Source organism: Paenibacillus sp. FSL M7-0134 (assembly GCF_038007865.1).
In the GTDB taxonomy this organism is placed as follows: Bacteria; Bacillota; Bacilli; order Paenibacillales; family Paenibacillaceae; genus Paenibacillus; species Paenibacillus polymyxa_B.
Genome location: NZ_JBBOXV010000001.1, coordinates 173,015 through 288,357, shown reverse-complemented (window position 1 = coordinate 288,357; position 115,343 = coordinate 173,015). Strand labels below are relative to the sequence as shown.

General features: G+C 46.3%; 83 protein-coding genes (2 of these 83 running past the window's edge). 61 read left to right on the top strand and 22 right to left on the bottom strand.

Translation table 11 applies throughout. The annotated features are described in order from the left end of the window. The 7 genes from NSQ58_RS01190 to NSQ58_RS01160 form a co-directional block, all read left to right on the top strand. Positions 1–1,999, top strand: partial view of a non-ribosomal peptide synthetase gene (locus tag NSQ58_RS01190; RefSeq protein ID WP_341056765.1) — the 3' portion only. 1,310 nt of this gene lie to the left of the window's left edge; only the last 1,999 of its 3,309 coding nucleotides appear in the window; its start codon lies off the left edge, out of view; it ends in the stop codon at positions 1,997–1,999. Next, a complete protein-coding gene (locus NSQ58_RS01185) occupies positions 1,989–3,815 on the top strand; it encodes an ABC transporter ATP-binding protein (RefSeq protein WP_341056764.1) in 1,827 nt (608 codons plus the stop codon). Before NSQ58_RS01190 ends, NSQ58_RS01185 begins: the two co-directional genes overlap by 11 nt. Further along, positions 3,812–5,545 carry an ABC transporter ATP-binding protein gene (locus tag NSQ58_RS01180; protein WP_341056761.1) on the top strand — a complete coding sequence of 578 codons (1,734 nt, stop codon included), beginning with the start codon at positions 3,812–3,814 and terminating at the stop codon, positions 5,543–5,545. Before NSQ58_RS01185 ends, NSQ58_RS01180 begins: the two co-directional genes overlap by 4 nt. A 230-nt stretch (positions 5,546–5,775) precedes the next feature. Next, positions 5,776–24,537 carry a non-ribosomal peptide synthetase gene (locus tag NSQ58_RS01175; protein WP_341056760.1) on the top strand — a complete coding sequence of 6,254 codons (18,762 nt, stop codon included), beginning with the start codon at positions 5,776–5,778 and terminating at the stop codon, positions 24,535–24,537. A 443-nt stretch (positions 24,538–24,980) separates the two neighbouring features. Further along, positions 24,981–25,304 carry a hypothetical protein gene (locus NSQ58_RS01170; RefSeq protein ID WP_341056759.1) on the top strand — a complete coding sequence of 108 codons (324 nt, stop codon included), beginning with the start codon at positions 24,981–24,983 and terminating at the stop codon, positions 25,302–25,304. 92 nt (positions 25,305–25,396) lie between these two features. Next, positions 25,397–25,705, top strand: coding sequence for a hypothetical protein (locus NSQ58_RS01165; RefSeq protein ID WP_341056758.1), 309 nt, complete (start codon positions 25,397–25,399; stop codon positions 25,703–25,705). After that, positions 25,680–25,955, top strand: a complete 276-nt coding sequence (locus tag NSQ58_RS01160; RefSeq protein ID WP_023990460.1) for a hypothetical protein — start codon at positions 25,680–25,682, stop codon at positions 25,953–25,955. The genes NSQ58_RS01165 and NSQ58_RS01160 overlap by 26 nt, the downstream gene beginning before the upstream one ends. 92 nt (positions 25,956–26,047) lie before the next feature. On the opposite strand, the gene NSQ58_RS01155 is transcribed toward NSQ58_RS01160, so the two are convergent. The 3 genes from NSQ58_RS01155 to NSQ58_RS01145 form a co-directional block, all read right to left on the bottom strand. After that, the gene (locus tag NSQ58_RS01155; RefSeq protein ID WP_053326164.1) at positions 26,048–27,151 is read right to left on the bottom strand and encodes a sensor histidine kinase; all 1,104 of its coding nucleotides are present in this window, start codon (positions 27,149–27,151) and stop codon (positions 26,048–26,050) included. Further along, entirely contained in the window at positions 27,144–27,824 is a 681-nt protein-coding gene (locus tag NSQ58_RS01150; protein ID WP_023990458.1) for a response regulator transcription factor, read from the bottom strand. Before NSQ58_RS01150 ends, NSQ58_RS01155 begins: the two co-directional genes overlap by 8 nt. Before the next feature lie 163 nt (positions 27,825–27,987). Continuing rightward, on the bottom strand, positions 27,988–28,554 hold the full coding sequence (locus tag NSQ58_RS01145; protein WP_316244264.1) for a class I SAM-dependent methyltransferase: 567 nt from the start codon (positions 28,552–28,554) through the stop codon (positions 27,988–27,990). Positions 28,555–29,363: 809 nt separating this feature from the next. Here NSQ58_RS01145 and NSQ58_RS01140 point away from each other — a divergent pair. From NSQ58_RS01140 to NSQ58_RS01115, 5 genes are all read left to right on the top strand, one after another. Further along, positions 29,364–29,954, top strand: a complete 591-nt coding sequence (locus NSQ58_RS01140) for a DedA family protein (RefSeq protein ID WP_341056757.1) — start codon at positions 29,364–29,366, stop codon at positions 29,952–29,954. 326 nt (positions 29,955–30,280) lie between these two features. After that, positions 30,281–30,877, top strand: a complete 597-nt coding sequence (locus tag NSQ58_RS01130) for a DedA family protein (protein ID WP_068938306.1) — start codon at positions 30,281–30,283, stop codon at positions 30,875–30,877. A gap of 1 nt (position 30,878) precedes the next feature. Then, positions 30,879–31,004, top strand: coding sequence for a winged helix-turn-helix domain-containing protein (locus tag NSQ58_RS01125; RefSeq protein ID WP_305954126.1), 126 nt, complete (start codon positions 30,879–30,881; stop codon positions 31,002–31,004). 436 nt (positions 31,005–31,440) lie between these two features. Continuing rightward, positions 31,441–31,848, top strand: coding sequence for an MGDG synthase family glycosyltransferase (locus NSQ58_RS01120; RefSeq protein WP_341056755.1), 408 nt, complete (start codon positions 31,441–31,443; stop codon positions 31,846–31,848). Positions 31,849–32,058: 210 nt separating this feature from the next. Then, the gene (locus NSQ58_RS01115; RefSeq protein ID WP_023990451.1) at positions 32,059–32,757 is read left to right on the top strand and encodes a polysaccharide deacetylase family protein; all 699 of its coding nucleotides are present in this window, start codon (positions 32,059–32,061) and stop codon (positions 32,755–32,757) included. 191 nt (positions 32,758–32,948) lie between these two features. Here the strand turns inward: NSQ58_RS01115 and NSQ58_RS01110 are convergent, their stop codons facing one another. The 3 genes from NSQ58_RS01110 to NSQ58_RS01100 all read right to left on the bottom strand — a co-directional run bounded on the left by NSQ58_RS01110 (position 32,949) and on the right by NSQ58_RS01100 (position 35,449). Next, positions 32,949–34,097 (bottom strand): sensor histidine kinase, encoded by a 1,149-nt coding sequence (locus tag NSQ58_RS01110; RefSeq protein WP_341056754.1) that lies wholly within the window; start codon positions 34,095–34,097, stop codon positions 32,949–32,951. Then, complete coding sequence (locus NSQ58_RS01105) at positions 34,090–34,770, bottom strand: response regulator transcription factor (protein WP_341056752.1); 681 nt, start codon at positions 34,768–34,770, stop codon at positions 34,090–34,092. Before NSQ58_RS01105 ends, NSQ58_RS01110 begins: the two co-directional genes overlap by 8 nt. Positions 34,771–34,858: 88 nt before the next feature. After that, positions 34,859–35,449, bottom strand: a complete 591-nt coding sequence (locus NSQ58_RS01100; protein WP_076264960.1) for a class I SAM-dependent methyltransferase — start codon at positions 35,447–35,449, stop codon at positions 34,859–34,861. 454 nt (positions 35,450–35,903) lie between these two features. On the opposite strand from NSQ58_RS01100, the gene NSQ58_RS01095 reads away from it, so the two are divergent. The 6 genes from NSQ58_RS01095 to NSQ58_RS01070 all read left to right on the top strand — a co-directional run bounded on the left by NSQ58_RS01095 (position 35,904) and on the right by NSQ58_RS01070 (position 41,713). Then, entirely contained in the window at positions 35,904–36,578 is a 675-nt protein-coding gene (locus NSQ58_RS01095) for a phosphatase PAP2 family protein (RefSeq protein WP_341056751.1), read from the top strand. A 210-nt stretch (positions 36,579–36,788) separates the two neighbouring features. Then, positions 36,789–37,895: a TolC family protein gene (locus NSQ58_RS01090; RefSeq protein WP_341056749.1), complete on the top strand. Its 1,107-nt coding sequence runs from the start codon at positions 36,789–36,791 to the stop codon at positions 37,893–37,895. A gap of 33 nt (positions 37,896–37,928) precedes the next feature. Next, positions 37,929–39,383: an efflux RND transporter periplasmic adaptor subunit gene (locus NSQ58_RS01085; RefSeq protein ID WP_023990445.1), complete on the top strand. Its 1,455-nt coding sequence runs from the start codon at positions 37,929–37,931 to the stop codon at positions 39,381–39,383. Beyond that, positions 39,380–40,117, top strand: coding sequence for an ABC transporter ATP-binding protein (locus NSQ58_RS01080; protein WP_023990444.1), 738 nt, complete (start codon positions 39,380–39,382; stop codon positions 40,115–40,117). Before NSQ58_RS01085 ends, NSQ58_RS01080 begins: the two co-directional genes overlap by 4 nt. Continuing rightward, positions 40,114–41,328, top strand: coding sequence for an ABC transporter permease (locus NSQ58_RS01075; RefSeq protein ID WP_103744686.1), 1,215 nt, complete (start codon positions 40,114–40,116; stop codon positions 41,326–41,328). The genes NSQ58_RS01080 and NSQ58_RS01075 overlap by 4 nt, the downstream gene beginning before the upstream one ends. A 133-nt stretch (positions 41,329–41,461) precedes the next feature. Then, entirely contained in the window at positions 41,462–41,713 is a 252-nt protein-coding gene (locus NSQ58_RS01070) for an RNA polymerase sigma factor (RefSeq protein ID WP_023990442.1), read from the top strand. A 334-nt stretch (positions 41,714–42,047) separates the two neighbouring features. On the opposite strand, the gene mprF is transcribed toward NSQ58_RS01070, so the two are convergent. Continuing rightward, entirely contained in the window at positions 42,048–44,693 is a 2,646-nt protein-coding gene (mprF, locus tag NSQ58_RS01065; protein ID WP_341056748.1) for a bifunctional lysylphosphatidylglycerol flippase/synthetase MprF, read from the bottom strand. 1,300 nt (positions 44,694–45,993) lie between these two features. On the opposite strand from mprF, the gene NSQ58_RS01060 reads away from it, so the two are divergent. Then, complete coding sequence (locus NSQ58_RS01060) at positions 45,994–46,395, top strand: VOC family protein (RefSeq protein WP_028541752.1); 402 nt, start codon at positions 45,994–45,996, stop codon at positions 46,393–46,395. Positions 46,396–47,243: 848 nt separating this feature from the next. Here NSQ58_RS01060 and NSQ58_RS01055 read toward each other — a convergent pair. After that, the gene (locus tag NSQ58_RS01055; protein ID WP_341056747.1) at positions 47,244–50,093 is read right to left on the bottom strand and encodes an alpha-amylase family glycosyl hydrolase; all 2,850 of its coding nucleotides are present in this window, start codon (positions 50,091–50,093) and stop codon (positions 47,244–47,246) included. 768 nt (positions 50,094–50,861) lie between these two features. After that, a complete protein-coding gene (bglS, locus tag NSQ58_RS01050) occupies positions 50,862–51,575 on the bottom strand; it encodes a beta-glucanase (protein ID WP_028541754.1) in 714 nt (237 codons plus the stop codon). Positions 51,576–52,075: 500 nt separating this feature from the next. On the opposite strand from bglS, the gene NSQ58_RS01045 reads away from it, so the two are divergent. From NSQ58_RS01045 to NSQ58_RS01025, 5 genes are all read left to right on the top strand, one after another. After that, positions 52,076–53,053 (top strand): LacI family DNA-binding transcriptional regulator, encoded by a 978-nt coding sequence (locus NSQ58_RS01045; protein ID WP_023990435.1) that lies wholly within the window; start codon positions 52,076–52,078, stop codon positions 53,051–53,053. Positions 53,054–53,217: 164 nt separating this feature from the next. Continuing rightward, positions 53,218–54,543: an ABC transporter substrate-binding protein gene (locus NSQ58_RS01040; protein ID WP_023990434.1), complete on the top strand. Its 1,326-nt coding sequence runs from the start codon at positions 53,218–53,220 to the stop codon at positions 54,541–54,543. A gap of 59 nt (positions 54,544–54,602) precedes the next feature. Continuing rightward, complete coding sequence (locus NSQ58_RS01035) at positions 54,603–55,487, top strand: carbohydrate ABC transporter permease (protein WP_028541756.1); 885 nt, start codon at positions 54,603–54,605, stop codon at positions 55,485–55,487. Beyond that, positions 55,487–56,314 carry a carbohydrate ABC transporter permease gene (locus NSQ58_RS01030; RefSeq protein WP_075154802.1) on the top strand — a complete coding sequence of 276 codons (828 nt, stop codon included), beginning with the start codon at positions 55,487–55,489 and terminating at the stop codon, positions 56,312–56,314. Before NSQ58_RS01035 ends, NSQ58_RS01030 begins: the two co-directional genes overlap by 1 nt. 83 nt (positions 56,315–56,397) lie before the next feature. Beyond that, the gene (locus tag NSQ58_RS01025; protein ID WP_341056745.1) at positions 56,398–57,813 is read left to right on the top strand and encodes a glycoside hydrolase family 32 protein; all 1,416 of its coding nucleotides are present in this window, start codon (positions 56,398–56,400) and stop codon (positions 57,811–57,813) included. 75 nt (positions 57,814–57,888) lie between these two features. On the opposite strand, the gene NSQ58_RS01020 is transcribed toward NSQ58_RS01025, so the two are convergent. Next, positions 57,889–59,076 carry a macrolide family glycosyltransferase gene (locus NSQ58_RS01020; protein WP_075154800.1) on the bottom strand — a complete coding sequence of 396 codons (1,188 nt, stop codon included), beginning with the start codon at positions 59,074–59,076 and terminating at the stop codon, positions 57,889–57,891. A gap of 199 nt (positions 59,077–59,275) precedes the next feature. Here NSQ58_RS01020 and NSQ58_RS01015 point away from each other — a divergent pair, with 199 nt between their 5' ends. The 17 genes from NSQ58_RS01015 (at position 59,276) to NSQ58_RS00935 (ending at position 78,392) form a co-directional block, all read left to right on the top strand. Then, positions 59,276–59,470 carry an H-type small acid-soluble spore protein gene (locus NSQ58_RS01015; protein ID WP_023990429.1) on the top strand — a complete coding sequence of 65 codons (195 nt, stop codon included), beginning with the start codon at positions 59,276–59,278 and terminating at the stop codon, positions 59,468–59,470. A gap of 19 nt (positions 59,471–59,489) precedes the next feature. After that, positions 59,490–59,660 carry a hypothetical protein gene (locus tag NSQ58_RS01010; protein WP_007432293.1) on the top strand — a complete coding sequence of 57 codons (171 nt, stop codon included), beginning with the start codon at positions 59,490–59,492 and terminating at the stop codon, positions 59,658–59,660. 246 nt (positions 59,661–59,906) lie between these two features. Beyond that, entirely contained in the window at positions 59,907–60,632 is a 726-nt protein-coding gene (locus NSQ58_RS01005) for a FadR/GntR family transcriptional regulator (protein WP_023990426.1), read from the top strand. A gap of 48 nt (positions 60,633–60,680) precedes the next feature. Continuing rightward, positions 60,681–61,865 (top strand): M20 metallopeptidase family protein, encoded by a 1,185-nt coding sequence (locus NSQ58_RS01000; RefSeq protein WP_341056744.1) that lies wholly within the window; start codon positions 60,681–60,683, stop codon positions 61,863–61,865. A 69-nt stretch (positions 61,866–61,934) separates the two neighbouring features. Next, the gene (locus NSQ58_RS00995) at positions 61,935–63,482 is read left to right on the top strand and encodes an ABC transporter substrate-binding protein (RefSeq protein WP_341056743.1); all 1,548 of its coding nucleotides are present in this window, start codon (positions 61,935–61,937) and stop codon (positions 63,480–63,482) included. An 85-nt stretch (positions 63,483–63,567) separates the two neighbouring features. Further along, positions 63,568–64,485 (top strand): ABC transporter permease, encoded by a 918-nt coding sequence (locus NSQ58_RS00990; RefSeq protein ID WP_023990423.1) that lies wholly within the window; start codon positions 63,568–63,570, stop codon positions 64,483–64,485. A gap of 17 nt (positions 64,486–64,502) precedes the next feature. Next, a complete protein-coding gene (locus NSQ58_RS00985) occupies positions 64,503–65,435 on the top strand; it encodes an ABC transporter permease (protein WP_023990422.1) in 933 nt (310 codons plus the stop codon). A gap of 23 nt (positions 65,436–65,458) precedes the next feature. Next, positions 65,459–66,436: an ABC transporter ATP-binding protein gene (locus NSQ58_RS00980; RefSeq protein ID WP_341056742.1), complete on the top strand. Its 978-nt coding sequence runs from the start codon at positions 65,459–65,461 to the stop codon at positions 66,434–66,436. Further along, a complete protein-coding gene (locus tag NSQ58_RS00975) occupies positions 66,433–67,437 on the top strand; it encodes an ABC transporter ATP-binding protein (RefSeq protein ID WP_053326145.1) in 1,005 nt (334 codons plus the stop codon). The genes NSQ58_RS00980 and NSQ58_RS00975 overlap by 4 nt, the downstream gene beginning before the upstream one ends. Before the next feature lie 45 nt (positions 67,438–67,482). Beyond that, positions 67,483–69,507, top strand: coding sequence for a S9 family peptidase (locus tag NSQ58_RS00970; RefSeq protein ID WP_075154796.1), 2,025 nt, complete (start codon positions 67,483–67,485; stop codon positions 69,505–69,507). Further along, positions 69,500–69,967 carry a hypothetical protein gene (locus tag NSQ58_RS00965; protein ID WP_028541766.1) on the top strand — a complete coding sequence of 156 codons (468 nt, stop codon included), beginning with the start codon at positions 69,500–69,502 and terminating at the stop codon, positions 69,965–69,967. The genes NSQ58_RS00970 and NSQ58_RS00965 overlap by 8 nt, the downstream gene beginning before the upstream one ends. Before the next feature lie 186 nt (positions 69,968–70,153). Then, positions 70,154–71,392, top strand: a complete 1,239-nt coding sequence (locus NSQ58_RS00960; protein WP_028541767.1) for a sensor histidine kinase — start codon at positions 70,154–70,156, stop codon at positions 71,390–71,392. Next, entirely contained in the window at positions 71,389–72,039 is a 651-nt protein-coding gene (locus tag NSQ58_RS00955; protein ID WP_023990417.1) for a response regulator, read from the top strand. The genes NSQ58_RS00960 and NSQ58_RS00955 overlap by 4 nt, the downstream gene beginning before the upstream one ends. A 201-nt stretch (positions 72,040–72,240) precedes the next feature. After that, complete coding sequence (locus NSQ58_RS00950) at positions 72,241–73,632, top strand: efflux RND transporter periplasmic adaptor subunit (protein WP_075154795.1); 1,392 nt, start codon at positions 72,241–72,243, stop codon at positions 73,630–73,632. Then, positions 73,629–76,739 carry an efflux RND transporter permease subunit gene (locus tag NSQ58_RS00945; RefSeq protein ID WP_023990415.1) on the top strand — a complete coding sequence of 1,037 codons (3,111 nt, stop codon included), beginning with the start codon at positions 73,629–73,631 and terminating at the stop codon, positions 76,737–76,739. The genes NSQ58_RS00950 and NSQ58_RS00945 overlap by 4 nt, the downstream gene beginning before the upstream one ends. 167 nt (positions 76,740–76,906) lie before the next feature. Next, positions 76,907–77,368, top strand: coding sequence for a MarR family winged helix-turn-helix transcriptional regulator (locus NSQ58_RS00940; RefSeq protein WP_028541769.1), 462 nt, complete (start codon positions 76,907–76,909; stop codon positions 77,366–77,368). Then, a complete protein-coding gene (locus NSQ58_RS00935) occupies positions 77,355–78,392 on the top strand; it encodes a threonine aldolase family protein (protein WP_028541770.1) in 1,038 nt (345 codons plus the stop codon). The genes NSQ58_RS00940 and NSQ58_RS00935 overlap by 14 nt, the downstream gene beginning before the upstream one ends. A 224-nt stretch (positions 78,393–78,616) precedes the next feature. Here NSQ58_RS00935 and NSQ58_RS00930 read toward each other — a convergent pair whose 3' ends face one another. Further along, entirely contained in the window at positions 78,617–79,456 is an 840-nt protein-coding gene (locus tag NSQ58_RS00930; protein ID WP_023990412.1) for a helix-turn-helix transcriptional regulator, read from the bottom strand. 188 nt (positions 79,457–79,644) lie between these two features. Here NSQ58_RS00930 and NSQ58_RS00925 point away from each other — a divergent pair, with 188 nt between their 5' ends. Further along, positions 79,645–82,953, top strand: coding sequence for a pectinesterase family protein (locus tag NSQ58_RS00925; protein WP_341056740.1), 3,309 nt, complete (start codon positions 79,645–79,647; stop codon positions 82,951–82,953). 189 nt (positions 82,954–83,142) lie between these two features. Further along, positions 83,143–84,360 (top strand): macrolide family glycosyltransferase, encoded by a 1,218-nt coding sequence (locus NSQ58_RS00920; protein ID WP_023990410.1) that lies wholly within the window; start codon positions 83,143–83,145, stop codon positions 84,358–84,360. Between the two features lie 7 nt (positions 84,361–84,367). Here the strand turns inward: NSQ58_RS00920 and NSQ58_RS00915 are convergent, their stop codons facing one another. Beyond that, a complete protein-coding gene (locus NSQ58_RS00915; RefSeq protein WP_023990409.1) occupies positions 84,368–85,594 on the bottom strand; it encodes a sugar efflux transporter in 1,227 nt (408 codons plus the stop codon). Between the two features lie 244 nt (positions 85,595–85,838). Here NSQ58_RS00915 and tnpA point away from each other — a divergent pair, with 244 nt between their 5' ends. Then, on the top strand, positions 85,839–85,976 hold the full coding sequence (gene tnpA / locus NSQ58_RS26710) for an IS66 family insertion sequence element accessory protein TnpA (RefSeq protein ID WP_397344732.1): 138 nt from the start codon (positions 85,839–85,841) through the stop codon (positions 85,974–85,976). 215 nt (positions 85,977–86,191) lie between these two features. Continuing rightward, positions 86,192–86,443: an IS66 family insertion sequence element accessory protein TnpB gene (tnpB, locus tag NSQ58_RS00910; RefSeq protein WP_341056739.1), complete on the top strand. Its 252-nt coding sequence runs from the start codon at positions 86,192–86,194 to the stop codon at positions 86,441–86,443. Positions 86,444–86,639: 196 nt separating this feature from the next. On the opposite strand, the gene NSQ58_RS00905 is transcribed toward tnpB, so the two are convergent. Further along, positions 86,640–88,145 (bottom strand): alpha/beta hydrolase family protein, encoded by a 1,506-nt coding sequence (locus NSQ58_RS00905; protein ID WP_341056737.1) that lies wholly within the window; start codon positions 88,143–88,145, stop codon positions 86,640–86,642. A gap of 430 nt (positions 88,146–88,575) precedes the next feature. Next, positions 88,576–89,349, bottom strand: a complete 774-nt coding sequence (locus NSQ58_RS00900; protein ID WP_075154790.1) for an alpha/beta fold hydrolase — start codon at positions 89,347–89,349, stop codon at positions 88,576–88,578. 185 nt (positions 89,350–89,534) lie between these two features. Between NSQ58_RS00900 and NSQ58_RS00895 the strand changes: the two genes are divergently transcribed. The 3 genes from NSQ58_RS00895 to NSQ58_RS00885 all read left to right on the top strand — a co-directional run bounded on the left by NSQ58_RS00895 (position 89,535) and on the right by NSQ58_RS00885 (position 92,939). Further along, positions 89,535–91,127, top strand: a complete 1,593-nt coding sequence (locus tag NSQ58_RS00895; protein ID WP_341056736.1) for an alkaline phosphatase family protein — start codon at positions 89,535–89,537, stop codon at positions 91,125–91,127. An 80-nt stretch (positions 91,128–91,207) separates the two neighbouring features. Next, positions 91,208–91,561: an ArsR/SmtB family transcription factor gene (locus tag NSQ58_RS00890; RefSeq protein WP_023990405.1), complete on the top strand. Its 354-nt coding sequence runs from the start codon at positions 91,208–91,210 to the stop codon at positions 91,559–91,561. Between the two features lie 88 nt (positions 91,562–91,649). Beyond that, positions 91,650–92,939 carry an arsenical efflux pump membrane protein ArsB gene (locus tag NSQ58_RS00885; protein ID WP_028541774.1) on the top strand — a complete coding sequence of 430 codons (1,290 nt, stop codon included), beginning with the start codon at positions 91,650–91,652 and terminating at the stop codon, positions 92,937–92,939. Between the two features lie 30 nt (positions 92,940–92,969). On the opposite strand, the gene NSQ58_RS00880 is transcribed toward NSQ58_RS00885, so the two are convergent. Continuing rightward, on the bottom strand, positions 92,970–93,365 hold the full coding sequence (locus NSQ58_RS00880; protein ID WP_023990403.1) for a winged helix-turn-helix transcriptional regulator: 396 nt from the start codon (positions 93,363–93,365) through the stop codon (positions 92,970–92,972). Between the two features lie 159 nt (positions 93,366–93,524). Here NSQ58_RS00880 and NSQ58_RS00875 point away from each other — a divergent pair, with 159 nt between their 5' ends. After that, a complete protein-coding gene (locus NSQ58_RS00875) occupies positions 93,525–94,085 on the top strand; it encodes an NAD(P)H oxidoreductase (protein ID WP_028541776.1) in 561 nt (186 codons plus the stop codon). A 96-nt stretch (positions 94,086–94,181) separates the two neighbouring features. Here NSQ58_RS00875 and NSQ58_RS00870 read toward each other — a convergent pair whose 3' ends face one another. From NSQ58_RS00870 to NSQ58_RS00860, 3 genes are all read right to left on the bottom strand, one after another. Next, positions 94,182–95,432: an ABC transporter permease gene (locus tag NSQ58_RS00870; protein ID WP_023990401.1), complete on the bottom strand. Its 1,251-nt coding sequence runs from the start codon at positions 95,430–95,432 to the stop codon at positions 94,182–94,184. Then, a complete protein-coding gene (locus tag NSQ58_RS00865) occupies positions 95,416–96,735 on the bottom strand; it encodes an HlyD family secretion protein (RefSeq protein ID WP_023990400.1) in 1,320 nt (439 codons plus the stop codon). The genes NSQ58_RS00870 and NSQ58_RS00865 overlap by 17 nt, the downstream gene beginning before the upstream one ends. Positions 96,736–96,869: 134 nt before the next feature. Further along, positions 96,870–97,403 carry a MarR family winged helix-turn-helix transcriptional regulator gene (locus tag NSQ58_RS00860; protein ID WP_023990399.1) on the bottom strand — a complete coding sequence of 178 codons (534 nt, stop codon included), beginning with the start codon at positions 97,401–97,403 and terminating at the stop codon, positions 96,870–96,872. A gap of 335 nt (positions 97,404–97,738) precedes the next feature. Between NSQ58_RS00860 and NSQ58_RS00855 the strand changes: the two genes are divergently transcribed. The 4 genes from NSQ58_RS00855 to NSQ58_RS00840 all read left to right on the top strand — a co-directional run bounded on the left by NSQ58_RS00855 (position 97,739) and on the right by NSQ58_RS00840 (position 101,702). Continuing rightward, entirely contained in the window at positions 97,739–98,305 is a 567-nt protein-coding gene (locus tag NSQ58_RS00855) for a helix-turn-helix domain-containing protein (protein WP_023990398.1), read from the top strand. Positions 98,306–98,525: 220 nt separating this feature from the next. Then, a complete protein-coding gene (locus NSQ58_RS00850) occupies positions 98,526–99,761 on the top strand; it encodes a CynX/NimT family MFS transporter (protein WP_028541778.1) in 1,236 nt (411 codons plus the stop codon). Between the two features lie 2 nt (positions 99,762–99,763). Continuing rightward, entirely contained in the window at positions 99,764–100,195 is a 432-nt protein-coding gene (locus tag NSQ58_RS00845; RefSeq protein ID WP_341056733.1) for a universal stress protein, read from the top strand. A gap of 331 nt (positions 100,196–100,526) precedes the next feature. Further along, positions 100,527–101,702, top strand: coding sequence for an alanyl-tRNA editing protein (locus tag NSQ58_RS00840; RefSeq protein WP_023990395.1), 1,176 nt, complete (start codon positions 100,527–100,529; stop codon positions 101,700–101,702). 12 nt (positions 101,703–101,714) lie between these two features. Here the strand turns inward: NSQ58_RS00840 and NSQ58_RS00835 are convergent, their stop codons facing one another. Beyond that, positions 101,715–102,416 (bottom strand): YoaK family protein, encoded by a 702-nt coding sequence (locus NSQ58_RS00835; RefSeq protein ID WP_023990394.1) that lies wholly within the window; start codon positions 102,414–102,416, stop codon positions 101,715–101,717. Positions 102,417–102,610: 194 nt separating this feature from the next. After that, positions 102,611–103,129 carry a DJ-1/PfpI family protein gene (locus NSQ58_RS00830; RefSeq protein WP_023990393.1) on the bottom strand — a complete coding sequence of 173 codons (519 nt, stop codon included), beginning with the start codon at positions 103,127–103,129 and terminating at the stop codon, positions 102,611–102,613. Between the two features lie 149 nt (positions 103,130–103,278). Between NSQ58_RS00830 and NSQ58_RS00825 the strand changes: the two genes are divergently transcribed. Further along, complete coding sequence (locus NSQ58_RS00825) at positions 103,279–103,671, top strand: winged helix-turn-helix transcriptional regulator (RefSeq protein WP_013312050.1); 393 nt, start codon at positions 103,279–103,281, stop codon at positions 103,669–103,671. Positions 103,672–103,841: 170 nt separating this feature from the next. Here NSQ58_RS00825 and NSQ58_RS00820 read toward each other — a convergent pair whose 3' ends face one another. Further along, positions 103,842–104,177, bottom strand: a complete 336-nt coding sequence (locus NSQ58_RS00820; RefSeq protein ID WP_023990392.1) for a winged helix-turn-helix transcriptional regulator — start codon at positions 104,175–104,177, stop codon at positions 103,842–103,844. 268 nt (positions 104,178–104,445) lie between these two features. Between NSQ58_RS00820 and NSQ58_RS00815 the strand changes: the two genes are divergently transcribed. The 5 genes from NSQ58_RS00815 (at position 104,446) to NSQ58_RS00795 (ending at position 112,959) form a co-directional block, all read left to right on the top strand. Further along, on the top strand, positions 104,446–105,543 hold the full coding sequence (locus tag NSQ58_RS00815) for an FAD-dependent monooxygenase (RefSeq protein ID WP_341056732.1): 1,098 nt from the start codon (positions 104,446–104,448) through the stop codon (positions 105,541–105,543). A gap of 83 nt (positions 105,544–105,626) precedes the next feature. Further along, the gene (locus NSQ58_RS00810; protein WP_023990390.1) at positions 105,627–106,391 is read left to right on the top strand and encodes a GTP cyclohydrolase II; all 765 of its coding nucleotides are present in this window, start codon (positions 105,627–105,629) and stop codon (positions 106,389–106,391) included. Further along, positions 106,388–107,488, top strand: coding sequence for a bifunctional diaminohydroxyphosphoribosylaminopyrimidine deaminase/5-amino-6-(5-phosphoribosylamino)uracil reductase RibD (ribD, locus tag NSQ58_RS00805; RefSeq protein ID WP_341056731.1), 1,101 nt, complete (start codon positions 106,388–106,390; stop codon positions 107,486–107,488). Before NSQ58_RS00810 ends, ribD begins: the two co-directional genes overlap by 4 nt. 597 nt (positions 107,489–108,085) lie before the next feature. Further along, positions 108,086–111,004, top strand: a complete 2,919-nt coding sequence (locus NSQ58_RS00800) for a glycosyl hydrolase (protein WP_068938280.1) — start codon at positions 108,086–108,088, stop codon at positions 111,002–111,004. An 836-nt stretch (positions 111,005–111,840) separates the two neighbouring features. Further along, a complete protein-coding gene (locus tag NSQ58_RS00795) occupies positions 111,841–112,959 on the top strand; it encodes a slipin family protein (protein WP_023990388.1) in 1,119 nt (372 codons plus the stop codon). Positions 112,960–113,019: 60 nt separating this feature from the next. Here NSQ58_RS00795 and NSQ58_RS00790 read toward each other — a convergent pair whose 3' ends face one another. Beyond that, positions 113,020–113,433 (bottom strand): chemotaxis protein CheW, encoded by a 414-nt coding sequence (locus tag NSQ58_RS00790; protein WP_023990387.1) that lies wholly within the window; start codon positions 113,431–113,433, stop codon positions 113,020–113,022. Between the two features lie 275 nt (positions 113,434–113,708). Between NSQ58_RS00790 and NSQ58_RS00785 the strand changes: the two genes are divergently transcribed. Together NSQ58_RS00785 and deoC are read left to right on the top strand one after the other, a co-directional pair. Further along, positions 113,709–114,644, top strand: coding sequence for a sugar-binding transcriptional regulator (locus NSQ58_RS00785; RefSeq protein ID WP_023990386.1), 936 nt, complete (start codon positions 113,709–113,711; stop codon positions 114,642–114,644). A 209-nt stretch (positions 114,645–114,853) separates the two neighbouring features. Beyond that, positions 114,854–115,343, top strand: the 5' portion of a protein-coding gene (deoC, locus tag NSQ58_RS00780) for a deoxyribose-phosphate aldolase (RefSeq protein WP_023990385.1). Its footprint extends 173 nt past the window's final position; 490 of the gene's 663 nt are visible here — the first part of the coding sequence; it begins with the start codon at positions 114,854–114,856; its stop codon lies off the right edge, out of view.

The following is a 115,343-nucleotide window of genomic DNA, read 5'->3' as shown; positions in this document are numbered from 1 at the left end:
CGTGCGGCTCCTGTTCAACGACAAGAACCTGTTCGACTTCGGGCCGTCCGACACGTGGACGCTGTTCCACTCGTTCTGCTTCGATTTCTCCGTCTGGGAAATGTACGGAGCGCTGCTGAACGGAGGCAAGCTGGTCATCGTACCGCCGCTCACGGCGAAAAATCCGGTCGATTTCCTGGCGCTGCTGGGCCGCGAACAGGTCACGATTTTGAACCAGACGCCAACGTACTTCTACCAGCTGCTGCGTAAGGTCTTGGCGGACCATCCGTACGATCTGCGGATTCGCAACGTCATCTTCGGGGGCGAAGCGCTCAGTCCGCTGCTGCTCAAGGGCTTCAAAACGAAGTACCCGGAGACGAAGCTGATCAATATGTACGGCATTACCGAGACGACGGTTCACGTGACGTATAAGGAAATCACGTGGGTCGAAATGGAGGCGGCGAAGAGCAATATCGGCAAGCCGATCCCGACGCTGAGGGTGTACGTCCTGGATGAAAACCACCGCCCTGTGCCGATCGGCGTAGCGGGCGAAATGTACGTGGCCGGGGAAGGGCTTGCGAGAGGATACCTGAACCGTCCAGATCTGACGGCGGAGAAGTTCGTCGATTCCCCGTTTGCGGAGGGGGAGAAACTGTACCGCTCGGGCGACTTGGCGACTTGGCTGCCGGACGGCAACATCGAATACCTGGGCCGGATCGATCACCAGGTGAAAATCCGCGGGTACCGGATCGAGCTGGACGAAATCGAGACGCAACTGCTGAAGATCGCCGCCGTGCAAGAAGCCAAGGTGCTCGACTGCGACGACGCGAACGGCCAAAAGCAGCTTGTCGCTTACTACGTCGCGGAAACGAGGCTGGCGGCGCATGAACTCAAGGAGGAGCTCGCCAAGCAGCTTCCGGGGTATATGATTCCTTCGCACCTCGTGCAGCTTTCGCGGATGCCGCTGACCCCGAACGGGAAAATCGACCGCAAAGCGCTGCCCGCGCCGGAGGAAGCCGCGGTCGGAGGAGCGGAATATGTCGCGCCGAGAACGCTGCTTGAAATGAAGATCGCCCGCGTCTGGCAGGATACGCTTGGCGTTCCGCAGGTCGGCGTAAAGGATAACTTTTTTGAGTTGGGTGGCAATTCGTTAAGTCTGATGAGGCTCGTTCAAGCCGTTTATGATGAAACGGGATTTGAGATACCGCTGAACCGCCAATTCCATAATGTAACAGTTGAAGCCATGGCTTTCGGAGAGGGGGATCTCGGCCTGGATAAAGGAGGAGACTCCTTCATTAAGCTGAATAAAGCAGGAGATCTGAACGTGTTCTGCTTCCCTCCGGGCAGCGGCTTCGGCATCGGTTATCGAGAGCTCGCAAGCAGGCTCGACGGCCGGTTCGTGCTCTACGGCATTGATTTTATCGACGATGCCGTCGATTACAAGGCCATGCTGAACCGTTATGTGGACGAGATCGTCCGCATCCAGCCGGAAGGACCTTACGTGCTGCTCGGCTACTGCTTCGGAGGCAACCTGACGTTCGAGGTAGCCAAAACGATGGAGAAAAGAGGGTATTCCGTAACGGACGTGCTCATGGTGGACTCGTGGATTAAGGACGCGCTGACGCCTTCCGAAACGTCGGAGAAAGAGCTTGAAGAAATGCTTGCTGATTTCGACGAAGAAGAGAAGGAATTAATGAGCAACCCGCTCGTGCGGGAGCGGGTTCATCGGAAGGTCAAAGCGACCTTGGCGTACGAAGCGCAGCTTATTAATTCCGGCACGATCCCGGCCCGGATTTACGAACTGATTGCGAAGGACAGCGAAGCGTTCCGCCTGGAGCACCAATTGCCGTCCTGGCGGGGGGCAACGACGCAAGCTTACGCCGATTACCGGCTGGAGGGCGCGCACGAGGAATTGCTGGAACTCGCGCGCGTGGACGAAACGGCCGTTGTCATCCGGGACATCTTAGAGCAAGTCAAGCGGCAGATCGAAGCGGAGGCCGGGGTACTGCATGGAAGCTGACCGGCAGCCGTCTGTTCAAGAACAAGGCACAGCGGCGCCTTCCAAGCGCCAAACCGCTTACGCCGCCTGGAAAGCGTTCCGCTGGCTGATGTCCTATGTAAGCCGTCACAAAGGCTGGATGATCGTCGGTACCTTGTCCGCGATTGCAGCCGCCGTTATTGAGATATGGACGGGAAGTTTGATCGAGCAGCTGACCACCCAGGCCGAGAAGGGGGCGGGGCCAATCGTTCTGCAAATCGTGTACACGGTCTTTGTGGTCATCTTGATCGGTGTGCCGGCGAAGTTTTTCATGAGCTTCGGCGTGGAGCGAAGCAGCGCCTCTGCGGTGCAGGATATCCGCAACCATGTCATGCGTCATATCGGCAAACTCCCGATCTCCTATTTGGAAAAGCAGCACTCCGGCGACGTGTTGTCGCGGATCAACAACGACCTGCAGCTCATCCAGCAGTTTATGATTCGGGACCTCGCCCAGTGGTTTTATCATCCGCTATTGTTCATCGGCTGTTTCGCTTATTTGATCTACCTCCAATGGGAGCTGATGCTGTACAGCCTGCTGTTATTTCCCGTAGCGCTGCTGGTTTCCCAATGGATCGGCAAGCAGTTGGAGCGGTTGACGGAGGAAGTCCAGGCGAACATGGGCCGAATGAACGTCAACCTCCAGGATACGCTTGGGGGTATGCCTATTGTAAAAAGCTATCTGCTATCCGGCATGCTATCTCGCTCCTACCAAGTGCTGCTGCAATTGACGGCTCAAAAAAAGCTGGCCGTGAAAAAACGGGAAGCCTGGGTCAACCCGCTGCTTTCCACGCTGATGATTAGCCCGATCATTTTCGCCGTCAGTTACGGAAGCTATTTGATCTACAAAGGGCAGCTAGGCGCGGGAGAGCTGATCGCCTTCCTGTACTTGCTGAATCTGTGTCTGGAGCCGCTGGAGCATATTCCCGAGCTCATCACACGGACGTTCGAAATGACCGGTGCCCTGAGAAGGGTCTCCGAAATCGTCGAGCAGCCGACCGAAACGGAAAATGGCCGTTCGCTTCCGAAAGCGAGCGCCGCCCCCATCGAGTTTCAGAACGTAACCTTCGGGTATGAGGAGAGCTCCCCGATCCTGCGGAATGTTAGCTTCTCGGTGCCGGAAGGGAAGACGATCGCGCTTGTCGGAGCGAGCGGCGGAGGGAAGAGTACGGTGTTTAAGCTTGTATGCGGCTTTTATCCGCTTCCGGAGGATCAGGGCGAGATCCGCGTGTTCGGCAGCCTGATCCACGGCGCCGATCCGGAGCAGCTTCGGTCACATTTTTCCGTGGTAACCCAGGATTCATATTTGTTTAGCGGCACGATCGCCGAAAATATCGGTTACGGGCGGGAAGTAGCGTCGATGGAAGAGATTATCGAAGCCGCTAAAGCTGCTCAGGCGCATTCCTTCATTATGCAGCTTGAGGGCGGCTACCAGACGTATGTCGGAGAGCGCGGAGGCTTCTTGTCCGGTGGGCAGCGCCAGCGCATTGCAATGGCCCGGGCTTTTCTGAAGGATGCTCCCGTTCTGCTGCTGGACGAGCCAACGTCGGCTCTTGATCCGGAGTCGGAAAGCGCGGTTCAGGAAGCGCTGGGCGTATTGATGAAGCAGAGAACGACCATGGTTATTGCCCACCGGCTTTCTACAGTACAAAACGCCGACGAAATTTGGGTCATGGAACAAGGGAATATTGTTGAAAAGGGCCCTCATGAACAATTGCTGGAGATGAAGGGACTGTACGCCCAGTCGTACTACCAGGAATTTACCGAGTCTGCCGAACGCAGGGAGGTGGCGTACACATGAAAAAGGGCGGATGGCTCTCGCAAGTGAAAGAACTCGGCTACTTGCTGATGTTTATGAACCGCAAGCGCAAAACCCAGTACGCCATTGGCCTGGCCGTGACGGCGCTCACCCAGACATTGTTCCTGATCGCCTTCAGTTTGGTCGTACATAACTTGGTTGATTTCGCCGTGTCCCGAGATACGTCCCTGATGGTCGAAGCCTTTATTATTTTGGGCGCGGCCCTGTTCCTGGAAAATATAATTTCTCCCTGGTTCATTTACTTATACCAGCGCAGTGTCGAGCTGACTGTGCTGAATATCCGCGAACGTCTTTATGACAAGCTGTGCCGGGTGCGGCCGAGATTCCTGGAGCAGACCCACCATGGGGACTTGCTGTCACGGGTGAACAACGACGTAACGACCGTTGAGTTTACATTCTCGCAGGTTTACTTCGTTTTGCTGCTTCAGGTTGTCTTTTGCATCGGCTCCATTGTCTCTATGGTGTTGATCGATTGGCGGTTTGCCGGCGTATCCTTCGTCATTCTGCTGCTGTCCTCCGTGGTCAGCCTGAAATTTGCGCGGGATATTCGCGCCTTGTCCGAACAAGGCTTGCAAACGTTTGGTAAAATGACCGAAAAATTCAAAGATTTTATGGGCGGCATTCAATTGGTGAAGCTGTTCCGCATCCGCACGATTTACGGCCAGTATGAGGCGTTGAACGAACAAATGACGCAGACGCTTCGGCAAACCGCGCAGAAGAATGGCATGCAGGCTGCGGTGAACCATTTTATCAGTTACGTCACGTTCTGCGGCATTATCGTCATCGGCAGTCTTCTTTATGCCTACGGACTGATGGGAATGGGAAGCGTTGCCGCCCTGGCGGTTCTGCAAGTGAATCTGACGCACGCCTTGTTGAACTTGGGGATGGTTCTGTCGATGACCCAAAATTCGCTCGCAGGCGCTCACCGGATTCAAGAGGTACTAAGAGAGGAAGAGGAACCGGAGAGTTTGGGATCTCCTCACAGCGAGCTCGTGTCGGAGGCTGCGGTGGAGTTTCGCGATGTGGAATTTTCCTATCAGGCGGATAAAAAGGTGCTTGTCGACATGTCCATGCAGGTGTTTCCCGGCCAGGTCGCCGCTATCGTGGGGGCCAGCGGCAGCGGCAAAAGTACGCTGATCAAGCTGCTGCTCGGCTTTTATCCTGTGGACAGCGGAGAAATCCTGCTCCAAGGCAAACCGTTCGGCCATTACACGCTGGACGAAATCCGCAGGCAGATTGCATACGTTCCGCAGGAGCCGTTCTTGTTTACCGGCACGATTGAGGAAAACATCCGCTACGGCAACCCGGATGCAACGGATGAAGAAGTGATCGAAGCGGCCAAAGCGGCGTACGCTCACCATTTCATTCAGGAACTTCCTGAACAGTATAAAACGCCGGTGGGAGAGAGAGGAGCGTCGTTGTCGGGCGGACAAAGGCAGCGAATTGCGATCGCCCGGGCGATTCTCAAAAACGCCCCGATTCTGCTGCTGGACGAAGCGACTTCCGCGCTGGATAATGAATCCCAGCATTGGGTACAGCAGGCCCTGAACGTATTGATGAAGGGGCGCACCACCATTCTGATCGCCCACCGTCTCAGCACCGTGGAACATGCGGATTTGATTACCGTCATGAACCAAGGGACGGTCGTCGAGCGGGGCCGCCATCAGGACCTGCTGGCGCTCGGGGGTTATTACGCCCGGCTGTACGGCTAGACCCGCTTTACGGCGGGCGGCTTCCTGCTTGCGAATGCGACAGAGTCTTTTAGTAATCCAAGGTATGACTTTATAACCGGTAGTTACCAGAAAACGTAGACACGAAAAAGGAGGAAGAGTCCGAAGGAGCCGTTCCGGGAATGGCCTGCGCGGTTCTTCTAAGAGTGACTAAGTGACATCTAGGTACAAAGCCTATCTATAAAGAATCTCTAAACCGGGAGTGTGTCGATGTGAGAGAGAATACCAACGAGCAATATGGATTAACGCAAGCCCAGCGCCGAATATGGTTCATGGAAATTATGAATCCGGGAACGTCCATCACGATGCTTTCCGCGACCTACCAGATTACGGGCGAGATCAACACACAGCTTCTGGAGCAAGCGGCGGCAGAGATCGTCAAAACCTATGACGTTTTCCGAATCCGCATTAGCGGGGATTTGCAAAATCCAACGCAGTGGTTCGAAGAGCCGGAGAATGTCCAAGCTAGGATAAGCCGCCTCGAAATAGGCACAACCGAACAATTCTATGCTTGGGTGAAAGAAGTAAGCGAAAAACCGGCCAGCGTGTTCGACGAACACCTCTACCAATTTACGATTATCCATTTTGCGAACGGCCAAGTATGGCTCAATTTGACGGTAAATCATATTATCGCCGACGGCTTGTCCGTCAATGCTTTGCTGCATGCGGTGATGGAAAAATACCTGGAACTGCGCAAAGGCATCTCCAGCAGTTACCAGGCCCCTTCCTATCTGGATTATATTTCCGCGGAGCGTGAATATGAGCAATCGCAGCGTTATCAAAAAGGCAAGGAATACTGGCTGACGAAGTACAACACTTTGCCTGAAACGACCGGCATTAAATCGTATCCGCCATTCTCGATCGGCAGCGAATCCAATAAACTGGCCATCACTTTGGACGGTTCCCGGTATGAACGCATTCTGGCCTTTAGCGAACAATATCAGGTCAGCTTATATACGTTATTTCTGTCCGCCATGTACGCCTTATTGTACAAGCTGACCGACAGCACCGATGTTCCGGTCGGCACGGTTTTCGCCAATCGCACCAGCAAGAAGGAAAAAGAAACGATCGGCATGTTCGTCAGCACCGTGGCTACGCGGATTCGTCTGAATCCAGACAGGCACGTGCTTTCCTTGATCCAAACGGTTTCCAAGGAAAATACGGCGGATCTGAGGTATCAGAAATACCCTTATAACCAATTGATCCAGGATTTACGCGAACAACACGGCCGCAACGATCTTTCGGGGCTGTTCCGCACGTCTCTGGAATATCTGCCTTTGAAAATCGTGGAGTACGAAGAAATCAAGGTACGCCTGGAGGCTCACTTCGCTAGGCACGAGATGGACGATTTGCTGCTGCGCTTCGACCATATGCTGAATGAAGGCCATGTAATTCTCCATGCTTCCTATCGTACCGGCCTGTTCGAGACGGCCGAGATTGATCGGATTATGGAACAGTATGTAACCGTTCTGGACCAGTTTCTTCAGACTCCCGAACTGCCGGTACGCGAGATTTCTCTGCTGAGCGATGAGGAGAGACACCGCATTCTCAACGTTTTTAACCCGCCGGTGGCAGGGCTGAGCGAGGGAGAAGCGTTTCATCGGTATGTTGAAAAGTTTGCCCGGGAAATTCCGGATCATCCGGCAGTCGTCTACATGGACAAACAGCTGACCTACGGCGAATTGAACGAACGCGCCGAGCGGCTGGCTTCTCTCCTTCGCGAACAGGGCGTGGGAAGGGAGACGATTACGGGGATCTGGGCGGAGCGTTCGGTGGAACTGCTGGTCGGGGTGCTCGCCGTTTGGAAAGCCGGCGGAGCCTATGTACCGCTGGACCCCGATTATCCGGCGGAGCGGATTGAGTACATGCTCAGCGATAGCGATGCATCGGTGCTGCTTACGCAGCGTCATCTGTTGGAGCGGGCCGGAGGTTGGTTGGCCGATGACCGGCTGAAGCTTCAAGCTGTCTATGCCATGGACGATGAACAGATTTATAACGGGGATGCCTTAGCCGTGGAATTTGAATCTGCCGGCAGCGCCCTGCAAGACTTGGCTTATGTGATTTACACCTCGGGTACGACGGGACGCCCGAAAGGCGTCATGATCGAGCACGGTAGTCTCGTGAATACGGCGGATGCGTACCGTCGCGAGTACCGGTTGGATCAGTTTCCGGTGCGGCTGCTGCAGCTGGCCAGCTTCTCGTTTGACGTGTTCGTCGGAGACATCGCGCGGACGCTGTATAACGGAGGCACGATGGTGATTGTGCCGAAGGATGACCGGATTGATCCGAACCTCTTGTACGGCTGGATTCGGGACCAAAACATTACGGTATTCGAATCGACGCCTGCGCTCATCCTGCCGTTCATGCAGCATATTTATGAAGAAGGGCTGGACGTTAGCTCCATGCAGTTGCTGATTACCAGCTCGGATGCTTGCAGTGTCACCGATTACCGATTGCTGCAGGAAAGATTCGGCGGACAATTCCGCATCATCAACAGCTATGGCGTTACCGAAGCGGCCATTGACAGCAGCTTTTACGGTGAGCCGCTGGATAAGCTGCCGCCGTCGGGTCATGTGCCGATCGGCAAAGCTTGGCTGAACGCCCGGTTTTACATTGTCGATGCCGCGTTAAAGCCGGTTCCTGTAGGGGTTCCGGGCGAGCTTGTCATCGGCGGCGCCGGGGTGGCGCGCGGGTACTGGAACCGTCCGGACCTAACCGCCGAGAAGTTTGCGGACAGCCCGTTTGTGCCGGGCGAACGTCTGTACCGGACAGGCGATTTGGCCCGCTGGCTGAAAGACGGCAACGTCGACTTCATCGGCCGGATCGACTATCAGGTGAAAATTCGCGGGTTCCGGATCGAACTCGGCGAAATTGAAACGGCCCTGCTGCGTTTCCCGGGCGTCAAGCAGGCTGTGGTGACCGACCGTACGGATGAGCAGGGGCAAAAGTATTTGTGCGGCTACGTGGCGGCGGATGCTTCCTTGCAGCTGAGCGATCTGCTGTCCCAATTGAAGCAAGAGCTGCCGGCCCATATGGTCCCGGCCCGGCTGGTGTCTCTTGATAAGCTTCCGCTCACGCCGAACGGCAAAATTGACCGTAAAGCGCTGCCTGAACCGACCGGAGAGGTAGAAGCAGGCCGTGAGTATGTGGCTCCTCGCACAACGCTGGAAACAAGACTTGCCCTCATTTGGCAGCAGGTGCTGGGTATTGCGCGAGTTGGAGTCCAAGACGATTTCTTTGACTTGGGTGGTCATTCCTTGCGGGCCTCCACGCTTGTTTCCAAAATTCGGAAAGAGCTGCAAGTCGAGGTTCCGTTGCGGGAAGTTTTCCGCTACACCACGATCGAACAGCTGGCCCAAAGAATCAGCGGTTTAAGGCAGCAGGAGACGTATGAGATCACAAAGGCGGCTGAGGCCGAGTACTATCCGGTTTCATCCGAGCAAAAGCGTCTGTACGTCCTGCGCCAGCTTGACGGGGCCGAGCGCAGCTACAATATGTCGGCGGCGCTTCTTCTCGAAGGCAAGCTGGACCGCACGCGCGTCGAGCACGCGTTCCGGGCGCTGATTCAGCGCCATGAGACGCTGCGTACCGGGATCGAGCAGGTTCAAGGCGAGCTTGTCCAGCGCATCTATGACGAGGTGGAGTTTGCTGTAGATTATTTCCAGGGGAGCGAGCGGGAAGTGGACCAAGTGGTGGAAGCTTACTATCATCCGTTTGATGTGACCAAGCCCCCACTTCTCCGCATCGGCCTGATCGAAGTCGCCGAGGATCGCCACATTCTGCTGTTCGATATGCACCATATCGTCTCGGACGGCATTTCGACAGCGCTGCTCTTCGACGAGTTCAGCCGCCTGTATCGGGGCGAGGAGCTGACCCCGCTGCGCATTCAATACAAAGATTATGCCGTTTGGCAGCATTCCGAAGCTTACGGGCAGCTGCTCCAGCTGCAGAAGGAGTACTGGCTGGAACAGCTGTCGGGCGAGCTGCCGGTCTTGGAGCTGCCGACGGACTTCCCGCGGCCTGCCGTGCAAAGCTTTGACGGCCGGACCGTGAAGTTTTATATCGGGAAAGAGCGGACAGAGAAGCTGAAAGAACTGGCGGCACGGACGGGGACGACCCTGTACATGGTGCTGCTGTCGGCTTACACCATCCTTATGCATAAATATTCGGGTCAGGAAGATCTGATCGTAGGAACGCCGATTGCCGGAAGAACGCAGGAAGAAGTGCAGCCGATCGTAGGGATGTTTATCAACACGCTGGCCATTCGCAGCCGTCCGGAGCGTTCCAAGCCGTACCTTTCGTACCTGGAAGAAATCAAGGACATCACGCTCGGGGCTTTCGAACACCAAAATTATTTGTTCGAAGACTTGGTAGTAAGTCTTCACATTCCGCGCGCGACCGGCCGGAATCCGCTCTTTGACACGTTCTTCTCCCTACAAAATACGGAGAACGAGCAAATTGTCATCGAGGGGCTGGAGCAATCGTTTTATCCACTGGAAAACCAAACATCCAAGTTCGAGCTGCTCCTGGATATTTCGGAGCTGGACGGTCAGCTCGAATGCCGGTTGGAGTACGCTACGGCTTTGTATAAACAAGAGACCGCGGAGCGGTTCGCCAGACATTATGACAAGCTGCTCGAAACCATCGCAGCAGCGCCGGACGGGGATATTGCCTCGCTGGAAATGCTCACGGAGGAGGAAATCCGCGAGCTGGTGCGCGGTTTCAACGATTCGGAGGCGGACTACCCGCGGCAGCAGACGATTCACGGCTTGTTCGAAGAGCAGGCGGAGCTTTACCCGGACAACGTGGCCGCCGTCATGAACGAGCGGCAGCTGACCTACCGCGAGCTGAACGAGCGATCCAACCGCCTTGCGCGGAAGCTGCGGGAGACGGGAGTAGAAGCGGACCAGCTGGTAGCGATTCTGGCCGAACGCTCGCTCGATATGGTCGTCGGCATTCTGGCGATTCTCAAAGCGGGCGGAGCCTACGTGCCTGTCGATCCCGACTACCCGGAGGAGCGCATCCGCTTCATGATCGAGGATTCGGGCGCGCCGTTATTGCTGATTCAAAAGCATCTGCACGAGAAGACCGACTTCGCAGGAACGCGCCTCGAATTGGACGATTTCGTTTGGGGCGACAGAGGAGCGGACTCCGACGATGTGCTGGACGCTTCGAACCTGGAGCCGATTTCCGGGCCGGGCAACCTGGCATATGTCATCTACACGTCGGGAACGACCGGCAGACCGAAAGGAACGCTGATCGAGCATAAGAACGTCGTGCGGCTCCTGTTCAACGACAAGAACCTGTTCGACTTCGGGCCGTCCGACACGTGGACGCTGTTCCACTCGTTCTGCTTCGATTTCTCTGTCTGGGAAATGTACGGAGCGCTGCTGTACGGAGGCAAGCTGGTCATCGTACCGCCGCTCACGGCGAAAAATCCGGCCGATTTCCTGGCGCTGCTGGGCCGCGAACAGGTTACCATTTTGAACCAGACACCAACGTACTTCTACCAGCTGCTGCGTGAGGTCTTGACGGATCATCCATACGATTTGCGGATTCGCAATGTGATCTTTGGGGGCGAAGCGCTGAGTCCGCTGCTGCTCAAGGGCTTCAAGACGAAGTACCCGACGACGAAGCTAATCAATATGTACGGCATTACCGAGACGACGGTTCACGTGACATATAAGGAAATCACATGGGTCGAAATAGAGGCGGCGAAGAGCAATATCGGCAAGCCGATCCCGACGCTGAGGGTGTACGTCCTGGATGAAAGCTGCCGCCCTGTGCCGATCGGCGTAGCGGGCGAAATGTACGTGGCCGGGGAAGGCCTTGCAAGAGGATATCTGAACCGTCCGGATCTGACGGCGGAGAAGTTCGTCGATTCCCCGTTTGCGGAGGGGGAGAAACTGTACCGCTCGGGCGACTTGGCGGCTTGGCTGCCGGACGGCAATATCGAATACCTGGGCCGAATCGATCACCAGGTCAAAATCCGCGGTTACCGGATCGAACTGGACGAAATCGAGACGCAGCTGCTGAACGTCGAGGGCGTGGAAGAAGCGGTGGTGCTTGCCCGTCAGGACGGCGGGGGCGAGAAGGCACTTGTCGCCTACTTTGTGGCGGACCGGACACTGACGGTCAGCGAAATGAGAACCTCGCTGGCCCAGGGAATGCCGGGGTACATGATCCCGTCGTACTTCGTGCAGCTGGAGCGCATGCCGCTGACGGCCAACGGCAAAGTAGACCGCAAAGCGCTGCCGGAGCCCCAAGGCAGCTTGCAGACGGGCGTCGAATATGTAGCACCGCGTAACCGGACGGAGTCCGAGCTTGTGAAGATCTGGGAGGAAGTGCTGGGTTACTCCGGTATTGGAGTCCTGGACAATTTCTTCGAGCTCGGAGGCCACTCCTTGCGGGCGACGAACCTTGTCAGCAAGATTCGGAAGGAAATGAACGTCGAACTTCCGCTGCGCGATGTGTTCCGCTATATGACGGTAGAATCGATGGCCGGGGCTATTGCCAGCTTGGAAGAATCGCAGCACAGCTCGATTCCGAAAGCGGAAGAGAAAGCGTACTATCCGGTTTCCTCCGCGCAAAAAAGGCTGTACGTCCTGCACCAGCTGGATAGCTTGGAGCTGAATTATAATCTCCCAAGCGCCTTGCAATTGAGAGGGGCTTTGAACGAGGCCAAAGTGGAAAAGGCGCTGACTACTTTGGTGGCCCGGCACGATATGCTGCGCACCGGATTTGAAATCGTGAATGGGGAGCCGGTTCAGCGTATTCATCCGCTCGTAGCTTTCAAGGTCGAGAAGCTTCAAGCAAGCGAAGATCAGGTTGCGGCCATTCTTGAAGGCTTCATTCAGCCTTTTGACTTGACCCAGCCGCCTTTGCTGCGCGCCCTGCTGATCGAACTGGAGAAAGAGAAATTCCTGCTCGCGCTGGATATTCATCATATTGGTTCCGACGGCCTTTCCATGGACGTGCTGCTGCGTGAATTCGTGCGGCTTTACAATGGGGAAGAATTGCCGGAGCTGCGGATTCAATACAAGGATTACGCCGTTTGGCAGCAATCCGAGGAGCAGCGCCAGCGCATCAAACGGCAGGAGGAATACTGGCGCGGGGTATTCAGCTCCGAGCTTCCGGTTCTTGAGCTGCCTCTCGACTTCTCCCGCCCGGCCGTCCAGCAGTTTGACGGTCAAACGCTCACGTTTACGCTGGATGCGGAGAAAAGCGAAGCTCTCAAACGGCTTGCCGGCGATTCGGGGGCGACGCTGTACATGCTTCTGCTGGCTGCGTACTCCGTATTGCTTCATAAATACGCGGGACAGGAAGATATAGTGGTCGGCACTCCGATTGCCGCCCGTTCTCACGCCGACCTGCAGCCGATTATCGGCATGTTCGTCAATACGCTGGCCCTTCGCTTGGGTCCGGCGGCGGAGCGGACGTTCCTGGATTACTTGCAGGAAGTGAAGGAAACGACGCTTGGAGCCTACGAGCACCAGGACTATCCGTTCGAGGAGCTGGTGGAAGCTCTTCAGGTGAGCCGGGATTTAAGCCGGAATCCTCTGTTTGACACCATGTTTTCTTTGCAAAAGCACGAAAGCTTGGATTTAACCCTGGAAGGCTTGCAATGGTCGCTGTTCGACATCGAGGAAAAGACGGCAAAGTTTGATCTTAGCTTTGATATCGTGGAAGCCGATAACGAGCTGGTTTGCAAGATCGAGTACGCTACCTCGTTGTTTAGACAGGAAACGATGGTACGGCTGGCGGGTCATTACGAGCAGCTTTTGGCGTCGATCCTGGCTCAGCCGGGTGCGCGGATTTCGGATTTGGATATCTTGACGGACAGCGAAAAGCATGATTTCCTGGTCGAGTTTGACGTGTCGTCTCCGGCTCTTGCGAAGCAACCCGCCGCAGAGGGTACAGGTTTGGAGGCGGATGAGTCGTGGAGAGAGAGAACGTTCCACGAGCTGTTCGAGGAGCAGGCGGAGCGCACTCCGGGAGCGTTGGCGGTTGTCTACGAAGACAGTAAGCTGACGTATGCGGAGCTGAACGCCAAAGCGAATCGTCTGGCGTATGCACTGCGGGCGCGCGGGGTGAAGCCGGAACAGGTGGTCGGCATTCTGGCCGACCGTTCGGCGGAGCTGTTGATCGGGGTGCTCGCCGTATGGAAAGCGGGCGGCGCTTATGTGCCGCTCGACCCGGACTATCCGGCGGAGCGGATCGAGTATATGCTAGCGGACAGCGGGGCGTCGGTGCTGCTCACGCAGACCCGCCTGCTGGAGCAGGCGGAAGCTTGGCGCAGCGACGGAGCTCTAGTGCTGCAAACGGTGCTTGCGCTTGACGACGCCGCGACGTACAGCCTCGGAGCGGCGGAAGCGGCTGTGGGCGAAGCAGGCGCAGAGGCGGAGGCTTTGGCGCAAGCGGAAACGGCTGCCGCCGAAACGTCCGCCACGGCAGAAGCCGAGAAGAACGTACTAGCGGCGGATCTCGCATCGAATCCGGCGAATGTGAACAAGCCGCACGATTTGGCTTACGTCATCTACACCTCCGGTACGACGGGCCGTCCAAAGGGCGTGGCGGTGGAAAACCGCAGCCTGGTGAACACGGCGGCGGGCTACCGGCGGGACTACCGCCTGGATCAGTTCCCGATCCGGCTGCTGCAGCTCGCCAGCTTCTCGTTCGACGTGTTCGTCGGCGATATTGCGCGGACGCTGTACAACGGCGGCACCATGGTCATCGTGCCGAAGGACGACCGGATTGATCCAACCCGCCTCTACGGCTGGATTCGCGACTACGCCGTGACGGTGTTCGAATCGACGCCAGCGCTGATCGTGCCGTTCATGGAGCATGTGCATGCCGAGGATATGGACCTCAGCTCGATGCAGCTGCTGATCACAAGCTCGGATGCGTGCAGCGTAGCGGATTACCGCACCTTGCAGGAGCGCTTCGGCTCGCAGTTCCGTATTATTAACAGCTACGGCGTAACGGAAGCGGCGATTGACTCCAGCTTCTATGACGAGCCGCTGGAGAAGCTGCCGAAGACGGGCAGCGTGCCGATCGGGAAAGCGTGGCTGAACGCCAAGTTCTACATCGTGGATGCGAATCTGAAGCCGGTGCCGATCGGGGTGTTGGGCGAGCTGGTTATCGGCGGAGCGGGTGTGGCCCGCGGTTACTTGAACCGCCCGGATTTGACGGCGGAGAAATTCGTAGACAGCCCGTTCGCCGCTGGGGAGCGGCTGTACCGGACGGGTGACCTGGCGCGCTGGATGCCGGACGGCAACGTGGACTTCATCGGCCGGATCGACAACCAGGTGAAAATTCGCGGCTATCGGATCGAGCTTGGTGAAATTGAAGCGGCCATGAAAAATGTTGCCGGCGTGCGTCAAGCGCTTGTCATCGACCGGACGGACGAGCGGGGGCAGAAATATTTGTGCGGGTATGTCGTAGCGGATTCCAGCTTCGATCTGGAAGGGCTTGTGGCCCATCTGGACGCCGCGCTGCCTTCCCATATGGTGCCTTCGCGCATCATGCGCCTGGATCAAATGCCGCTTACGCCGAACGGGAAGATCGACCGTAAAGCGCTGCCTGTGCCGGAAGGAAGCATTCGTGCCGAGGCTGCATACACGGCGCCTCGTACTCCTGCCGAGCAAGCACTTGCATCGGTCTGGCAGTCGGTGCTGGGCGTGGATCAGGTCGGCACGATGGACAATTTCTTTGCGCTCGGCGGCGATTCGATCAAGGCCTTGCAGGTATCGTCCCGTCTTTTGCAAACGGGGTACAAGCTGGTCATGAAAGATTTGTTCCATTACCCGACGATTTCCGCCCTTAGTTTGCAGCTGCAAACGGCGGAGAGAACGGCAAGCCAGGCCGAAGTGACGGGAGAGGTCATCTTGACCCCGATTCAGCGCTGGTTCTTTGAACAAAATCCGGCCGACGTGCATCACAGCAACCAGGCGTTCATGCAGTTCTCCAAGCAAGGCTTTGACGAAGAAGCTTTACGCCAAGCGGTGCGTCAGCTTGTCGTGCATCACGATGCTCTCCGTACGGTTTACCGCCAAACCGAGAACGGCTATACCGCCTGGAACCGCGGCGCCGGGGAGAACGAAGCGCTGTTCGATCTGGAAGTTGTCGATTTCAAGGGAGTCGGCGACGTGAAAGAAGCGGTAGAGGCTAAGGCGAATGACATTCAAGCGAGCATCGATCTGGAAAACGGTCCGCTGGTGAAGCTCGGCTTGTTCCGCTGCGACGACGGCGACCACCTGCTCATCGCGATCCATCACTTGGTCGTAGACGGCGTATCCTGGCGGATTCTGCTTGAGGATCTTGCTGCCGGCTATGAGCAGGCGCTGCAAGGGCAGCCGATCCGTCTGCCGCTCAAAACGGATTCATTCCAAACGTGGGCGAAACAGCTCGCTGATTATGCGAACGGTCCGGCGATGGAAAACGAGAGAGAGTATTGGCAGCATATCGAGCAATTGACCTATGAGCCGCTTCCGAAAGATTTTGAACAAGGCAGATCCAAGCTGAAGGACAGCGGGCTCGTGACCGTTCGCTGGACGGCGGAGGAAACCGAACAGCTGCTGAAGCAGGCACACCGTGCTTACCATACGGAAATGAACGATTTGCTGCTTGCCGCGCTTGGCCTCGCGGTACAAGCTTGGAGCGGCCAGGAACGCGTGCTGGTGAATCTCGAAGGCCACGGCCGGGAAGATATTTTGCCGGATGTGGACATTACGCGCACGGTAGGCTGGTTTACAAGCCAATTCCCTGTCGTTCTGGAGCCGGGTCACGCCCAGGCGCTCGGTCATCAGGTGAAACAGGTTAAAGAAAGCTTGCGCCGCATTCCGAACAAAGGAATCGGCTACGGCATCCTGCGTTATTTGTCGGCGCCGCGTGACGGCGAGCGCTTCGCTTTGGAGCCGGAGATCAGCTTTAACTATTTGGGTCAGTTCGACCAGGATTACGAAAGCAGCGGCTCGAGGCCGTCTCCGTTCAGCCCGGGCTCCGATTCAAGCCCGAATGCAGTGATGGATTATGTCCTCGATATCAACGGTATGGTGTCGGAAGGAGTACAGGAACTCACGATCCGTTATGGGGAAACCCAGTATAAACGGGAAACGGTAGAGCGCCTGGGCACCCTGCTTCATTCGAGCTTGCGTGAAGTCATCAGCCATTGCGTATCGAAAGAGCGGCCGGAGCTTACGCCTAGCGACGTACTGCTTCAAGATGTGACGTTGGAGGAACTGGAGCGGCTGACCGAACATACGGCGGCGCTCGGCGAACTGGAGAATGTATACACCCTGACTCCGCTGCAAAAAGGGATGTTGTTCCACAGCCTGCTGGATGCCGATTCGGAAGCTTACTTCGAACAGGTGACCTTCGATCTGTACGGAAGCCTGAATGTCGAAGCCTTCACCCAAGGATTGGATACGCTGGTGCAGCGGAATGAGGCGCTGCGGACCAACTTTATTACCGGCTGGAGAGACGAGCCGATTCAAGTGGTATTCCGTGAGCGGAAGTGTGAAGTGTACTTCGAAGATATTCGCTCAGTAAGCGATGATGACCCGGAGAAGATGATAGCCGATTTCGTCAGCGCGGATAAAGCGAACAAGTTCGATTTGGCCCGAGGCTCTCTTATGCGCGTGACAGTTTTGCGCACGGGCGACGAGTCCTACCATGTGATCTGGAGTCACCATCACATTTTGATGGACGGCTGGTGCATGTCCTTTATGATCAAGGAAGTGTTCGACACCTACTTCGCGTTCCAGGAGAAGCGGACGCTGGAGCTTCCTCCGGTTACCTCGTACTCCCGGTATATCGAATGGCTGGAAGCTCAAGATGCCGCGAAAGCTTCGCGTTACTGGTCCGAGTATTTGGCGGGTTACGATCAGCAGACCAAGCTGCCCCAGGAGAAAACGCAGCTGAAGCAGGGCGCTTTTGAAGCGGCTGAAATCGATGTGGAACTCAGCAAGGAACTGACCGGGCAAATCGAGCGGGTGGCGCGCCAGCAGCAGGTGACGCTCAATACGTTCATGCAGACCGTATGGGGACTGGTTCTGCAGGTATACAACAACAGCGAGGATGTCGTATTCGGCTCCGTCGTATCCGGGCGTCCGGCGGAAATTCCGGGCATCGAAAGCATGATCGGCCTGTTTATTAATACGATCCCGGTCCGTATTCAAGGCAAAGCCGAGGAGACGGTAGCCGATATCTTGAGAAAAACCCAGGATCAAGCGCTGGCATCGGGAGCTTACGAAACGTTCCCGCTGTTCGAAATTCAGTCGCTGAGCGAGCAAAAGCGCGATTTGATCAACCATATCATGGTCTTCGAAAATTATCCGATGGAAGAACAGATTGAGCAGGTCGTCGGCGGAGACAAAGAAGCGCTGAAAATCGCTAATATCCAGTCGCCGGAGCAAACGAACTACGACCTGGACATTACCGTCATTCCGGAAGAGCATATTTTGCTGCGGTTTACGTACAATGCGCTGACGTTCAGAGAGGAAGACATCAGGCTGATCCACGGTCATTTTGCCCGGGCACTGGAGAAGGTTGCGGCTAACCCAAACATCCGCGTGAATCAGTTGGAGCTTTTGACGGCGGCGGAAAAAGAGCAAATTCTTGGCGCGTTTAACCCGGCGCAGCCGGAAGCGGCTCCTGCGTCGGCGTTCCACCGGCTGTTCGAGGAACAGGCGGAGCGCACGCCGGAAGCGGCAGCTGTCGTGTACGAGAATGACCGGCTGACGTATGCGGAGCTGAACGAGCGGGCGAATCGCTTGGCGGCCACGCTGCGCGCAAGCGGCATCGGCCGGGAGTCGATCGTCGGCATTCTCGCCGAGCGTTCGGTGGACTTGCTGGTGGCCGTGCTGGCCGTCTGGAAAGCGGGCGGTGCGTATGTGCCGCTCGACCCGGATTACCCGGCGGAGCGCGTGCGGTTCATGCTCGAAGACAGCGGAGCGAAGGTGCTGCTGACGCAAACGCTGCTGCGAGAGCGCGCCGAAGCCTGGCTCGGCGAAGAGGAGCTGGCGCTGGCGGCGGTGCTGTACCTCGACGACGAAACTTCGTACAGCGAGGAGGGGACGAATGCCGACAGCTTCCATGAAGCCCGTCCAGAGGACCTGGCGTACGTGATCTATACGTCGGGAACGACGGGCAAGCCGAAGGGCGTGATGATCGAGCACCGCAGCCTGGTGAACACGGCGGCGGGCTACCGGCGGGAATACCGGTTGGACCAGTTCCCGGTGCGGCTGCTGCAGCTCGCAAGCTTCTCGTTCGACGTGTTCGTGGGAGATATCGCGCGGACGCTGTACAACGGAGGCACGATGGTGATTGTGCCGAAGGACGATCGGATCGATCCGTCTCGTCTGCACTACTGGATTGAGCGGGAGCGGGTCACCATCTTCGAATCGACGCCGGCGCTGATCGTGCCGTTCCTGGAGTACGTGCACGAGCAGCGGCTGGATATGAGCTGGATGGAGCTGTTAATCACGAGCTCGGACAGCTGCAGCGTGGCGGATTACCGGACCTTGCAGGAACGCTTCGGCTCGTTGTTCCGGATCATCAACGCCTACGGCGTGACGGAAGCGGCGATCGACTCAAGCTTCTACGACGAGCCGCTGACGAAGCTGCCGCAGACAGGCCATGTGCCGATTGGCAAAGCGTGGCTGAATGCGAAATTCTACATCGTGGATGCGCATCTGAATCCGGTGCCGGTCGGGGTGCTGGGCGAGCTGGTCATCGGCGGAGTCGGGGTAGCGCGCGGGTACTTGAACCGTCCGGAGCTGACGGAAGAGAAGTTCGTAGACAGCCCATTCGCCGCGGGCGAGCGGCTGTACCGCACGGGAGACTTGGCGCGGTGGATGGAGGACGGGAACGTGGACTTCATCGGCCGGATCGACAACCAGGCGAAAATCCGGGGGTACCGGATTGAGACGGGCGAAGTCGAAGCGAAGCTACTGAGTGTAGGTGGCGTAAAGGAAGCGGTCGTCGTCGTCAGGGAAGATCAAGAAGGTCAGAAAGCTTTGTGCACTTATTATACAGCGGAAGAAGGCTTGACGGCGGCGGACCTGAAGCGGGCGATTGCCAGCGAGCTGCCGGGGTACATGATCCCGTCGTACTTCGTGGAGCTGGAGCGCCTGCCTCTGACGCCGAACGGAAAGATCGACCGGAAGGCGCTGCCGGCACCGGAAGGGGGAGCAGGCGGAGGCCGCGAATACGTGGCGCCGCGCACCGAACTTGAGGAGAAGCTGGCCGCCATTTGGCACGATGTGCTTGTTCGGGAGAAGGCGGTAGGCGTAACGGACAACTTCTTCGACCTCGGCGGACACTCCCTGCGGGCGACGACGCTTGTCAGCAAAATGCATAAGGAGCTAGGCGTTGAATTCCCGCTTCGCGACGTATTCCGCTACTCGACGGTTGAGGAAATGGCCGCGGCTATGGAGCGGCTGGAGATCGGCTCGTTCACGGCTATTCCGGCTGCGGAACCTAGCGAGTATTATCCGCTCTCTTCCGCTCAGAAACGTCTCTATATCTTGAACCAGCTGGAAGGAGCCGAGCTGAGCTACAACATACCGGGAGCTATGCTGCTCGAAGGGGAGCTCGACCGGCAGCGGTTTGAAGAAGCGTCCCGCGGGCTCGTAGCTCGTCATGAAACGCTACGTACCGGCTTTGAGATGGTAAAAGGCGAAGCGGTTCAGCGGATTTACGAAGAAGCCGCCTTCCAGGTGGAATATGTGCAGATCAGCGGGGAGCAGGCGGAAGAAACGGTGCGCCAATTCGTTCGTCCGTTTGATCTAGCGAAGCCGCCACTTCTGCGGGTAGGCCTTGCCGAACTGGCGCCGGACCGGCACATTCTAATGTTCGATACGCATCATATCGTATCTGACGGCGTTTCGATTGACGTACTGATCGAAGAGTTCGTCCGCTTGTACAGCGGGGAGCAGTTGGAGCCGCTCCGCATTCAGTACAAAGATTATGCGGTATGGCAGCAATCGGACGAGCAGAAAGCTCAGCTTGCCAAGCAGGAAGCCTACTGGCTCGACATGTTCCGCGGAGAGCTGCCGGTTTTGGAATTGCCGACGGACTATCCGCGCCCGGCTATGCAGAGCTACGAGGGCCGCACGCTGCAATTGTTTATGGATAGCGAGAAAAGCGAGGGTCTGAAACGGCTTGCAGCCGAGAACGGCGCAACGCTTTACATGGTTCTGCTTGCTGGTTATACAATATTATTGCATAAATATACAGGACAAGAAGACGTGGTGGTCGGTACGCCGATTGCGGGAAGAAATCACAGCGACATTCAGCCGCTGATCGGGATGTTCGTCAATACCCTGGCCATCCGCAGTTATCCGGCTGCCGGTAAGACGTTCCTTGACTACTTGAAGGAAATCAAGGAGACGACGCTGGGCGCTTTTGAACATCAGAATTATCCGTTTGAGGAACTGGTGGATAAGGTGAACGTGACTCGTGATTTACGCCGCAATCCGCTGTTCGATACGATGTTTGCTTTGCAGAATACAGAGAATTTGGAAATCCAGCTTCCCGGACTCCATTTGTCGACGTATGCCAGCGAAGAAATTGTTTCTAAATTCGATCTCAGCTTGGACGTCACGGAGATCGAGGAAGGCTTGGAATATCTGTTTGAATACGCCACTGCTCTTTATAAAACCGAAACGGTGGAGAAATTGGCCGCTCACTACTTGCAGCTGCTTGAATCCATTCTCTGCAACCCGTCGGCGACTATTGCCGAGCTGGGCATTTTGACACCGGCGGAAAAAGAGCAAATTCTCGGCGCGTTTAACCCGGCGCAGCCGGAAGCGGCTTCTGCGGCCGCGTTCCACCGGCTGTTTGAGGAACAGGCGGAGCGCACGCCGGAAGAGGCGGCCGTCGTGTACGAGAATGATCGGCTGACCTATGCGGAGCTGAACGAGCGGGCGAACCGCTTGGCGGCTACGCTGCGCGCAAGCGGCATCGGCCGGGAGACGATCGTCGGCATTCTCGCCGAGCGTTCGGTGGACTTGCTGGTGGCCGTGCTGGCCGTCTGGAAAGCGGGCGGGGCGTATGTGCCGCTCGACCCGGATTATCCGGCAGACCGCGTGCGGTTCATGCTTGAAGACAGCGGAGCGAAGGTGCTGCTGACGCAAACGGCGCTGCGAGAGCGCGCCGAAGCCTGGCTCGGCGAAGAGGAGCTGGCGCTGGCGGCGGTGCTGTACCTCGACGACGAAACTTCGTACAGCGAGGAGGGGACGAATGCCGACAGCTTCCATGAAGCCCGTCCAGAGGACCTGGCGTACGTGATCTATACGTCGGGAACGACGGGCAAGCCGAAGGGCGTGATGATCGAGCACCGCAGCCTGGTGAACACGGCGGCGGGCTACCGGCGGGAATACCGGTTGGATCAGTTCCCGGTGCGGCTGCTGCAGCTGGCAAGCTTCTCGTTCGACGTGTTCGTGGGAGATATCGCGCGGACGCTGTACAACGGAGGCACGATGGTGATTGTGCCGAAGGACGATCGGATCGATCCGTCTCGTCTGCACTACTGGATTGAGCGGGAGCGGGTCACAATCTTCGAATCGACGCCGGCGCTGATCGTGCCGTTCCTGGAGTACGTGCACGAGCAGCGGCTGGATATGAGCTGGATGGAGCTGTTGATCACGAGCTCGGACAGCTGCAGCGTGGCGGATTACCGGACCTTGCAGGAACGCTTCGGCTCGTTGTTCCGGATCATCAACGCCTACGGTGTGACGGAAGCGGCGATCGACTCAAGCTTCTACGACGAGGAGCTGGCGAAGCTGCCGCAGACAGGCCATGTGCCGATCGGCAAAGCGTGGCTGAATGCGAAATTCTACATCGTGGACGCGCATCTGAACCCGGTGCCGGTCGGGGTGCTGGGCGAGCTGGTTATCGGCGGAGTCGGGGTAGCGCGCGGGTACTTGAACCGTCCGGAGCTGACAGAAGAGAAGTTCGTAGACAGTCCGTTCGCCGCGGGCGAGCGGCTGTACCGCACGGGAGACTTGGCGCGGTGGATGGAGGACGGCAACGTGGACTTCATCGGCCGGATCGACAACCAGGCGAAAATCCGGGGCTACCGGATCGAGACGGGCGAGATCGAGTCGCAGCTGCTGCGGGTGGAAGGCGTGCGCGAAGCGGTGGTGCTGGTTCGAAGTGACGCGAACGGGCAGAAAGCGCTGTGCGCGTACTACACAACGGATGGCGAACTGACGGCGGCAGACCTGAAACGGGCGATCTCCAGCGAGCTGCCGGGTTACATGATCCCGTCGTACTTCGTGGAGCTGGAGCGCCTGCCTCTGACGCCGAACGGGAAAATCGACCGGAAGGCGCTGCCGGCGCCGGAAGGGGGAGCAAGCGCAGGCCGCGAATACGTGGCGCCGCGCACCGAACTGGAGGCGAAACTGGTCGCCATCTGGCAGGACGTGCTCGGGCCGGTCACGATTGGCGTGACGGACAACTTCTTCGACCTCGGCGGGCACTCCCTGCGGGCGACGACGCTGGTCAGCAAGGTGCACAAGGAGCTGAGCGTGGACCTGCCGCTGCGCGATGTGTTCCGGCACTCGACCATCGAAGCGATGGCCGAAGCGATCAGCCAATTGGAGCGGCAGGAACACCTCTCCATTCCGGTTCTGGATAAGAGGGATTACTATCCGCTTTCCTCCGTGCAAAAACGGCTGTACATCCAGCAGCAGATGGAAGGCGCCGAGCTTAGCTACAACATGTCCGGCATGACGGTTCTCGTCGGGCGTTTGGAACGGAATCAATTCGAGGCGGCGCTCAAAGGATTGATAGCTCGTCACGAAATTTTGCGAACCGGCTTCGAAATGGTCGACGGCGAACCGGTACAACGGATTTATCCGGACTTGAAGTTTGCCGTCGAGTATACGAAAGCGACGGAAAGTGAAACGAAGAGCATCGTAGACGGCTTTGTACGCGTCTTTGATTTGGAGCGGCCGCCGCTGCTGCGTGTGGGCTTAGTCGAATGGGAAGCGGAACGGCATCTGCTCATGCTGGACATTCATCATATCGTCACGGATGGCATGTCGATGGGCATCTTCGTCGAAGAGCTGCTGCGCCTGTATAACAGCGAGACTCTGGAACCGCTTCGGATTCAATACAAGGAATTCGCCGCTTGGCAGCAGTCCGAACCTGTAAAAGAGCGGCTGAAACGTCAGGAAGCCTACTGGCTGGACATGCTGGAAGGCGAACTGCCGACGCTTGAACTGCCTACGGACTTTGTCAGACCTGCCGCTCGCAGCTTTGAGGGAGATGTGCTGACTTTCAGCATCGACAAGCAGATCACCGACAGCTTGCAGCGCATCGCCGATGAGAACGGTGCCACCCTTTATATGGTGTTATTGGCGGCCTATTCAATCCTGCTCAGCAAGTACTCGGGACAAGAAGACTTCATTGTAGGCACGCCGGTTTCGGGCCGCACACATGCCGACCTGGAGCCGCTCATCGGAATGTTTGTCAACACTTTGGCGATTCGCCATTATCCGTCCGGGGAGAAGACGTTCCTCGCTTACTTGAACGAAGTCAAAGAAACGATGCTGGGGGCCTACGACCACCAGGATTATCCGTTCGAGGAGCTTGTGAAAAAGCTGCAGGCGCCGCGAGATCAAAGCCGCAATCCTGTATTCGATGTCATGTTTGCTCTGGAAACCAAGGAAGATAACGTTCAAAGCTTCGGGGATATCAAGATCGAATCTTATCCGGAAACTCATACGGTTTCCCAATTTGACCTTACCTTGGTCATTTCGTTGCTGGATGAGGGAATGAACGGGCAGTTTGAATATGCCACCAAGTTGTTTACGCTCAATCTGATCGACAATTTCGCTCAGGACCTGCTCGTGATCATCACCCAAATTTGCGAACAGCCTTCGGTGCTGTTGAAGGATATTTCCCTGAACGGGCAATCCGAACAGGAGCAAGATGAGCTAGAGGCCATTGATATTATTTTCTAATCCCTTACCCGGCTTGGGTGTATGCCGTATTTCTCTCGGTACGCATCCTGCCGGGTGTTTTTTTCCAAATGAAAGGGAAAAATCCACCACAGGAATCTGACGTCAAGTGCCGCTGAGCAACTATTTCAATTTATTGGAAAATCGACAAAACACAACAGACTACCATCCAAATCTGCTTGGTAGTTTTTTTTTTGTAAAAGGGGTCGAATAAGCTGAATTGAGATTTTTAAGACTCTCTTTATATCCTGCATTTCCTGCATAAATCCCATTTAGATTTATCATAAAATGATGCTGTTTTTTCAAGGCTTATCCATCGAGATATTTTTTGTGCAGTTTTTTTGTTTTCAGATCATTATCTCACTCACGGTTAATTGAACGAACAATAGGCTCACCTCATTAGGTTTTTTAATATCGTATGATGGCACGAAGACTGTGCGGCTCTCGTGACACTAGATACCTTGGAAGCCTTAGAACAACAAATAAAAGTAATAAAGCACGATAATGGAATTTATAAAGTTAGAACGATTACAGACGAAGAGGATATAATACCTGTACCTGCAATTGGTAAACTGGTTTATAACATTGAAGAGGAAGAATCAACAATTAGGAAAGAAGACGTTAACGGAACTGAACTCGATTACGAAGAATATGATGAAGGGGGTGATTACTTTGTTCCATTACCTACTAATATTAAACCAATAATAGATAGTTTTAATTCACTAGATGACAGAAGAGTTCAAACTGTTATAAATTCTTATTATTGCTAATTGTTGCGTATCACATCTTTCGTTACTTATAAATACACTTGTCTCAAATATCTCGAACGAGAGCCTATTGTCAGTTTATTATGACAATTTAATTGAGAGAGTTAAAAAATTTTAAGGAAGATCAGAAGGAAGAGTTTATCGGTTTAATGGTGGATATAATTGATTCGCTTAAGGACTATGTTCACAAGGGTCAACTTAATGGGAAAAAGAATTTAGCGAAACCAAACTTAGATAAATTGAGCTACTTTTTAACTATTTGCGGAAAATCAATCTATAAATCTGCTGAATTAGAGTACAAAGATGTCCAAACCGAAGTATGTTTAGTTCCAGGGTATCAAGAGATAAAAAGGAAACGTGAAGCTCTTGGAGAAGACAATGGCTTCATTGAAAGAAGTGAATAATGAACTAGTAAGAGATTTGATAGAAGAATTTAATAAAATAAAAATGGATAATAACCTAACTTTAGTTCAAAAAGAGCATCTGAAGACAGCACTTCTTCTTGAACTCTCACGAACTACAGGGCGGTTAGTTCAAATATATGGACAATGGACTAAAGATGGACAGATTATTAGAGATAATTCTTTGAAAAAGAAAATTGATCATTTAAGCACGTTATATGCGACATTCAGTATATTGAGGAAATGGTTATGAAATAGGAATATCCTGAGTCGCTGTAAATGGATTTATTAAGATGTAAAATCATAATAATCCGCCACTGTATAAATATTCTTTAAGGACTGCGGTTAGCTACTTGAGTTGTTTTCAAAAGGTAAATTCAATTGGAATGTAAATACGTTATGACTATGATTGAGCGTTAGGGTGCCTTGATGTAACTCAACAATATTCCTAGCGATGGAAAGACCCAGTCCTGCTCCAGTTTGGATACCTTCGCTACTTCTTGAATGATCAACTTTATAAAAACGATCAAATAGCTTCTCCTCTTGATCTTGCGTGAGGGGAGCTCCTTTATTTTCGACCTCAATCGTAATTTGCTTAGGACTCGTTTTCAGTCGAATGCAAATGCCTCCAGGCTTCAAGGAATATTTTAAGGCGTTCATGAGAAGATTATCGATTGCTCTGGCAATTTTATCGCTATCAATGGAGGCAACGATTGGGGAATCACCGATATCTTTTACGATATACACACCGTTTTCTTGAGCAATGGGTTCGAACTCGAACAGCAATTGATCCAAGAGTTGAAATAAATTGATCCTTCTCAGATTTAAGTGGGTATCGACTGAAGTGAGCCGAGTATATTCGAACAAGTCATCGAGCAACTTCTTCAAATGAATCGCTTTGTTATAGGTGTTTTGAACAAAGCGCGTATATTCATCTTTATCCTGATATGAGTCTGTTCTTAAAAGCTCGATATAGCCGATAATGCTTGTCAGAGGCGTGCGCAAGTCATGTGAAATACCTGTGATCAAATCCATCTTGGATTTCTCTATTTCACGTTCTTTTACAATCTGTTGCTCTAAACGTTCTGTCATTCGATTGATGTTGAGCGCAACCCGTCCAAGTTCATCTTGCCGAACAACAGGTACCCGATATTTTAAATTACCTTCGGAAATAATCTGAAGCCCTTGCTCCAATGTAATTAAGTCTCTAACGATTCGCCGTGTCAAAACTAAAAAAGTAAAAATAAACGTTACCATAAACAAGGGGGTAAGAAGATAAGGAAAAAAATTGCGAAACCAATGCCATTCCATAGTACTGCTAATTTTCAAGAAAAGTAAAATGAGAATATCATTTATAGCAATGGCGATAATAAAACTTAGCACCATTCTGATTAAAATGTTGACTTGAATTCGTTTTTTTCGTTTTGACTTTTGTACATGTTCATTCAATTTTATAGCCAACTCCCCACACCGTTTTAATATACTGAGGATCTCTTGGGAACTGCTCTAATTTTTCTCGTAAATTACGAATATGAACCATTACGGTATTATCAGAAAATCCATATGGCGCCTTCCATACATTTTCGTAAATGTGCTCCGAACTAAAAACCTGTCCAGGATGGCTGGCAAGCAAGACCAGAATAGCAAACTCCAGAGGAGTCAACGAAATTTCGTTGCCCTTTAACTTTACGGAATGTTTACTCTTATCGATGATCAGGTCTTTAATAAGAATAAGGGAATTAAATTCTTCTTTTCCTATTAATGTTTGACGACGTAGCTGCGCTTTTACGCGAGCAAGCAATTCTAATGGATTGAACGGTTTGATCATGTAGTCATCGGCCCCGGTGGTCAGCCCATTAATTTTATCAATATCTTCTTCCTTGGCTGACAGCATAATAATCGGAGTATTCGATATTTCCCTTATTTTAAGGCATGCTCTGATTCCATCCATTCGTGGCATCATGACATCCAGGATAACCAGTTGAATCGGTGTTGTCTTTATGGCATCCAGGGCTTCTTCACCATCGGCTGCTTCAATCACATGGTATCCTTCATTACGTAGATATACATGAATGACATCCCGAATCTCGGAATCATCATCCACGACAAGAATGGTATTCATTACTGACTGCTCCTTCTTTTTTGACTGGGTAGAATTAAGGTATTTAAGGTACCTGAAATTACGCAACTAGTATAGATATCTTGATAATAAGGTAAAGTCTTCACTTTTTCTACATAGGCATAAGCGAAACATTTAATGGAGTGAATGAAAGTGTCATCATCATTTAAATTGTTTCCTTTTTGCGACAGACGTAAACGAAAGCGGGAGGGATATTGAAAGGTGCTAAATCAATTTTTTCAATGATAAATTTTTCGGAAAGCTGCTTTTTCATTTGAAGCGAATATTGAAAGGCGATAAACAAGCCTCCAGGTTTGAGTGCTTTATAGATCTGTTCAACCAAGGTATCTCTCAATTCACGCTCAAAATTAAAAAAAGGTAGTCCGCTAAAAATACAATCCAGCTGATGAATGTTCTCTTTCTTCATTGCTTCTACTAACTGAGCAGCGTTCGGATGACAGGAGAAGTCTGGGTATTCTGTCTGTAAATTATTCCTCATAGTCTCATTCATCTCAAACAATAACACTTTCGTGGGTTCACTCACCTGGGCGTTGATAAAGCGGGTGATGGCACCTGTACCCGATCCGAGTTCTGCGACTGCCTTAATCTCGTTCCAGGGGGCTTGTTTAACCATTTTGGTCGCTAGAAACCGAGAGCTTGGTATAACACTGCCTACATTTTTTGGGCTGTGAATAAAGCTTTGCAAAAATAAAAGGTATTCATTAAGTTTCAACTGATTTTCCTCCATTACTGTTTTTATTGTCAGGAACAATGCTGAATATGGCACAAAAATTAACAAATTTATTTCTTTTATCGAAACGAATGGATACCGGAACGATTAAAAATGAGAAAATTGAAGTGAAGACATAGGGAGAAAATATCGTACGATTGGGAAGAACATACCGATGCACATGGCCCAATCTCTCTATTTCTGCACCTCTTTATTGTTTCGATACAGAAATCATAATGAAAAAAACTAAGGAATTAATGAGTATATTTCTAAAGAAAATCTAAAGATTCATCTATAGAAGGCTTAAAATCTATATCATCCAACCCAAAAAGCCTTACCAACCAAGTCGGTAAGGCTTTTTTATAAGGGCAAACTGTTCCGCCACGCAACTCAATGATATTTATGGCTATAGAAAGACCTAGTGCGACTCTAATTTGTATCCCTTCATAATGTTGGGGAGGGGGATGTTTATGAGATCGTGTATTTTCTTCTACTTGTATGTGAAGCTATGTTTTCACTAGTACGAGTGGGAATAGGAGAGTGAACTCTCTCTTTTTCAATTTCCATCAGTGCTAAAGAAGTAGAATTACCAAAGTGTTAGGATAAAGTTGAGGTCTGATTAGCTTGGTTAAAAGCTGATCAGACCTTTCCTACATTGGGCGTAAAACAGTTTAAGATGTCAAGCCATGGCTTGGAGGGGAGAATTAAAGGCGTTTTTGTATTACTTCAGAATTTCTTTAGAAATATCCCTATAAGCTCCTAAGATTTTTATAATAATATACTTTCATCGACATTAACGAGGAGGTTAGAACATGATTAGCGATATCGTCTTACATCTAGTCGATCATTATGGATATCTCTTTTTTTTCTTAGCCTTCTGTCTAGGCCCATTCGGCGTCCCGGTTCCAAATGAAATAACCATACTAACAGGTGGAATTTTGAGTAACAACGGAGCTTTAAACCCGTGGATTGTATATATTGTTATTCTCGCTGGCTTATTTATAGCAATTACAATTGCTTATTTTGCGGGCAGAATCTTTGGAGAAAAATTTAAACTAAAGTTTCAAAACAACCGTCGCTTTCAGAAAGCAGAGAAATTTTTTGAACAACACGGAGATATCGCAATGTGTCTTGGACATTTCATACCAGTCATTCGGTATATTTTGCCTGTATTCGTTGGTCTAAACGGTACCTCATACAAGAAGTTTGCTTTGATTTCGTATTCCAGCGCGTTTGTTTGGACCGCTACGTTCTTTACCTTTGGCAAGTTCCTTGGACATTATATATTGGCTTTGCTAGATTTGATCGATCCTAAATTGGCCGTGGTTGCTCTAATGATAGCCGTTGGCACCTTTATCACAACCAAGTGGTTCAAGTCGAAAGTATCCAACTTTACTGCATAAGCTGGTGAACAAATGAAAAAAATAGAAGAAAGGGGGAGAGTCATTTGACTTCAAATCAGTATGCAATGTTCTTGCAACGATTTATTAAAAATCCAAAGTGAGTTGGAAGTGTTTTGCCCAGTTCACGGTTTCTGGCGAGTAAAATGGTTCAATCTGTATCATGGGATGATGTGAGCACAATTGCAGAATTCGGTTCTGGCACAGGAGCTATCACCCGCTTTATCGAACTGCGAGTAAATCGATCTGCTATTGATAAAATCGATTTTGTGCCCCTCAATTTTCCTCCTGCTTTTGTTTATACATGCCGTAAGAAGGAGAGGATTTAAGTGAGTTATGACACACTAATTCATTGGATTGCGCAGTTTGGTTATGCTGCTTTATTCTTTGCATTATGGCTCGGAATTGTTGGAATGCCAATACCGGACGAGGTTGTCGTTATGACCGGCGGAGCCGTTAGTAAAGTAGGGTTACTCCATTATTTCCCAGCATTTATTATCACTTATTTAGGAGTTATCTCCGGGCTATCTCTTGGTTATATTCTAGGCAGGTTTTTCGGTTCGCCGGTGCTGGATAAACTTCGCCATAAAAAAAATTTGGGGAAGCATATACAAACATCAGAACACCTTCTAAATAAATATGGAAATATTGCATTGAGTTTTAGCTACTTTTTTCCGGTGGTGAGGCATATTGTTCCCTATTTAGTCGGAATTAATAAAATGTCATTTCGCCGTTATATTCTTTATTCCTACACAGCCGGTCTTGTTTGGACGTCTGTCTTTTTTGTAGTTGGCCAATTTGCAGGTGGTCATGTGGAAACAATCGGGACAATGATTTATCACTACGGTATATATGTGGGACTTGCCTTAATCATAGGAATTGTCATATTCATGATTCTTAAAAGTCGGAAAAGGAGCAAAGCGTGATGTGTGGAATCAACCTTTAGGAGATTTAGATAATACGGTAGGAGTTCAAATTCTGAATTTACACGAGAAAATAGATGATCTCCCAAGAGAGCCGCGATATATAAAAACCGTTTGGGGAGTTGGGTAGAAAATTGAAACTGATAAACGGCAAAAGAAATGTTTGCTTTGAGATTTTTTTGGCGTTAGTTTTCAGTCTCGTCATTGCATATCTCAGTTTCGCCATTGTAATAACTTGTATCAATTTGTTTGTAAATCGATTACAAGCGGGATATTTTTTTCTAAAGCTAGACCAGCCTTTATTTTCCCCTTTTTTTAAACTGACCCGACACATGTTTAAATACATTTTCGATTTGCCCGAAGGTTCGCAAGTTCACTTTTGATAGATTTAAAGGAAATACAACAAAGTTATGATTTCACTGTTGCTATATATTCTAGCAGCTCAAACGATTTTCACATAAGGCGAAATGCTGATTTAAAAATATTAATCGTCATAGGTCAGATATACCCCCACCAACTCCCGAATTTCATTTCATCATCAATAATAAGAATCGTTTCTTTGGCATATGAAAGCATCCTTTATCGATATTCATACTGTTACTATCATTACCGATCACACGGATCATAGTTCATGGATTTATCCATATACAGATCAATATATTGTGGGTTCCAGAAGTGTACGTGATTCTTTAATTCAATTAGGTGTTGAAGAGACTCGGATTGCAGATACGGGAATTCCCATTCGCCCGCAATTTTCTCAGTCCATAGAAAGAGAGAAAACAGCTAAGAAGTATGGTTTAGATCCTCATATGCCTACTGTGCTTGTGATGGGAGGAGGTTGCGGCATGATTGGCGATGGAAGCTCTACTATTCAGAAATTTGATCTATTGTCACAGCCTGTACAATTCATCATTGTTTGTGGGCATAATGAAAAACTTCGAATGAAATTGAATGAGAGACATCTGGGGATCTAACCGAGCGCCTATCGGAATTACTAGATGATGCAAAACTTCTTCAACATATGATAGAAAATACTAAACAGTTCCATCCTAAAGAGTCCGCGTTTGCTTCATTAGAAGTTATTTTTGGAACTATTGCAATAAATAATAGATCCAGTGAAATAAAGATATGCTCCTAGAAAAAAGGCAAGCATGGATTTATTACTGTTAAAAAGGAGCAGGATCATGAAGCAGACATTCATAATTCTCATTAGTGCATTACTCGTCTACACGATTATCCCGACCCTTATAATCCGACTATTTGGAATCGGAGTTTATAAAAGGGGAACGGGCGAGCAGCCCATTGCCTTAACTTTTGATGACGGTCCGGACCCAGAATTTACGCCTCTTTTGCTTGATTTATTAAAGAAATATAATATAAAGGGTACCTTTTTTGTCCTTGGTCGCAAAGCAGAGAAATATCCCGATTTAATCCAACGGATGCACAATGAAGGACATCTTGTCGGAATCCATAATTATGTACATTGGTCAAATGCTTTAATGAGTCCTAAGAGGGTTCGCGAGCAGGTAAACAAAACGGCCAATGTCATTAATCGTATTATTGGAGAGAAAGCCTTCTATTATCGGCCCCCGTGGGGAGTCATTAACCTATTTGATTTTTTTCTGATGAAGCAATTTCGCATGATTCTTTGGTCTGTTATTGTAGGTGACTGGAAGAGCTCTGGCGGCAAGCAAAAAATTAAGCAAAGGCTGCTGTCCAAGCTAAGGGGTGGAGCTGTTATCGTTCTTCATGATAGCGGGCAAACGTTTGGAGCAGACAGGGATGCACCTGCATACATGTTGGAGGCATTAAATGAATTTATCATTGAAGCATTATATACGGGGTATTGTTTTCAGAGAGTAGATGAGAAAAGAGCTGCATAATGAACAGGCTAAATATATGAGCATTAATTATGGTACGGCCGTGATAAGCGCGGCTTTTTTGTTTTACATAAACACATTAACTGTCAGCACTCTCGAAGATTATTTAAAAAACAGAGTAAGTTTAATTTGGATACTAAAAATCAAAACTTAAGCCCAGGACAAAGTATTGTTCGGGGCTTAAGTTTTTTTACTTATACATCAAGGTTGCCGGAGTGGCCTTCTTCTGATCCAATGGAACGGGTCAGAACTCCTTCGAAAGGCAAAGTAAGAGTAAATTTAAATATGTTATCTATATGAATGAGCGTTAAGGTTCCTCCATGCAACTCAATAATGTTTCTAGCAATAGAAAGGCCCAGACCTGCTCCCGTTTGAATGCCTTCACTACTTCTTGAATGGTCTACTTTATAAAAACGATTGAAGAGTTTATTTTCTTGCTCTTGTGTGAGGGGATTCCCTTTATTTTCGATCTCAATACTAATTTGCTTATTATCCAACTTCATTAAAATACGTACGGTTCCTGGCTTTACAGAGTACTTAAGGGCATTCATGAGTAGATTATCGATTGCTCTGGCAATTTTTTTACTGTCAATAACGGTTATAATAGGAGAGTTACCTAAGTCTTTAATAATATGGATACCGTTCTCTTGAGCGATCGGTTCAAATTCAAAAATTAATTGATCTAGAAGCTGGAATACATCGATTTTATTTAGGTCCAGGCGGGTATCGACCGAAGTAAGTCGGGTATATTCAAACAAATCATCGAGCAATTTTTTTAAATGAATAGCTTTGTTATAAGTGTTTTGAACAAATCGCGTATATTCATCTTTATTTTGAAATGAATTTGTTCTTAAGAGTTCTATATAGCCAATAATGCTTGTAAGTGGCGTACGCAAGTCGTGTGATATGCCTGTTATCATTTCCAACTTGGAGATTTCTAGTTCACGTTCCTTTTCGATCTGCTGTTGTAGACGTTCCGCCATCAAGTTGATATTAAACGCAACCCTCCCAAGCTCATCATTTCGCATGACAGGCACTCGATAGCTTAAATTACCCTCGGATATAATTTGAAGCCCTTGCTCCAACGAAATTAAGTCTCTTACGATTCGTCGAGTTAAAGCTAGGAAAGTAATAATAAAGTTAACCATAAACAGGGGGGGGAAAATATACGGAATGAAATTGAGGAGCCACTCGGATTCCATGCCATGGCCAATATCCAGTAAAAGTGAAATAAGCATGTTATTTATGGTTGTGGCGATAATGAGACTTAGCATCATTCTGATTAAAATATTGACCTGAATCATCCTTTTTTTTCGTTTTGGTTTTTGCACATGTTCAGTCAATTTTATAACCAACTCCCCAAATCGTTTTAATATACTGAGGATCTCTGGGGAACTCCTCTAATTTCTCTCGTAAATTACGAATATGGACCATCACGGTATTATCGGAATACCCAATAGAATCTTTCCACACGCTTTCGTAAATCTTATCAAAGCTAAATACTTGCCCAGGGTGGCTTGCAAGCAACTCTAGAATTGAAAACTCAAGAGGGGTCAGCGAAATGTTATTTTCTTTCAATGTAACGGAATGTTTACTCTTATCGATCACAAGATCTTTGATGAATATAACAGAATTAAATTCTTCTTTTCCTATTAATGATTGTCGCTGCAAATGAGCTTTTACTCGAGCGAGTAATTCTAACGGATTAAAAGGTTTTATCATGTAATCGTCCGCACCGGGAGTAAGACCCGAAATTTTACCAATATCTTCTTCCTCCCCCGATAGCATGATAATGGGGGTGCTCGATATTTCCCTTATTTTAATGCAAGCATTAATGCCATCCATTTGTGGCATCTTAATATCTAAGATGACAAGTTCGAAAGAGATTGATCTTATTAAATCTAACGCTTCCAGACCATTTGCAGCTTCTATGACAAAGTATCCTTCATTGCGCAAATAAACGTGAATGACATCTCGAATCTCTGTATCGTCACCTACAACAAGTATTGTATCCATTACATGATGCTCCTTTCCTACTTTTTATGATTACGGCTACTAAAATTCTATAATTAAGGCAAACCCAATGATTGCTACGAAAAGTTTATTAATACCGATTATTGCCTCCCCTTTTGCGACAGGTATATACAAAAGCTGGAGGGAAATTGAAAGGTACGAACTCGATTTTTTCGATGATTAAATCTTCGGCAAATTTTTTTTTCATTTGAAGTGAGTACTGATAAGCGACAAAAATCCCTTCTGGTTTTAGTGCCTTAATAATCTGACTAAGTAAGGTTTCTCGCATTTCACTCGTAAAATTAAAAAATGGCAATCCGCTAATAATACAATCAAGCTGGCCGATGTCATCTTGATTCAATTTTTTGATTAATTGGCAAGCGTTTGAATGACACGCGAAATCCGGGTATTTTGTCTTCAGAGTAGCTCTCATTTTCTTATCCCTTTCGAACAATAGCACTCTTGTTGATCCGGTTAACTGTGGCTTCATGAAACGTGTAATAGCACCTGTACCTGACCCGAGTTCTGCGACTGCCTTTACCTCATTCCATGGTATAGACTCAACGATTTTAGCTGCTAGAAATCGGGAGCTAGGTATAACACTTCCTACTCGTTGTGGATTTGTGAGAAAACCTTGCAAAAAAAGTAGACATTCACTGATATTCAACTGTTTTTCCCCCATTATTTAATTTCTCCCTTTTGGGTACCCAACAAATAAAGGGATGATATACCGAACAACTGGAAGGAATAATCCAAAACATATTGCCATATCTCCTCGTTTTGTTATTTATATCAATATAAAAATAGTAACGAAAAAATCTAAGGATTTTACGAGGATATATCTAAAGAAAATCTGAAGATATGTACACTATTCAGACTCGAAGTCTGCAAGAAGTGCATGAAAATCAGAAAGCTGATCTGATTGAAGAACCCAAAAAGCCTTGCCAACAAAAAAGTTGGCGAGGCTTTTTATTACGTAAATTGTTGATAAGATTCCCTATAAATAAGATGTGAGAGGGAATACCCCTTACCAACTAATGTTAAGGAATTCTTTAGAAAAATCCTCTAAAGTTCTTCAGAGTTTATCATTATGATGGGTTCATTGCTATAGATAAACCTAATCAGGAGATGATAACGTGACTCACCCTACAAAACAATCCTTCCTTTCAACTTGGCTGTCTCTTCTATGGCTTACAGTGGTTCCGTTATTGTATATTTTTTACGGTATACTTAACCATCCTACCGAACACGTCTATAGCCTCGTAACGGATCTAGATCGCCTAACGCCATTCGTTCCGTCCTTTATTATTCCTTATGTTCTTTGGTACCCGTTCATTGCATCTGTACTGATCGGACTTGCGTTCAAGGACAGAACAGCTTATTACCGGACGCTACTTGCGCTCTGTGGAGGGCTGATCCTTTCTTATATCGTCTATGCCCTTTTCCAAACGGCTGTTCACCGTCCAGACAATCTAGCCCAGACAGGCGTCATCAACCGTTTGGTCTGGTTGGTGTACAGCCATGACCAGCCGTTTAACTGTTTCCCGAGCATTCATGTGCTAACCAGCTACCTGATGCTTCGTGGAGCAAGGGTATTCGGAAGAACGATTCGCTGGGCAGTCACCGCGATGTCTATTGTCATTATAGCGTCCACTTTGCTGGTCAAGCAGCATGTACTAGCGGATGTCGTTGGCGGTATCCTAGCCGGAGAGCTGTTGTACCGATCGGCGGGCATAGCCTTATCATACCTACAGGGACATAGAAATCGCCTGACTCTGAAAGGAGGCGAGCGTCATGTTTCTGCTGAGTAAAGAGAGACGCTCATTCATATCTCATTTTATGAGAAAACCCTGACATATGATTACATTGCTAGATCGTTTCATCCCGAAATACTTTTAGCCAAAGCAGAAAGCAATCTGCACGTGTCTATGATTCATTTGTAGTTGCTCAAAAGAGAACAATAGATAATTCATATAAGAATGTGTTTGTACAATTATTTAAAAATAGAAAGAGGGGGTTCTATGAAAAAACGTATGTTCATTTTATTGCTGTTGGCCTTATCAACCAGTTCTTTTTCAGGGTCCTTTGTTCAAGCAGAGGGGCAGCAATTGGCTTCCAATGCAAGTGTGAAACTAACATTGAGTCAAGCCCAGCAATGGGCGCGATCCAATAGCTTTAGCTTGAAGGAGGCCCAGCAAACGATAGATCGCAATCGGATTAACTTGAAAAATGCAGGTAAGAATCTGGACTTCATTCCCGCAGGTACAGGTAATGGAGAAGAGGATGCGGCCAGTAGTTCAGCATGGAAGGGGTATGCCTCATCGACGGTTTCTTATCTGGAATCCAAGAAGCAAATCGAGCTTGCCCAAGATCAGACAGACTACACTACAATGAAGAACTATTATGAGGTACTTCTGGCTGATAACAAGGTGAAGAGCAGTGAGGATGTACTTTCGCTTGCATTATTGGAGGAAAAAGCTGCTGAGGCAAAAGCCAACCGTGGAAAAATTTCTCCAAGTGATCAAAGCAGCATTATTCAGACTCGTATAGAAGCACAAAAAAATATAGAGATTGCAAAAGCTGCGTTGCAAAAAGCGATGGATTCACTAAATACCCAAATGGGGCAACCGCAAGGTACGGTCTATGAACTGGTGGATCGACCTGTTTACCGAAAAATGGATAGCACGAATTTGGATACGCTTGTGACACGTGCCATTTCGGCGAGTCCTTCGGTATGGAGACAGGAGGAGGCTGTCAAGCTGGCAAAGATGGAAGTTAAATATTACACGTGGAACTCAGGGAATGATGATTATGAAATTAAACAGATTGATGTAGATTCAGCACAAGGTGGACTGGAAAATACCAAAGACCAATTGGCAGAAACATTGAAGAGTATGTACTTTAATTTACAGCAAAATGATGAGCAATACGAACAACTGCAAAGTAATCTGCAGAACGCTAATAAAGTATTAAACATTTCTCGTAAAAAAAAGGAACGGGGATTTGCCACAGGTATGGAGGTCGCTACTAATCAGTTAAAAGTGAAGCAAATAGAACGGAATATGGATGAATTGATTGTTCAAATGACACAGTTACAACATGCTTTAAACAAACCGTGGAGTGTATAGGATTTAAAAAAATATATTTAAGGGGATATGACATTGCCGGAAACAGTAAAAAAAGATGCATTGCAAATATTAAGAAAAAAAAGAAGATTAAAAGTGATCATAGGTATTCTGGCCTTGATCATTATAGTGGGAATCGGTGGTACTGTTTATATGAATAGGGGGCAGGAAAAGCCCGTGGAGGGTCCTGCGAACCAGATTGTTCAGGTGAAAAAAACCAATATAACCGAATCGCTTGCCGTGACTGGGACCGTTCAGGCTTCCAAGGAAGTGAATATTAATTTTACAAATGTCGAGGGTGCCAAGCTCATTGCGGTCAATGTCAAAGCAGGAGATAGTGTTAAGGCGGGCCAGGTTTTAGCTCGTTTAGATGATTCAGATGCCAAATTACAAATTAAAGATGCCCAGTCCAATGTTGCGATTGCAAGGGCCAAGCTAGAGGAAGCCAAGCGTGGACCAAAGCAAAGTGATATTGAGCTCCAGAAGGCAAATGTCCTAAAGACACAGATGGCGATTAAAACAGCCAAGGACGGGACGGAGTTAGAGGAAGCCGCTGCACAAAAAGAGGTTGCCAAGGTGACCTTGGATAAAGCCCAGAAGGATTATGATGACCAGACTTATCTAGTTCAGAATGATGCGGCCGCAGAAAGTGACCTGGCGACGGCCAAGCAAAGCTTGGATAAGGCAAAATTGGATATGAGTAATGCCGAGCTTCAATACAAGAAGGCACAGATCAGACAAAACCAGGCTATTGAAGATGCTGAAATGGGTTATAAAACCGCTTTAATTCAATTAAAGGCAGCACAGTCCCCGCCTGAAGCTTCCAACATTCAATCTGCACAGGCTTCTTTACAGCAGGCCGAAACAGAATTGGAGCAAAAGAAAAGTGTTCTGAATAAATTACAGGTTACGGCGCCGTGGGATGGGATTGTTTTGAAGGTCAACGGCGATGTGGGCACCAGTCCTACTGCACCTTTTATCATAATGAATAACTCCAACACAGGGGTCATGAAGGTTAGTGCCAAGGTTAACGAAAGTGATATCGCCAAATTGAAGACCGGACTTCAGGCTACAATGCATACCAATTCATTTCCGGACAAGCAATTCAAAGGAGAAGTCCTTTTTGTTTCTCCAGAGCCAGTTGTGGAATCCAATGTGACTACATACAAAGTTGAATTGTCTTTGGATAGCCAAAAAATAAGGCTGCAACCGGGGATGAACATGGATGTATCCCTTCTGTTAGCTGAACACAAAGACGCGCTGTCTGTGCCATTGTTTGCATTGAGATCTGAAGGTGGTGTAGATGGAGTATATGTGGCGAAGAACGCGGCACATCCTGCTGATTATGGATTTAGACCGGTGAAACTAGGCGTATATACAGCGGATCAGGCCGAAATCAAGTCTGGTGTCAAGGAAGGCGAAACTATTGTTATTCCTCCTCAGAACAGCAGTGCTGATCCGAATGGCAGTGGAGGGGGGCAGGCACAATGAGCGAAACTCAATCCAATAAAACGGTGATCGAAATTAAAGAACTGAAAAAAATGTATGAAGTAGGCGGTCAGGAGATTCAGGCTCTGCGCAGCGTGAATTTATCCATTAGCGAAGGTGAGTTTGTTGCTATCATGGGACCCTCTGGTTCGGGCAAGTCTACCATGATGAATGTCATTGGTTGCCTGGATCATCCGGATACCGGAAAATACTACCTGGATGGGTATTCCATATTGGATGCTCGTGAGAACGAACTTTCGGAGATTAGAAATCAGAAGCTAGGTTTTGTGTTTCAAAAATTTTATTTACTTCCCCGAACTACAGCATTAGCCAATGTAGAGCTACCTATGATGTATGCAGGTATACCTGCCAAGGAACGCCGGGAACGAGCCGTGGAGGCGCTACGAAGCGTTGGCCTTGCCGAACGGATGTATAACAAGCCTAACGAGCTTTCTGGTGGTCAGCAGCAGCGTGTCTCCATTGCACGTGCATTGGTAAATAATCCTGTTATTCTGCTGGCAGATGAACCTACGGGCGCACTGGATACGAAAACGAGTATTGAGATTATGGAACTGTTTCAAGGGTTGAATGAGCTGGGAAAAACTATAGTTCTGGTTACTCATGAGCTGGAAATAGCTGAATATGCCAAACGATTGATTAGTTTTCGGGATGGCAATATTGAGCGGGATGAGCAAATTACGAATAGACGAATTTCATCAAGGACGGTAAGCCTATGAATGTGATGGAAACGATCCGTGTATCAATGAATAGCTTAACCACCAACAAGATGCGTTCATTTTTAACGATACTCGGTATTATTATTGGGGTGGCAGCGGTTATTGCCATTATGGCAATCGGAAACGGTTCTAAAGCCAGTATTAAGGAGGAAATAAATAGTCTAGGGAATAACGTGATTATGGTTGCTCCAGCCATGCCAATGACCGAGGAAGAAATCAATGGGGACAACTTGCCCTCCTTTACGTGGGTTGATATCAAGGCAATGGAACAAAAGAGTTCGATTGCGGCATTAATGCCCAGTATTTCGAGCAATTCAAAAGTTGTATGGGGTCGATATAACTATAATGCAACTATTATAGGAACATCCGCTTCATTTTATAAAGTTAAAAAGTTTTCCTTTGCTGAAGGCAGGACATTTACCAACGATGAGTTGGATAAACGTATGAATGTTGCTATTCTGGAAAGCCAAGCGGTTGTACGTCTTTTTGGTGGGGATACCAAAAACGTGGTGGGACGAACGTTTCAAATTAAACAGATCCCCTTCAAAGTGATCGGAGTATTGAATTCTCAGCCCGTTACGAATTTAAGCCGCAGTACAAATGATCAAATTTACATCCCTGCTACAACCATGATGAACCGTCTGGGTGAGAAAAATATCACCAGCCTAGATGTCTCCGCCAAGTCACCAGGTCAGATGGATCAAGCTCATTCAGATATATTGGGGAGCTTGCGTGTGACGCATCAGCTAAAACCCTCAGAACCGGATCAATTTCAAACTATGAGTCTGTCCGAAGCAGCAGGTGCAGCTTTGGGTGTAGATAATATCATGAGCAAATTGCTGGGAGGTGTAGCCGCAATATCGCTCGTGGTAGGGGGAATCGGAATTATGAATATTATGATGGTCTCCGTTATAGAGCGTACAAGAGAAATCGGTATTCGCAAAGCGATTGGCGCCAAGCCTAGAGATATTATGATTCAATTCCTGTTCGAAGCAGTCATTTTCGGTCTAATGGGAGGTATACTTGGGGTTGCTGCTGGCATAGGAGCGTCTAAAATAATTGAAGCAACAACTCGTATGACCATTGAATTCACGGTCTCGCCGATCATATATTCGTTTCTTAGCTCTGCAGGTATAGGTATCTTATTTGGGGTATACCCAGCTTATAAAGCAGCGAGATTGAAGCCGATAGATGCATTGAGATACGAATAATTTTATTGAAAAATGTTCATGAAACGTAAATAGGTATTGTTGAGGGTGCAGTATTTGTTGAAAAGCAATCGAAGCAGGAAGGAAAAGTAATGCCAAAAATCTTGCTATAGATGTATTAAGAAAACGAAAAAAGATGAGAGAATACTCTTCACATAGAGAACTATTTGATTATCACTGGGATACCCTCGATTTTGTAATTCAAGAGGAAGTCGAGCGAATTCTTTTGATGGTAAGTAATGACGTGCAAAGGACTGTACTCGAATTGCGCCTAGTCCAAGGATACTCCATAAAAGAAACAGCTAAAATTTTAAACAAGAGCGAAGCTGCCGTGAAGTCGTCGCTGTACAGAGCTTCTAAACATATTAAATTAAGATATATTTCATGAACTGATTGGGAAGAACCTAATAAGCAGTAGGACTGACAGTATTCTTTTTGCTGAAAGAGCTTTTTTTTCAAGCTCTGATCCTTAAATATCTTTTTATTGATCCAACCAATACCTCTAGTTTATCTGTTATCTAATACAATAAACCACGTTTTTTATGTCTAGAAGAGTGTAGGTAGAATAGTTGAGTCAAAACATTAAAAGGTGGTCATTTGACCACCTTAGGATGTGAAGGAATTGCGAATATCTAACCGTGAAAAATAATTACTTTCATTCTATTACCCTCATTTTTTCAGTCCACGTAACTGTAGCCTATCCAAAGAATTTATTCTGAAGGTTAAAGAAGCTCTACTTGTTCTGGACGACGAGATACCAGTCGGACAAGATCCAGCGTAAGCATTGGAAGTGTCATACCTGCCGGATAAGCTAAATATCTTGCTTGCCATTCAGGTGAGAATTTTTCCTTGTAACGGCGCAATCCCTCAAATCCATACCAGTGCCCACCATATCGGAACACCAGCCGAGCTAATTTTTCTTCACGATGCGCATTCTGATTTTCACCCACACTGGAGAGAGGAGACATACCCAAATTGAAATAAGAATAACCTTGTTCTTTTGCCCATTCAATTATACGTACAAATAACACATCCATCGTTCCATTCGGTGTATCATTCAAATGGCGCATCAGATCAATTGAGATCACTTTATTTTGGTCATAAGCTGGAGCTAATGTTGCAAAAGCCAAAATGTGACCCTCAGCATTACGAAGCAAGGTTAAGGGAGAGCGCTGAATATACGCTTCGTTGAACCAGCCTAAAGAATAAGCTTTTTCTTTACGATCGCCTAGCCACTCATTCGAAATCTGACGTAATTCAGACAGTAATTCTGAATGATAGGGTGGGGCAAGCACTTCAAATATTTGACCTTCACGATCTGATTTATTTTTAGCAGTTCGCAAGTTCTGCTTACTTTTCCCACTTAATGTGAATGTAGTTAGAGGAACCAAAGCTTCTTCGCCTAGTTTGAAGAATTTGTAACCATTCTCATGATAGATCGATAGATATTCAGGTGTTGCTTGATAAAAAACAACGGTTAATGCATACTGATCCGCATACCTCTGAAATTCTTGAATCGCAGCAGAGACAAGATTTTTATTACCAACTGGGTCGCCAAGTACAATTAATTTGTGACGCATTCGAGAATAGGGAATTAAAATTTGATCATTTTGCGCCCAATAAAAATTTTTGTCTCCTAGATAGAGAAGATGAGTCAAAAGATTACCGTCTTCTTTGGCAATAAATTGAGTTAATTTCTCTATACCCGCCTCATCTGGACGTATTCCTGTGTAGCGATGCGGGCGTAATGTGAATATAGATGCCATTAAAATTAAAGCACCGATTAATCCAACAAGAGCCGTCACTGCATATTCATGCGGGTTCAAAAACCATTGTTGAGCACGCATTGGTAGATGTCGCAAAATAGCTGGATGAATATGTGTACCAATAACGTAATACGATAACGATGAGATAAAAGCAAGGAACGCCCAAATCCAGATACTACGTAAAGAAATACTAGCACTTTCACTGTTAAATCGAGCCCGAGATATCCATAGCACCAATGCAACAATAAGTAAAATAATAGCTTCCTCGTAATCGAACCCTTTGGCAAATGTGAAGATAGCACCTGCTAACAACAATGCTCCTGTCCATATGTAAGCGCGACGAGTACGCATTGAAATACCACGTGATACGACAATAAGCATAATACCGATAGTCACAGATAACTGTTCTGAAAAACGCATAATAGGTAAAGATAACACATGTTCCATAAAACGTAGGCGAGCAATTAGGCCTGGGGTAGCCGCAGAAAGTAGTAATATGATACCACTGGTGAATACTAACTTTCCAAGCGCCCATGCTCCTAGATCACTAAGTAGACCGAAATGAGAAGGCCAGCCCCAGAATTTGACCCATGTGTTACGTGAAGCGTCCAGACTAGTTGTAATCATTTCACGCATTTGTTTACTGTTCGGACTCATCTCAAACGTAGCTAGCACAAGACCGATCAACCAAGGAACTACAAAGTAAAAAATGCGGAACAATAACAAAATCGTTAGTGCACGTGATGGATCAACACCTAATGTCTGAAGTCCAAGCAACACGATCAGATCAAATGCTCCAATACCACCTGGCGCCATACTAATAATCCCTGCAATTGCTGCTACAATATACACACCGAATACCGGGGCAAACGGTAAATGATTCAGATCATAAAAAGTGAATAACCAAAATAATGCCCCTGCACAAGCCCACTCTAGAACAGAGGAACCTAGAGAAGCGATGACTACTTTCCAAGGTAACTTGCCATCGCCCTTATGAAACCATTTGGCGAACAGGGAAGATCGTTGCATTAATAGGAAGAACGGTAAGTACAATGAAACTCCCCATACACCGATACGAAGCCAAGGAAGTTGTTCAAAAATAGGTTCAACAGGAAAAACACCGACCAGTACAAGACAGCCAAGTAAAGATAGACCGACTAATACGATAGGCGATAAAAAGAGTGCAGCAGCTCCCATTGTTTTCATAGGAACGCCACTTCTCTTATACAGTAATGTACGTAGTCCTAGACCGGTAAGACCAGCGAACCCAATCATATTATTAAATGTATTGGCTATCCATGCATATCGATAAGTCGTTTTCCAATTGATATCAAGCTTAAATTGTTTTCGTATTAAATAATCATAAGTACTCATTACAGATACCGCTATAAAAGAAGCAATGATCAATTGAATAACGACATGAACGGGCATCATGCGTAATTCATAAATAATTTTAGCTAAGTTAATATTCTGAATTTCGTGTCTTCCATATACATAGATAATGACTAAAATAGCTACAGGAATCAGTATCCTAATAATTTTAGCACGGTACAAAGCCAAAAATAGCTGTAAAATTTTAAGCTTTCGAAGCAATTCTCTCATTGTGTCGTCGACTCCACCTTCGGACAAAATAATATCGATATTTTTAATACAAGACGGATTGTCAAACCAAGTGCGACAGGACTTCTGTGAAAGATTCGTGAGCGGTCCTCCAATCCAGACATTTTCGGGGTCGGTGGTTAATTAGATCCAGTAAATGAAGGAGATCTTCGTCCGTGACCCAAGCCATCAGTACTCTTGGGGAGGAACCCAGCAGTAAACCGTTAGCATTTTCATTCAAACTGCGTTGCTAGGACAAATAGCGTCAGCAAAACAAACTAGCAGGTTAAGTATAGCCTCCATATCCGCCTGGCAAGCAAACTACTTGGTTCAGTTAGCAGTGGCTGTGAATAAGCTGCCTGCGGGGTACTGTGTGATGATTACACCTAGCGCAATCTCTATGAACAACTCCGTACGATCGGCATTGTTGATGGGAGTATACAAGCGGGTTTATGTTCAATTATTGTGGCTACGTACGCTTCATCCTTACCGTGGGCCAGATACGAGGATACTAGATGTAGTTTCATATGGGATTGTATTCTAAAAGAACTCAGAGAGAGGGCGAAATAAGAATAGATAGGCATAGTGTTAATTAGATTTATTAAGTTATTACTGACCATTTTGAACTTCTCTCTTTTTCTTTCAGAAAGCATAATAAAAAAAACTAAGGAATTAATGAGTATATTTCTAAAGAAAATCTAAAGAATTTGTATAACTAAGTAATAACTTGAAATGGAGATTCTTTCGCTAAGACTCTCCACCGTTAAAGTTGAACAGGGCTTCCTACGCAAGTGCTCCAGTTGCAAGCTCCATGATTAAGCTTCAGCGCCCCTCATCTCGGTTAGAAGACGGAATTCAGTGTGAAAGCTCTAGCTACGCATGAAGAGTTGAATATATTCTTGACTGAATCGTATTTGGTTTATTGATACTCGGATATTTTATTGTTTTGTGAATATAAAAAATCTTATTACCAATAAATATAGTTATAAGCTAAAGGGAAGAACGATGATGCCCCTAAAATCAGATTCTTTGAAAATATATGATTTTGCTTCAGTGACACCTTTGGGTATCCATTATCGGCATGCGCATTCAATATACCCAACTGACTGTAAGCTTCTTTACCTAGATACGGATTCCGAAGAACTTGAAGAGTGCAGAATTGTTGTAAGAGAGTCATTACTTTGATGCGAAATCCATTCTTGGCTAGATCGTACCTTGCGGTTTCTTTTATAAGATTCGCTTCTGCTGCCAGAAGTAGAGTATAGTAGGAGTAGTTGAAAATATATTCCAGGAGGCTACAGCCATGTCACAGGAGATATGGATTAATCTGCCGGTCAAAGATGTTGAGAGGTCAACTGCCTTTTTCAATGAGATTGGATTACATGCGGCTAGCGTTGGTAACGAGAGAGCCAAGCTTGCCATAGGCCAAACAACGATTCTGCTGTTCCCGGATGCGGCGTTTGAGAAATTTACAGGTTCAAAAATCGCAGATACTTCTCATACCGCAGAAGTAATATTTTCCATTGGCGCTGAAAGCAGAGAAGAAGTAGATGCCTTTATTCAAAAAGTAGAGTTTGCCGGAGGAAACATCTTTGGCAAACCGAGTGAAATTGACGGCTGGATGTACGGCGCAGGATTTGCCGACCTGGACGGTCACCGCTGGAACCTGCTGTACATGGATGAGAGCAAAATGCCGAAACGCTAATATGAAAACGCCGGTCACCTGCTTAAGGTCACCGGCGTTTTTTACACCCCCCTATAATCTCATATCCGTAATTCAAATCAAAATCGTTGCTTAGAAGGAAAAATTCGTGGGTTAAATTTATACAAATCACCTGGGCTATCCCTAAGCTAAGGGATATATTAGATATTTTCAATCCTTTTGAAAATCTCGTTCGCTCAAGAGTAGAACTTGTGCATGGATTGACCCATTTGCTTAATAATGCGGGATTAGACCCTAATAATTTAAGTGCTTTTTCTTTAAGAACAGAAGTTATAAAAATCACGGCCAACTTTAACAGCTGGCCTGCGGAAGTAATAGATTTGTGTCTAACAACTTCAAAAAACGTTCTAGAAGGTATGAAGGAGATTATTCAGTCTTTTGCTGACCCGAACACATAGCTGAAAAAATTGTTAAAGAAACGTGTGTGAAATACAATGCAAATGGAGGAAACAACTATAATGATTGTATTACAGTTTTGCCTATCATTATTATGGCAATAGCATTATACATTCATGAAGGACATCCTCAATTATCATATGCTTTAGGTACTTTTGGTCTAACGCTTGTACCGTTGTATGCGGTAGAACATATCCGGATGACCGGCCAGAACCCGTTAATACTTGATGGTTGTTGGTCATTAAATATACGGAGGAATGTACGCACATAGAAGCTGTCGTTGGTGCATCTTGGTTCACTCCCCATCCGTTAAAAATTTAGTCCAGAGCAATATCCTGACTCTCTCTCTTGGATATACTTTTTAATTGGAAGCAACCTTAGCACGGTGCAATACCGAACTGAGGTTGCTTCAGTTAACTAAGACATACTGCCGCTTACTTCAGATAGGTTCCCGTTTCTCCAATTCCACCGCTGCCATTCAATACATATACCCTTGCGTTTCCTTTGCCGGAGCATGTCAGGGTAATCTTGCCATCAGTAACGGTTTTGGAATTACCAGTCACCGCATCCACATAGGTTCCGTTCGGAATTCCGGTAAATGTGGCGTTTCCTGAAATCGTGACCAATGCAAAGCTGTCAATGCCTTTGGCGCTGTCGGTATATCTTCTCTTAAACGCCAGATTGCCCGTTACATTCTCTGTGGAATACTGTCCTTTTTGCAAGGCGGGAACAGCTCTTCTGATTAAATTAAGCTGTCTGATATGTTTGGCCAGAGGATGGTTGAGCGATTCCGCAAGCGTGCCGGTAGCATTTGTGTATTTGCCGTAATCTTGTACTGTAACATTGCCTTCCATGTGATCGCCGAAATATGCCCGTCCCGTTTTGCTTAGCGGTGCGTTTGGACCCGGATCAATGACAGCCCCCTTTTGGAATTCGATTTCGGAACCATAGAAGATAGCGGGTATTCCGCGGAAGGTGAACATCAGATCGAGATTCTCGGCCCAAGTGTCCTGTGTGCCCGCAAATCTTTGATTTTCCGGAGCCTGGTCGGGCGCATAGTCATGCGAGTCGATATAGGTTACATTCCAGGTAGCATCATTATAGTATTGATCACCACTTCTCATATTGAATGCTTCTTGCGCGGTCTTGAATGCCCAATGCATCGGAAAATCAATCACATCCATGCCCGATTTCATTGAATAGTCAGGCGTATGATAGGTATTTCCGTTTAAGAGAGCATTGTTCGAGGTTGGCTGTCCTGCTGTAGTAGAGTTGTCCGCCCACTCTTGTTCAACCGACACTTTATTGGAGGCGTAATCATTCTTTCCATCGCCCGGATACGATTTCGAGCTTTTCCAAGTATAGAATGGCGTCGAGATCGCCGGAATTCCACTGTTCCAGACATCTCTGTAACGGGTGGCTACTTCTCCAAAAATATAGAAATCCGAGCCGCCTCTTGTCTTCCAGGCAGGAATATAGTATTTATTGAAAATATACCGGCTCACATGCTTCACCGTATCGACACGGAAAGCGTCAACACCCATGTCTATATAGTGATTGTAGGTATCAATTAAATATTCGTTAACTGCAGGGTTTTCCGTGTTCAAATCCACGCAATCTCCCGCTATCTGACCAGTTTGGACAGTATAGGATTCCCAGGAGAGGCTTTTCTCTGTATGGTAAATGTTATTGTTCGTTTCCGCGTTCTTCATTAAAGTGAGCCTTGCCTGATACTGCTGATCGGGTGTCATAGAATCATAGTTTGACGGCAGCTTATCCGTAGTTTTCACCAAGTTGTTAGCCGTATCCGGTTTAGCCGGATCTTTCTTGAACATGGGGTACAGATTCTCTTCACCGAAATTACCGGTATGATTGACAACGATGTCTTGAATAACCTTCAGCCCTTTGGCATGGGCCGCATTGATCAAATCCTGGTAAGAAGCTCCCGCCGATTCATATCTTGGGTCTACTTTGGCGAAATTTATTGCATGGTAACCATGATAATCATAACCGCTGGCATTCTGCACAACAGGTGTAATCCAGACGGCGCTGAATCCGAGGGCTTTGATATAATCGAGCTTTTGAATCAGCCCCTTAAAGTCCCCTCTCCAAGCTGGGTCCGAATCCGGATTACGCGCCTTGGCATCATCCCATGCGTGCATGTTGTTGCTCGGATCACCGTCATAGAACCGGGAAGTAATCACGAAGTAAATAGTATCTTCCCGAAAATCACCTTTATTTCCAATATTATAAACAAAGCTTTGTTTGGTTTGATTGCCAGCGCCGTCTATAACGAGAAATTTTAATGTCGTGGTCTTGGAAATAAGGATGGACGGTCCGGTCAATCCGGCCATAGCGTTGCCCAGGATATATACTTTCGAGCTTATGGTTGGTTCCGTACCATCGTCCGTGTAGTATGCCTTGGTCGTTGCCGCCTTGTTATCATTTAGGTTGAAGGATACAGTCACAGAGGAATCGGAATGTCTGGTAGGCAAATTCGCTGTGATTGTCGGAGCTTGCAGATCTGAATTCAGGTCAATCATATAAGCGAAAGAGGATGCATTTCCAGTTTGACCGATTGAGTTGACACCGAAGGCCTTAATGGTCAAAGAGGAAGCAACTTGGATTGGAGAGGTATACAAGGTCGAGGATGTCGTAGGTGTCGAGCCGTCTATCGTATAGTAAATCTTATCGTCACTGTTGGTGCTGGAAAGCGTCACCGATTGGGACGAATCATATGTTTTGGGTACAGGGGAGGCGGAAATCGCCGGAATTTTAGGCATTTCCGGGCTGGTATCATACCATGTGTTATCTGTGTAATACCAGCCCTCTTTCACACTGCGGGACAAGTCGGCCGTCTGTTTGCCGCTACCGTCATTAAAGATGAGACTTGAGCCTGTGGCCTCGGCAATGGTGTAGCTGTACCAGTCGTTTCCATCCGACTTCATCAGGATTCCCGGCCACGCTCCGCTTATCGGAACGGTTGTCGGATTCAGATTCCAGTAATGGATTCGAATCGCTGAATTCCAGCTTGAAGGTTTCTTAAAGTGAACCGTTAACCCAGTTTGAGTTGATTTAGGTATTGTGGTAGGTGCATACGTTGCGGTAACGATAGACGTGATCGAAGCGGTTGTAGAGGGAAGGGTAGTCGCTGTGGAATTCGTGTAGGTGGCTGTATAATCGGTGCTACTGGCCGAAGCTACGCCGGGTAAACCGAAGAAGTTGAAGCAAAGCGACAAAATAATCAACCAAGAAATAAAACTCCCAGTTTTTTTTCCTAGCAAGTTAACAACCTCCTGATAATATTTAGTGGAATAGATAATGCAACCGGTTGCATTAAAAATAAAAAAAAAAGAAGACATTTATTTTGATAAAATGGATTCTTTGATCGCCTCCTCCGTGGTATATATGGAAAATAATCATTGTACGCGCTTACAAAAGAAATTATGAGAAAAGCCCATTCACGCATGGCTCTATACCAATGATTTTTTCCTTTTATGATTATATCATCCATACTTTTACTGGTCAATGAATTGCTAGGAACATATTTCAAACCTAAGCTAGCCTGTTCATAATTGAAGCCAACGTCCAAAAAGCCTTGAAAGGCACATGTTAATGTATCAAAGCGAGTCGCTAAGCAGATGTCAATAAGCAGTATATGGTCAGGAAAGAAAATAGAAAACGCGAGCGTGAGTATCCTAAGGTGGAATGGACAGCAATATAAGCTTGAACTTGAAGCTGAACCGGGGATGATTCCTTCAAACGTAATACTTGTTGTCTGACTTCCCTTCATTAAAGTTGGTTCCTGAGTTATAAACCGATTGGAGTTACATGACCCCTTTCCTGTATTGGTATCTTTAAAGTAATTGAAGCAGGAAAATGCTAACCATCCGCAAACATATGGGTTAAACAGGGGATTTATTAAATACCTGATTATATTCAGCTGCGCATCGGTGATCGCCAGCTTTGAATAGATTTCCAGCGATTTTATTCATGGCCGAATGCATCATCAAAAAAAACAGCCACTACAGGGCTGCTTTTGGTACTATGGGCTAATTGCTCGTGTATTTTACCCAATCATATTCAGCGTATAGCGGATTCGCTCCATTATACGAACCTAGCCAGTCGTCAACGCCAGTGCCATTCCATAAATTCATCATAATCTTGCCTGGCGTGCTTGGTATGTTTGTAGTTGCCGTATGCTTTAGAACCCCGTCAACATACCACTTAATGTACCCTGGCTGCCAATCAAAAGCATAGGTGTGAAAGCCTTTTGATGCATCGAAGCCCAGATCTACAATCTTCTCGTGACCACCGACCCCGTTTGTATAATAGTTGAATTGCACTTTTGTCGTGTCTTTGCCTAAAAATTCAATATCTATTTCATCCCATTGCGTGCCATCAGTAGGTCCCGTATACGTAAAAAAGGAAGATACGATCCCTATATTTTTAGCCGGCTTCATGCTGACCTCGTATAAGCCGTATCTGTAAGTGTTCGTCGATCGATACTCTCCGCAGTCAAATTTATTGTACGCAGAACTTGTTAAGCCAAGCTTCATTTTGCCATCGTTCGTAAAATTGACATTATTGGCACGCCAAGTGCAATTAAACATGTTCCCATTGGAATATCCATCCGCTTTTTGCCATGCACCAGAATTGAAACCATTAAGTGGTTCCCAAAAAACATTCCCCGCATAAACGCTTACCGAAAAAAACAGAGAGACAATTCCAGTTGCCAGTAAAGTAAACCAAGATTTCTTCTTCATTTTACACCTCCATAAAAGATTGACCAAACATGAAAGAAACGGCTGGCAATGATACATTATTTCAAGTATTGACCGGCTTACCGAAAAAAATATAAAACGCTTCCATATTTGGTATCTTCATTGTAGCTTGAAATTGAGGCGTAGACTATAGCAAACTTAACGCTTGAAACATAATTTAAAAAAACCTAAATTTTATCAAGTTGTGGTTTAAAAATGCACCGCTGGGCCGCTACGCTACTCACCCCGATAACCAGAGCCTTTACGTCCGGCGGGGAAGTTGAATCCAAGAAGGATGGTTAAAGAAAAGATAGCAAGACCTTTTTAAGGTGGCCTTGCTATCATTATGGTTTAGAGCAATTGTGACCTTTAATTTTGGATTTGCAAAGTTCAGTCACCTAACATTTACGGCCATTTTGAGGCCTTCCGTTATGTAAGGTTGTTGAAATGATGAGGAGAGAGTATAGTTTGTATGTATTTATTTTGTGCGGGAAGAGGTTAATATGGCGACAATTCATGATGTAGCATTAAAAGCGGGCGTGTCAGTCACTACAGTATCCCGTGTAATGAATAACCGAGGATATATCAGCGAAACTACACGCAAAAAAGTGTTTGACGCAATGGAGGAGCTTAATTATCAACCGAATGAAATAGCACGATCTCTGCTACGTAAGCAGTCCAATATTATTGGCCTTATTATTCCCAATGTCTCGCATCCTTTCTTCGGTGAGCTTGCCAATCAGGTCGAGTATTATGCCTATCAGCATGACTGCAAGGTCCTGCTGTGCAATTCACATATGGATCCCGTGAAGGAAAAAGTATATATCGATATGTTGAAGCGGAACCGGGTGGATGGCATCATTATGGGTAGCCATACATTAGAAGTAGAAGAGTACCGACATTTGAATTCACCGATCGTGACGTTTGATAGGCAGATCGACCCGTATATTCCTTACATATCCTCGGATAATTATCGCGGAGGCGAGCTGGCTACGGAGCTGCTCATTCGCAAAGGCTGCCAGAAAATTGCGCATATCTGCGGAAATCTGGAGCTGAACATGCTGTCCAATGAGCGGACCAAAGCATTCCGGGATGTCGTGGGCAGGAATGGTGTCGAGCATGTGATCGTTCAAACAGACTTGAATGTGTTCGATCAGAAGGAGTACGAGCGAATCATTTCAAAACTCGTTCATGAACATCCCGATGTGGATGGAGTGTTCGCAACAAGTGATATTATTGCCGCTTTTGCGCTGAAAGAATATATTCGCGCTGGAAGGCATGTGCCAGAGAATGTGCGCATTGTAGGCTTCGATGATGTAAGCGTTGCTTCCTGGCTGACGCCGGAACTTACATCGGTAAGACAGCCGATTGCAGACATCGGCAGACTGGCGGTCGAGCTGATCCGCAGGCAGGCGGAAGGGGAGCAGGTACAACCTGTCAATCTGCTGCCTGTTGAACTAATTGAGCGTGCAACGACCTGAATGAAAATCTGTTCCTCTAACAAGGGGAACAGATTTTTTTTAGTACATGTTAAAAATTCAACATGTCAAACGATTGACACAAGTTAAACCTTTGACATATAATCCGTTTGTAAGCGTTTTATTTAAGTGTTCAGAGCCATTATATAAATAAGGGGATGACAACAATGAGGAAATTCAAAAGAGTTCAATGGATGGTAATGCTGCTTCTTTTGGTTATGGTGGTGTCTGCATGCAGTGGCTCCGGAGGAGAAGGTAATTCGGCTTCTGGAGGGGGATCAGGGGATTCAAAAAATGTGAAAATTACGCTTTTGAACTCCAAAGGCGAAATCCTTCCACAGCTGGAGGAAGCCGCTAAGGCGTTCCAGAAAGACAATCCGGGCATTACTGTTGAAATCCAGCCGGTTCCGACTGGTGGTTCTCCTTTTGAGCGTGCCTCCGCATTGTATGCATCAGGAAACCCGCCGACCATGATCATGCTAGATACAGGTGATGTTGAGAAATTCAAGGACCGTATCCTCGATCTAAGTGGGGAAAAGTGGAATGCGGACACTGTTGAAAACGCTACCACTGCTACGACATTTGATGGTAAAAATTACGCGTTTCCACTGGCTGTTGAAGGCTACGGATTCATTTACAACAAAGCCGTTGTAGATAAAGCGGTAGGCGGAAGCTTTGATCCCACCACAATTAAAACCCGAAATGACCTTGAAAAACTGTTTCAGCAAATCGAGACATCCGGAAAGAAAGCACTGGTGATTTCATCAATGGACTGGTCCCTGGGCGCTCATTATTTGCCTCTTGCTTATGCAGGCCAGAACAAAGACATGGCTGAAGTGGACAAATTCATGGCGTCACTAAAAGCGGGCCAGGCGGACTTGGCTAATAATCCTGTATTTAACGGACTTATGGATACATTCGACGTCATGATGAAATACAATATCGATCAGGCTTCTCCGCTAGCAGGAACTTATGAACGCGGACCGGAACTGCTCGGCAAAGGTGAAGTTGGCATTTGGTTCATGGGCAACTGGGCATGGCCGCAAATCAACAGTTTTGATACCGCTAACAAAGAATATGGTTTTCTGCCTGTACCAATCAGCAACAATGCCGATGACTACGGCAATCAGGAGATTTCGTCTGCTGTATCCAAGCGCATTGTTATTGACAAGGAGAAGGCTACTCCAGAACAGCAAGAGGCGGCGAAGAAGTTCCTGAACTGGATCGTCTATGAAGCGAAAGGCCAGGATTTCCTCGTGAACCAAGCAAACATTATCCCGGCGTTCAAAAATATTACACTGCCTGCGGCCGATCCGCTTGGCAAGTCCATCCAGGATTATATCGCAAAAGGCAAGTCAGAGCAGTCGATGAGCATGCTGCCTGCCGACCACTGGTCCAAGACAGGATCTTCCATGCAAAAGTATCTGGCGAAACAGGGTGATCGCGCAACACTGGTTAAAGAAATCGAAAACTACTGGAAGACCGCAAAATAAGGTTGTTTTCAAATTACCCGGAATAGAGAGAGAAATCAGGGACAAAGAGAGGGATCATCATGATTGCGGAAAAAGGAGTATGGAATCGGCTGCGGACGCGGCTGCTGTTTACCGGACCAACCTTGTTTGCCTTCATAACAGTAATGATCATTCCATTTTTGTACGGCATCTATCTGACGTTCACAAACTGGGATGGTATTTCCACCACACTATCGCTGGTTGGCATCCAAAACTATCTGGCTGTTTTTAGAGATATTGAGTTTTGGAAATCGTTCGGCTTGACGCTTAAGTATGTGTTTTATACCGTTGTTCTTATCAATGTGATCGCTTTTATGCTGGCTTATGTGCTGACAAAAGGGTTAAAAGGACAGAGTATTTTCCGGGCGGGATTTTTCCTGCCCAACCTTGTCGGCGGCATTGTACTCGGTTTTATATGGCAGTTTATATTCAACAACGTGCTTGTCTATTTGGGACAACATGCCAGCATACAGTCGCTCAGCACGACTTGGCTGGCTGATCCCGACAAAGCGTTCTGGGCACTCGTGATTGTAACCGTGTGGCAGAACGCGGGTTACATGATGGTCATTTACATCGCGGGATTGACGGGTGTGCCGAATGATATTATGGAGGCCGCAAGCATTGATGGGGCGAACAGCTGGACCAGATTGCGGAAAATGGTGCTGCCCTTGATGGTTCCTTCTTTCATCGTATGTATATTTTTGTCCCTGCAGCGCGGTTTTATGGTCTATGACGTGAACCTTGCGCTCACGAAAGGTGGGCCGTTCAGCAGTACTCAAATGGTGTCGATGCATGTGTATGAAAAGGCATTCCTTTCCCGTGATTATGGTGTGGGGCAGGCAGAAGCATTCGTGTTGTTCCTGATGGTTGCTCTCATCACTCTGCTTCAGGTTTATTTTAGCAAGAAGTTGGAGGTGGAGGCGTAATGACAAGAAAAAGAGTTGCTTCCTCCGTGATCAAATTCATTGTGTTGACAGTCATACTCATATTGTTCATCGTACCGTTCGTCTTTCTGCTGATCAATTCGTTCAAGGAAAACATGGCCATCACCTCAAATCCGTTATCGCTTCCAGACAGCTTCAGTATGGTCAATTATATGAATGCATTCGATAAAATGAATTACATCGCTGCCTTCACCAACTCATTGGTCATAACGGTGTTAAGTGTTCTGTTTATCTCACTGTTCGCGGCGATGACGGCCCATTATTTTGTCAGAAACAACACCAAGTTCAACCAATATACATTTATGTTGATGGTTGCATCCATGATCATTCCATTCCAGGCTATCATGATTCCATTGGTGAAAATCTACGGGTCTCTTGATCTGCTGAACAGTAAGTGGTCGCTGATTTACATGTATATCGGTTTTGGCAGCTCGCTGGCCGTCTTCATTTATCATGGTTTTGTAAAGAGTATTCCAAAGGAACTGGAGGAAGCGGCGCTAATTGACGGATGCACGCGGTTTCAGACATTCTTCCGGATCGTGTTTCCGGTACTGATGCCCACGACGGCCACCATTTCCATTCTCAATGTGCTGTGGATCTGGAATGATTTTCTGCTGCCTTCCCTCATTCTGGTCGATCCGGAGCAAAGGACACTTCCATTGTCCACGTACAACTTTTATGGAACCTATACAGTGGATTATGGTCCATTGATGGCAAGTTTGGTACTGACGATATTTCCGATCATTATCATCTATCTGTTCGCCCAGAAGTATATTATTCAGGGTGTTATGCAAGGTTCGATTAAATAACTGCAGGGGAAGGATGCTTTATCAAACAGACTAAAGCGTATACGAGAGAGCGTGCAGATCAATTTATTTCCCAATCGAAGCATATGCTTCGGCCGGATTATCGCCTGAACTACCACTTAATGGCTGAATTCGGCTGGATGAACGATCCGAACGGCTTCATTCAATATAACGGGCAGTATCACTTGTTCTATCAGCATTACCCGTATAAATCAGTATGGGGACCGATGCACTGGGGACATGCAGTCAGCCGCGATCTTATGAAGTGGGATTATCTGCCGATCGCTTTGGCACCGGACGGTGAGTTCGACCAGGATGGCTGCTTCTCCGGCAGTGCGATTGAGCAGAACGGGAAGCTTGTCCTGATGTATACCGGACATGTTGTAACCGGGCCTGACAAAGATCAGGATTACAAGCAGTCGCAGGGAATCGCAGTATCAGAAGACGGAGTAACGTTCGAAAAGTGGGAGGGCAACCCGGTCATCGGTTATGACGCCATACCGGACACGATCAGCCGTAAAGACTTCCGTGACCCTAAGGTGTTCAGACACGAAGGTCAATATTACGCCGTTCTCGGTTCTAATGATGCGAAAGGGAACGGACTTGTACTGCTTTACCGTTCTGAAGACCTGAAAAGCTGGACGTATGTCAATGTACTAGCCGTGAGTGACGGACGCTTCGGCGATAATTGGGAGTGCCCGGATCTGTTCCCGCTCGGTGGTCGGCACGTATTTATGCTGTCCCCGCAGCGCATGCCTGCACAGGGGGAGGCTTACCGCAATCTGCATTCCACCATGTACGGTATAGGTGATTTCAATTCCGCTGCCGGAACATTTACGGCAGAGCGGTATGCTCAGGTGGATCACGGATTCGATTTCTATGCCCCACAGTCAACCTTGGATGATAAAGGGCGGCGTATCGTCATCGGATGGATGGATATGTGGGAGTCGGAGATGCCGACCCAGCAGGGGCACCATTGGGCTGGTGCGATGAGTCTTCCGCGGGAAGTGGTTATCGACGGCGCCAGGCTGCTGTTCCGTCCGCTTGAAGAGGTAAAGAATTACCGATGCAATCTGTTCGAGCAGCGGGATATCTTACTGACAGGTGAGCAGATTATGGACGCGCGTGGAGATAGCTACGAACTGAAGGTCGTATTTGAGTTCGAAGCCAGTAACACCAATGAATTCGGTTTAAAACTGCGGGTGGGTAGCGAAGAGGAGACTGTACTGTCGTATCGTCCCGATGACGGTCTGTTCCGTTTCAACCGTGAACGTGCTGGTATAGGCCCAGGAGGAGAGAGAAAAGTGCCTTTGGACTTACACGAGGGCCGTCTGGAGCTTCGGGTTTTTGTCGATAAAAGCTCGGTGGAAATATTCATCGGCGACGGTGAATACGTCCTCACAGGAAGAGTGTATCCGGGAGTGGAATCTACGGGCATTCGAGCGTTCGCGAGCGGAAAGTGTACGATTGCTTCGTTTCAGAAGTGGGATATATCCACATAGGAAATGCATGACAAACAGGAACCCGACCATTGATGGTCAGGGCTCCTGTTTTTTGTAGAATTGTAATCGTGTGATTTACACAAGCTTATTTTGAAGATAGGCATCAATTTTTGCGAGGGCTTCTTCTGTACCGCCAGATTGCTGGAAGCTATCGTTTATTTTTTGTACGCCCTCTTTATACGCCGCGTTCGACATTACCTCATCTACGGCACCTCTTAACGATTGGACATTGATTTGGTCTTTGGTTATTCGATAGCCAGCCTGAAGTTCTGTTAACCGCTGCGCGACCATGGGCTGATCCTTGTCCTGAGGCAGTACAACCAAGGGTACATTAAAGTGAATCCCTTCATTCACACTGTTCATTCCACCATGAGTAATAAATACATCTGAATGACGTAGTACCTCCAATTGGGGAACATAGGGCGAGATGATAAAGTGCTCTGGGGCTGGATTGATTTTCGTAAAGTCAGCTTTCTCGCCAGCTGCAATCACGACGATACCTTCAAAATCGGAAAAAGCTTCAATACAGGTGTTGAAAAAGTCCTCAACATGATCCAAAACCGTTCCCATCGAAATATACAGAACTTTTTTATCTTGTAGTGCGTCCAAAGGAAATGAATTTTCCCCTTTGCGTTCTGGGAAGCTGGGACCAATAAAGAGATTCTCTTCACCAAAGCTGTCAGCGTCTGGTTGGAAATATCGGCTGGTGTATACAACGTTTAGAGCCCCTGTATTGTTCATAAATTGAACCATATCTTTGGGAGCAACACCGAATCTTTCTTTCATGAGATGTAGTGAGGTCGTGGCCTGTTCATCAAGTTGAAATGGCTCTTTTCCATTAGAGCGAAAGAGATTGGTAGCCATCCGATTCTTTGAAATCAGAAAAGATGGGGATGAAGCAATACCAGGGATTTTCAAATAGTCTCTAACTAACTCGCCAGCTCCGAATCTATCATAGAATACAAAGTCAAAATCAGTGCTTTCAGACAGTTGCTTAGTGATTGCTAATATGTCCATCGAAGTCTGAATATGAATATTCATAAATGCACTCAACCCAGCCGGAGTACTGGAATCAATAGAAGCAGTCCTGATCAGATCGGTATGCAGGTGAACCGTTGCTCCAACGGCTTCGAGTCTGTCCTTGTATTTCTCAGTTGTAATGTAATGTACTTGGTCCCCTCGTGCTGCAAAGGCTTGCGTCATCCCGATCGTAGGGTTTACATGTCCTTCTGCCGGAAAGTTAACCATTAATATGTTTAACATTCATCATTACTCCTTTTCTCTACAATTAAGATCGCAGTTTTCACTGAATCTCTCAATCCATAATAACAATAATATTTATTTTTTCAAATGATATCCTTTCAAGGTCGTGAAACACATGTTGGCATGAAATGTGTATAACAAATATTTAACTCGTGCATAGTAAAGGCGAACTCTACTTAGCAAGGGAGGTTTTTTCTAAGTGAATGTTCAAAGAGCGCAAGAAATAGCGTCCTCTTCCATAATGGCGAATGTGTTGTGTGATGGGTTACCCATTTATATTCAGCATGTGAACGAGCAGAGTGAGACGGCACGCATTTATGCGCTGAACCATCCAGAAGAGGAACGGGAAGTACCTTTGTACACGTTAACGGAAAGAGATCAGGTACTGGAATAAGAAAGGAGCGATATGAAAAATGAAACCAAATCAACAGAAAGTAGTCGAGGCAGACCGTTTGAATTTTCGTGACCAGACGGATGATGTGGTTAGAGAAGTGCCGGCCACGACGGATGCCAGCGAAGCAGTTGCAGCAATGACCTCACATATCAATAAATACGATGTACCGGATGAGTTGGAGGAGAAATAGAGAATGACCGAGCGCGCACAGGATAACCTGTTGCGTGCTTTTTATATGATGCATAAGGATAACCAAAGATTTAGCAGCTCTGTAAGGGGCTGCTTCTTTTTATTGTTTCGAAAGCATCATAAATATTTTTAAAAAAGTATTGCATATAGGTTTACTAGGTATTATGATAACAACAGATTTATATTTTTTTGTTTTTTACAATGGTATAAGGTTTAGACCTTAAAGATTTATGATCGGAGTGTTCATATGTTAATCCAAACTCCTCTGCGCTTTGAAAAAGTATCAGCTAAAAAAGTGAGTGATTTTATTAGAGAGCAGTTGGAAGAGGCTATTATTTTAAAGGAATTGCTTAGCGAGGAGCAACTACCGACAGAACGGGAACTCGCAGAAATATTTAATGCCAGTAGAATTACAGTTCGTGAGGCGTTATCTCAATTGGAATCCAAGGGACTCATTGAAAAGAGAGTAGGTGCCAAGGGAGGGACCTTTGTTCTTCCAGTGACAGCAAACTCTCATAAACGTACCCGGGAAGAAATTGCAAAAGATTGGGAGCACATGCTGAAGGTCTTTGAATATCGGATGATTGTGGAGCCAGAGGGTGCTTTTTTAGCGGCTGCGCGGATCACCACGGATGAACTGGACCTGCTTCAGCATTACCTGGAACAGAGTATTGAAGCGGACTGTACCCGAGAATGGTTTCGGGCCTTGGATGTTAAATTCCATCTGGCCATTGCCAAAGCATCTGGCAATCCATTTTGTGAAGATGCGGTTAGGCAGATTCGTACCAAGATTAACCCGGCACTTGATCTCATGCCCTATGATGATCAGATTCGGACGGTGAATTACGACGTCCATACAGAAATTTTGAGTGCACTTCGGGCACGAGATGCTGAGAAGTCGCGGGAAATGATGAAGCATCATATCGGACATTCCGCAGATGCCATTTATGCAAGAGTGGTTGCAAAAGGCTAACGATATCATACAGAAAAAGAATGCGATTCGAGTGGGGAGGGTGAAAACATGAACATACACGAGCTTTTGGCTTTATCTAGACCACTTCAAGAGCAATTGATCACATGGCGAAGGGATTTTCATCGCCATCCTGAAACGGGTTATGAAGAGATTCGAACATCGGGCATTGTAGCCGAGCACTTGCGTAGTCTCGGGTTGGAGGTGACAACCCAGGTAGGGAAAACCGGGGTTGTGGCTCTGTTACGGGGAAAAAGCCCAGGGCCTACCATCGGTCTAAGGGCAGATATGGATGCATTACCGATTCAGGATCAAAAAACGGTCCCCTATCGTTCGGAGATCCCAGGTAAGGCCCATTTATGTGGGCATGATGCCCATACAGCCATACTGATGGGAACTGCACAGTTACTTGCTCATTTGGAGCGACCAGAAAGAGGAAATATCAAATTTGTCTTTCAGCCGGCTGAAGAAGGTTTGGCAGGGGCCAAGGCTATGATCGATGACGGTGTATTGGAGAATCCAAAAGTGGATGCGATGGCAGGACTACATATGTTCCCGGGTCTGAAGACAGGAACACTGGGGGTCAGCAAAGGGGTCGCTTTTGCATCGGCAGATAGCTTAACCATTAAGATTCTAGGCAAAGGCGGTCATGCTGCCCGTCCACATGAGGGAATAGACGCCATTGCCGTGTCCGCGCAGGTTATTTCTGCCCTGCAAAACATTCCAAGTCGTATGGTTGATCCCCTTGAAACCATGGTCATTACGATTGGCAAAATTAGTGGCGGGTATATGGGAGCGGCCATTGCACCGGAAGTAGAGATGATCGGTACCGTGCGTACCCTATCTGCGGAACTGCGTAACCGGATGCCTGAGCTGATCGAACAGGTGGTCCGTGGGGTGTGTGAGTCGTTCGGGGCTGGATATGAGCTGAGTTATCAGCAGGGCTACCCGGTTGTGCAGAACGACCCGGATATGGTCGATCTGATGACGGAAACGAGTGAGCAATTGTTTGGCTCCAAGGAGTGGGACTACATCAAACCGTCAACAGGCGGGGAGGATTTCGCTTTTTATTGTGAGCAGGTACCCGGCGTGTTTTTCCGGCTGGGATGTGGGAGAGGTGATGAAGATACTAGCTATCCATTACATCATCCCAGATTTGATTTAGATGAAATGGTACTGCCTTATGGGGTAGCCATGATGTCGGCCACCGCGCTGAATTTTTTGAAGACAACATAAAATTGGGATTAAGACGCTCAAATGCAGCTGTGTGGCAATATACAACCTTAATGGAGTGGAGTGAACAAGATGAATAGACATAAGTGGTTTAGAGGCGGGATTACGTTACTGATTGCTGCGATGATCCTGGCAGGCTGCGGTACCCAATCCACAGGCGATAGTAAAGACAGCGCAACATCGACCGACAGTAAAGTACTGACAATTGCTAATGCTACGGATATTGAAAGTTTTGATCCACATAACAATAACAATACGGCGAGTGAAGCTGTTCTGGTTAACGTATTTGACTACTTATTGAAAAATGATAGTCAGCAAAAGAAAGTACCTGGACTCGCTACTTCCTGGGAAAAGGTAGATGATACCACTTGGCGTTTTCATCTGCGCGAAGGGGTAACCTTCCATAACGGTGATCCATTCACAGCCCAAGATGTGAAGTACACGATAGAAAGAGTGGCAAAGGATAACACACTCAAACAAAATTCCTACTTTAAAAATATCAAAGAAGTGAAAGTGGTAGATGAACATACGGCAGACATCATCACCGATGGACCTGATCCGTTGCTGTTGAATCGTTTATCCAAAATGGGAGCTGGCATCTTACCTTCCAAGTATATTGAGAAAAATGGGATAGAGGCATTCCTTAAGAATCCGATAGGTACAGGCCCTTATAAATTTAGCCAATGGATCAAGGATGACCGGGTGGTACTCGTTAAAAACGATAAGTATTACGAAGGTCAGCCCAAATGGGATCAAGTTGTCTTCCGCTCCATTCCAGAAGCCTCTACGCGTGTATCTGAACTGCTCGCAGGCTCGATTGACATTGCATCTGGTATCCCTTCCACGGATATAGAACGTGTTCAAGGCGAAGAGGGTAAGAAAATCGTCAAGGCTCCGATCCAGCGTGTGCTGCAATTGATTTTACGTCAAAGTCAGGGCAGTGTTACGGCTGACTCCAAAGTGAGAGAAGCGATAGATCTCGCGATTGATAAAAAAGGAATCGTAGACAGCATCGCAGGCGGTGCTGGGATTGTAACCCGTACTTCCGTTACACCAGGCAACTTTGGTGCCGATCCTTCCTTATATGAGAAAACATTATATGATCCGGCTAAAGCTAAGGAACTGCTGAAGCAGGCCGGTTATGCTGGCGCAGGCCCGACATTGACCCTTTCAGTATCCTCAATATACAAAGAGTATGCCGAGGTCGTAGCCGCGATGTTAAATAAAGAAGGATTCAACATTAAATTGGACGTGCTGGAGCCAAGTGCTTTCAGTGAGCGTTACAGTTCCAAATCTTTCAAAGAAATGTTTATGATCGGCATTGGTAATTCTCTATTTGATGCTTCCAACAACTATAATCGCTATCTGGTAGAAGAGGCAAAAGGCGAAACGGATTATAACAATCCGAAGGTAGAGAAGCTGCTGCAGCATGCGCTGACGAATTTGGATACAGCCTCGCGTGAAAAAGAGTATCAGCAAGTGCAACAGATTTTGGCTGAAGATCGTCCAGCCGTATATTTGTTCCAAATGGAAGGGATTTATGGCACCGGTAACGGTGTGAACTTCCAACCGAGAAGCGATGAAATGTTCTATGCAGAGGATATTACACCTGCTAAATAAAGATGAGAAATGAACGGGCGGGGACCTCAATGAAGGTTCCTGCCCGTCCTTTTAAAAAAAGCCTGCTGGTTACGGAGGTGACAGATTGAAAACGTATATCGCTAAATCACTGCTTCAGGTTATCCCTGTACTGTTGATTGTCTCCCTTATTGTATTCATTCTGGTGAGGGTAACCGGGGACCCTGTGGCCCTTATGCTGCCGGAGACCGCTACAGCTGAGGATCGTGCAGTGTTAACGCAGGCGCTGGGGCTAGATCAGCCCTTATATACGCAATACATTAAATTTATTGGCAGTGCCTTACAGGGAGATTTTGGTACCTCGTTTCGCTATGGTGAATCGGCTTTGCCGTTAGTATTGGAACGGCTGCCTGCCAGTTTTGAATTGGCAGTAGCCGCCATGATTTTTGCGGTCATCATTGCTGTGCCGTTGGGCGTCATCTCAGCAGTCAAACGGAATACCTTTACCGATTTAATCATTTCCAGTTTATCCGTAGTCGGCAAGGCCATGCCTAACTTTTGGATGGGGATTATGCTCATCTTATTATTTTCCGTCATGTTAGGGATGCTTCCGGTGTCCGGCCGGGGCGGGATGGATCATTTAATACTCCCGGCCTTTACACTGGGTGTCGGCCTTTCTGCACAGATGACCCGACTCATTCGCTCCAGTATGCTGGACATTTTGAATCAGGACTATATTCGAACAGCCCGAAGTAAAGGGATTCTAGAAATCGTGGTTATCGGAAAACACGCTTTCCGTAATGGATTGATTCCGGTCGTTACAATTATGAGCTTGCAATTTACGAGCTTGATCGGCGGTACACTGATTACAGAGACGGTATTTGCATGGCCGGGTTTGGGACAGTTACTTGTCGTCGCTGTGAATACGCACGACATGGCTATCGTTCAGGCTGCTGTATTTGTGATTGCCTTTATTGTGGTGGTCAGCAATATTTTAACCGATGTCGTTTACCGACTGCTTGATCCAAGGATTAAATACAACTAGAGAGGGGAGGGGGAAGCGTGGCAGGCATTCATGATGTACAAGCCCTTGGTCCAGATCTAAACCTGGATGGCAAAAAGCAGACACAACCGTCCGGTATCGGACGTATATGGAAGCAACTATTACGAAGTAAAACCGGAACGGTCGGCGCAGTAATCTTACTGCTCGTTAGTTTAACGGCATTATGTGCCCCTATGCTGGCCAGTCACAATCCTGCGGAAATTGACCCGCTTAACCGTCTGAAGCCGCCTATGTGGCTGGATGGTGGATTGCCGAAACATTGGCTTGGTACAGATAACCTAGGACGAGATATGTGGAGTCGTATCGTATATGGAGCGAGAGTTTCGCTTATCGTCGGTATTGGTGCAGTTCTGGTCTCAGGCACCATTGGCGCAATCCTCGGCCTCCTCGCCGGGTTTTATGGTAAATGGGTGGATGCCACCATAATGAGAGTTGCCGACGCCTTTTTGGCTATTCCGGCTATTCTACTGATGCTGGTTGTCTTGGCCGTGGTAGGGCCTGGCATGACCACGCTCATTTTCGTCATTGGCGTTACAAATTGGGTTTCTTATACGAGAGTTGTCCGGGGCGAGGTATTGAGTATCAAGGAACGAGACTTTGTTAAAGCAGCCAAGGCGATTGGCTCTAAAAATAGTAGGATTTTGTTGAAGCACATTTTACCAAATGTCCTGTCTTCGTTTATCGTCATTTCCGGTATGAATGTAGCAACGACGATTATTATGGAAGCTTCTCTTAGTTTTCTCGGGTTAGGGATTACACCGCCAGCAGTGTCCTGGGGTGGCATGCTGAGCGATGGGAGGCAGTATATAGCCACGAGCTGGTGGGTGGCAACGTTTCCCGGTCTGGCGATTACCATCACAGTCCTGGGCGTCATTTTTCTCGGTGACTGGCTTCGCGACGTCTTAGATCCCCATATGAAAGCGAAAGAATAACAGAAAGCGGGGGATCGGAAAAGATGACCACGAGATTGCTTGAAGTGAATCATTTGAAAACCTACTTTAAAACGGAGGATGGCATCGTTCCTTCGGTCAACGGTGTCAGCTTCACTGTGAATCCAGGCGAAACAGTAGCTATTGTTGGAGAATCCGGTTCTGGTAAAAGTGTAACCTCCTTGTCTATTATGGGTTTAGTGGCAGCACCAGGTAAAGTCGTGGGCGGGGAGATTCTGCTTGAAGGACGAGACTTGCTCCAATTGTCCAAGGGAGAAATGCGCAAATATCGGGGAAACGAGGTATCCATGATTTTTCAGGAGCCAATGAGTTCGTTGAATCCTGTATTTACGATTGGCAACCAAATCAGTGAGGTCATCCGGCAGCATCAGAAGCTGAGCAAACCCGAAGCACGGCAGAAAAGTATAGAGATGCTGGAAAGGGTAGGTATACCTGGCGCGTCGAAAGTGGTAGGTTATTTCCCACATCAGTTGTCGGGAGGAATGCGTCAGCGGGTGATGATCGCAATGGCCTTGGCCTGCCAGCCAAAACTGCTCATCGCTGATGAGCCGACGACGGCCCTGGATGTAACGATACAGGCTCAAATTTTGAATTTAATCCACAAGCTGAGCAAGGAAGAGAATACAGGCATCATTCTTATTACCCACGATTTAGGTGTCGTCGCGGAAATGGCTGACCGGGTAGTCGTGATGTATGCCGGGGAAGTAGTCGAGGAAGCGGACGTATTTGAATTGTTCGAAAAGCCGGGCCATCCCTATACGATCGGACTGCTAGGATCACTCCCTAAGCTTACGGAACAGAGGGAATGGCTGGATTCGATTCCCGGTACCGTTCCTAATATGATGCAGATGCCGAATGGTTGTCCATTTCATCCCCGCTGTCCTTATGCCCAGGAACAGTGCACAAGGATTCATCCTGAAATACAGGCCAAGAATCCAGGACACTATGTCAGATGTTTGCGGATGGAGGAGGTGTCAGTATGAACGAGACAGCACAGAAAACACCGCTTCTCGAAGTGAATGGGCTTAAGAAATATTTTCCGATGAACAAGGGCTGGTTTTCCAGAAAGAGCGGTTATGTACGGGCGGTTGATGATTTGAGCTTTAAGGTGATGCCAGGAGAAACCTTAGGTATTGTAGGGGAATCGGGGTGTGGCAAATCAACAACAGGACAAATGATTACACAACTGCTAGAACCCACGGCAGGCGAAATTCGTTTTCAAGGGCAAAGCCTGTCTGATTTAACAGACGAAGAAGTCCGCAAAGTCAGACGAGATTTGCAATTTGTATTTCAAGACCCGTATTCCTCTTTAAATCCAAGAATGAAGGTTTTTGATATCGTCGCGGAACCGCTGCAGGTACACGGGATTGCTAGAGGCAAGGAGCTTAAAGCTGAAGTTTTTCGACTGTTGGAAACGGTAGGGTTAGGCGCGCATTTAGCGGATCGGCATCCCCATGAATTCAGTGGCGGGCAGCGTCAACGGATTGGCATAGCGAGAGCACTGGCTATGAAACCGAAGCTCATTGTTTGTGATGAACCTGTATCCGCGCTGGATGTGTCAATTCAGGCTCAGATTTTGAATTTGTTAAAGGAGCTTCAGCAGCAGTTCCAGCTTACCTACATTTTTATTGCCCACGGGTTGCCCTCCGTCAAGCATATTAGCGACCGCATCGCGGTGATGTACTTGGGCAAAATCGTGGAGCTTGCAGATCGTGACGAGTTGTTTGCAAGACCGCAACATCCGTATACAAAAGCATTGCTTGAGGCAGTGCCTGTTCCTGATCCGAGGCTGCGTAAAGAACGGATCACATTGACGGGGGAAATCCCCAATCCTGCCAATCCGCCTTCGGGCTGTACTTTTCACACGCGTTGCCCCTATGCACAAGAGATATGCCGACTACAGAGTCCATTGCTCGAAGAGCATACTCCAGGACATATTGCTGCCTGTCATTTTCCCCTGCATGAGCAGGTGGCTCACGAATAGATGAACTTTTGGAAGTAGGCGTTAACCAAAAAAAGGAGGCTACTCATGAATAAACGATCAATTGTACCGGAGGATTTGTACGGATATCAGTGGATCAGTGATCCCACAATAAGCCCCGATGGAACGATTGCCTACGTCAATAAAAGCATAGATCGCCCAAAGAATGACTACCAAACACACATCCGTGTCGCATCCCTTCTTGGGAACGACGATCAGCCGTTGACCGGTGGCCACAAGGATTCGGCTCCAGCTTGGTCACCCGATGGATTGCAGCTAGCTTTTTTACGTCTGGCGAATGGAAGCAAACAGCTATGGACGGTTCCGGCTGAAGGTGGAGAGGGGCAGCGGCAGACGGAGGTGAAGCGTGGAGTAAGTGCATTCGTCTGGTCACCGGACGGAAAGTATATTGTATTCACAAGTATGGTGAGTATACACGCTGAGCGTGAAGCCATGGGGCTTGAGGAATATAGCAAGCAATCCGGTGAGCGGGGACGTATCGTGGATCGTACCACTCCCAAAGCTGAAGGATCGGGCTGGTGGAATGGTCTATTTAGTCATTTATATGTATTGGAGCTTGAAAACGGCCGGATCACGCCAATAACGTCGGGACCTTGGAATGCATCTTACCCTGTATGGTCCACGGACAGCAAGCAGATTTCCTTCTTGTCCAAACGTGTAGACGACGACATGAAGGATGCAGACATGCTTTCGTTTTCGGATGTGTATACGATCGATTGCGACGGCGGTAATCTGGTGAAAGTTACGGATTCCAGCTTGGCGATTAGCCAATTTTCGTATGCCCCAGACGGAAAATCATTGACTCTGATCGCTAGTGATCACATTTATGGAAGTGGTAGCCAGAATCGACTATACACCGTGCCTGTTACGGGGGGAGCCCCGGAACTATTGGTTCCTGAATTAGACATGCAAATCGGCAACTTCGCCTTAAGCGATATGAAATCATTTGGTCCGTCTCCATCTCCGTTATATGCTCCTGCACGATTGAAGCCAGAAATGTATGTGCTCGGGACGTTGCAGGGTGCTGTTCATATATACCGCATCACAATGGACGGGGATGTTCAAGCGGTGACTGGCGGAAGTGATAGAGATATCTATCAGTACACGCTATCTGCTGACGGCCGCTATTTGGTTTTTGCTGCACTTGATGTGGACCGGCCAGGCGAGCTGTATCAAATGAATCTGGAGACAGGGGAAGAGAAGCGACTTACGCACCATAACGACGATCATATGGCTTCCTTGCAAGTGAGTTCACCAGAGACATTTTGGTTTGAGGCTTCGGATGGCTTCAAGGTACAAGGATGGATTTTCAAACCGGCCGGAATGGTACCGGGGGATCAGGTTCCTTTGATCTTACAAATTCACGGCGGACCCCATGCGATGTATACCGGCACGTATAGCCATGAAATGCAGACGCTCCTTGCGCAGGGATATGCCTTGCTCATGACCAATCCGCGCGGTAGCTTTGGTTATGGTCAGGATTTTGCTCAGGCCTGCCGGGGGGACTTTGGGGGAGGAGATTATCGTGATCTGCTGGACGCCTTGGACTTTGCGCTGAACCAGTTTGATTGTATAGATGAAACCAGGCTCGGGGTGGCTGGCGGCAGTTATGGCGGCCTGATGACCAACTGGATCATTTCTCACACGAACCGATTTCGAGCTGCCGTTACGCAACGCTGCATCTCCAACTGGCTCTCCTTCTATGGCTTGAGCGATATTGGTATTTCCTACACAGAGGGAATCGTTGGGGCTAACCCGTGGGAAGATCCTGAGCTACTCTGGTTCAAATCCCCATTGGCACATGTAAATAGCATTGAAACTCCGTTGCTGATTTTACACGGCGAGGAAGACCTGCGCTGTCCTGTTAGCCAAGGGGATGAGTTGTTTACGGCTCTTAAGCGGTTGGGTAAAATAACACGCCTCATTCGATATCCCGGGTCCAATCATTCATTGCTAAAGAGCGGTAAACCGTCCCTTCGTGTGGATAACTTTGAACAAGTGGTGGCTTGGTTCAATTCCTACTTGAGTAAAGGAGTATACTCCAATGAGTAAAGTGAAATTGTCCATCCCAGTGGCCTTTCTGATCGAGAACTTATGTACGAGTGGTGAACCAAAAGACGTCATCATTGAATGTATCAAAAAACAGGATTTCACTCCTTTGCTCGACAAGGTTAAAGAAAAAACAATGGATTTCAAAGAACGTTGTCAAACGGCAGAAGACATAGGAGACGAGTGGGAAGAAGCGATCCTTAGTGGTTATGAATTTAAGTTTTTACACATCAATGGATTGAAAAGGCTGCTTTATTTTCGTTTGGATCGAGCCCTAGATCGCGATTATGAGCAAGATGGGATCACGTTGAAAAATCTGTATCTTGATCCTATCGAAATTGATACTTTACAAGGGCTCATCGGCAGACAGTGGCAGGTGATTGCTGAAGACAATGAAGCTGCAGGTAACGTGCAGAGGAGAGTCAGCATTAAGCTTTTATACCGAAATGAAGATGATTCTTAAAAAGCAAATAGTATTTAATGCCCAAACGTACAAATGATATTGCCCATGTGTACGTTTTTTTCTTTTTGTTTTTTTGTAAAATAATATATAAATGATTTCTGTTCAAACTAAATGGACCAGGCGCTCTCATAGCGGCGTTGTCTCTAATAAGTTGAAAAGCCGAATTCAGAATTGTAGGAGGGAATTATGATTGATGTATTCAATGAACAGATTCAAAATCTAGATCCAGAAATAAGTGAAAGTGAAGGTGAATTTGAGAAGAAAGATATTTCAAAAGTGTTAACTATAATATGGATTTTTATAATTTATAGTGAGTCTGTCATTCTTCAACATTTGTCCAGCGGTCTAAATCTGCCGCAAAGTGTCTTATTCACTGTAATCATCATATTGCACATCCTCTTGTACTTGCATGCTCAAAGAGTTGCAAAATATTTTTCATGGGCTTATTTTGTTGTGCAAGGGGGATTGATCTTTTCAAGTGCATTTCTTCTACCTGAAAGTTTCTCCATTGTACTGGTTGGGTTAATGCCAGTTTTGGTGGGTCAGAGTATAGGCATTTATTACAAGCCGCTTAAGGTTATTCTTGTATTTTTGATCTCCTATGTACTTTTTTGTGTGGCTGTGGTCTGGCATAATGATGGCAAGCAATTTGTGTTGTTCATCCCGCTGTTTTTTCTAATTGCAGTTGTTATAGTAGCTTATGCCGTTCTTTTTCTCAAACAAGTCAAAGCACGAATCCGAACGCAAAACGTTCTTAAAGAACTTGAAATTGCACATCAAAAGGTCGAAGAACTTACAATTGCTAACGAACGACAACGTATGGCCCGTGATCTTCATGATACGCTGGCTCAAGGGCTTGCTGGGCTAATCATGCAACTTGAAGCCATTGATGCCCATCTGACAAAAGGAAGTACGCAAAGAGCTCAGGAGATCGTCCAACAATCGATGTCACAAGTGCGAAGAACATTGTCTGATTCAAGGCGAGCTATAGACAATCTGCGTTCGAAAACCATCTCGGAAGTTGATTTTGCAGAAGCAGTGGAGGAAGAAATACAGCGATTTACAATGGCTACGAGCATTCGTGTAATACGCAACATCAAAATTAAAGCTTCAGTTCCCAGACTGGTGTTCGAACATGGATTGTTTATTATAAGCGAGTGTTTAACCAACGTAGCGAAGCATTCACATGCTAATACCGTATGGATTAATATTTTAGATAACGAAGGCAAGATTGAAATCGAGATTCGCGATGATGGAAAAGGATTTGATACGGATATTATTGCCAAGCAAACAGGGCATTACGGAATAATAGGTATACATGAACGTGTACGGATACTGGGTGGAAAAATCAATATTAGCAGTATATTTCAAGAAGGTACAGCTATAAAAATAGAGGCGCCTCTTACTAAAGGAGACCTATCATGAAATACAAGATTTTAATTGTCGACGATCATTGGGTAGTTAGAGAAGGATTAAAGCTGGTGCTGGAGACCAATGACAGTTATGAGGTTATTGGTGAAGCCGGAGAAGGTGTAACGGCTCTTAAATTGATTGAAGAACTTCAGCCGCATGTCATATTGTTGGATTTATATATGCCACAAATGAGTGGTTTGGAAACCATGAAAGCCCTCAGAGAAAAACAAAATGAAACACCAGTCATTATCCTGACGACCTATAACGAAGATGATTTAATGATTAAAGGACTCTCTTTGGGAGCAAAAGGATATTTATTAAAAGATACCAGTCGAGAAAATTTATTTCGCACTATTGAGTCTGCGCTAAGGGGGGAAACGCTGCTTCAGCCAGAAATAACAGCAAGGGTATTCGCTGCCACGAATAAGAGAGAAGCTGAGATAGAGTCACACGAAAGAAACTTAGTTCTGACTGATAAGGAAAAGCACATATTAAAGTCTGTTGCACATGGTTATAAAAGTAAGGAAATTGCGTTTGATATGGGAATTTCCGAGCGTACCGTAAAGGCACATTTAACGAATATTTATAACAAGCTTGGTGTTGATTCCAGATCCGAAGCTGTTGCTGTTTCGTTGGAACGTGGTATTTTACAGCTTTAGAAATAATAACTGAAAATATGTTATTTATTTGCCCAGTCGTACATAAGGTGCTTGCCCCTTTGTACGATTTTTTTGTTTGTTCATTGTTATAACATGAAAAAAGGATGAAAAAGTTTACTTGACCCACGGGTTGCTGATAGCACCTTTAGAAGAGAGAATCAGAGAGGATGACATTAGTTGAAGAGAAAAGGAATCAGAATAATGATTGCAGGGGTTGTATTAGCTATAGTAGCTTCTGGTTGCTCCAGTGCAACGGAGAACTCTGTAACACAAGCCAGTCACCCGGTAAAAGTGGAGAAACTTGCAATGAAACCTTTGGCCAATGATTTTAATTTGGCGGGGACATTGCAGGCAAGTAATGAGGCCAATGTTTCCTTTGAAGCGGATGGACGTATATTGAACACCATGGTCGAGGTTGGAGATTCAGTAGAAAAAGGGAGTGTCCTTGCGAAGTTAGATACATCTGCTTATCAGTTACAGCTGGATCGGGCAAAGGCAACCATGGAAAAGGCAAAGGCTGGTGTTAGCCAAGCGGAGGCTTCTGTTCAATCGGCACAGGCGGGCATTCATAGTTCACAATCCCAGGTCAATGCGGCCCAATCCAAATTACAGGAATTGAACAATGGCGCCAAAAAGCAGGAGATTGCACAGTCTCAAAATGCGGTTACTGTAGCAACTAATAATTACAACAAGAAGAAAGCGGATGCCGCACGGTCCCAAAGTCTATTCCAGGCAGGTGCAGTATCCTTAACGGAAAATGAGAATGCACAGCTGGAATTAACGAACGCACAAGAAAGTTTAAGTGATGCGCAAGAGAAATTGTCTCTTTTGCTTGCAGGGGCATCCCAAGAACAACGTGCACAAGCTTCGGCTGGGGTAGATCAGGCCAGAGCAGGGCTGGAGTCAGCTAGGGCTACTAGGCAACAAGGGATAGCCAGCAAAGCCCAGGCGCAGGCTACCTATGAGGATGCATTGGCTGCTTATGAACAGTCATCCTTGTCACTGAAAAAAGCTACTTTAACCTCCCCGATCACAGGTGTTGTGATTGAAAAAAAGATATCTGATGGTCAACTGGGCTCCAGCGGGAGTGAGGCATTTGTTGTCGGGAATATCAAGACTTTAAAAGTACTCCTCCCCGTACCGGACAGTGAAATCTTATCTTGGAAGAAAAACCAAAAAGTAAATATATCTCTCTATGATGAAATTAGAACAGGGACTGTTACCCAGATCTATCCATCGACTAACTCCAAAACGGGAAGCATCAATGTGGAAGTTAGCATTCCCAATCCTGAACTGAATTGGAAGCCTGGTCAAGTCATTAGTGCTTCTAAAAGCATGAATCAAAACGAAGCGCTTTTAGTACCCGTAGAGGCTGTAATTAGTACGGAAAATGACCCGTATGTCTTTAAAGTTGTGAATGGAAAGGCCGTAAAAGCCGCGATTAAACTGGGGAAAGTGACTAATAATCTACTCGAAGTGGTCTCTGGGCTACAGGCAGGCGATCAAATCGTTACGCAAGGAGCAGGAACCTTATTTAATGGTGATTTAATTGGGAATGATGTACTTGGGAAATCGGAGGAGTCGTCCGAATGATTAAATATATCGTTAAAAAGCAGAAAATCACACTTATTTTCTTTGGCATGTGTATTTTGCTAGGGATTTACAATTTTGCATCGTTACCTAAACAGGAGATGCCCGACGTTATTCCTATGTCAGCCAGTGTCACAACTGTGTATCCAGGGGCCTCACCTGAAAGAATCGAACAAACCATTACGAAGATATTGGAACAGAAAATTAAAGAAGTGGAGGGTGTCAAAACTATTTCTTCCACTTCATCTAAGGGCCAATCTAGTATAAGTATAGAAGCTTTGGATGAGGCAAATCCGACAAAAGTGTGGGCCGATCTTCGTACAAAGGTACAGGATGCGCAGTCTGAACTTCCGGACGATGCGATGCAGCCCATTATCAATGATAGTATGGCAGGCTCCTTCATCGGGTCATACGCAATCACTTCTGATAAAGTTGAAAATTTATATGCGTTAAATGAATTGATGAATAAATGGAAAGATCAATTAAAAACGGTCTCAGGAATTTCAAAAGTTAATATTCAAGGAATTCCAGAACAAGAAGTACGGATAAGCCTGAACACTCAAAAAATGCAGCAATATGACATCTCCTGGGAACAGGTCGTTCAAGCCATTAAAAATGAAAACGATAGAGTGCCTACAGGAAGTCTGGATTTCAATCAGCGTACGTATCAGTTGACAGTAGATGCTTCAACTGATCCCAATGTTTTAAATAATGTTCAGATTTCAAGCAACGAAGAAGGGTTCCCTATATCCTTGAAGGATATAGGTTCAGCCTCGCTTGTTTTAAAAAAAACGGGGAGTTATACGTATGTGAATACCAAGCCTGCTATTTCAATCAGTTTGAGTGGAGATAAAGGCACAGACGTACCAACGGTATCCAAAGCGGCAACAGCCAAAATCAACGAACTTGCGAGTAGTTTACCTAAGGATGTACATTTTGAGCTGCTTTTTGCACAAAATGACCGTGTAAGTGAAATATTTGGTAATCTCTCCAAAGAGATGATGATTGCTATTGCATCGGTTATTGTGATTTGTACATTAGGTTTGAACTTGCTGACCTCTGCATTTGTGGCCTTGGCTATCCCTGTTTCTATTGCCATCGGTTTTATTGTCTTGCCGATGACAGGAACGACGCTGAATCAAATTTCAGTCATCGGATTAATCATCGTACTGGGGATACTGGTTGATGATGCCGTTGTGGTAAACGACAACATTGAACGCCGACGCTCTGAATTTGGGGAAGATGCTACGGAGGCGGCAATTAAAGGAACGAAAGAAGTATCCTTATCGATCATTACAGCCACGCTGGCTACGGTTGCAGCATTTGCCCCGCTTTTATTTCTACCGGGCAATATGGGAGACTTTATTAAACCGATCCCTACCGTTATTTCGTTAACGATGCTGGCCTCCATGATTATGTCGCTTACGATCATTCCTATTTTCCGTCAATGGTACGATAACCGTCATAAAGGTAAAGAACGTAGCAAACCGACCAAGCCTCCAGGGCTTCTTGGCAATCAAATTCAGTCCCTCTCTAATGTATACGCTAAAAACTGGATGCCGAGAATACTGCGTCGACCACTTTTCACTGCGCTTATTGGTCTTATGATTGGTACGGCAGCTTATGGACTGCTTGCTATTGTGCCCATTCAATTATTTCCTGAATCGGACCAACCGGATGCCACAATCAACGTAACGATGCCAGAAGGAACGTCGTTGCAGGCAACCAATCAGGTTATAACCGAGATTGAGAACTGGGTTAAAAAGCAGCCAGAAACCGAACATTTGGCAGCAACGGCAGGTGGTGGAGCACCTCAAATGTACAGCGATATAGTAGCTGGTAGTGGCTCCGTGGGAGCGGTACACGGACAACTTACTGTTGTTGGTAAAGAGGGAGTCTTTGATATCAAAAAAACAGTGGACAGCTGGACAAGTACGCTGCAAGCCAAATATCCAGCAGCATTAATAAGTATACGTGTTCCTCAATTAGGCATCCCAGTCGGTAGTGCAGTATCTGTCCGTATTAAAGGAGAAGACCTTGGAAAGTTGCAAACGATGACCACAAAAATAAAAGAAATTGTTGCGGGAACTTCTGGAGCTGTAGATGTGACCGATAATATGGGGATGCAAAGCTATAATTTGAATTTTCAAGTCAACCAGCAGGCCTTGGATAAATATCAGGTCAACTATTCCAACTTAACCCGCACTTTGTTGCTAATGGGTGACGGAGTGAAGGTCACGGATTTTGACACGGGTAAGGAACTGCTGGATATCAATATGTACATGGATAAACCTAACCATGATCCTGAGGTGTTATTCCAACAGCTAAGTGTCACTAATGCGGGAGGAGAGCAGATCCCGTTATCCCAGTTAGCAACGATGAAACCGGACTTTTCCATTCAGCAAATCCACCGCTATGATTTGGAACGGACGGTAACGATCTCCGCCAATGCAAAAGGGCGTACGGCTACGGAGCTCACCCAGGACATCCGTAGCAAGCTTACAAGTACACATTTCGATTCGGGGTACACTTGGGAAATGGACGGGGAAACATCTACGCAGACCGATTTGTTTAAGGATTTAGGCAAATTAGCCGTTATCGTTGTTTTTCTCATTCTGCTCTTGATCACCATGCAGTTTTACTCGGTTTCCACACCGATCATTATAATGACGACTGTGTACCTGGCAGCAGCAGGAGGAGTGCTTGGTAGCTTTATTACAGGTATGCCAATTGGTTTTATGAGTATTATGGGTATCATTTCACTTGCCGGTATCGTCGTGCGCAATGGTATTGTATTGATCGAGTTTATTGAAGATGCGCGGCGTGAAGGCGCAGAATTAACAGAAGCCATCTTAATGGCATGCTCTGCCCGTTTCCGTCCGATCTTGCTCACCTCGCTAACTGCGATCGTCGGAATGATACCGATTGCTACGATGGGAGAAATTCTATTCAAGCCATTGGCAGCGACCATTATATTCGGACTGATTTTTTCAACCATTTTAACGTTGTTTGTAGTTCCGACTCTTTATATGGTCGTAGCTCATCTGAAGCTGAAACGGAAGCATAAGAAGGAAAAGGCTATAAATAGCGATAGCTCAATGACCTTGTAGGTAAATATAGAAAAGAATATACTTCATTTTTCCTTATTATTATGAAATCGTACATTAGACGAGTGTCTTAATGTACGATTTTTTCTTTTGTGATTATTATTTCATTGACAGAGTCCACAAAAATCATTACTATAATTGTTGCAAAAGTCCACTAAATTGGGGGAGTTATGATCAATATAAATGCTAATATGATAGCGGATATGAGGCGTTTTAATCGGTTCTATACGAATATACTGGGGGTTTTAGATAGACATGTGCTGGATAGCGGATATTCCTTTACCGAGGCCCGTGTCATTATAGAGATCGGGTTGATCGAGCCATGTATTGCGAATACTCTTGTCGAATCTCTTAAAATTGATCGCAGCTATATGAGTAGGATCATTGCTAAATTTTGCAAAGAGGGCTTTCTTGTTAAGGAAAATTCAACGTTGGATAATAGAACAAATCTGATTCGTTTGACTCCTAAAGGAAAGGAGTTCTATAACCAACTGAATGAAAGGTCTGATGAACAAATTCTAAAATTAGTTCAAGGACTTTCAGAAGAAGAGATAAAGGAATTACATGCTTCTATGTTGTTAATTCAGAAGAAATTGGATAATTTGGAGAGGATACAGAATGATACGATTTGAATGCGACTATACCGAAGGTGCCCATGAGCGCATATTAAAGCGACTACTGGAGACTAATGATGAACAAACTCCAGGTTATGGTGTGGACGATCATTGTGAAAAAGCCAGAGCATATATTAAAGAAGCATGTGACTCCCCAAATGCGGATGTACACTTTTTGGTTGGAGGTACACAGACCAATACCACCGTCATTTCTTCTATTCTGCGTCCACATCAAGGCGTCGTTGCGGCAGTTTCTGGACATGTTGCTGTTCATGAAACCGGAGCAATTGAAGCTACTGGACATAAAATACTTACTTTGCCAAGCGGGGATGGGAAGATCCGGGCCGAGCAGGTACAAGATTTGTATGACGCTCACTGGAATGATGCCGCTCCTGAGCATAGTGTACAGCCCGGTATGGTTTATATTTCCCAACCTACTGAAAATGGAACGATCTATAGTAAATCAGAGCTGGAGGCATTAAGTAGAGTCTGTCGAGAGTGTGGTTTACCACTGTTTATAGATGGAGCCCGATTAGGTTATGGCTTGGTGGCCGAAGATAGCGATGTATCTTTAGCAGATATAGCGAAGCTATGCGATGTATTTTATATTGGTGGAACCAAAATTGGAGCCTTGATGGGAGAAGCAGTAGTCATTCTAAATGGTACATTGAAAAAAGATTTTCGATATATGATCAAGCAAAAAGGAGGGCTGCTGGCTAAGGGAAGAATGTTGGGCATTCAATTCGAAACTTTGTTTGAAGACGGTTTATACGTTGAAATTTCCAAACACGCTATAGATATGGCCATGCTGCTTCAAAACGGATTATCTGAGCAAGGGTTTTCTTTTCAATACCGTTCTACAACCAATCAGCAGTTTCCGATTTTACCAGATCGTATACTAAAGGCATTGAGTGAAAAATATACTTACTCCTTTTGGGAAAAGGTTGATGATGCACATAGTGCTGTTCGATTCTGTACCAGTTGGGCAACGAAGAAAGAAAATGTTGAATTGCTAATTCAGGATATTAAAGCATTGCGATAAAGGTCATAGAAAGAGTAATTTATAATTTTAAAGATGTAGAATGACTATGTAATAGCCATACTTCGTTGCATGCATTGCAGCGAAGTATGGTTTTTTTGTGTGCATTTTACTTATTCCAAAGTGGCTTGTCTTTAGTTCCATGAAAGAGCAAGTGGATATAAAAATGGGAAAACAAGACAAGAGCGGAGGTATAAAATCGGCGTCTAATTCTTTACACTGAATATCTACCGAACCTGCTTGCGGTACTGAAGAGGGGAGAGCCCAGTTATTTTTTTGAAGATTTTATTAAAGTGGGAAGCATGACCGAACCCGACATCCTCTGCAATATGCTGGATTTTGTCCTTGGTGGTTCGAAGTCTGGTTTGGGCCGCCCTGACCCTCACTACGCGGATGTATTCGCTGAAATGAAAACCAGTCAACTTTAGAAAGATACGGCTTAGGTACGCTGGACTAATGAAAAAGCAGGCGGCCACTTGTTCGAGAGTTAACGGTTCATTGTAATGATCCTGAATAAAAGAAGAAATTTCCGTGATTTTCTGATGCATGGGATGAGAGGAAACAGGTTCACTACGCTCGATCGCTTCCGATCGGTGCACCAGGATCAGCATTTCCAGCAGTAGATGCTGTACGCAACGGTCATGCAGAGGCTGCTTATTCCTGCATTCGGTATTCATCTGTAGGAATAAACGTTCAACTTCCACTTGCTCTCTCGCAGGTAAGCGAAGCAACGCGGATTGCTGATACGGCGGCAGGTCAAGAATGTCATGATCCTGCTGTGGGAGAAACGTCGGAGAAAAATGAATCAAGATGCGCTCTGTTTCCTGCAATTGCGTACTGGCGGTAGAGTGCAAGTCATGAGGAAGGATGAATATCAGATCCCCCTTGCGAGCGGTGTATACCTTGCCATTCATAAAATAGATGCGTTCGCCTCGCAGTAAGAGATACAGCTCATAGTTCTCGTGGACATGAGGCCGGGGCATAACTGTGAAACCGGTACGATAGATGTGATGAATGGAGAATTGTTGTTCTCCAATGACATATTTATCTTCTTTCATTTCATTCATGTGCTTCTTCCTTTACAAATTAAGATAAGTAAGCGCATTCATATACCAACAGTATATATGACAACCTGCCAATGATAAAAGCAGAAAAGATTGATGAAAGGAGGTGAAGGCGCTTCTGAACGTCTCGGATCGTGTTTTTATAAAAATATGCGCTGATGTGGAAGAAAATCTTAGGGAGGAAACAGAATATGAGCAAGCAGCGTACATGGAAAAAGGTGCTATGTAATGTGGTTGTGGGTTCATTGTTGTTGACCTTGTGCCCACCACTAATCCAAGCGGAGACTGCGGTAGGAACAGAGATCGCAAAGGTGGCAAAAGTGGCGATGGATATTCCGGCGTTTCCGGGGGCTGAGGGTGGCGGTAAATATGTTACCGGTGGACGCGGAGGTGAAGTGTATGAGGTCACTACGCTGGCAGACTACGGCAAAGGGGAACAGATAATACCCGGATCTCTTCGCGCAGCGGTCAGCTCTGATAATCGGACGGTCGTATTCAGGGTGGGTGGAACGATTCATCTCAAGGAGCCACTTAAAATCTTGGGAAACAACCTGACGGTTGCTGGTCAGACAGCTCCTGGCGACGGTATAACTGTAAGCGATTACACAACAGGGATTGATGCAGATAACGTCATTCTCCGTTACCTGCGTTTCCGATTGACCGACCGTTACCCCAGTGAGGATGACGCGTTAGGGGCCAGATACCATAAAAACATAATGATTGATCACTGTTCCTTTAGCTGGTCGGTGGATGAGGTACTGAGCCTGTATGACAACGTCAATACAACGGTACAATGGTCCATTGCGTCCGAAAGTATGCTAATGACCACTCACCAGAAAGGTCGCCACGGCTATGGCGGCATATGGGGTGGACGAAATTCCACCTATCATCATAACTTGTTGGCTCACAATGCAAGCCGTAATCCGCGTTTTCCAACCGATAAAAAACAAATCGACGCTGTGGAAATGACCAATAATGTCATTTATAACTGGGGATTTTTCTCTTCATACGGCGGCGGTGAAGGATCGTATAATGTGCTAAATAACTATTATAAGTATGGCCCCAACACATATCAGGACGTTCGCGGTCAAATCTTTGTGGACGTGGGTAGTAAAAAATATAAAACACGCATCTTTATTGGTGGTAACTACATGTACGGCAATGACTCGGTTACAAAAGACAACTGGCAGCTTGGAACATCCATTGGGTCAATTATTGATCCTTCCACCCGTTTGGCGGAGCCGATTGAAGTTAGAGGGGAATACGACAACGGAATCTCACCAGATGCGTATGGTCCATATCAAGCGACAGATGCACAAACCGCATATACGGAGGTGCTTGCCGGCTCAGGAGCCACGCTGCCAAGAAGAGATGCGGTGGACGCTCGAATTATGAATGATGTGAACAATGGAACGGGTGCGTTTATTAACTCTCCGCGTGAAGCAGGGTGGATTTATGACGATTATAACGTAACGACGACGGAGCTTTCTGACAGTGACCATGATGGAATGCCGGATGAATGGGAACGTGCCAATGGGCTGGACCCCAATAATGCAGATGACCGTAACGGTCAGGGGCTTGCCGGTACAGGGGCGTATGCTCATTTTGCCAAGGGTTATACGAATCTTGAGGTCTATTTAAATGATCTTATTGAGAAGCTAGCGAATGGAAATGAGGTGGATAATCCAGAGGCCGTCGTTCAGGTGTCGGATGCAGACGGACGTCCACTAAAGCATAACGATATTTTGGAAGCAGGCCGGGATGCGACCATAACAGCAACAGCCAAGGATAAAGATGGTATTGCTCACGTTGAATTTATCATTGACGGCAAACTTGTTGGTAAAGTAGAGACCGCACCTTATCATCTGGATTGGAATCATGTAACAGACGGTACCCACAATATTATTGTACGGGTGACTGACCGCAAGGGGACTGCTGTATTTTCCAATCCTGTTACCATTCACGTCAATACGACTGCGCCATCGGGAAGTTGGCTCAGCGAAGAGATTGGCTCTGAGGGCAACGATGGTTATATAAAAGGGCATACTCAGGTCTTAAAAGAAGATGCAAGCGGTAGCAGCATACGACTGAAGTCAGCGGGAGACGTTGACGGTAAGGCAGATATTTTCCATTATGCTTATCAAAAATGGGAAGGTGACACTGAGATCACAGCCCGTGTGGAACAAATTACCCCGGTGGATGATAATGCCGAAGCGGGTGTAATGATTCGTGAATCGCTGAAGCCTGGATCAAAAATGGCTTTTATGTCTTTAGCATTTGTTAAATATGGCAAACGGGGTATTCTTATCAGTCGTGATCAAACGGATGGTAAGACGAAACGTGCGTCAATGGAGGCTTTTATTACAACGCCATATTCGGTTCGTCTTGTACGACAAGGACAAAAGGTTACCGGCTGGGTATCCGCAGATGGTGTGGCGAACTGGGAGAAGGTTGGTGAAACTGTTATAGATGTGCCGGATAATCAGCCGCTATTGATCGGGTTGGCTACCGATGCATCCAAACAACAAAACGATGTATGGAATTACAATACGTCGGAATTCAGCAATGTCACCATCCGCAACCTGACAGACTCAGGAGGAACTCATCCCACTAGTGTGGTGGTAGCGACCTATGGCCCTGCTGACTTTAGATCTCTTCAGGCAGCTATTGACGCAGTCCCTGACGACAGCAACACAAGGACAGTTATCCATCTCAAAAACGGTACGTATCGTGAAAAAATAAAGGTGAATTCCTCCAAAAAAAATCTGAGCATTATCGGAGAAGATCGCGACAAAACGATCATTTCTTTTGATGATACGGCCAAAACCGTGGTGGACGGAAAAGAATTAGGAACAAGCAACAGCTATACAATGCGTGTGCAAAGTCCCGATTTTGTGTTGGAGAATGTCACGGTTGCCAATACAGAAGGAACTGGGCAGGTGCAGGCTGTAGCGTTATATGCCGAAGGCGATCGTGGTAAGTATCACAATGTCAAAATTACCGGCCTACAGGATACGTTGCTTGTGAACCGTGGCAGACAGTATTTCAAGGACAGCTACATCAGTGGCAGTGTAGATTTTATATTTGGCAATGCACCTGCCGTGTTTGATAATTCGATCATACACAGCCTGCGTGCTGGATATGTGACAGCAGCTTCAACAGAAGAGAACAAGCCGGGCTTTGTATTTATTCAATGTCGGCTGACAACAGAAAATGGCTTGACAGGCAAGGTGGATCTCGGACGGCCATGGCGCCCTTACGCTCATGTTACTTTTTTGAAGACCTATATGGATGACCATATCAAGCCGGGCGGCTGGAACAATTGGGGCAAGGAATCCAATGAGCAGACCGCAAGATTTGGAGAGTTTGACAACTTTGGGCCAGGTGCAGAAAGTAGCGGGCGTGTACCTTGGGCCAAACAGCTTACCGCCGATGAAGCAAGCCAGTACACCGTTGAAGCTGTTCTGAGCGGGACAGACCATTGGGATTGGCGTCTTTAAATTTGATGTTCAATGGTTAAGCGGGGCAAGCGCTTCTAGCGTTCAGCCTCGCTTATTTCTATAGTTTGAGTAGAGGATACATACTTAATTTTCGGTGTTGAAAATACTTGTTTATATGGTAAATGTTTGCTATGTTAAAAGTGCATTTATTTCAAATTGTAATTTATTATTGATTTGGAGGTGTAAGGTATGGCACGTGTGTTAGTAGTGATCACGCCTGCTGAAGGCCATGTTAATCCGACACTAGGATTAGTGAAAAGGTTGGTAGACAGTGGGGAGGATGTTGACTATGTGTGTACGGAAGAATATCGTACGAGAATTCAACAGACAGGAGCACAGATGATCACCTACCCTTTTGTTGATGATGCTTTTTCTAAAGACTCTGATTTAAAGCCAGCAGAATACAAACATCATTATCAATTTGTGTACATGATGGTAAAAGGTATGATTCTTCCGATTATTCCAGAGGTTTTGAGAGTTATTGAAAACAGAACCTATGATTATTTAATCTATGATTCTTTGATGGGCTGGGGAGGCACGATTATTGCACAGAAGCTAGGAATCCCTGCTGTGTGCTCTATCGCTTCTTTTGCTTTCGTAGAGCCGTTGGGATCGGGACAAGGCATGAATGACAATGATCCGGAGGTAAAAAAGTTGTACACGGCTACGATGCAAATAACGCATCAACTAGCTAATGAGCTTCAGGTTGACGCTCCGGCTATAGAAGAGATTGCTCCTCATGGCGGGCGCTTAAGAATAGTTTATACAAGCCGATATTTTCAACCGCAAGCCGAAAAACTGGATCACAGTTTTATTTTTACAGGTCCTTCTATTGTACCGCGTAAAGATGCTCCATCTTTCCCGTTCGAACAACTTCGTGTTCTGCATCCACAGGCGGTTTACATTTCAATGGGTACTATATTGAATAAAGACTTGGAATTTTATAAGCTTTGTTTTGCAGCATTTCGCGATTTGCCTGTGCAGTTTGTGCTGTCTTCAGGCAATTATACAGACATGGAGCCATTGGCCCCGTGTATCCCTGACAATTTTATAATCAAGCCTTATATTCCGCAATTGGAAATGCTTCAGCATGTGGACGCTTTTGTTACACATGCGGGGATGAACAGTACAAGTGAAGCCCTATATTACAATGTACCGCAGGTCATGATTCCTTTAACATCGGATCAGCCGATCGTAGCCAGTCGGGTGCAGGAACTGGGAGCGGGTGTTGTTGTGGATAAAAATGAGCTTACACCCGCTAGTTTGAGAGCTGCCTTATTAGAGGTATTGAGTCATCCAACCTATAAAGAACAGGCTCATGTGATCGGCGAATCATTACGCCAGGCTGGTGGGTATAGACATGCTGCAGATACAATTATGAGTCATTTCTCCACCATAGAAAAATAAGCGCAGTCTATATACTGTGATTCCTTTCTTTTAAAGCAGCAGATTTTTCAAACTCTAATTTCTTCGAAATTGCCAGGAGACCAAGGGAGCAGATGATTAGGGCCAAACATACCCAATAGGTGTTTCGGTAACCAATCCATTGAGCGGTTAATCCGCCCATCAAGCTCCCTACCAGTCTTCCGATGGTTGTCGCATTGGAATATAGCGTCGATGCGTACCCTGGAAGAGAGGGCAACAAATCCTGCATGTAACTAATGCCAATGGCAGAAATCACTGCAACAAAGAAGGCTAGAAGAAGTTGCCCCACGAATAGCTGCCACATCTCCGTAGACATAATAACAAGGATATAATAGACAACTCCTGTTAATGCCCCTAAAAATACAAGCAAACGGTTGGAGTATTTAGCTGCTAGTACGCCTAGCATGAGCATCAATGGGATTTCCAAAATCGCACAAATACTGGATACTAGAGCAACGTCACTCGTGTCACCTTTTAAATTGTGAATGATGAACAAAGAAATATTTAAACTGTTCATCCAGTGAGACGTATAGAGCAGAGTAAGAACTAAAAAGGGGATCAGAATCTCAATATTTTTATGTAATGTAATGTTATGAAGTGAAAGTTGATTCTTATGTTTAAGCTGAGCGGGAGGCTGCTGGATAAAAAAGAATAAAAGAACAGCAATAAGAACAAAAATAGAGGTCGTTCCCATAAAGATACCCTTAAAGCCCGTATGTGCAATCAAAAAGGAACCAAAAAGCGGCCCGGTAATAAAGCCAAGAGAAAACATAGACCGAAGCGTTGAATTAGCAAAGGCGTGATCCGCAGATTTACTGCGATCTACTGCTTCACGTGCACTGGCAAATAACTGCGGCATCCCAGGAGCACCAATGGCCGTAAAGATCGTCATATAAACAAAAAGTACATAAAAATTTTGGATTACAAGATATCCTGCAAATGCTACGGCATTAAATAACGTACAAATCACCAAAATTTGTTTACGATCTAATCCGGTATCAGAACGTTTGGCAATCAGAGAGCTTATCCATATGCCACAAATCAAAGTCACCGCTGTAAACACACCAAAGGTTCCCACAGATACGCCAAGTGTACTTGTAAAATATACAGCTAAAAAAGGTGCGCTGATGGATATAGCCATGCCTTGCAATAACATGCAGATCATGAACAATGGGTAGTTAGGGATAACGAAAAGATTTTGAATACGCTTTAGCATTTCTTTTTTACACCCCTTCGGATTTAGTAGCAGAAACATTTCTATTCTTCCTAAACTATATATGATTTTAGTATAAAATGTATATTTACATGGTGTGAAATATTATATATTATTTTTCACTTTGAGGAGCAGGTCAATATACAGGCAAAGATACAGTAACAGGCTAAGAGTCAAACTCTCCATACCTTCAACTACTAACCTAGCTATGAGATCATGAGATTAACCTGAATACGGAGGGTAACTCATGAATGCCAAAGAACAACGCAGACAAGATTGGCACACACGTATCGCAGCCTATCGGGCAAGTGGCCTCACGATGAAAGCTTGGTGCTCCGCAAATCATTGTTCTGTCGAACAATTGAAATATTGCTGTACAAAATAAAGCGGTATCATCCTCAGCTACTCCAGATCCAAAGACTTCTCCCGTACAGTTTGTACCTCTTGCCACTGTAGATCCACCTGGCAGCGTTTCTCCTTCTCTAATCCTTCATATCGGTGAAGCCAGTATCGAGCTTCATTCCCGCTTTAACCCAATGCTTTTGCGCGAAGTGATTCACGCGCTTACTTCACCATGCTGACCTTTCCAAGCATCAGCGTGTGTTTCTTGCTTGTGGTTCCACCGATCTGCGCAAGTCGATCGACGGACTTGCTGCCATCGTTCAGGAAAGCTTTGGTCTGAATCCGTTCTCCTCCGGCTTATTCGTATTCTGTAACCGGGCATGCAACAAGCTCAAAATTCTATATTGGGATCACAATGGGTTCTGGCTTTACTATCGCAGCCTAGAACGTGGCGGATTTCAATGGCCTACAGGCAAGGAAGAAGTAGTAGCCATTTTACTAAGGTGGTAACGCTGATGTTATGTTTTTTGCTACTTCCACACGGCTGCTCTGTCCTGCTTTTAACTCCTGTATGATGGCTAGTTTCTCAATCGCATTGTATTCGTTCTTCTTAGACAAAGGAAAACTCCCCTTCAAGTAGCGGTTTATTTATTAAACCTGTCTACTTGAAGGGGAGCATATCAAAATCGGTAGCCTGTTCCGTAATTTATAATAGCGAGGTTACGAACTTCACCTCCGGAAAGCGGCTATCCGGTCCTTTCATTAAGATTCCGCCTTGATTTTTCAGATACCTATCGAAGAAATCCAGCATATAGGCATTGATAACGGAGTTCGCTCTTTCGGGCGCAATCTTTCCTGTAATGCCCAGCATTTTGAAAATCGGAGAAATGAACTGTACGTCGGCAAAATTCAAATGCTCCGTATTTTCGATATAGAGGACTTGTCCTCCTTCGTCGACCGTTTCGCGCATCCGTTCAAGCTCCAACTTTTTATCTTCCGTTACTTGATCCTCCCACTCTCTTGTTGAGCCCATATGGTTAAGCTCTGCATCCGTGTAGACCCGGTTATCCATCACCATTTTTAATTTTTCGAAATAGCTTTCCGAGTTGATGAACAAAAACGGCTTTCGCAGACCCTCTCTGTCACGCAGTCGATAAAGCCCTCCATCAAGGTCTATTCCAACCGCGATTCGCGGATCGTAAGAAGCGTCATAGGCCGTCGCTCCGCCGATGGAATGACCGAACACCCCGACATGACCAAGATCAATTCTCCCTTTTAGATGACTTGGAATCTGTCCCGATTGGATGAGCTCGAATTGGTCCAGCGCAAACGCCACATCGCCGGTTAAAACTTGTCCCAACTTGTCACGATTTCCTCTACTCGTCTGGTAATCATGGTCGGGCGAGAATAAGTCGTTGGTTGTGCTGGTCGTGATTCGCCCGTCCGGAAACTCGGTTGCAAATGTATTGTAGGTGTGGTCGATCACTGCCACGATATATCCATGACTCGCGAGATTTTCGGCTTGCGACGTGTGGAGGTACCTGGAAGAGCCGTTGCCGGGATTCGCAAGGATCAGCGGGTATGAAGTCTGTGCCCAAGAGACTTCGGCCCCCAAATAAGCATGACTGGGTACGTACTTCAGGTGTTGAAAAGTAAACCCGGGAAGGCCATAGTCCGCGGCCATATAACGTAAAATCTGGGTTTCGGGAATAAAGGGAGCATACTTGCCGATGCCAGCTTGAGCTGGATACCATACCTGAACCATCAATTCCCTTTTGCCTGTCGTGGTTTTGCCAAATGTCTCCTCCCGGCTTGGATCGATGAAATGAAAGACTTGCGTACCTACCTTCAACTCGCCGGTTGGCGCCGGAAAGTCGAATACGGGAAACACATAGAGGAAGCACCCCGTTGCGATTAGCCCAATCACGATAAAAAGGCGGCCCAGCACCCTACGGATTCGCGAGGCAGTCCGAACGACTTTCAGCGTTATGAAAACGTCTATAAGTGAGAGCATAAGCATCAGGATCGTAAATCCGTATAAAAATAAAAGCTGAACCCTGTATCCTTCGACAAGCAAATGTATCACTAAAAAAATGGAGCCTGCTCCGCTTGTCAGGAGCAAAGCTGGTTTTCGAATACGTTGATTGATAATGAACAGGAGTGCCAACAAACAAGCACTTGAAAAGAATAGCAGCATTTCAAAAAACCTCACGCCAACTCCCCCTTAAAAATAATCCTATCAATGGATTAGTATAGAGGAGCAGCTAGGTTGATACCATTGATCTAGATGACAATTGCCTAACACTCTTGTAAGGTTGCGCGACGATGGCGCAGAAAACGGCATGTAATGTGCTGATTCCTGCCTTTCGGCCGGGGTTGTTTGTTTCACAATTGTGAAGACAGCTCAATCTCCAATCTCCGATAAAATGATTTTCAGAACTCAGCTTCTTGCTTCGTTTATGGAAGGGTTCAAAGGCGAGATTGACCGAAACACCTCGGTCAGCATCACTTCCGCTAACTTGTTAAATCATAATTCAGCATAACTTAGCCCTCATTTAGTTGAACAGGTGGGGGCTACTTGACGCTTACGTAACAGGAGTGGGATGTAGATATGTATGTGGAATTTTCCTGTAGGATTTACCTTAAAGACTGAAGCGATCTACGAACTGCTTGATCAGTTCATTCAATAATCTGGCGGCCTTCGTAGGAAGGCGATGATCAGCTTTCTTAAGGAAAACCAGCTCACTATTTGGTAATTGTTGATGCAATATTTTGGCATAGGGATGAAAGTGCTTATCTTCTTCACCATAAACGAGCAGGACAGGAAGCTGGATTTCCTTGAGCCGAGAGGTGCAGTTGTACTTCAAGCTGTAACGGTAATATTGTTCGACATTCCTGGGATTTCCCTGCTTCGCATCGTTGAATAACTTACGGAACAAAGATAGCTGTTTCGTTTGTGACCAAGCAATAGAAAGGGCAAGCGTACCGACTGCGCCGATTTTGGAAAGAGCAATGCCCAAAGAAATTTTGTTTCTTAGTCGCCATTCGTTTACTTCCGACATTCCACTGATAACAATTCCTCCCCATGCCCGATCTGGATAAGTCAAGAGGAACTCAAGTACTATCGAGCCTCCGGTAGAATATCCACACAAAAATACTTTATCTAAGCTCATCCGGTCCATCAAATGTTTAATATCCAGGGCGATGAGAGGATAAGTAACCGTTTGTTCGGAAGGCTGACTTTTACCGTGTCCTCTGATATCAAAAGCTATAGTTCGAAAATCGGATGATAACTCTTGGAATTGGTGTGTAAAATTTAAGCTTGTGAGTACTGGAGGGTGAATGAATAGGATGGCCATTCCTTCACCAGAATCCATGTAATGCATAGAGTATTCGTTTATGTTTGTAGTAGCCATGGTTATGCTCCCTCCCTGAATGGTTTGATCTTAAATTTGGCCTATTAGATCCAAAAAATTCATGGAGGCGTAACTTTAATTGCTTGTATGAAATACCTTTGTCCCGATGATCCAATACAGGAATAATATTTTTAGTACAAGAAAAAAATAAGAGGATCAAGTTTTTCTAAGAAAGGGACACATACATGGGCATGAAAAATAAAGTTACCATAGCACTAGTGCTAAGTTTATTGTTGATGATCTTGGGCTGTAGAGCGGACTCCAGTCAACAGCTAAAACAACAAAGTGTGAAGTCACCTATCATAGTAAATCAAATGGGCAAAAAACCTGTCATTGTGATCTTGATTGATTCATTAATGGATAAGCCTTTGCAAGATGCGATTCAAGAAGGCCGTGCACCCGCGATGCAATATCTCCTTCATCAAGGGCAATATTTCCCGCAAGTAGTGAGTTCATTTCCCACGATGTCTGTGACAATCGACAGTACATTATTAACGGGAACGTATGCAAACCAACATCATGTGCCCGGACTCGTTTGGTACAGCGACCAAAAGAAACGCATGATTCTCTACGGCAATGGTGCCAAAGAAGCCTTGAAGATAGACCAACTGCAAGTATTCTTAGACGCAATTTACCAATTAAACCAAGTTCATTTGAATAAAAAAACGAAAACCATACATGAGGAATTGGCTGACAAAGGAAAAGAATCCGCGTCCATCAATGCTATTGTCTTCAGAGGGAAAACGAAACATGCCTTAAAAGTGCCTGACTTCATAGCGAATAGCAGCAGGGTGCCAGAAAAAATGATAGTAACAGGGCCTAAATGGTTATCTTATGCAGCTTTGGCACAATTGAATCCGAAAAATAGCTGGAATACTCCTTTGTGGAAAAAATTTGGGATGAACGACGAATTTTCCGCAAAAGATACCGCTTTTCTAATAAGCCAGAAGAAACTTCCAGACGTAACCATCACATACTTTCCAGAGAATGATAATTTAGCGCATAGAAAGGGCCCGACTCAACTGGAGGGAATCGAAAAAGCAGATCAAGCACTGCAAACTGTGTTGAATGCATATGGTTCGTGGGAACAAGCTGTAAACAATGCGATATGGGTTGTCATGGGTGACAGTGCGCAAAGCGCTGTTTATGATGATCGACAGGTTGCCGCTGTTGATTTAAAGTCGCTTTTGAATCATTACCGTATTGCAAAATTAAATCAACCTGTAAGAAGTGATGACCAAATCGTGATTGCCGCTAATGAACGGATGGCCTATATCTATGCGATAAACGATAACGTAGAGCTGTCCAACGTGGCGAAGCTTTTACAGCATGAGGACAAGCTCGACATTATCGCTATGAAAGATGGTAAAAACAATATTCATGTTACAAAGGGAAAAAAGGGTAAGCTGTTTTCTTATCATCCCGGTGGAAAATTCATCGATGAATATGGGCAATCGTGGACCTTGTCGGGCGAAGAGGACCTTGTGGATATTACGGTGAATAACAACCGGATCCAATATGGAAAATATCCAGACGTTTTGGCGAGGCTACACGGGGCAATGAATTCACATGAAGGAAGATATGTTGTCGTCACGGTCCAACCTGGATATGAACTCGTCGGCGAAAGTTCCCCTACTCACATCGGAGGGGGAGCTCATGGATCGCTGCATGAAAAAGATTCCCTTGTCCCATTAATTATTTCCGGAACGAATACACGTCCCAAAACACTGCGAATCGTGGATATAAAAGACTGGATTATGCAATTGGTGAACGAATAAGTATTATTCGTGCTTGATATTAAAACCGTACTCCATTAGTATATAAGCATATAGTTATATAAGTGGAAGGGGGGCACACCTTGGATCAACTTGGTTATGTAGCCGATCATTTAAAGCTATTGGGGGATAAAACTCGGCTGGCCATGCTTTCCCTGCTAAGAGAGAGAGAATGGTGTGTTTGCGAATTTGTAGATATCTTTGATATGTCGCAGCCAGCCATTAGCCAACATTTGAGAAAATTAAAGTCGCAAGGGATTGTAAAAGAAGAACGACGAAGTCAGTGGGTATACTATTCCTTAAATGTAGACGACAAGCCGCATATTCAAGCTGTTCTTGAGAGTATGCCAGACTCTAAGCAGATTTTAAAATGGCTGAATAAAGAGGAGCCGATCGCATCTTGTGGACCGGATTCATCGGCTTGCTGCTCATCCTAAAGGCTGCTCCGTTTAACTCCTTGCAGGGATAAAGATGTTTTTAATATAAGTATATGTTTATAAGGTGATGTAATGGAGGTTTAAAACATTGATTTTGTTGGCATGCATTATATTCTTAGCCACTTTAGTGTTGGTGATCTGGCAGCCTAAAAATTTGTCCATAGGATGGTCTGCCTGCGGCGGTGCCATACTCGCCTTGCTGGTGGGTGTCGTCGATTTGCATGATGTTTGGGAAGTTACTCATATTGTCTGGAATGCGACACTGGCTTTTGTAGCCATTATTCTGATTTCGTTGGTGCTTGATAAAATAGGCTTCTTCGAATGGGCGGCGCTTCACATGGCACGAGCTGCGCGAGGAAGCGGAACCCGGATGTTTGTTTATGTGACCATTCTTGGCGCCGTTGTTGCTGCTTTTTTTGCGAATGACGGTGCGGCCTTAATACTGACACCGATTGTACTGGCGATGGTTCGGGCACTTAAATTGGATGAGAAAATGGTTTTTCCTTTTATCATAGCGAGCGGTTTTATTTCAGACACGACGTCGCTTCCGCTTGTGGTCAGCAACTTGGTTAATATTGTGTCAGCCGATTTCTTTGGTATCACCTTTATGGAATATGCGAGTCGCATGATTATACCTAATTTATTTTCTTTAGCAGCCAGTATAGGAGTACTGTATCTCTTTTTTCGTAAAAGGATTCCGAAAACGTTTGATGCGACACAATTAATCAGGCCTGCGGAAGCGATTAAAGATCCAAAGATGTTCCGTATGTCCTGGATCGTTCTCGCGGTTTTGTTCATTGGCTACTTTGCATGCGAATTTTTTAATATTCCCGTTTCGGTGGTGGCCGGTATTATTGCTATCTTTTTCTTATTGATGGCGCGTAGAAGTCCTGCAGTGCCGATGAAAGAAGTCATCAAGGGCGCTCCATGGGCTATCGTATTTTTCTCCATCGGAATGTATGTTGTGGTGTATGGTCTGCGTAATGCCGGTTTGACGGATCTGCTGGCCCATGTGATTCAAGCGGCTGCCGATCAAGGTATGTTTGTGGCCACCATGGGCATGGGTTTTATTGCGGCGATTATCTCGTCGGTCATGAATAACATGCCTACGGTCATGATTAATGCGCTTGCCATTGATGCCACCCATGCAACCGGTATAGTCAAAGAGGCGCTGATTTATGCTAACGTCATTGGGTCGGATCTCGGGCCGAAGATAACTCCGATTGGTTCATTAGCCACGTTGTTGTGGCTGCATGTGCTTCGTTCGAAAAACGTGAAAATTTCTTGGGGGGCTTATTTTAAGACAGGCATTGTCTTAACCATTCCTACACTTTTTATGACCCTACTGGGCTTATACCTGTGGTTAGTCATTTCATAGGGCTATAGTATTTCAAACAAGCACGCTTCCTTAAAGAGGTGGTGCTTGTTTGGCGTTTTTTTCCCTCACAGTATACTCTTCCAGCACCTTTGTTTTATCTCCATAGATCCTATCCAAATGATCTTCTCCCCATAAGCAAAAACGATCAAGCAGATCTTTAAAATCCCATCCATATTCACTAAGCTCGTACTCCACTTTGGGTGGAACCTGGTTATAAATGATACGGTGGATGATTCCATCCTTTTCAAGCTCTCTAAGCTGTTGGGTGAGCACTTTTTGGGTGATTTTGGGAATGAGTTGACGAAGTTCGTATGTACGTTTTCTGCCGCTGATTAAATGGTGTAGGATGATGCCTTTCCACTTTCCACTGATGACCTCCAAAGTTGCCTCGATCCCGAGCATATAGGTTTTGGCGTTGTCTTCCATAAACTTTCCCCCTCCAATTTGTAGTTCTAAAAGCACTAAGGAACCTTAAAGTACCTACGGTACAATGAAGTGCGTACTTCACACTTTTATATATATCAACCATAATAGCATCTGTAAACAGGGTACACCAATCACGAGGAGAAAGAAGGTTACGGATACATGAAAGTTCTATTGGTCGTCACGCATCCTAGAGAAGATTCACTTACCCTTGCGGTCATGAATCGTTTTGTAGAGGGATTGAAAGAGAATAAGCACGAGGTAGATATTTTGGACTTGTATCGGGATGGGTTTAATCCGGTATATAGCGCGGCAGATGAGCTGGATTGGAATACGCCTCATAAACAATATGCTCCTGAAACACGGAGAGAGATGGACAGAATTGCTGCTGCGGATGCTCTGGTCTTTGTGTTTCCTCTATGGTGGTACAGTGTTCCTTCCATGCTAAAAGGGTACCTGGATAAAGTGTGGAACATAGGTTTACTTGAGGAGTTCAAGACAAAACAGGTCTTGTGGCTGTGCTTGGCGGGAGGAACGAAAGAACATCTGATCAAGTATGAATATCACGATTTAGTTACTAATTATTTGAATAAAGCCATTGCTGGTTACGCAAGAGTAAGAGAGTCCAAGGTGGAGTTCTTCTATGATACTTTGTCCGAATCGAAAGAATACATTGAAGGTTTACTGGAGCACGCTTATCAATTAGGTCGGGCATATAAGTGAATTTTATTCTGATAACAATGGGAAGTTAATATTATTGAAAAAGGGTTAAGGCTCGTTAGACGGCACTTAACCCTTTTTTATTTTATAGACGAGACTCTATCCTTTTATAGGCTCATGCATAGGTGCTGATGGTGCCCCTTGCATAGATAACCCGCCGCCAGTTGAGCTTGCTGGAACAACGGGATGTGGTGATCCCTTTTCAGAAGCATTGCCAGCAGTTTGCTTGGCCAGCTTTTGTTTTTCCCACAGTGCTCTGGCGATAACCAGCATGGAGAGTACACCCACATATAGTAACAGAGAACCGAGTTCGGGAAGCATCTCTTGCAAAGGTGCACCACGCAGACCCATGGTACGAAGGAATTTGTACATCCATACAAAGGGGAAGAAATCACCGATTTGAATCGCTAAAGGTGGAAACAGTGATCTGGAAAGAACAGCCCCTGATAAAACAAAAGCAGGCATGAGTATCATCACCATTCTGCCGATGGCTATTCCTGGATGTGCAGCGCCCCATGCAACCAGGACATTGATACAAACGGTACCGAATACATACAGGACAACCGGAATTATAAAGAGAATCGGATTGGCCTCGAAACGGCCTCCTCCAAACACTTTAAGCATCCCGAGAGAGAAGATTAAGCCAGCCGTCGAAAACAGCGTATAAGGAAGCATACGCAGTAGTATGTTGAACGGATTTTGCAGCTCAGCAGCCAGCCTCTTGGAAACCCGGAGTCTAGCGACCAGAGGTAAGCTATTTATATTGAGTATCATAAAAGAGAACATACAAGTGAATGCAAGTATCGTCGTATTCTGATAGTCATTCGTTGGATTAAACAGGGAACGCACTTCCAAGGCGATACCATTGAGGGCCCCTTGGGCCTGTTCTGCGTTCATCCCGGTTTTCAACATAGCTGGAACAGACAGTTCCATATTCTCGGAAACGCTAATTTCCTGCATAGCTGTACGAATCGAAGTAATAGATTGAACATTGGTATTATCGAGAATGAGACCCACGCGGCTGGAAAGGGAACGATTGTGATTATCCTCTAAACCATGCGGCAGGGAAATAACAGCCAAATATTGCTCATGATAAAAATACTGTTCAGGGTTGTCCGTATACGAAACAATCTCAGCTACGTTCATATACGGGGAAGCATCTATTTTCTGAATGAACTCACGGCTGTAAGCTGTGTTATCTTGATCCACCACTACCACGTTAGCGTCGTTAATTTGGCTGCTTGGGAGCAACAGTGAATACCCCAGTACGGCAATCAACGGGAAGATGATAGCTATGATCGGATACTTGGAGTGAACCAGATACGACCATTCATCACGAAGAGATTTCATTTGTATTCACCTCAACTGTCATGCCTGGTAGCAAAGCTGCTTCTCTTGTTACATATACACGTACCTGGAATGTAGCGGTATCTGCTTCTCCTTTTTCACGGGACATCTTCACATTAGCGAATTGTGGTGCGGCAGTTACATAGCGTACCGTACCTTTCAGGTCCTTATTGAGACCAGAGATATGAGTTTTAATTTCTTGATTGGCCTTGAATTTCCCCGCTTGTTCTTCATTCACATAGAGATCGTAATATAAATCATTGGTTTCCAGGGTAATCACAGGAGCCCCTTGCGCCACATTTTCGCCGACTTTGGTACTAATCGAAGTAACCTTGCCATCCTGTGGTGCTTTTAACACCAGGCGTTCTTTTTTGAGCAGCAACGTTTTAAGCTGAACTTCCTGTGTGTCTTTTTGTTGCTTTAAGAGGTCAATAGCCAGCTTCTGATCTGCCAACTGTTGACGACTCTGCTGAATGGTTTCCAGTTGGGTCTTGGAACGATCGACGGACAATTGGGCACCGCGAATTTCTTCCTCGGCTTGTTTTACCGAAACGGCTGCTTGTGTCGTCTGTTCACTGGCCTGCATACGTTCTTCAGAAGTGGCACCATGAAGTAGCTTTTGAAGAGACTCTTTTTGCTGGCTCAACTGATTTGTCGCTAAAGTCAAAGAGGATTCGGCATCATCCAACGCTGCTTTGGATGCACTTCCTGCATCATAGAGTGCTTTATTACGCTTATAGTTGGTCTGAGCCGTCTGAACATTTTTGGTGGCTGAGGCTACGGCAATTCGTTGCTGCTGAACATCTTCATCCCGAGCCCCGTTATTGACCTGTTGTTCCGCAGCAGTGGCTTGACGTTCAGCCGCTTGTGCCCGCTGCAATGCGGCCTGACTTTTACTCTCAGTCACTTGAGCTTGCGCGATATCTAGCTGTGCCTGTTTTTCCTGAGTTGCTGCTCGTGTATACCCTAAATGGATGGATTGTTGTTGTTGGCTGATCTGCGTATTGAACTGGGCGATTTGTGTCCGCAGCTGCTCAATTTGCAGATCCACATCTTTGGAATCCAAAGTCATAAGGACAGTTCCTTTTTTCACCTTAGTTTCTTCTGTTACCGGGATGTTCAGGATTTTGCCTCCTACTTGTTCAAACGATACATGAATGCTATCCGCATTTAGTGTTGTGCCTTTAACAGATCGAGAAGCATTGACTTGATCTTGTCCGTTAGTCTGAAGCAGGAACCCCCCGCCGATAAGGCAGGCAATAGAAATGACAGGGATGATGAGGCTGGCGACTTGTGTGCGATTCATGAGTAATACGCTCCTTACATTCATAAAATGAGTTAAACATAGACTCGAATAAATATCCTGGTATGTACATTTTATTTATTCTTTTATTTAATAATTTAAAAGTTAGTCGGCTAACTAAAACGCAAAATTAAAACTTATTCTGGCTTTGCTGCTTTATATATCTCTTTTGCTTGAGGGATGCCGCTTTCTATTTTTTGGAGTAATGTCAGGAGCAGCTCTTTTTCATCGGTGGATAGGTGGCTCATCAGTGTGGAAGTGCTTGTGAAATGTGTAGGCAGCAGTCTTTCCATCATTTCTGTTCCTTGTTCGGTCAGTTTAACAATGCTCATACGGCGGTCGGAAGGGTGTACGGATCTCATAGTAAGCCCATCGCGTTCCAGGCGATCAAGCAGACCGGTAACGGTAGGCTTGCTAACCCCTACTTTCTCCGCAAGCTCTGTAGCCAGCAATCCTGTTTGGATGTTGCGGTACAGGAGAATTAATATTGAAAATTTTCCATGAGATATACCGAACTTCTCAAAGCCCTCAAAACTGACTTTAAAAACACTGGAAGATACTCGCATAAAAAATAGCATAGCTTCTGTCGCTCTTACATCAATCTCGGGGATACGCTTAGAAAATTCTTGCAGCGCCTCACGAGTGGGCAAGTCCCGTAAATCAAAATCCATAGGGTTCTCCTTTCTTCTTACAGTATGTTCCAATCAACAAATTAGTTAGCCGACTAATCTTAATCTATTCAAAAATGAATTTCAAGCTAAATTTTGTTAATCGTCATGTGGATTTTTCACTATATGGAGGTTGTTGTCAAAAGAAAATAAAGTATTAGACTGAAAAATAAAGTGTTAGACTGACGATGCTTCATTAAGCTAACTGGCAGATTAGTTACATAGACGTCAGAATTTTGCATAGGAGTGTAGTCCACCATCCCATACTAATTGTATGGAAAAGAGTCTAGATAAACAGTATACTAGCTATAATTGTTTTTTGTTGAGGTGCATATCAAATGGATGAAATCGATGAATCAAAACAAATTGTATTACAAATCGGCGGTGTCTTGAAAAAGTACAGAAAAGAAAAAAACATGAGCTTAGACGACTTAGCGGAATTAACGGGTGTAAGCAAACTTACTCTGGGGAATATCGAACGTGGCGATACAAATCCAACTTTGGCGATTATATGGAAAATTTCAAAAGGCATATCTTTACCGCTATTAGCTTTGTTGAAATCAGAAGACCCTGTTAGTTTGTATCGAGCAGGCGAAGGACTGCGGTTTTCTAATGATCAAAAAAATTGGATCATTGAACCGGTCTTTAAAAACGCAAGCAACGATATTGAAATGTGTCGGGCTTACTTACAGCCGAATAGCTCGTATCACCCTGAAGGTCATCATGTGAATACAACTGAAATTGCGACAGTAATGACTGGTTCCATTGAAATTCAAGTCAATGGAGAGATTTACACATTGAATCAATATGATACGATCAGTTTTCGTGCAGATTGTCCTCACTCTTATACCAATCGTACGAATAGCGAAACAGTGCTCCATATATCCTTAAAGTATGGTTTCTAAAAGTCGAAAATTCCACTTATTAAATACAACTCCGAATTCCATGACGGGAATTCAGAGTTGTATTTTTGTTTTTAGATGAGTTAATGTGTGTTATAAAATACTTATTGTTAAAAATAATATATTATAATATACTTTTATTGTTCGCGCGGATGTTATTTCATAGTTTTTCAATCAGCAGGAAACAAATTTTACGTATGAATTTAGTAAGGAGAAATGAAGAATGTCGAACAAACAAAATATAAAAGCCGTACCATCCTCTATAGGACTGATAATTCTCGGCATTATTATTATTGCAGCTAATTTACGTGCTCCCTTAACCTCAGTCGGTCCTTTAGTGAGTCTCATAAGGGATGACGTTCGTATTTCAAATACAGTAGCAGGCCTGATAACAACGCTACCTCTGCTTGCCTTTGCTTTATTATCACCTCTAGTACCCAAATTTGGACGAAGGTATGGGATTGAACGTATCATTTTGATTGCCCTAATCGTTCTGACTGTTGGCATTGTAATACGTTCTTTATCTGGCGCAGCTAATCTATATATTGGGACAGCAATTCTTGGATTCGCAATTGCCGTATGTAATGTATTATTGCCAAGTTTAATCAAAAGGGATATCCCAAATAAAATTGGCTCCATGACAGGTGTTTACTCAATTTCAATGAGTTTATTTGGAGCAATCGCATCGGGAATCAGTGTACCGCTAGCCGTGAACGCAGGTCTAAAATGGCAGGGAGCATTGGGAATATGGGGGATTCTAAGCTTTGTATCGATTCTCTGTTGGTTACCCCAATTAAGAAATCAAACGAAGCAAACAACCACGACGAGTCAACAGATGGCCAGCAACGATGTGAATGTTTGGCGATCCCCTCTTGCCTGGCAAGTAACCTTGTTTATGGGTATACAGTCCATGGTTTTCTATGTGTTGATCGCATGGTTGCCTGAAATTTTAAAGCAGCAAGGAATTGGCTCAAACCAATCAGGATGGTACCTCTCGATAATGCAGTTAGCTCTGCTTCCATTTACCTTTATTGTCCCCGTTATTGCTGGGCGCATGTCTAGCCAACGTTTGTTAGTGGTCATCACAATCATTTTGCTTTTAACGGGAACGCTCGGACTTCTATACGGAAGCTCCAATATCATTCTGTTGTGGATTATAATACTCGGAATTGGTGGAGGCTGCGCCTTTAGTTTGTCCATGATGTTTTTCGGTTTACGTACTGAAAATGCGCATCAAGCAGCGGAACTGTCTGGCATGGCGCAATCGATCGGATATCTTCTTGCCGCAATCGGTCCTGCCCTTATAGGATTTCTGCATGATGCGACAAATAGTTGGAATCTGCCACTTTTCATTCTGCTTGGCGCTTCGGTCTTACTCTTTTTAGTCGGTATAGGAGCAGCAAGAAACCGTTTTGTAGGTAGCCGAAATAGTTACGAGCTGCCACGGAAAGGACGATAAATATGTTTGACAAAATTATTGTGGCAATTGATAAAGCTGAAATAACGAACAAACTCCTCGATGCAACCGTTGAAATAGCTCGAAACAAACAAACTCAAGTTACCTTGGTTAATGTCAGCCAGGAATATGTATCGAATGGCATGACATATTTACCAGGGCATTTCTTGGAAGAAATATTGAACGAAATGGAGAAAGCGAGTTTGGAACAGTTGCAACAAGCCAAATCCAAATTAGAATCTGCGGGGATTAACCCGGAAATACTTCATCTTAAGGGAGATCCTGCACATGAAATATTAAATTATGCAAGAGATTCCAAGCAGCAACTCATTATTATTGGAAGCCGTGGGCTAAGTGGCATAAAAGAAATGATGCTTGGAAGTGTCAGCCACAAGGTTTCACAGCTATCAAGTTGCCCAGTCCTCATTGTGCATTAACTCCTTCGGGAACCGTAAAGATGATGCATTGTTATACTAACGGAGAACTTTAGTTCAATAAAACAGCGACAGTCTAGGACTTTATTTTCTCGTCCACGGCTGCCGCTGTTTTTATAGCTGGGGCCAGTCTAATACTTTTTTTACGAGATCTGACGGTTTTATAATTCGAAATGTCGCGTGGGACCAACATATCCAGTCTAGTACTTTATTTTCTTTCTACAGTTGTTCGTGCCATGGTTCAAGCTTTTCCCTACATTGATATTTACAATGAAGTGCTTGATAATAAGTGGATATCCTACGAGACAAAGAACCTAAAAGTGAGGAATCTGGAATGACGACAAAATTATACTACACTGCTCCAAATCTTACGGAGTGGGACACTCATATTACACAGAGCATGGAAAGAGACGGAAAATATTTGGTTATGCTGGAGGAAACGGCCTTTTATCCGCATGGCGGAGGCCAGCCTTGTGATACAGGAACAATTCAGGGCGTCCGTGTATTAGATGTTGTTCTCGAGGATGGGGATATTTGGCATCAGGTAGAGCATTTGCCGGAGGATAGGAAAGTAGCCTGCCAATTGGATTGGGAGCGCAGATTTGATCATATGCAGCAGCATAGCGGGCAGCATTTGCTGTCAGCGGTTTGTCTGGAGTTGTTGGGTGCGCGTACTGAAAGCTTTCATCTGGGACAAGAATATGCCACGATTGATGTGAACTGTTCGGATGTAACACCTGCGCAGCTATCGGCAATCGAACAGGAAGTAAATCAGCAAATCTATAGTAATCGCAACATAAAAAGTTTTTTTGTAACCAGTGAGCAATTGAAGGATATTCCGCTGGTGAAAACGCCCAAAGTGACGGAAAATATTCGGATTGTCGAGATCGAGGGCATTGAATATAATGCTTGCGGCGGTACACATGTAGCTCAGACCGGGGAAATTGGAATGATTAAATGCTTGAAATGGGAAAAGCAAAAAGGGATGGCGAGAATCCATTTCAAATGTGGTGCTCGCGCACTCCAGGACTTTAATGAGAGTGTTCGGATTTTGGACGTGTTATCTACGAAGTTCAATACTGGACGAAAGGATATTTTGACTCGATTCGAAAAGTGGGAGCAGGAGCATAAGCAGCTCAAGGCGCAAGTGGAGTTCTTGCAAGAGGAAAATGCATCGTACCAGGCGAAAGAGTTGCTGTCTGCTGTACAGGGGCATGTTCTTGCTCATGTATTTGAACAAAAATCCATTCAGGAGATGCAGCAATTGGCTGCCAAGCTGACCGCTGAGCATGATCTGCTTGTTTTATTTGCCACAACAGCCGAAAACAAAATCATTCTGGCACATAATGGTACCCATTCCATTAGCTGCGGAGCGTATTTAAAGGAAAATCTGGGCGCGTTTCAGGGCAAAGGGGGCGGTAGCAACCAATCTGCGCAGGCAGCATTTTCGTCCCGCAATGACCTCTTGAATTTCTTCGAAACGGCCCAGCGGCAGTTCATTCAGGGCTGATGTAATGGAGGATTAGTGACGAAGCGGCAGCTTCCACTTTTCCTCTTCTGTAAATAAAATAAAAGAAAAAATAAGTGCAACAACAGCGCCCCAAACGGCTTTATCCCCAATCGTCAAAGTCAGAAATCCCCCCAGCAAGGCTCCTACCAAGAAGGCAGCCAGGATGACACCATAACGCATCGCTCGAATGGCAGCGTTCGTGTCCTTGGTCGTTACAGCGACATACACAGCCTCGATAGCTGATCGAAGGTTACCGGTGCTGACCGTGGAGGTGTACGGCACATCAATGAGCTTGCGGAAGGAAGTCATTTGCACGGAAGCGACGAATGAGACGATCACCACTACTACCGTATTGGGAACTCCTTGTGGAATCAATCCCACGATGAAAAAAATCGCGATTTCCAGTAAAAGAATTGCGCGGGTCCAGTCTGGAGTTAAACGGTGGGTTGATTTGCGTTTAATCCCTTCAGCAACAAAAACCCCCAGTGAAAAGGCGATTAGAGGCGGGATATAGGATAATGCCTGAATCCAGTGCCCCTGAATGACTTTAACAGCCAGCAGCACGATATTGCCTGTCTGTGCGTTGGCGAAAACACCGCCTCTTCCAACAAAGGTATATGTGTCCAAAAAGCCCCCTACTAATGATAGTAAGGCGCCCAGTCGCAACGATTCGGACGTTACCTGATGTAAATGGATTTTGCCTTTCATAAACACGGCATATAAGCCTCCTATACTAAACGTCGATTCTTTAAAGCTAACACGAAAATCCAGGACCATACAATTAAATTAATCACTTAAGCATGAAAATGGCACAAAGAAGCCGCATCGGGTCCCATACAAAAGAAAGGACGCGATGCGGCTTTTTGGAGTGCTGTTTAAAGTGCCCACCTAGAACCTCAAAGATGTGCTTATTGCAGGGCTTTGACAAGTGCTGCGCCGAAGTCCTGTGCACCATCTGGACCGTCGGCTGTAATAATGTCGCTATGCGCAACGACATGCTGTGCCACATATTCGGCTTGATGCGATTGGAGCAGGTCCTTTTGTACATCCACAGGATAACATGTAGCCGTTCTGCCGGAGAGCAGTCCAGTTTGAGCCACGGCTACAGAACCTGCGCAGATGCCAGCCAATAGTTTCTTTTGCTCATGAGTTTGTTTCAGCAGAGCTTGGAGATCCGCGTTATTCCAAAGATAGTCATTCGTTCCTGATCCGCCGATCACAGATACCACATCATAATCAGCCAGCACAGCGTCAGTAAAAACAAGATCAGCTGTCGCTTTACCGTTGTAGTCACCTATGATTTCGCCTGTTTTTGTACTAGCTAGCGTCACAGTAACACCTGCTTGCTCCAGTGCTTCCTTTGGTTTAAACAATTCATCCTCATTAAAGCGCTCTGGGGGTATAATAAAAAGAGCTTTTTTACTCATACTTCATTCCTCCTTGAATGTGAAACGATATCTACTATTGTAGGATGGCATCGTCAGGCTGTGAAGAATGCACTTTCAAGTACGGAGGTTACCTGTAGGTTACTATTAGAGTGCAAGACCATGATGATTTAGAAGGAGTTAATTGATATATGTCCGATACGCTAAGAGAAGAAATACGGGAGAAGATCGTCAACGGAGACTATAACTGCGAAAAGGAACTGACCCTTTCGGTCTTAAGCGGAAAGTGGAAGGTCGTCATTTTATGGCATCTGGGTGTAGAAGGGGCGCACCGTTTCAGTGACCTGCAAAGGCTGTTTCCGAAGCTGTCGCATAAAGTGCTGACCAATCAGCTGCGGGAGTTGATGGAGGACGGTATTGTGCACCGGGAAGTGTATCCCGAGGTACCTCCAAAGGTGGAGTATTCGATGACTGAACTGGGGATGACGATTTTGCCCATTGTGGAGATGATGTATGACTGGGGGAAAAAACGGGTGCAATCCATTCGTGAGGAAATGCAACGCAGCGGTGAGGGAAACGTTTAAATAATGGAATCGATATGTAGGTGAATCAATAAAGTTCCTTCATATGAAAAATAGAACGCCTTGCACTATGAGTACAAATTGTACTTAGAGCAAAGGCGTTCTTTGGCATGTTAGCAGTCTGTGTGTTTTTATCATGTTAGTTTAGGAAAAATAGCTGTAGCCCATATGGATCATTGCTTTTCAAGTGCTGGTAGAACCTCAATCCAGCGTGTAGCCCAAGTACCGATATGGTCAAACAAAGGAGCTAAATCGCGTCCCTTATCTGTAAGAGAGTATTCAATCCGTACAGGTTTCTCAGGATAAACCATACGTTGTATGATTCCTTCTTCCTCCAGCTCTTTTAGACGGTCGGAAAGGACCTTTCCACTTAAATTAGGGATTGAATTCTCAATAGCGACGAAACGTTGCGGACCATTGGTTAGTTGAAATACGATCAACACCGTCCAACGCTTACTCAGTAGCTCCATAGCTTTTTCAAACCGTGGGCACATCTGTGGAATGTTCATGTGATCACCTCATGCTCCTATTATTAACGATCCACTGTTAAAAGTAAATGATTTTACTTTACATAAATTTATTACTTGACGAAATGATGTGATATAAATATACTTTGTTACATAAAGTAACTTGTTGGCTTTGATACGGAGCTTGAAATATGAATACTTAAAATTTGAACTTAATTTGGTATTATTTTTGATATTATTAATGATGTAATTAAATGAACAGATACGAACTAATCGTTATGGTGATGGTTTGGGCGTAGGGGGAAGTCAGATGAAGTTGGAATGTGAAGTGTGCGTAGTTGGAGGGGGACCCGCAGGAACTTTGTTGTCCTGTCTACTGGCGGCGCAGGGTGTATCCACGATATTGATTGAGCGGCAGAGCATAGCGGGAAAGGCCTTCCGCGGTGAAATCTTGAATGATGAGGGTCAGGAAGTGATCCAAAAGCATAAGCTGCTCGAACAAATTCATAAGGACTATGTTCTCGCCTCTACAAGAATCGAATATTGGGAGCATCAGCAGCAAGTGAAGACGGTCAAGCCAGCATCAGTAGATGGTAATGTGGGGGTTCATATTCCACAGCCTCGATTTTTGGAGGCTCTGCTCAAGCAGGCGTCAACCTACGAGTCCTTCCGTTACCTGGCGGGTACAACTGTGACTACCTTGGAAGGTAACAGCGAGCAGGGGTACACGGGCTTGGCCGCCCGCGATAAGAACGGTCATGAGATCACGATTGACAGTTCGTTGATTGTAGGGGCAGACGGTCGCTATTCGACTGTGCGCAAGCTGGCGCAGATGCCTGTGACAAACATTCGACACGGCTATGATCTGCTATGGGCGAAAATCACAGCACCTGCTGGGTGGGAGCCCGTCACTCGTCTGGCACGGGTCAACGGAGGGCAGTTGGCTTTATTCTCGCAGGCTGAGGGCTATATTCAAATTGGCTGGAATGTGGAGGAAGGTAGCTTTCCAACCCTGTTTAAGCAATCTTTTGAACCCTTTATACAACTGCTTACCGAGGCTTTTCCGGATTTGAAGCATAGTGTGCATGATCACATTCGTTCATGGAAGGACTTCGTACCGTTGGATATTTTCAGCAGTCGCAGTGACACCTGGGCGCAGAACGGGCTGGTCCTTATTGGAGATGCGGCGCATACCATGACACCTACCGGAGCTTTTGGCTTGAATGCAGCTTTGAAGGATGCCGATGTGCTAGCCAGTGAGCTTCTTCGTTTACGACAGAAGAGCTATACCGCAGGAGACCTAAAGGCGTTCGAAGACGGACGACGACAGGCTGTCACCGAGCTTCAGGAACGGCAGCTGACGATGGAATCCACGTTTCATGAACATTTCTTACACATAGTTCAATGATTTATGACCCTGACAATAACGATTAGCCTATGAGTAATGAGGCATTTTCTATATAGAGCTTATATAAAGGATGGTGCAGAGAGATGAACCAAAAAGATGTAGCTACGCTACTTAACGATAAAATTCAAACCGTTCGCGGAGAGCAATCTTCGACGATTTTAGTAGGACCGATCAAGCTACCAGTTAATTTGGAAGGAGAAACGGTTGTTTTTCAGTGGTACTGCTGGTTGCCTGTACGGGATGAGGAAGATCGTCAGGACTTACTGAATGCCACCGCTGAGACGATTGTGAAGCGATTGTCCACACTGGATTTGGCAGAGGGACAACAGTCAAGCGTTTTGGTGTATGGCGATCTTCAACAGTCGGAAAATGCATTAGTTCGCATGCATAGTATTTGCCATACTGGAGATATTTTTGGTAGCAAGCGTTGTGATTGCGGATTTCAACTCCACCAGTCCATGAAAATGATTGTGGAACATGGAACGGGTGCATTGTTCTATCTGGCTAACCATGAAGGCCGCGGAATCGGTTTGTTTAGTAAAGCAATGGCTTATATTCTGCAGGAAGAAGGCATGGATACTGTAGAAGCCAATCATCAATTGGGTTTTGAAGATGATACACGCAACTATGCGGATGCCATTAGTGTGCTCCGTCACCTGAGACAAAAACCAGTAACCCTGATCACAAATAATCCCAAAAAACTGGATGCCTTGAAGAAATCGGGTATGAATGTGGCGGGTCGCATGCCGCTCTGGGGCGATGTGTCGCAATATAATGAACGGTATTTGAATACAAAAGTGGAACGATCCGGCCATTTGCGGGATTCCGATCTCAGGGAGGTTCTATGACCACTCACGAAAAATATATGCGCCTGGCACTGGAAAATGCCAGAAGTGCTAAAGGGCAAACCGAACCGAATCCGCTCGTCGGATCAGTCATTGTCAACAACGGTCGTATCGTTGGGATCGGCGCTCATCTGAAGCCCGGCGAGCCACATGCCGAGATTCATGCGTTGCGTATGGCGGGTGAACACGCTCAGGGAGCGACAATTTACGTAACGCTGGAGCCGTGTTCCCATCACGGTCGGACAGGCCCGTGCGCGGAAGCCATTGTGAAGGCAGGCATTCGTCGGGTGGTGGTTGCAGCGCTGGACCCGAACCCGCTGGTTTCCGGCAGAGGGGTACAGATTTTGAAAGATGCGGGCATTGAGGTCATTGTCGGAGTATGTGAGCAGGAATCCATCCGCATGAATGAAGTGTTCAATCAATATATTGTGAGCAAGCGTCCTTTTATTACGATCAAATCGGCAGTAACACTGGACGGTAAAATTGCAACCCGGACCTCGGAAAGCAAATGGATTACATCTGAGGCTGCACGGGAGGATGTGCATCGTCTTCGTAACGAGCATGTGGGAATCCTGGTCGGTGTACAGACGGTGATTCACGATAATCCTCAGCTTACGACTCGTCTACCAGAAGGACGGAATCCGATTCGTATCATTTTGGATAGCAAGCTTCGTATTCCATTGGATGCCCGTGTCATTACAGATGGGGAGGCGCCTACCTGGATATTCACAGGACGCGCTTATGATGAAGGCAAGCGTAGCCAGTTGGAACAGCTAGGTGTAAAGATATTTCTGACTCAGGATGAAAACAGCGATCGGGTTAACCTGCCGCAAATGCTGGATATTCTGGGGGCAGCGGAGGTGTCATCAGTGTTCGTAGAAGGCGGAGCCGAGGTGAACGCTTCCTTCGTGCAGCAAGGGCTGGCAGACAAGCTGGTGCTGTACATGGCACCAAAGCTGGTTGGAGGACGCGCAGCCCCGGGATTTCTCGGGGGAGAGGGCGTGTCTGCGATGAGCGATGCGGTGGCATTGCATGATTTGAGCGTGACACAGGTTGGTGTAGACTGGAAACTAGAAGGGTATTTTGAGCGGGAAAAATGAGTGTTGTTTGCGGGGGAGAAGGTACTCCACTAAGGGGTTGATCTTCCGATCGCTGTTGCAGTGGGATTCTTCGGATTGTATAAGACATTTAAAGGTAAGAATCCCACTGCAAAGGCGAACGCTTACGCTTCTCCAGATTCAACCCCTTCGCTCCGCTACTGCCCACCGCAAAGTCACTCATTTTTTCGAAATGGTGTGGAGCATGGGAAAGGCAAAAGGACTTAAATACTCAAAAGCTCAAAAGCTCAAAAGCTTATATACTTAAAAGAACAGAGAATCTGAAGGGCTAAAAGGCCTGGAGGATTCTTTTTTTATATACTAAACGTTTATTAGGGTGAATGATTAATGGGATGAATAACTCATAGGGTAAATGTCTAATGGGGTGAATTCGAGATAACATAATTACACATGCTTGGGTTTTTCGTCCTGGTTTCTTATGTATTTTTAGAGACTTTCGCCTCGTTTAGTTAGAATATAGAAATAAAAGGATTGACCTGGAAATTGAGATCAAGCACAATGAAGTTGAAATCAACTTGGAAGAGAAGGGAAAAGCCTTGCAGTGAAAGGGATTATAGAATTCAAAGGAGGATGTAGGTTGTGAAAAAAACGTTATTATGCTTGTTAAGTGCCAGTCTGATATTTTTAGCTGCACCGGTTTCTACTAAAGCCTTTTCGGGTGAGGTCACACAAGGCGCTGGCTCATATTCAACCACACTACCTGCCGGAGCAGCAACACCGCAAAACGAGATTTACAAAACAGCGAATGTAACCAGCCCAATGCCTACCAATGACTGGTGGAGCAGCCTCGCCTGGGTACCGTACTCCGAGGCTCAATATCCGCATCCCCTTGCCTTGAAAAATCAGCAAAACGGTTTACGCATCTTTAACCCGAGTGGGAAAATTACGGTAAATCCGGGATACATCGCAGGTTGGATGGATGATGTAAACGATTTTTCCGTCGGCCATTCTGTAAGCGCTTCATTTCTAGATGCCAAGGTGGACGGTTTCAGTGACTGGTTTGTCAAATCATTATTTCAAAGCGGCAGCAATAAAATGAGTGCTACCTATGGACACGGCTCCCCCTATGTTTTTTTTGAGTTTGGCGGTGGCAATCCCAAGCTTTCATTTAATGGGGTGCCAGAGGTTTGGTCTGGGTCAGCTAGTTCCCCTGTGCTTGGCATTACGGTTAATGGCTCACATTATGGTCTGTTTGGTCCTTCCGGCAGCACCTGGTCTGGCCTCGGAACGAGTACTCTGATCAATCAATTGAACGGGAAAAACTATTTTACAGTGGCGGCTTTGCCTGACAAAACAACCGCGACATTGGACAAATTTCAGCAATACGCCTATTCTTTCGTTACAAACTCCAAAGCACAGTACAGCTATAACGAAGCCTCTTCCGAGGTGACGACCACCTTTACTGTTGCGACAACAGCGAAGGAAGGCACGCAAAGCGGTACTATTTTTGCCTTATACCCGCATCAGTGGAAAAATTCATCACAACCCCTGCTAGGCTATACGTACAATTCTGTACGCGGTCTGATGAAAACAGCAGAAGGTGCTTCTTTTCAAACGAAAATGAAGTTTACAGGGGTACTGCCTTCCCTGCCCGACTTGGGGTCCTACGATAAAAATACGCTCAACAGTTATATAGACGAAGCGAAAGCGGAAGTCTACTCCGGCGATAGAGACACGTACTGGACTGGAAAACGTCTGGGCAAGCTAGCAGCGCTGGCGCCGATTGCCGACCAGGCTGGCAATACCGCAGCAGCGACCCAGTTCCGCAATGAGATCAAAAGCCGGCTGCAGGACTGGTTTAAGGCCAGTGACAGCTCGGGTAATCTGAAAAGCTCCAGTCTATTTGTGTATAACAACAATTGGGGGACGTTGATCGGTTATCCCGACAGCTTTGGCAGTGCGGTAGAATTAAATGACCATCACTTCCATTATGGATACTTTATCAAGGCCGCGGCCGAAATTGCACGTGTGGACAAGAGCTGGGCATCCAATTCCCAATGGGGGCAGATGGTACAGTTGCTCATTCGTGACATCGCCAATACCGACAGGTCTGATTCGAAATTTCCGTATTTGCGTAATTTTGATCCCTATGCCGGGCACACCTGGGCTTCCGGCCATGCCAAATTTGGTGATGGCAACAACAATGAATCCTCCTCGGAAGCGATGAATGCTTGGGCAGGTCTTATTTTATGGGGCGAGGCGACGGGAAATACTCAAACTCGTGATCTGGGCATTTATCTATATACAACGGAAATGAATGCGATTAACGAATACTGGTTTGATGTGCATGGCACAAACACCCCTGCAGGGATGCAAAGCGCGACGGCAAGCATGATCTGGGGTGGTAAAACGGTAGGGAATGCAACATGGTGGACCAATAATGCCGCAGAGGTTCATGGTATCAACTGGCTACCGATCACCTCGGCTTCCTTGTATCTGACGCAGTATTCAGATTATGCAGCTAAAAATTATAACGATCTGCTGCGAAAAAGCGGTGGGAATTTCAGTCCATGGGAAGATATTGTGTATATGTACAGAGCGATCTCGGACCCGTCCGATGCCAAGGCCAAATTCAGTGCACGCGTAGCGGCCATGACACCGGAAGCGGGGAATTCCAAGGCGAATGCCTACCACTGGATCTACAATTTGGATGCTTTAGGCAACATCGACCACAGCATCACCGCTAATTCACCTATTTATGCCGTATTTCATAAAAACGGTGTAAAAACTTATGTGGCCTACAATTTTACAAATCAAGTCAAAACAGTAACCTTCTCAGATGGGCACACTATTACCGTGCAGCCGAATACCTTTAATACCGGAAATGGAAGCGGCGGTGGCAATCCGCAACCTGATACGGAGGCTCCATCCATCCCGGCGAATGTTCGAGCTACGACCAAAACGGCTTCGGTAGTCACTCTGGAGTGGGATGCAGCTACAGACAATGTTGGCGTTACGGGTTATATCGTTTATAAGAACGGGGCTCAGGCAGCAGAGATAAGCGGTACTTCCGCTTCAATTACAGGGCTGAATGCAGCTTCCACTTACAGCTTTACCGTTAAGGCTCGAGATGCAGCTGGTAACCTATCTGCAGCAAGCAATGCGGTAGGGGTAACGACAGAGCCAGCATCTGGCGGTAATGAGGGTGGCGGAGAAACGGAGGATTATAAAGTAGGAGCTCGCTTTGTCAGCGATCATGAAGCATTGCTTCAATTTACACCCAAAACAGCCTCGGCATATGTTGACGTGCATTATACTTTAACGGGTGGACAACAGCTCAATTACCGAATGACAAACAACGGCGGTGTCTGGGAGCAGCGGATTACAGACCTCGATATCGGGAAGGCTGTCAGCTATTGGTTTACCTATGAAAAGGCGGGATTGCAATACGAGACCCCTTCATTCAGCTATACACACCAGCAGACTGCTTCTACAACGACAGACGTTCCACAACTTCCACTACCGAGCATTGATCCCGTTTTCGAAAAAACATCCTAGTGGATCAGGCCTAAGATACGAACGCGACAGTTAACTATAGAAAGAAAGACACAAGGGAAGCACATACGCTTCTCCTGTGTCTTTTTTTGTTTTTTTATAGGGTCGTAATACTTTCGCCATGTTCGTGAGTTCCAGGTTGCGCGATAATGATAAAGGCTGATACAGGAAGATATTACCGAGGCGTGGATTTCCAAAGGTCCCGCAGTGCCTGCCCTGATGGGGTCAGGTATCCTGTAATTCTGATGTATCCACCAACATTAGGGTTCAATTCCCAATCGCCTTCCACGCGACTTCTGGTAGAGTATTCGAATGATCGAATAAAAACAATGAAAAGACCCGGATAAGAGCATCCCATGTCTGGTCTCGATGACAGGTACCGGGGCGATGGCTATGCGGCCAGCGGATACCGGAGAGAGCAAGCGCCGACAGGGTTCGAGGCTTCGGGGATACAGATTCACAATCGATGTTGGGCTGATGAATTCCATCCCTAGAACACGGAAACAGGCGGTATCTTTCTTTTTCCTTAAGCTTGACCCCGCCGTCCACCCCGGAGGGATGCTCTGCAAGGGTCACTAATCCTACTACAACAAATAAAAATAAAAAATCCTCATTTTAAAAATGTGTGTTTACTATAACATGTGAATCAGCGGAGCGGTCCATTTGAATCTGAAGAAGCGAAGCGTTCGCCTTTGCCACTGAATTTAACCCTTTAACGGGTTTATCCATTCTAAAAATTCAGTGGCAACAGCGATCGGAAGATCAAATGGACCGTGGAGCCGCCACACGCGGAAATGTACATTTTTAAGTTGAGGATTTTAAATACTAGGAGTGATACGATGTTTAAGAAGATAACGATTAAATCTGATGAGCGCGGGCTGCTGTTCAAAAAAGGAAGCTACCACAAGTTGTTGCACCCAGGAACTTACCTATTGAAGACATTTCAGCAGGAAGCAGTTGAAATTTTGAATGTAGCGGAACCTTTTTTTGTACCTGATCATGATATTCGTTTGTTTTTGACAGATCCCCTATTGCTTGAGCAATTGAATGTCATTGATGTAGAAGACCATGAATATGTGTTGCATTATGAGGATAATCGATTTGTGGAGCTGCTAACGGCTGGGAAATATGCTTTTTGGAACATGCTCAAGAAACATCGTTTTGTTCGTGCAGATACTCGGCAGCCTGCGATTGATAAGGCATTGGGGCAAGCATTCTTGTCCAAGACACCGGGCTTCTGGAAGGCACTTCAGGTGGGCAGCTATGAATTGGGATTTTTGTATTACGATAATGTGTTGCAGGGTGAGCTAAAACCGGGCAAATATTATTTCTGGATGTCCACAGTGAATACAGAGATCAAAACGATAGATATGCGACAACAGCAGATGGACCTGATGGGACAGGAAATCATGACAGAGGACAAAATCACGCTGCGCCTCAACTTCGTCTGTCAGTACCGTATCATCGACCCGTTGCGGGCGTTGGAATTCCGGGCATACGAGGAACAAATGTACATTATGCTTCAACTGCTGCTGCGCGAATATGTTGGCACGATGAAGCTGGATGATTTGCTGAAAATGAAGCAGGAGATTGCGGAATATGTTTTGACTCGACTGAATGAGCAGAGCGGCGAATATGGAGTGACTTTTACGTCAGCAGGGGTGAAGGATATTATTTTGCCGGGGGATATCAAGGATATTCTGAATACCGTGCTGTTGGCAGAGAAGAAGGCACAGGCCAACCTCATCACACGACGTGAAGAGACGGCATCCACTCGTAGTCTGCTCAATACGGCCAAGCTGATGGACGAGAATGCCACCCTCTTTCGTCTTAAAGAACTGGAATTCATGGAAAAAATCTGCGAGAAGATTGGCACGATTTCGCTGACTGGCGGGAATACGTTGCTGGAGCAGCTGAACACGCTGGTTCACATGAAAGAGGGGCAGGGACTCCAATAACTGAAAATACTCCCGAACGATGAGTGCAAGCCGGCTCAAGGTTTGGGAGTATTTTGCGTTTTAGTTTGTCTTGGTGGATGCAAGAAAAGCGTCCATATCGATCACCGGAATGAGGGTACCCTGATGCTCCATCACAGTAGGGAACAACTCGCGTTGCCACTCTTCCTCATTGCTTTGTAGCTGACTGTCCTCGGCAGAAGCCGTGTCCTCTACCTGATCGACAAGCAGAGCAATCTTCGCACGGCTGAGCAAAATCATTTTGTCCTCGGCGGAATCGCTTGATGCAGGAAGAAACAGCTTTTTGCGTAAATTAAGGATCGTAAATACGTTGCCGCGAATAGTCACCATTCCTTCATGCCACGCCTCGGAAAAGGGAAGCGGCGTTCCTTTTTTGGCATTCATGACTTCTTCTACTTCCACAAAGTTTAAAGCGAACTTTTTGTCCGCCAGACTGCACACAATAAATTCAGACATAGCAATTCTCCTTACATATTCAGATAAGCCATCACAGATTGTGAATGAGCGGTAAAATGGTTTAACTATTGCGTTTTGACAGATGGAACGATAAAGTTGAGGATGCGGTAAAGTAGTTGTAGTTAATCACAGAATATCACAAACGAGCAGTTAAATCTTCCAAATTAACAACTATACGGCCAAGGCGTGGCTTCAAGTTTCCCTTCATATATAATGTTTGGGACTAAAGCTGTGTCCGCTGGCACTACATTTTAAGATAAGCGGGTTGAGGTAGAATGGATCATGAAAAGCAGCGATTAAGTATCGAGGCAGCCAGATTATACTATCTAAACGACTACAGTCAGCAAGATATCGCGGTCAGACTCGGGGTTTCGCGTCCTACGGTATCGCGGTTACTGCAGGCTGCCAAGGAACAGGGATACGTGCGGATCAGTATTGTGGACCCGATGGAGGATATGGACGCGCTCGGAGAGCAGGTGAAGAAGAAGTACGGACTGGATACCGTGTTAGTCTGTTATTCGCCGTTAAATGAATATCAGGAGATCAAGAAGCATATCAGCAAAAAAGCAGCCGATTATTTGCATGAAACGGTACAGGATGCTGATATTATTGGTGTGACATGGGGAACAACGATGCATGCCGTAGCGCTTCATCTCCAGCAAAAGCAGGTCAAGGGTGTTGAGGTGGTTCAGCTCAAAGGAGGCGTGAGCCATTCGCATGTCAACACATATGCCGTGGAAACCGTGAATTTGTTCGCAGAAGCCTTTCATACCATAGCACGGTATTTGCCGCTGCCTGTGATTTTCGACAGTCACGCCGTTAAGAAAATGGTCGAGGAGGATCGGCATATCCAGCGTATCATTGAACTTGGCAAGCAGGCGAACATCGCTGTGTTTACGGTGGGTACGGTCAAGGAGGATGCATTGCTGTTCCGATTGGGCTATTTTAACGGAGAAGAGCAGAAGCTACTGCAAAGAATCGGCAAGGGCGATATTTGCTCGCGCTTTTTTGACGCTGAGGGCAACATATGCAGTCAGGAAATCAATAGCCGTACCGTCGGGATTGATTTGCCTGATTTGCGAAAGAAGGAGAAGTCCATTCTCGTCGCTGGAGGCCAGCGCAAAGTGGAGGCCATTCGGGCATCGCTGCGTGGCAAGTATGCGAATATTTTGGTGACAGATCAGTTTACGGCACAAGCACTTTTACAATAGAGCAAGTCTTTCTCAATCCAGCAAAATACACGGTTATGGCGTTTCCCTACAGGGTAATATGAATTGTAGGTGACGCCTTGCGCATAAGCTTGAACATAATTTCAAAATGTGTTTTACATATGTTCAAAGGCGTGCTATGATGGTCTCATCACAGAGAAATAAAGGACTTTTGTCTTCACACTATTTATCTAATGAAGGAGCTTTTAGATATGAACATTGCAGCATTAATCGACCATACATTGTTGCGTGCAGATGCGACGAAGGATGAATTTACGAAATTGACTACCGAGGCAAAAAAATATCAGTTTGCTTCTGTATGTGTGAACCCGACGTGGGTAGCTTATGCAGCAGAACAGCTCGCAGGCACAGGCGTAGCCATCTGTACAGTTATCGGTTTCCCGCTGGGAGCGAGCACGTCCGCAACGAAAGCATTTGAAACGAAAGATGCTATTGCTAACGGAGCGACTGAAATTGATATGGTTATTAACATAGGCGCTTTGAAGGCACGTGATGTACAGCTCGTCGAGCAGGACATCCGTGCGGTCGTGGAGGCAGCTGCTGGTACACTGGTAAAAGTGATTATCGAAACATGCCTGCTAACAGACGAAGAGAAGGTACTGGCATGTGAGCTGTCCGTCAAAGCGGGAGCGAATTTTGTGAAAACCTCGACAGGCTTCTCAACAGGTGGAGCTACTGCGG

Coding starts and splice junctions, on each gene's coding strand:
- NSQ58_RS01115 (WP_023990451.1), top strand. CDS start 32,059: ATGAAGCAGACATTCATAATTCTCATTAGTGCATTACTCGTCTACACG.
- NSQ58_RS00915 (WP_023990409.1), bottom strand. CDS start 85,594: ATGCTAAAGCGTATTCAAAATCTTTTCGTTATCCCTAACTACCCATTG.
- NSQ58_RS00920 (WP_023990410.1), top strand. CDS start 83,143: ATGGCACGTGTGTTAGTAGTGATCACGCCTGCTGAAGGCCATGTTAAT.
- NSQ58_RS00850 (WP_028541778.1), top strand. CDS start 98,526: ATGTCGAACAAACAAAATATAAAAGCCGTACCATCCTCTATAGGACTG.
- NSQ58_RS00930 (WP_023990412.1), bottom strand. CDS start 79,456: ATGAATGAAATGAAAGAAGATAAATATGTCATTGGAGAACAACAATTC.
- NSQ58_RS00975 (WP_053326145.1), top strand. CDS start 66,433: ATGAACGAGACAGCACAGAAAACACCGCTTCTCGAAGTGAATGGGCTT.
- tnpA (WP_397344732.1), top strand. CDS start 85,839: ATGAATGCCAAAGAACAACGCAGACAAGATTGGCACACACGTATCGCA.
- NSQ58_RS01030 (WP_075154802.1), top strand. CDS start 55,487: ATGACAAGAAAAAGAGTTGCTTCCTCCGTGATCAAATTCATTGTGTTG.
- mprF (WP_341056748.1), bottom strand. CDS start 44,693: ATGAGAGAATTGCTTCGAAAGCTTAAAATTTTACAGCTATTTTTGGCT.
- NSQ58_RS00790 (WP_023990387.1), bottom strand. CDS start 113,433: ATGTCTGAATTTATTGTGTGCAGTCTGGCGGACAAAAAGTTCGCTTTA.
- NSQ58_RS01020 (WP_075154800.1), bottom strand. CDS start 59,076: ATGTTAAACATATTAATGGTTAACTTTCCGGCAGAAGGACATGTAAAC.
- NSQ58_RS01105 (WP_341056752.1), bottom strand. CDS start 34,770: ATGGATACAATACTTGTTGTAGGTGACGATACAGAGATTCGAGATGTC.
- NSQ58_RS00955 (WP_023990417.1), top strand. CDS start 71,389: ATGAAATACAAGATTTTAATTGTCGACGATCATTGGGTAGTTAGAGAA.
- NSQ58_RS01040 (WP_023990434.1), top strand. CDS start 53,218: ATGAGGAAATTCAAAAGAGTTCAATGGATGGTAATGCTGCTTCTTTTG.
- NSQ58_RS01080 (WP_023990444.1), top strand. CDS start 39,380: ATGAGCGAAACTCAATCCAATAAAACGGTGATCGAAATTAAAGAACTG.
- ribD (WP_341056731.1), top strand. CDS start 106,388: ATGACCACTCACGAAAAATATATGCGCCTGGCACTGGAAAATGCCAGA.
- NSQ58_RS01045 (WP_023990435.1), top strand. CDS start 52,076: ATGGCGACAATTCATGATGTAGCATTAAAAGCGGGCGTGTCAGTCACT.
- NSQ58_RS00950 (WP_075154795.1), top strand. CDS start 72,241: ATGATTGCAGGGGTTGTATTAGCTATAGTAGCTTCTGGTTGCTCCAGT.
- NSQ58_RS00995 (WP_341056743.1), top strand. CDS start 61,935: ATGAATAGACATAAGTGGTTTAGAGGCGGGATTACGTTACTGATTGCT.
- NSQ58_RS00900 (WP_075154790.1), bottom strand. CDS start 89,349: ATGGCTACTACAAACATAAACGAATACTCTATGCATTACATGGATTCT.
- NSQ58_RS00845 (WP_341056733.1), top strand. CDS start 99,764: ATGTTTGACAAAATTATTGTGGCAATTGATAAAGCTGAAATAACGAAC.
- NSQ58_RS00935 (WP_028541770.1), top strand. CDS start 77,355: ATGATACGATTTGAATGCGACTATACCGAAGGTGCCCATGAGCGCATA.
- NSQ58_RS00970 (WP_075154796.1), top strand. CDS start 67,483: ATGAATAAACGATCAATTGTACCGGAGGATTTGTACGGATATCAGTGG.
- NSQ58_RS01025 (WP_341056745.1), top strand. CDS start 56,398: ATGCTTCGGCCGGATTATCGCCTGAACTACCACTTAATGGCTGAATTC.
- NSQ58_RS00795 (WP_023990388.1), top strand. CDS start 111,841: ATGTTTAAGAAGATAACGATTAAATCTGATGAGCGCGGGCTGCTGTTC.
- NSQ58_RS00965 (WP_028541766.1), top strand. CDS start 69,500: ATGAGTAAAGTGAAATTGTCCATCCCAGTGGCCTTTCTGATCGAGAAC.
- NSQ58_RS00860 (WP_023990399.1), bottom strand. CDS start 97,403: ATGGATTTTGATTTACGGGACTTGCCCACTCGTGAGGCGCTGCAAGAA.
- NSQ58_RS01035 (WP_028541756.1), top strand. CDS start 54,603: ATGATTGCGGAAAAAGGAGTATGGAATCGGCTGCGGACGCGGCTGCTG.
- NSQ58_RS01160 (WP_023990460.1), top strand. CDS start 25,680: ATGGCTTCATTGAAAGAAGTGAATAATGAACTAGTAAGAGATTTGATA.
- NSQ58_RS00810 (WP_023990390.1), top strand. CDS start 105,627: ATGAACCAAAAAGATGTAGCTACGCTACTTAACGATAAAATTCAAACC.
- NSQ58_RS00865 (WP_023990400.1), bottom strand. CDS start 96,735: ATGAATCGCACACAAGTCGCCAGCCTCATCATCCCTGTCATTTCTATT.
- NSQ58_RS00895 (WP_341056736.1), top strand. CDS start 89,535: ATGGGCATGAAAAATAAAGTTACCATAGCACTAGTGCTAAGTTTATTG.
- NSQ58_RS00980 (WP_341056742.1), top strand. CDS start 65,459: ATGACCACGAGATTGCTTGAAGTGAATCATTTGAAAACCTACTTTAAA.
- NSQ58_RS01120 (WP_341056755.1), top strand. CDS start 31,441: ATGAAAGCATCCTTTATCGATATTCATACTGTTACTATCATTACCGAT.
- NSQ58_RS00830 (WP_023990393.1), bottom strand. CDS start 103,129: ATGAGTAAAAAAGCTCTTTTTATTATACCCCCAGAGCGCTTTAATGAG.
- NSQ58_RS00925 (WP_341056740.1), top strand. CDS start 79,645: ATGAGCAAGCAGCGTACATGGAAAAAGGTGCTATGTAATGTGGTTGTG.
- NSQ58_RS00960 (WP_028541767.1), top strand. CDS start 70,154: ATGATTGATGTATTCAATGAACAGATTCAAAATCTAGATCCAGAAATA.
- NSQ58_RS00825 (WP_013312050.1), top strand. CDS start 103,279: ATGTCCGATACGCTAAGAGAAGAAATACGGGAGAAGATCGTCAACGGA.
- NSQ58_RS01005 (WP_023990426.1), top strand. CDS start 59,907: ATGTTAATCCAAACTCCTCTGCGCTTTGAAAAAGTATCAGCTAAAAAA.
- NSQ58_RS00875 (WP_028541776.1), top strand. CDS start 93,525: ATGAAAGTTCTATTGGTCGTCACGCATCCTAGAGAAGATTCACTTACC.
- NSQ58_RS00945 (WP_023990415.1), top strand. CDS start 73,629: ATGATTAAATATATCGTTAAAAAGCAGAAAATCACACTTATTTTCTTT.
- NSQ58_RS01075 (WP_103744686.1), top strand. CDS start 40,114: ATGAATGTGATGGAAACGATCCGTGTATCAATGAATAGCTTAACCACC.
- NSQ58_RS00870 (WP_023990401.1), bottom strand. CDS start 95,432: ATGAAATCTCTTCGTGATGAATGGTCGTATCTGGTTCACTCCAAGTAT.
- NSQ58_RS01100 (WP_076264960.1), bottom strand. CDS start 35,449: ATGGGGGAAAAACAGTTGAATATCAGTGAATGTCTACTTTTTTTGCAA.
- NSQ58_RS01010 (WP_007432293.1), top strand. CDS start 59,490: ATGAAACCAAATCAACAGAAAGTAGTCGAGGCAGACCGTTTGAATTTT.
- NSQ58_RS01090 (WP_341056749.1), top strand. CDS start 36,789: ATGAAAAAACGTATGTTCATTTTATTGCTGTTGGCCTTATCAACCAGT.
- NSQ58_RS01000 (WP_341056744.1), top strand. CDS start 60,681: ATGAACATACACGAGCTTTTGGCTTTATCTAGACCACTTCAAGAGCAA.
- NSQ58_RS01150 (WP_023990458.1), bottom strand. CDS start 27,824: ATGAATACCATTCTTGTCGTGGATGATGATTCCGAGATTCGGGATGTC.
- NSQ58_RS00840 (WP_023990395.1), top strand. CDS start 100,527: ATGACGACAAAATTATACTACACTGCTCCAAATCTTACGGAGTGGGAC.
- NSQ58_RS01070 (WP_023990442.1), top strand. CDS start 41,462: ATGAGAGAATACTCTTCACATAGAGAACTATTTGATTATCACTGGGAT.
- NSQ58_RS01180 (WP_341056761.1), top strand. CDS start 3,812: ATGAAAAAGGGCGGATGGCTCTCGCAAGTGAAAGAACTCGGCTACTTG.
- NSQ58_RS00815 (WP_341056732.1), top strand. CDS start 104,446: ATGAAGTTGGAATGTGAAGTGTGCGTAGTTGGAGGGGGACCCGCAGGA.
- NSQ58_RS00940 (WP_028541769.1), top strand. CDS start 76,907: ATGATCAATATAAATGCTAATATGATAGCGGATATGAGGCGTTTTAAT.
- NSQ58_RS01185 (WP_341056764.1), top strand. CDS start 1,989: ATGGAAGCTGACCGGCAGCCGTCTGTTCAAGAACAAGGCACAGCGGCG.
- NSQ58_RS00820 (WP_023990392.1), bottom strand. CDS start 104,177: ATGAACATTCCACAGATGTGCCCACGGTTTGAAAAAGCTATGGAGCTA.
- NSQ58_RS00880 (WP_023990403.1), bottom strand. CDS start 93,365: ATGGAAGACAACGCCAAAACCTATATGCTCGGGATCGAGGCAACTTTG.
- NSQ58_RS01140 (WP_341056757.1), top strand. CDS start 29,364: ATGATTAGCGATATCGTCTTACATCTAGTCGATCATTATGGATATCTC.
- NSQ58_RS00855 (WP_023990398.1), top strand. CDS start 97,739: ATGGATGAAATCGATGAATCAAAACAAATTGTATTACAAATCGGCGGT.
- NSQ58_RS00785 (WP_023990386.1), top strand. CDS start 113,709: ATGGATCATGAAAAGCAGCGATTAAGTATCGAGGCAGCCAGATTATAC.
- NSQ58_RS01060 (WP_028541752.1), top strand. CDS start 45,994: ATGTCACAGGAGATATGGATTAATCTGCCGGTCAAAGATGTTGAGAGG.
- bglS (WP_028541754.1), bottom strand. CDS start 51,575: ATGAAGAAGAAATCTTGGTTTACTTTACTGGCAACTGGAATTGTCTCT.